The organism is Paenibacillus aceris, from assembly GCF_017874035.1.
Taxonomy (GTDB): domain Bacteria; phylum Bacillota; class Bacilli; order Paenibacillales; family NBRC-103111; genus Paenibacillus_E; species Paenibacillus_E aceris.
Genome location: NZ_JAGGKV010000012.1, coordinates 57,672 through 173,014 on the forward strand (window position 1 = coordinate 57,672; position 115,343 = coordinate 173,014).

Below are 115,343 nucleotides of genomic sequence, written 5' to 3' on the forward strand. Positions count from 1 at the left end.
AAAGGCACGGTCGTGCTCGGAGCTCTCGCATGGAGCATCGGGTTTACTTGTGTCTGTCTGGCCGTTACGCATTGGGTGCGCAAAAAGCTGGAGGTGCAGGGCGGATGATGTCAGTTAAGCTCTACATGCTGCTGATCAAGGCGAGCTTGCGCAGCCGGATGCAGTATAAGTTCAATTTCCTGTTTTCAACGGCGATGGCATCCTGTGTACATATCTCCGAATTTCTCATGGTGGCGCTGGTCATGATGCGTTTTGGCAATATCATGGGCTGGACGCTGTATGAAGTGTGCTATTTATACGGAGTCATCATGATCGCCAAAGCGATTTACCGAACGCTGGCTTCCGATGTGCATCATCTCGAAAAATATCTCGTATCCGGCGATCTGGATGCGCTTCTGATACGTCCCGTTCCGGTGCTGCTGGCGCTGATGACACAAAACTCGCGCGTGCTCTTCGCCGAAATCGGTCAGGGGCTCGTTCTGCTCGCCATTGCGATGAAAGCTTTGATGGCATCCGGTCAAATCGGTTGGACAGCCGTTCCGTTAACGGCGTTAATCATTTGCACCGGAGCGGTTATTTTATTCGCTATCGGGCTCGCTACAGCGGCCGCGGGGTTTTGGCTGACGCGCATTGAATATTTGCAAAACATGACCGAAGACGCCACCCATACGGCGGCACGCTACCCGCTTTCCCTGTATCCCAAATGGCTGCAAGGCGCACTGATGGTGCTCGTGCCGGTAGCCTTCGTGAATTACATACCGGCCTTATACATATTAAGACATCAGGGCGGGATTTGGATGCTGCTTGGAACAGCGGGTGTTGCTTGTGCTGCGCTTTGGCTGGCTATGCGGTTTTGGAAGCTGGGCTTATCCCGTTATCAAAGCACAGGGAGTTAAGATCATTAATCACCTTAAATACAAGGAGGGAAGGGATCGACATGATTACCGTCACGAATTTGCGAAAAACATTTCACACTCCGCTCGTCCAAGAAGGCCGGTTTTCCGGTATCCGCACCTTGTTTTCACGGGCATATAAAGAGAAAGAAGCGGTACGAGATCTAAGCTTTGAGATTGAATCCGGCGAGTTCGTCGGGTATATTGGACCTAATGGTGCGGGAAAATCAACGACAATCAAGATGCTGACCGGCATCCTTCACCCTACCTCGGGTGAGGTACTGATCCATGGCTTAAGCCCGCAAAAGCACCGAAGGCGCGTCGTGGGCAAGCTTGGCGTCGTGTTCGGACAGCGCAGCCAGCTGTGGTGGGATTTGCCGGTGAAGGATTCCTATGAGATATTAACAGCCATGTATCGCGTGGAAGAGAGTGTCTCTCGCCGCAGATTAGGTGAGCTGAATGAGCTCCTTGAGCTCAAAGAGCTGATGGATATGCCTGTGCGGAAGCTGTCGTTGGGTCAGCGGATGCGGGCCGATTTGGCGGCTTCCATGCTGCATGACCCGGACATCTTGTTCCTGGATGAGCCTACCATCGGGTTGGACGTGGTAGCGAAGAAGAACATTCGCAGCTTTCTGCAAACGTTAAATCAAGATTTCGGCAAAACGATTTTGCTAACGACACATGATATGGATGATATTGAGCAGCTATGTAAAAGGGTGATCGTCATCAATCACGGTCAGATCGGATATGACGGCTCGATTGATACGTTAAGGGACCGAATCGGTTTACCTACCATGATGAAAATTACGTATCGCAGCGATGTTAACGTGCCGGAGAGCTGGGAGCTGCCGTTTCACGTGGTTGAACAGGAGTCGAACGTTCTCACGATTGCCTGCAACCGCAAAGAGCTGAAGGCAATGGACGTACTGCGTATCGTTAGTCTCTGGGGCGATATGGATGATGTACATATGGAAGAGCCTGAGTTTGAAGAGGTTATTCACGGGGTATATAAGTAGGCAGGAGGGAGAATAAATGGCAATTGAACAAGAAGAACGGGAGCGGGAGGCGCAGCGCGTCTCCTCAGTACGGACTCAAATTAAGGAGCGAATTATCGACCTAGGGGAGACGGTGGATCAGCGCCGTACGGAAGTAACCGCGATCGGCCGCAGCTTCTGGGATGACATCTCCGTCAACGCGGACAACGCAGACGACGTGATCGAGACAGCGGCGAGTATGGCCCAGCAGGAGCATGTCCTGCAGGGTCAGAAGCGCAGTTTCCAGGTGGCGCAGGATGCGCTGTACAAGCTCCAGCGCGTCGTCGATGCGCCGTATTTCAGCCGCATTGATTTTCAAGAGCGCGGTGAGTATGAGCGTGAGAAAATCTACATCGGTCTTACTTCTTTTATCGATGCGAAGACGGATGAAATTCTTATCTATGACTGGCGTGCACCGATTGCCAGCTTGTTTTATGACTACCCGCCGGGGCCGGCGACGTACCGCACACCGGAGATGGATGTCAGCGGCGAGCTGCTGCTCAAGCGCCAGTACATCATTAAAGCCGGCGAACTGCAGGATGTGTTCGATACCGGGATCACCATCGGCGACGAGATGCTGCAGAAGATGCTCAGCCGCAGCGCCGACGAGAAAATGCACAGCATTGTGACGACGATTCAGCGCGAGCAGAACCAGATCATCCGCGATGACCGGCACAAGGTGCTTGTCGTCCAGGGGGCAGCAGGCAGCGGCAAAACTTCGGTCGCGCTGCAGCGCATCGCGTATTTGCTTTATAAATATCGGACGACGCTTAGCGCTGATAATATGATTCTGTTCTCGCCGAACTCGCTGTTTAGCGATTACGTTTCGCACGTTCTTCCGGAGCTGGGCGAAGCTAGCATGCAGCAAACGACCTTTCAAGATTATTTAACCCATAAATTAAGCGACACCGGGCTTGCACTCGAAGATCCGTACGACCAGCTCGAATTCATTCTTACCGGAACAGAGCAAGATCCCGCGTACAAAGCCCGTCTGCAAAGCATTCCGTACAAAACGTCGGCAGCCTTCCTCAATGTCATCGAGGCCTATGGGGAAAAGCTGAAGCATGACGGCATCCGTTTCCTTGATCTGTCAGTAGGAAAGAAAGTGCTGATAACCGCGGAGGAGCTGAGCGAACGCTTCTATGGCAAAGCTTCGATTCTTGCGCTCGGTGAACGTATGGAGCAATTGTCCGAGTGGATGCTGGAGAAGCTGGATGTGATTCAAGCGGATGCCCAGAAACGGTTTTATCGCAAAATGGTGCGGGAACCCAAATATATGGGCACGGAGCCCGAGATGAAGAAGATGAGCAAAATCAAGGCGCATAAAGCCATTGCTCCGCTTAAGGAGAAGGCGCGTAACCTTGCTTATGTCGACGTGCTCGGGATGTACCGCGAACTCTACACGGACAGAGAGCTGCATCAAGAGTTGATTGCGCAGGCTGGCCAGCAGCTTCCCGATGCTTGGGAGAGCATCAGCGCCTTCACGGCGACTGCGCTCGAGCAAGGAATCCTGCACTACGAGGACGCGACGCCGCTTGTATATTTGAAGGGCTTAGTCGAGGGGCAACTTCGTGTAGGGACGATACGCTACTGCCTGGTAGATGAGGCGCAGGACTACTCGCCGTTCCATTACGCGTATCTCAAGAAGCTGTTCCCTCGCGCCCGGTTTACCCTGCTCGGGGATTGGAATCAGGGAATTTTCACGCATGCGAACGCGGCTAGCGAGGATGGCGCAGGGCCTAAGAACGAGTACAGCTCGATCAGCGAGCTGATGAAAGAGGAGGAGACGGAGACGATCCGTCTCGTGAAGAGTTACCGCTCGACGCGCGAAATCGTCCTGTTCGCCAGCCGTGTGCTGCCGTTCGGCGAGCCGATCGAGCCGTTCAGCCGCAGCGGCGAAGAACCGCGCCTGCTGCGCGCCGCGAACGAGACCGAGCTGCGCCGCCTGGTCGCGGACGCGGCGCTGACTCGCCAAAGCGGCGGCGCAAGCTCCGTCGCGATCCTGTGCAAGACCGCGCGCGAGACGGAAGCCGCGCACGCAGCGTTGAAGCCGCTGCTGCCCGGCCTCACGCGGATCACGAAGGAGACGCTGCACTATGAGGCAGGCGTCATGATCATGCCGGCGTACCTCGCCAAAGGGCTCGAGTTCGACGCCGTGATTCTCTACGATGCCGGGGAGGCAGTCTATGCGGAGGCGAAGGAGCGCAAGCTGTTTTACACGGCGTGCACCCGCGCGTTGCATCACCTTGATGTTTGCTATTTAGGTGAATTGACACCTTTTCTCCCGTAAAGCTAGACATACGTCCATACCCATCCGCCCTGCCCGACATAGGATACATCAAGTCACAAAGAGACCAATGTTTCAGCAGGCAGGGAGGAGGAAGTCGTCATGTCAGGAGCCGCATACTCTAGCGCAGCGCTCGTTCTGGTTCTTTATATTTTGTTGGTTATCATTCTTGCAACTTTCTACTAAGAAGCCAGGATGAAGAAACCGCCTCTCGATGGAGCGAGAGGCGGTTTTTGTTTTGCATAATTCCACCTGGATTGGAAACCTTAACAAATAAAAGTTTCCACCTAATACCAAAGTGGGAGAACACGCTATGTCTGCACTCTATAGGAAAGTTACTGCGCTTCAGCTGTATTACGTCATCATTATTTCAATCGCAATTACGAATCATGTGCTTTTAATCCCTGTGCTGCTGCATTACGGCAAACGCGACTCCTGGGTGGGTGCGGGCCTGTCTGTCCTGCCTACCTTATTGTCGGTATGCTTCATGTTTATTGTTATCAGACGCTCTAAGCAGCAGAATTTACTGCTATGGATGGGACAGAGATACGGGAAGTTCGTTGTATTCCTTCTAAAAGTGGTTGTCATTGGCATCGCCATGACGCATGCGACCATTACCATGCAAGATATGGTGACATGGACGCACATCTCCTATTTGCCCCGGACCCCTCCGATTATGATCTCTTTGGCATTTATGATATTTTGCTTTTTTGCCGCTCGTGAAGGGATGCGGGCTATCGCAATAACCTCGGGTATTTTGCTCCCCGTGGTTGTTCTGCTGGGCTATTTTGTGATGGGTGCAAATTTTCAATACAAAGACTACAGCTTGCTTACGCCCTTATTTACCCACGGGTATGCCCCTGCGCTGAAATCGATGTACTTAACCAGTGGTTCTTCCTTCGAGCTACTAAGCATCGTTTTTCTGCAGCATCACGTGGATACCCGCATTCGACTGCCCGCTTTACTTATCGTAGGTGCCTGTTTAGTTGGTCTTACCGTGGGGCCCTTAATTGGGGCAATTGCGATCTTCGGACCGTTTGAAGCTGATGAATTGAGGTATCCAGCCTTTGAACAATGGCGTATGGTGACACTGGGGAAATATATTTCCCATCTGGATTTCTTATCGATTTTCCAGTGGATATCGGGTGCGTGCATCCGCATGTCCATGCTGATGTTTCTTTCCATTGACGTGCTGATGCTCAAAAAGAAACGTACCCGAACGGTGCTTTTAATCGTGTTGAGTGGATTTTTCGTTTCGATGTGCTTACTGCCGATTACGGACAATCAGATGGTGCATTTTATCCAAGCCTGGTATTACCCCATGATGTTTGTTACCGGTGTAAGTCTGCTCTTTGTTCTGCTTGTGCTGACCATCCTGCCAGTGAGGCGAAAGGAGAAGGTGATGAAGTGAATGAGCATGAATTGCGGGAATGGTTCGCTTCCTCGGACGATGTCATCATCAAGATTTACCCGCTATCTGAGGTAGATCCTGGTCAAAAGGTCATGATGATGTACTGCGACGGAATGATCAATAAGGACCATATCGAAGAACGTGTGCTTCCTAAGCTCCAGCGTATCATCACTCATAAGCAGGATAGGGACATGTCCGAGCTTGATCTTCCTACAATGCTGCAAATGCAAGAATTGACCGGACCTGACGCCATAGGTACAATGACGGTCAATTTGTATGCAGGGTTCCTTATTGTGTTCTTTGAAGAGCAGCAGCGGCTCTTTGGACTCGATCTTTCCAATCCGCCCAATCGCTCACCTGAAGAATCCAATACGGAAACCTCTATCAAAGGCCCCAGGGACGGGTTCACGGAAAGCATCGTAACCAATATTGCGTTGATCCGTAAAAGGTTGTTAACCCGCAGCCTTTGTTGTGAAAAGATGCAAATCGGCAAGCGAAGCCATACCTCGGTAGCTCTCATGTATATCGATGACGTCATCGATTCGGATATCCTTCAGGATGCCAGGCGCCGGTTGCAGAACATTGATGTGGACGCATTAATTTCCAGCGCGCAGTTGGAGGAAATGCTAACAGAGCAAAAATACAATTTCTTTCCCCTGCTGGATTATGCGGGAAGGCCTGATTACGTAGCCGATAGCTTGCTCCGTGGGCGCTTCGCTGTCATCGTGGACGGCTCACCAATGGCGCTAATCGCCCCTGCGAATCTTATGTATATTTTAAAATCACCGGAAGATGTGCACACTCCCTTTTATTATGTAGCGTTCGAACGTGTGCTTCGTTTGGGAGGACTGGTCGTTGCTACGCTTCTTCCCGGTTTCTGGATTTCGCTTTCGGCCTTTAATCTCGATCAAATTCCGTTTCCGTTAGTTGCTACCATCTCTTCCTCCAGACTAGGATTGCCGTTATCGGGTCCAATGGATTTTATTATTATGCTGCTCCTGTTCGAACTATTTCGTGAGGCGGGAGCCAGGCTGCCTAAAGTCGTAGGGCAAACCGTCACCGTTGTCGGCGGGCTGATTGTTGGGGATGCGGCGATTCGTTCTGGCATTACCAGCCCGACGACCCTTGTCATAACCTCGATATCAACCATAGCCATGTACACCCTCGTGAACCAGACACTTGCCGGGACGATTACGCTTTTGCGGATGCTTATCCTGCTGGAATCGACGATTTTTGGGATCTATGGGTTCATGGTGTCGCTGATCGGGCTTGTTTTATACATGTCGACCTTAGAGTCATTCGGTGTTCCGTACTTGTCGCCCTTGTCGCCGCCGCGCTTTAAGGAAATGATTCCTGCGATTTTCACCAAGCCTTTCAGCAGTATGAAGAGCAGGCCTAAGATGTTAAGCACGAAGGATGATACACGTCAGAGTGAGGATCCTCAATGATCATGAAGCGATTAGGACGGATGATGGTCGGGGTGCTGATTCTCGTCAGTCAGACAGGCTGCTGGGATATCAAAACGATCCAAGACACGAACTACTTTACAGCTATAGGCTTTGATTTCCAAAAAGGGCGTTATATCGTCTATGCGCAGATGTTGGATTTCAGCTCCGTCGCGAAACAGGAGGGGGGCAAAGCCGGGCAACCGCCTCAGATTTGGGTAGGCCGAGAAGAAGGAGCCACGGTGAATGAAGCGTTCAATCGCTTGTACAAAACGACGCAGCAGCGCGTTTTTTGGGGGCATGTCAGCGCTTATTTGTTCTCCAGGGAGGCGCTAAAGCAAGGGATTAGTAAATTTATGGACGGGTCCGTTCGATACAGTGAAACGAGATTTACCCAATGGATCTATAGTACAGATGAGTCAATCGAAGCCATTTTCTCGGTTGTTCCATTTTTCAATGTCTCCCCTATGGCTTCCATATTGATGAATCCTATTGAGAATTATCACCAACTCTCCTTTATACGTCCATTCCGATTGTACAGGGCTGCCGCATTGCTTCGTGAACCTGGCTATACCTTGATGATGCCAACTTTGAGCATTCGAGACGATGCGTGGAAGAAAAATCAGAAGCCTGATCCTAAATTAGAAGTTAACGGTGTTTATGCTTTAGGCAAAAATAATCTGGTCGAATGGTTTTCAGATGATCAGTTTAAGGGAGACCGGTGGATGGAGAAAAGTACCGCTCGTTCGCCGTTAGTCGTCTATATCAACGGGAAGCCCGTTCGAACCGTTTCAATTCAAAGACCGAAACCCCGCATTACGCTGCGCAAGGGCGGTAATCTGATTTTTGATGTTCATGTGAAATGCAAGGCGATCACGATTGAATCTCAGGAGACAGTAGATGAGGACTCCATACGAAAACAAATTGAAAAGCAGATCGCACAAGAAATCGAGGAAACGTTCAAACAGGGCAAAAATCGAGGCGTTGATATGTATCAGCTGGAGCATATCTTATACAGGCAGGATTTCAAGCAGTGGGCCAACCTGACCTCGAACGGCAAGCAGCCGCTTGAAGGGTATCAGTTAGGGGATGTGCAAGTGGACGCTCGACTCACGCATTCCGGCATGCTGAGAGAGCGGGTACACGAGCAGCAGTACTGATAATAGCCAACTATGGTCCGTGCAGGCGGGTGCAACAGGTGGGGGGAGCGATGCTTGCCCCCTTTTTGCTATGGCCGCGGCATGGGTCCGGTTGTCGATGGGGAACTATGAGCCGCTATTTGACCAGAATTGCGCCATTTGGTGAAGGTAGGGGAACTCTGTTCCTCTATTTTCCGTTTTTGGTTCAAAAACTCGGCCAGATGGGCAAATAAGGACCTGTAGTTCCGCGTAGCTGGTGAAACCAGTTGATTTGGCTTAAATAGAGGACTCCAGTTCTCTTATGTGAGGAGGTGGGCTGATCCCATGGGAAGACAGTGGGGCGAACCAACAAGTTTATCCAGTCACTCCAATCGCCCGCCGCCATGGTCCGCCCCCAGTCACTCCAACCACCCACCGATATCGTCCGTATGCAAGTCACTCCAACCGCCCACCGTCACCGTCCGCCCGCAAGTCACTCCACAAGTTTAGAAATATTTAAGAATTGTTTTAGGCTAGGTTAATAGGTGTTTTAGCGGCAATTAAGATCGGAGGGATAAGATGTATACATGGAAGCGGGGAACGCATCCAAATTAGATAAAGCGTTAGAAGACGCGGAGGCCAAGAGGGATGAATAAGAAGTTAGCGATGATAGGATTAGGCGTGGCGGTAGGCAGCATGATGCTGGTAACATCGGTATATGCAGGCGTAGGCGATGCACCAGGATATGAGACCTTCAAATCAGCTGTGAAACAAACCGCGGCGGTGCACAACGTTACACGTCAAGTGAACGTGACGCTGCAGGACAACGGAGCACAATTGTTGAACGTGAAATCGACGATTAAAAGCAATGGTGAAAATCATGCCGGAAGCGCAGAAGTGACCGTGAAGAGCGGCGCAGACGAACAAACTATTCATTTCTACAACCAAGACGGCAAGCAAATTATAAAAACAGCCGACTCCGATGTTTACAAAGTATTGGAAGATAGCGGCATGGGCGGCAAGTTCAAAGAGCGCGAAGGCGCTGCGCATACGCCAGACCCGCAAGTCGTTAGCGAAGTGGAAAATGTGGTCGACGCTCTCGTCGGCAACCTCAAAAACTATGTCACCATGGATGAAGCCGCAGGCAATGTGAAGGAGATTCATTTTAAATTGTCAGGCAGCCAAATTTCTCCGGTTGTGAACACAATCGGCTCCCTAGCCATTAAGCACGGCACACTCGAGAAGAGCCACAGTCCGCTGCCGTCCAAGGCAGATACGTTTGGTGTCGATGTGACGACACTCAAGAACAGTCTTCCCCAGCTAACCTCTGACATCAAAATGGATGAAGTAGAAGTGAACGCCAGCGTGGATAGCGATAACCACATCACCAACCAGACCGCGCAAATTCATATTTCCGGGAAAGATGCACAAGGTACAGCCCATGACGTAGTGCTGAGCGTGGATATGACGCTGTCAAGCCTGAACTCGACAACACCGGATACGGTAGATTTGACAGGAAAGCAGCTGGAAACCGTGAAGTTTGACCCAGAGAAGTCCCATAGAAACTGGGGCGACAAGCACTAATCAAAGCGGAGGAGGCGGGGGAAACCACTGACCTCCTTATTCCCTTGAAAGGCGGCTAATGTATGAATCCAGTCGTAGAAATCAAGCGTCTTACGAAAATTTATAATAACTTACGCGGCATCCATGAGGTGAATATGACGGTACAGCAAGGCGATATTTACGGGTTCTTCGGACCGAACGGCGCCGGCAAAACGACCGTCATGAAAATCATGACCGGCCTAACCAGAGCGCAGCAAGGAGAAGTGAAGTTGTTCGGTCATGATGTATCCACGCATTATGAGCAGGCGATGGCGAAGGTCGGCGTGCTGATTGAAACGGCTGAAGCGTACACCTATATGAGCGGTAGGAGAAATCTAGAGTTGGCGGCGAGATTTTACCCGGGTACTGACAAGAAGCGCTTAGATGAAGTACTGGAAATCGTCGGACTTACCCCTTTTCAGAAGGAAAAGGTAGCGGGTTACTCGCTTGGCATGAAGCAGCGGCTAGGACTCGCGGCGGCGATGCTGTCGAAGCCGGAGCTGCTCATCCTGGATGAGCCGACGAACGGCCTCGATATCGAGGGGATGGTTCAGATCCGTGAGATCATTATGCATCTGGCGCGCGAAGAACGCATCACCTTCCTGATATCCAGCCACCTCATTCATGAAATGGAGCTAATGTGCAACCGCATGGGGATCATCCATCAAGGCCGCCTTGTCCGTGAGGGACTTGTATCGGAAATTGCCAGAGGCAGCGCGACGCTAGAAGAAGCGTACCTGCGCGAAATTCAAGAAGTAAGGAGGCTTGCTGCGAATGCATAGCCTAACAGCCAACGTCTGGAACGAAACAATCAAAATGACATCCAAGAAGAAAACGATCTTCTTCCTTGCCGCCACCCTGCTGCTTCCCGTAGTCGCAGGTCTGCTGTTGTCGCAATTCCAAAGCGGCATTGGCATCGGAGCAATTGCTTCGCAAGATTTTCCCATCATTATGCTGGGTCTGCTCACGAGTATCTTCCTGCCGTTATTCGTTTTCACGGGCGCTGCGGACGTATTCTCCGGTGAAATGGGAGACCGCACAATGAAGAATACGCTGACACGGCCCATCACGCGTTTCAAGGTGTTCGCCTCCAAGCAAATTGCACTCGGCATTTTTATTGTGCTGTATTTAGCAGCGGGTTTGCTGGCTTCCATCATTTCGGCGTTGTTTTTCCAGCACTTCGGAGGCTTCGGGACCATCGTATCCTGGTTCCTCGCGTATGGTGCGGCGTTTCTGCCGCTGCTTGTGCTCAGTATTGCCGCTGTATGTCTGGCGCAGTTTTTCTCCAACGCTTCCTCCGCATTGACGGTAAGCATACTTCTCTATTTGGCATTTAAAGTAGCAGCCTTCTTTATCCCGCAAATTGCAACATATTCGCCTACGGCCTACACGGACTGGCATATGCTTTGGATAGGCAGCGGAATGGCGGTCGGTAAGGTGAGCAGTATCTTTATGTTTTTGACAGCGTGTAGTATATTGTTTTTTACAGCAGGATTTTATTTGTTTGATAAAAAGGAGATCTGACCACGATGTCGATTCGCTTACGGCTGGTACTTTCATATATCGCCATGCTGCTCGTACCTCTCGTCCTTTCGGGGCTGGCCGTGATCCTGATCTCCATCGCAACGTTCGGCAATTTGAAGTCGGTCTTTCAGGTTGATTTCTCGCAAGGGAATCCGATTAAACGCGTCGTTGACCAAGAACTCGAAAATGTCGCTTATATGAAGGCGAAAACGGAAACCGAACCGGATGCCTTTCTCGATCCCGTATTTATTCAGGATTTGGAAGACCGGTTTCACAAAATCAATATGGGCATTATCATTCGCAAAGATAAAGAAATTGCATATAGTTCTCCCTACCTGAAAGAGGGCGAGGCGCAGAACAGCTCCAAACTTCCCGCTTTCGGCACTTCATCAGGTCAATTTCAGCGCAATCAAGGTTCTGTGTGGATAACTCGGCAGCAGGATTTTCTGTTTTCCGATAACAGCAAAGGGTCCGTCTTTGTTTTTTTGGATGGGGGGCCTTTTCAGAAATATTTGCACCAGTTTTCAAAGTCGGTTATTTTAACCTTTGTGCTCATTCTCGTCGGTACGAACGGCGTGCTGACTTATTTCGTTTCACGCAGCATTATTAAACCTCTGAGAGCGCTCAAACGAGCCGCGGAGGAAATTAAAGAAGGCAATCTCGACTTTGAGGTCGTGCCGCAATCCGATGATGAAATCGGTGAGCTTAGCAGGGCCTTCGAGGAAATGCGGCGCAAGCTGAAGAAATCCGTAGACGTTCAACTTCAATATGAAGAGAACCGCAAAGAGCTGATTTCTAATATTTCGCATGATTTGAAAACACCGGTTACGGCTATTAAAGGATACGCTCACGGTATTATGGATGGCGTCACGAATTCTCCGGATAAGTTGGATAAGTATATTCGTACGATCTATACGAAAGCGGCCGACATGGATCGGCTCATTGATGAACTGTTTCTATTCTCCAAGCTGGATCTGGGCAAAGTTCCCTTTCAATTTGAAACGGTGGATCTTGGTCAGTACGTACAGGATTGCACGCAGGAATTGCAGTTTGATATGGAGAAAAAGGGCGTTCGCTTCACGCTCACCGAGCTGCCGAAGAAGCCGTTGTTAGTAACGGCGGACCGTGATAAGCTTAGACGCGTGCTGCTGAACATTATCGAGAACGCCGTCAAATACAGTGATGAGGGCAATTGCCGCATCATCTTAACACTCAGAGAAATCGACGGCCACGCCGTCATACAAATAAAAGATTCCGGTCAAGGGATATCGGAGGAGGCGCTGCCTCATATATTTGACCGGTTTTATCGGGCCGACCCCTCGCGCAACACCGCGACAGGAGGAAGTGGGCTGGGTCTTGCGATAGCCAAACAAATTATGGAAGAGCACGGTGGACGCATCGGCGCAACGAGCATGATCGGCCAGGGCACGACCGTCTACATGGCATTACCGCTTAGTAAGCAGGAGGAGAGTCAAGGATGAGTCGGATTTTAATCATTGAGGATGAACAAAGCATCGCGGAGCTGGAGCGGGACTACCTAGAGATCAGCGGCTTTGAAGTCGATATCGAAAATAGGGGAGACAAAGGTCTTCAACTCGCGCTTTCCGCGGAGTACGATCTCATCATTCTCGATTTGATGCTGCCGAAGATCGATGGCTTTGAAATTTGCCGGCGCATACGCAGTGAGAAGGATATTCCTATTCTGATGGTTTCCGCCAAAAAGGAAGACATCGATAAAATCCGCGGTCTTGGCCTCGGCGCCGACGATTACATCATCAAGCCCTTCAGTCCCAGCGAGCTGGTGGCTAGGGTGAAAGCGCATCTTGCCCGGTACGAAAGGCTGATGGGACGGCGTGAAGCGAAGAACGACGAGGTGCGCATTCGCGGTTTGATGATTGATAAAACGGCGCGTCGCGTCTTTGTGAATGAGCGGGAAGTCGTTTTCACGACGAAAGAATTCGATCTGCTCGCGCATCTGGCAATGAACCCTAATCGCGTGTACAGCAAAGAGCAGCTGTTCGATCTCCTCTGGGGGATGGATGCCATGGGTGAAATTGCGACAGTCACGGTGCATATCCGAAAGCTGCGTGAGAAGATCGAGCAGGATCCGTCGAATCCGCAATATATTGAAACAATTTGGGGCGCGGGGTATCGGTTCCGCATTTAAGAAAAAGCCTGGAAGAGTGCGATGCAGCACTTTTCCAGGCTTTTTTGCCCGCTATGATCGGTTGTCAGGGAATCTATAGAGAAGTTGTTTCGCCATGGGCCGGGAGATTTGTCACTGCCGCCGCATTCCGCTTCAGCTTGCGTTTATCCCTCCACAAGGCCAGCCGTAGATAGAAGGATGGGACGATAATGAGCGTAAGTATCGTGGAGACAATAAGCCCTGATATAATGACGACCGCCATCGGTCGCCATAAGCTGCCTCCCATAATCGCCATGGGCAGCAGGCCGCTGATTGCGGTAGCGGACGTCATCAGAATGGGCCGGAGTCGCGCACGGCCGGATTCGGCAATGGCATCGTACAATTCCATGCCGTGATGTCTGGCGTCTTCAATAAACTCTACCAACACGATGCCGTTGCGCACGACAATCCCGGCCAGACTGACAAAGCCCATAAGCGCCATGAATCCGATTGGCGCACCAGTTACGAATAAACCAATTAGAGCGCCCCCCATGGCCAGATAAACGGTCATCATGACTAGGAACGGTATGGACAATGAATAGAACTGGATCGCAATAATGATGAAAATAAGGCATACAACCACAATCGAAAGCTTGCCGATGGAGGAGAAAGCATCGTTCCGGTCAGCGTTCTCGCCTGCAAATTCAATCGTGTAGGCGTTTGGCTTTTGCAGTTTGCTTACTTGCTGTTGCAGCTCGGCGACAATATCGGCAGGCAATCTTCCGTCCGTGTAAGCTCTTACCGTGATCGTTCGTACCAGATTGCGATGCTGCACGGAGGTGATCATGCGGTCGCTCTGCACATTGATGAACTGCTTGACCGGGTACAGCTGCCCGGATTGCGAAGGAACGAGCAGTTCTCCTATCGTTTCATTGGAAGGCGTTTGGTTTGCCTCGCTGAACAAGGTGACGGGAATATCTTCGCTGCCCAGTTGCAGCTTGGAAACTTCAATCCCGTCGGTTGCGAGTCGGGCGGTTCCCGACAAGTCCTTCTCGGTGACGCCGTAATAACGCGCTTTCTCCTGATCGAGCTGCAGATCCATGGTAAAGGTTTCATCACCGACGCTGTCGGAGACGTTGGTGGTGCCCGGGATGCTCTTCAGCATCGTTTGCAACTGTTTGGAGAGCGATGTTAGTTCATTTAAGTCCGGGCCGCTGATTCGAACGGCAATCGGCGCTCCGACAGGAGGGCCTTGTTCCAGCTCTCTGGGCAGCAACTCGATGTCCGGATATATGTGCTTGAGCTGCTCTCGCCAGTCGGATACAAGCTTGCCTGTATGGGATCGGGATTCGTCGACCTTGACGTATAATTGGCCTATTCTTGTTCCGACAGAATCGGTTTCCGCATAGTAAAACTTGGGTGTTGTCCTTCCGGCGTAGGCGGAAACGGATTGAACCCCATCCTGTTTAGCCGCCCAAACCGATAAACTTTTCATCATATCGGCGGTTTGCTTATAGTCGGCGCTTACGGGCATTTTCACATCAAGCAAAAATTCGCTTCGTTCCGCACTCGGAAAGTACTGAACACCCAGCAGCGGCAAAAGCCCATAGCTGGCCGTGCCGATGACGAGGCCTATCATTCCGGTTAACAGCGGTTTTCGCAGCAGCCGGCGGATGAGCTTTTCGTAGTACTCGCTTAGGAGCCAAATGGGTTTTCCCAAAAGTCCAGGCAGCTTATTCTGGGCGGAGACTCCTTTGCGGAGACTGCGTTCGCTGCTCCATTTACGGAAAATCGGAATGATGGTTAACGACATTGCCATTGACGCAGCTAAAGTCAAGCTGACGACGACGGGGATCGGCTTGATAAAGTCCCCGATGTTGCCTTTTAAGAAAAACAGCGGGAAAAAAGCGGCCGCTGTAGCGATCGTTGCGGTAAGAATTGAAATCGCAACTTCCTGGCTGCCTTTCAGCGAGGCGTCCAGAGGAGAATCGCCCAGAGACAATCTGCGTTCGATATTATCGTTAACGACAATGGCATCATCGACAAGAATCCCAAGTACAATGACCAGCGCGACGATGGAAATCTGATTGAGATCGATGGACGTCATACCGATCGGGAGGAAGCCGAGTGCGATGGAAACTGGAATCGCGAGCGCGACAATAATGGACGTTCCGAATGCGAGCCCCAAGATGCAGACAACGAGTACCGCAGCCATCCCGATCAGCATTTCACGCGACAAATCGGCAAACAGATGGTCGACATTTTCCTTTTGCGTAAACAACGATACCATCGTTACATGCGAGGGGAGCTGAGACTGCAGCTCGGAAACCTTGACGTCAATTCCTGCTTGCAAAGAAGGAATATTTTGTCCTTTGGCCGGATAAATGACGACGTCGACAGCGGGTTTGCCTTGATATAAAACCTCCTCCTCCGTTTTCTGGGGGCCAATTTTAACCTCTGCGACATCTTTGATGCTCAGTGAATTGCCTTGCCCTGAAGGTCGGTAAACGACCGTATCGGCAATATCTTTGGCGGACTTCCATTCGCCTGTTAATTGAACGTAAGTGTTATTATTATTGGCAACCACGTTCCCGATCGGCGTACGGTCGTGAGCGGTTGTGAGCGCCTGCATAACCAGCGGCCAAGGAAGCTGCAAGCTTTCAAGCTTCTCCTTGTTCATAATCACCTTCACTTCCTGATCGGGAAGTCCAACAATTTCAACATCGCTGACGCCGGCAACCGTGCGCAATTGATCCTTCCATGTTTCAGAAATGGGCCGCAAAGACTCTAGCTCAGAAGGGCTTTCCACAATCAAATGAATGATTTGCGCCGATGTCTTGGCCAGATCGTCATTGATTTCCGGCTGATACGCCTCTGCGGGCAGCTTGCCTTGCGCTGACTGCACCTTTTGTCTGAGCGTATCCCATGCCCGCTCGTTATCGACCCCAGGCTGCATCTCGACAGTAATGAAGGACACGTTGGTGGAAGAAGTCGAATCGATCGATTTGATCGACTCCATCTTTCTAATTTCTTCTTCCAGCGGCTTGGTGACAAGCTGCTCGACCTTCTCCGGCGATGCTCCGGGATAGATCGTCTTTACTGTAGCCATGGATACGGTAATTTCCGGATTTTCGCGCTGGCTTAACGATAAAAAGCTGAAGGCGCCCAGCAGCACGAGAACGACAAAGAAAAGCAGGGTAATTTTTTGGTATTTGATCAGTTTGGCAATCAAGCGGATTCCTCCTTCTGTCCAGCTGTTCCGGCTAGAAAACCGAAACTACTGGCCGGGCGCTACTTTCTCCATATGTTTAAGTTGGTACTGACCGGAGACGATCAGTGTCTCGCCTGCCTTAAGTCCTTGTGTGATTTCAGTCATGTCATCCTTGCTGCGGCCGAGCTTGATTGTCCTTTTTTCGGCATGGTCTCCATTCAAAATGAATACATAAGGCTCGCCATCTTCGCGCAGAATGCTGTCCGTCGGCACGGAGATAACTTGCTGTTCTCCGCCTCCAGCTAGTAGAAGCTGTACGCGCATTCCGGGTTTGAGGCGACCGTTTTCGTTCGCGGCTTCAAGTTCCAGGGAGTACGTTTTCGTCTGAGTGTTGGCCGTGTTCGCCAAATAAGTCACTTTTCCCTCATATGTATCTGGGGAATCCGAGGTGTGAAACGACAGGCTCTGCTTGCCCTGCACGAGCGGCAAGTCCGCTTCCGTTACTTCGGCGCGGATTTTGATCGGCGATTGACGCTGCACGACGCCGACTTTTTGTCCTCTGGCAAGCGTCATTCCTTCCTCAATAGGCATTTCGGTCAAAAGTCCAGACGCAGGTGCCTTGACTTCAAAGTAGGACAGGTTGACATCAGCATCCTGCAGATCAATATCGTTAGCCTGCAATTGGTATTGGATGGCGGCTAGCGGTTGGGTGTTTTGGAGCGTCTGAAGTTTCTGTTGCAACGTTTGAAGATTGAGTTTCAACGGTTTGACTTGAGATTCCAATTGCTCTTTCTGTTCTTTCGTTGCCTGCCCGGTGTCATAGTCATTTAGAACCCGGTTATATTGCTTCGTTGCATCGTCCAAGGATTGCTGGGTTATGGCAATATTGTTGGTTAATTCCAGAATGCCGTCATCCCAATCCTTTTTGGCCTTGGATAACTGTTCTTCAAGACTGGCCCTGGCATAAAGCAGTTTTTGTTTCTGGCGAAGCAAATCTTTATTATCCAGCTCGATGATCACATCATCTTTTTGAACTTGTTCCCCGCGTTTTTTCAGCACGGACTTCACATCGCCATCCGCCTTCAGCACGACATTCAACTCCAGCGAAGGAATCACATCGGCAGTGAGTGTCTTGGCACCTGCCCATGCTTGTGTGGTAACCGCAGCCGTTTTCACAGGCTTGCTCGTTACCCCGGCCGTCTGCTCGGCAGTTGTCGCGGAAGATAATTGCGCTTCATTAGAGCAGCCTGCGAGTGCAATGGCGGTCAAGATTAATAGTAAACCCGTTTTGTGCGATACGAATTTTCCGGTTGTCCTCACAAGATCATCTTTCTTTCGATTCAAACGAGTAGCCATGTTTCCCTCACGCTCCATGATTGAGCCTCCCTAGTTATTAATTAACTTTATATAAGATCAGATATAACTTAAGTATGACTTATGGTCAACTTTTTTCGATCGGTTTGAACGAGTAACAATGTTTAACCAAAACCCGTGAAATAGCCTGCCTGGTTTGTTTATTAACATTATATAAGTACATTTATAGCAATGAAATGACTTTTGGTCAATATTTATTTTGGGTTAGTGGTCATTTATTCTTTCGCGATGGCTAGCGAAAAAATGGTATTTACTAGACCTTTATTCAGACGATAGAAATAGCATATTAAATGGTAGGAATCAGGATATGAGAAGACATTGATAGGAGTTCGAATGAATCTGCTTGGGGGTGAGAGAGGAAATAGTAAAAGAACTTGTTTTAATGGATTTTTAAAAAATTTAAATGGGGTTACTGTAGAAATTTAGGGGAGAAGCGAGTTCGGAGCACTCGTTGATTCGTCAAGGAATCTTACTAGTTGGTACTGTTTTCATAATTACTGCGGAAGCGAAGTAAAGAAATAGGTGCATAATGCTATAGAAAACTATAAGACTTGGACAGAGCGCTAACTCTGGACTGGCTTTTTTGGTTATACTCATAAAACATGGTAAATAACATATCGTTATTTACATTTTAAAAATGTTAATATATTGTAAAGGCTAACTTTTAATTCAATCCGACATAGGGGAGACAACAACGATGATGCTGTCTGTAGATGTGCATGATTTAATGAAATTAGGAATCGCAGCTATTTTCGGTTTAATCATTGGTCTGGAACGGGAAATCAGAAATAAGCCACTTGGACTAAAAACTTCTTTGGTCATTTGTCTAAGTAGTTGCTTGCTGACGATTGTGTCTATTGAATCAGCGAATAAATATGCGGTACCAGGGCTGCACGTCATGGATCCTATGCGGCTTGCGGCGCAGGTAGTCAGCGGGATCGGATTTCTTGGCGCAGGAGCTATTCTTCGGAAGCATAATGATGTCATTATCGGATTAACGACGGCGGCGATGATCTGGGGAGCGGCTGGGCTTGGGATTGCCATTGGTGCTGGGTTTATTGTCGAAGCGTTTTTTGGATTACTGCTGATTATGGTGAGTGTCGTTGTTTTGCCTTACTATATTAAAAAAAGAGGGCCAAGACCGCTGTTGATGAAGGATTTGCGCGTCAGGCTCGTCGTGTCGCATGAGGGCAATTTAACGACTATTATCAAGGACATTATTGCCAGAGGGTACAAAATGAAAAGCGTACACATCAAAGAGCTGAATCACGAGCTGCAGGAGCTTAACTTCATCGTGTTCATTGACCGCAAGTATGCTTCGGAAGTATATGATGAGTTAAAGAGCATGGCGTACATTGAATTTGCCGAAGTGGAAACGTTGTAGAAGATAGGGATTGGAGCAGCGGCCTAGTGCTGCGTTCCGATCCTTTTTGTTTGGGGCCTGAAAGGGCTGCGTGGGAACTTCGTTGCATTTTGTACAACGAGAGAGTGGACTTTTGCTGTCTGCAGGGTAGTTCGTTGTACAAAATACAACGTTATCGCCCAAATGGCCGGGAAAAGGCGAATTCTGCTAAAATGGTTGCACAATGTACAACGAGAGGCTGAGACGGACCTTAATTTGAGCTATATGATTGTATAAAATGCAACTTAGGTGGGGGGTTTTTGTATGGCTAGCCGCTGCAATGTTGCGAGTACGAAGCAAAGAGGTGCGCACAGCATTGCATCCATAAGAAGCGAGCTCAGCGAAAAGCCAAAGCCCGCCAACAGTTTTAGGCCGTAATAGCGACAGCAGCAGCGAATTTTGCACCTAGCTCGCGGCATAATTTCTTTTGCTCGCTCGTCGGATTAAATTCAATTTTCAAACCGTCAAACACTTTCTCCGTACCGAGCTCGGCAAGTCTAGCCTCGATCGTATCCACGGCAGCGCCGAAGTGTGTATACGAGGAGTCGGCAGAACCGAATGCGCCGGATTTACGGCCTTTCAGATCCAGATCTTCTAATTCATCATAGAAATCCTCGAATTCGTCTGGCAGATCGCCGTCACCCCACGTGTAAGCTCCTAACAGAATGCCATCGTAGTTTTGCAATTCAATGCCGCTTGCATCCATAACGGATTTTACAACGGGCTCAATGCCTGCCTTACGGATACCCGTTGCGATTTCATCAGCAATTTCTTCCGTATTTCCTGACATGCTGGCGTACACAATAATAATTTTTGGCATGGTGTTCCCTCCACAAAATGGTTTTATAGGTATGTAGTCATCTTGTTAACGTCTCGGTGCTAGTAACCAACTTCATATTATGTGATAATGATTATCATTGTCAATATATAATTGAGAATCCAGTGAGAATAAATTGTTTTCGATCGAAAACGCAGCCGGGAAGGACTATACGACTTTGAGGAAGAAATCATGATACAATATCGAAAAATGAACTTAACACGGCCTGCAGAAAAGGGGAACTGGCATGGAGGATATTCATCTGCATTTGAAAAACCTAGGCTTCACTGAGCTGGAAGCCAAGTGCCTGCATGTGCTTGCTGAATGCGGCACACAGACGGGCTACGAAATCGCCAAGGAGCTTGGCGTTTCGCGTTCTAACGTCTACTCCGCGCTGCAGAAGCTAGCGGAGAAGGGCGCGGTGCTCACCAGCCACGGTGAGCCAACGCATTACCAAAGCGTGCCGATTGAGGAGATCGGCGAGCGTGTGGAAGCGGAGCTGCAGGCGTCGATCCGCTATGTGAAAGAGCACATGCCAAAGCAGGATGCGCACCGTTCGGAGTACTTCAGCTTGGAAGGCGACGTCAAGGTCCTCGATCGCATCCGCACGGAGCTGCGGAAGGCGAAGGAGGAGGCGCTCTGTGACCTGTGGGCGCAGGAAGCGCAGCTGCTGAAGGAAGAGCTGCGGCAGGTGCCGGCGCGAGGCGTGCGTCTGCTTGTTTCAACGATTGGCGATGCGGCGCTGCCGGGCGGGGTGCATCAGTTCCCGCATAAGCGTGATGCGGCGTGGAGCGAGCGCAAAGGGCGGAAGTTTACGCTGCTTATCGACCGCAAGCTGGCGATTGTGGGCACGCGGGGCGGCGATGAGCCTACACTCGCGATGTTGACGGAGCATCCTGCGATGGTGGAGCTGCTACTGAACAGCTTTTGGCGCGATGTGGTGATCCACGAGCTGCAGCAAGATATGGGCGCAAAGCTGGAAGATAAATATGGAAAAAATTTCAAAAAGATTATCCAGAAGTACACGGAAGGAAAAGAGAAGGGTAATCAGCTGGACGATGTTGGGAAGTCGTTGGAAAGTAAAAGCGGAGAAGGTAAGCCGCAGGAAAATAAGAACGGAGAGGGCGAGTCCCAGGAAAGTAAGAACGGAGAAGGTAAGTTACAGGAAGGTAAAAACGAAAGTAAGTCAAACGAAGAAAAGCCCAGAGCTGGCAAAGCTAGCGAAGAAAAGTCGAATGAAAGCAAATCCGGTGAAGGAAAGAGGAAGAAGAAGAAATGACGCAGCGTGACGAGGAATACTTGACGAGGGAACAGCAAGCGCACATCTTACTCGCGGCGGAGGCGCTCGTGAAGGAAAAGCTGGAACGCGATAGCAGCGGCCACGATTGGTGGCACATCTATCGCGTCGTGCAGACGACGAAGCGCATCGCCGCCCAAGAGGGCGCCGACGCTTTCGTCTGCGAGCTTGCGGCGCTGCTTCACGACGTCGTCGACGAGAAGCTGAACGCCGATCCAGCCGCCGCGCAGCGCGAGCTGGAAGCATGGTTGGCCGCCAGCGGCACGCCGGCGGCTGCGGTGGATCACGTGCTGGAGATCATCAGCACGATGTCGTTCAAAGGCGGCGCGCGTCCGCCTATGCGCACGCTGGAAGGCCAGGTCGTGCAGGATGCCGACCGGCTGGACGCAATTGGCGCGGTGGGCATCTCGCGCGTCTTCGCCTACTCGGGCTGGAAAGGCCGCCCGATTCATGATCCTTCCGTCACGGCGCGTGAGCACCTGACGGAAGCGGAGTATCGCGCGGGGAACGACACCGCGATTAATCACTTCTACGAGAAGCTCCTCAAGCTGAAGGAGCTGATGAATACCGCTTACGCCCGCCAGCTGGCGGAGGAGCGGCACCGCTTCATGGAGCAGTACCTCGAGCAGTTTTACGCGGAGTGGGAAGGCGAGCGGTAATTTTTGGCCGCGGCAGGTACGGGACTCGTGCGATACCGACTTTGGGCTGATAATTGGATCCCGCTATCGGCAAATGCAGAAATTAACGGGATGTTTTCCTGTTAATTTCACTAGGCGCATTTCAGTGGGGGCATGTTAGGGCCGCCATGCAGCGACGATACAACGCGCGCCCTGGATTCGCAAGAAAGAGAAGACCGTCTAGGCGAACTGCGAACGCCTGACGGTCTTTCTACGTTGCATAATGTACAACCTGATGTCTCAAACCAGCTCCATCGCCCCTCTATATTGTACAATTGTTGCATAAAGTACAACGAACCTCCTGGTGTTTGTAGCACGTTAGGTCCCCCTACTCACTCAAAAGACGGCTTCGTCAGCGGACAATTCGGCAAGCCGAGAATCTCCACATTATATTCAGCCAGCTTGCGCAAGAAATAGCATGTTTCGGGCAAATGATGCTCCAGGAACCGCAGGGTCAAACGGCTGAGCAGCTCAGTATGTTGATATTCCCGAATGACCTCTTCAACGACATGATAGAAGCCGATGACGGTCACGGCAACTTGTCTGGCAAACTTTTGCTGGACGGCAAAACCTGGTGCCGTGAAACGGAGGAAGCCGCGTATGGCGGTGTTTTTAACGATATGTGAGCTGAATTGCTGCGCGTACTGCTGTGTGCTTTTAAGCAGCTCCATTTCCGTAGGGTCCAAATGATTGCCCAGAAGCACGGTATGACCTAATTGATCTTCCATCCACATTTCCATCAGTGCAACAAGCGGCAGGGGCTCATACGGCACACCGTTCATCCAAGCATGCAAAATCCGGAGGTACTCGCCGTTCTCCAATAATGTCCCGTTGAAATAGACGGGCGTCAGCGAGACGACGATTTTATTTTCAATCCGTAAATGCTGCAAATAGCCCTCAAACTGATAATAACCGTGCGCTACGGGGTATATTTCTTTAGAAAGCTGAATCATCGTTTCCGAAGAGACCGGCAGTGACGGATCTGTTCTCAAAATACGATTCCGCAGTTCGGAGAATGCCGCAATGTATCGCTTGGCGATGGCAATCCACTGCACCTCTTCATTCGCAAGCGCCTCGTCCACAAATATGGCGTGATCCTGTAAGATTTCGACCCAAAACAAGTGTTCCTGCCAGGGTGTGATGGTCTCATTTAGGCTCATGGAAAGGTTCCTCCTAGGTCTCTTAACTTCGTGCCAAGCCCTGCCGATACTACACATACCGATGTGTATTCCATTGATTCGGGTTCGAGAACAGCTTTCGTCGGATTTTGTGGTAAAATAGAACGAATAGTTGTTGAAAATCGAGTGGAAAGAGATGTTATGACGATGAAAAAAGAAGCAAAGTATATAGCGACGGTTTCCTTAGGTGTGATGGGAGCAGGCTTTTTGGCTACACTTCCTGTAGCTTCCACGGTGTGGGGAGGATTTCTGCAAGGCGGTTTTGAAGCCGGGGTTGTAGGCGGATTGGCGGATTGGTTTGCGGTTAGCGCTTTGTTCCGTCACCCGATGGGCATTCCGATTCCGCATACGGCGCTGCTGCCGAAGAATCGCGAGAAAATAACGAGAGCCCTTGTCTCCACGGTCGAAAATGAGCTGCTTTCCAAAGAAACGATCCGTGCCCGCTTGCAGCAAATTCGCTTTCTCGAAAAAGGGCTGGAGCTGGCGGAAAGCCATCTAGACAGCGAGGCGCTTCACAAAGGCCTTGGCGCGCTTGCCAAACAAGCGTTGAATGCCATTGATCTTGAAAAATTAACACCTCTGCTGGCGGAGGAGATTAATAAAGCGCTCCAGGATCTTGATACGAGCCGCCTTGTTCGCGCGCTTGTAGACACGGTTATGGATGGCGGCTATGAAGGCAAAACGTTTGATTTTGTCCTAGATAAAGTGGAAGCTTGGGCTTTTAAAGCGGAGACGCGCGATCAGCTTGGGGCGATGGCACTCAAAGCTTTCGAGGGGCTTCAGTCCAATGGCTTCATGGCCTTTGCCGTGAACGCGTTCATCGGGATGGTCAATGAGGAGAAGATCGGGGGCATCATCCAGAACTTCTTGCTTTCCTACATTGAGCAAATGCGTATGAAGCAGCATCCGCGTAGAGAGGCCGTGCTTTCCTTCATCCGTAATGAGTTGAACAAGCTGGAAAGAAATCCTAAGCTTCTGGCTGAGCTGGACGCGTTAAAAACAAAGCTGCCAGACATGTTCGATCTGGACGCTAAGCTTTCAGGAATGCTGATACGGTTGAAGGCCAAGGCTGAGGACTTCGTAGAGCGGCCCGATTTCGTGCCCGTGTACGTGGTTCCGGTGATTCGGAACGTGCTTGCGTCTGTAAAAGCAAACGAAGCTTATCTGCAGCGCGGCGAGAGCTGGGTGCAAGAGCAGTTCGCTTCGTATTTGGAGAAAAATCACAGCAAAATCGGTCAACTCGTCAAGGAAAACCTGGATAAATTCGACAACGAGAAGCTGACTCAGCTCATGGAAGATAAGATTGGCAAGGACTTGCAGTGGATTCGTGTCAACGGCGCGATCTGCGGATTTATCATCGGGCTTGGCTTGGCAGGGTTAAAGATGCTGTTTTAAAGTGAACGACGACGGGATACGCCCGAGTGGAGGGGAAGCATTTTGATCGAGATTAAAGGAGTCAGCAAGACGTTCGTGCAGCGAATCGGCGGCAACTACAAGGCGCTTGACAATATCACATTAACGATAAAAAAAGGGGAGTTCGTCTCCGTGCTCGGGCCGTCTGGCTGCGGAAAATCAACGGTGCTGAACCTGGTCGCAGGCTTCGATACGCAAAGCGAAGGCACGATTGAGGTGAATGGGAAAAAGGTGACCGGAGCTGGGGCTGACCGCGTGGTCGTGTTTCAGGAGCACGGCCTGTTCCCATGGTTGACCGTGCTGGATAATGTGGCCTTCGGTCTCAAGCAGAAGGGCATCCCCAAAAAAGAGCGCCATGACCTCGCGATGGAGCAGATCAAAGCGGTGCATCTCAGCCGCTTCGCGGACCGCTACCCGCATGAGCTTTCCGGCGGTATGAAGCAGCGGGCGGCCATTGCACGAGCACTTGCGATGGACCCTGAGATTTTGCTCATGGATGAGCCGTTTGCAGCGCTGGATGAGCAGACTCGTCTTATTTTACACAAGGAATTGGAAGAAATTTGGATGCGTACGCGTAAAACGATTCTCTTCATTACCCATAACATCCGGGAAGCGGTGATCCTGTCGGATCGTGTCGTTGTGATGTCCACACGTCCCGGCACCATTAAGAAGGAGTTCACCGTACAGGCAGCAAGACCTCGGGATATCGCAGATCCTTTGCTGCATCACGTGGAGAATGCGGCGATGGACGCGCTGGCGGATGAACTCGAGAAGGTGGTAAGGGAGGAGACGGGCGATGAGTACCGCATTAAGAAGAACGATTTTTCTGGTACTGCTTCTGATAGCTTGGGAGGCGGGATTTAGGCTGTTTGATTGGGGATGGAAATTTCCTTCGCCGACCCAAACTTTGCAAGCTTTTTACGACGGATTGGTGCACGGCGAGCTGGTGGCAGCGACACTAGCCAGTATGCTCCGTTTATTGGTTTCCTTCGCACTTTCGCTTGCGATCGGGACAACGTTAGGCTTCTTATTCGCGCGCTACCGTCTGCTTGATGATACGCTTGGGTTTTTGGTTGTATCCCTGCAAACGATTCCGAGTATTGCTTGGCTGCCTTTTGCTATTATTTGGTTCGGTCTTAACGAATCTTCGGTTATTTTCATTACGACGCTGGGCGCAACCTGGACGATGGCTCTCGCGAGCCGCACCGGGATCAAGAACATCCCGCCGATTTACTTGCGCGCTGCGCAGACGATGGGAACGGGCAACGGGTTTAGGCTGTTTGTGCAAATCATGATTCCTGCGGCTTTCCCGCATCTCATCAACGGTGTTCGCACGGCATGGGCTTTCGCTTGGCGCGCCCTGGTTGCCGGGGAACTGATCGCCAAAGGGGCTGGACTCGGTCAGCTGCTGCAGGATGGCCGCAATCTAGGCGATACCTCGCTCATGCTGTGCATCGTTATTATTATTGCAGTGCTGGGTACGGTCTCTGACCACTTCTGCTTTAAGAAACTAGAAGATAAAGTGCTGGAGCGCTATGGCCTCGCCGGCTCCAAATCTTAAGCAGGGAGCGAGTCGCATGAGAAAAAAAGCATGGATGCTGCTGCTGCTTTTGTTTGTTGTTACGATGCTAAGCGCCTGTGAAGAGAAGCTCACTGCTTCCGGCAAGCCTCAGGTGGTCAGGGTTGGTGTATTTAAAAATGTCACGCATGCCGCAGCCTATATCGCGCTAGAGAATGGGTATTTTGCCCGGGAGTGGGGCAATGACGTGAAGATTGAAGTCACGGCTTTCGATAACGGATCCGACTTATCGATTGCGATGGCCACGGGGGATATCGATGTTGGTTTTGTCGGTCCCGGTCCTGCCACAACGTTCTTTCTGAAAAGCGGGAACTATCGCGTTGTCTCCGGCTCCAATAACGGCGGTGCGGTGCTTGTCGCCAGGAATGGCGCGGGAATTAACGGCGTTAAGGATTTAGTCGATAAAACGATTGCGATTCCGTCCAAAGGGAATACGAACGAGATTTCCCTCCGCATGCTGCTGCAGCAGGAAGGCATCTCGCTGGGACGCGGAGCAGGAAGCGCGCATCTCATCGTGCGCTCTCCGTCGGATGCGCTCATTTCCTTCCGTCAGAAGGAAATTGATGCGGCGCTCGTCCCCGAGCCATGGGGAACACAGATTGAGAGGGCCGGACTTGGCAAGGTTGTGGTTGATTGGCAGGCAATTCCGCCGAATCACGGTGATTACCCTACGGTGATTATGGTGGCGAGCGATAAGCTCATTGAGCGCCACAGGGATATCGTGAAGGGCGCGATCAAAGCGAACATGGACGGCATCGCGTTCATCCAGAACAATCCGGAGCAAGCCTACGAGCTCATCAATAACCAGTTGAAGCAGTACAGCGGCAAAGGGATGGACAAAGGCTTGATCAAAGCCTCGCTCAGCCGTTTGAGGCTCACTACCGATGTTGATGTGAAGGTGATGGAGGAGATGGCGAGAGTTTCTATCGCTGCCCGATATATTAAGGGCATTAAGGAAGAGGAACTTGATCTTAGTAAGTTCGTTGATCTATCCATGCTAGAAGAAGTGAAAAAAGGGAAGTAAGACAGAAGCCTGTGTCGATCCGAATCCGGATGGGTACAGGCTTTTTCAACGTAGCGCGCCGAGCCTGAGCAAAAGGCCCTCTCGGAAGCCGAGATGGCCTGGAAATGCAGTGAGACGTCCGAAAAGACCGTCTCATGGGTAAAAGCCGTGCGCGCAGCGAGATTTGCCATGCATATGGGTATCTCAAAAAAGATGTTGCCAAATACAATAAATGCCACTATACTGAAAACATTCCATATGGAAGCGATTCCAGAAAACGCTTACTTACCCATCCTCGACATGAGGATTTTTTTTCAAGGCAATCTGGAATCGATACCAGAATGGGATGAGAACACCATAGGAAGGTGGTCATGACATGGAAACGAATCTGCCGCAAGCCAGCGTCGGTACTGCGGTGAAGAAGAGAAATGCTGATCTGGGAAAACGAATACGGCAGCACAAGCATTTGTATCTCATGCTCCTTCCCTGTATTGTATTTTTCATTATTTTTTCGTATATCCCCATGGGTGGGCTAATGCTAGCCTTTAAGAATTATCAGTTTAACAAAGGGATACTTGGCAGTCCTTGGGTGGGACTCATGTATTTCAAAGCATTTTTTAACGACTATCAAAGCGCGAAGTTAATAAAAAACACACTGATTATTAGCAGTATCAAAGTTTTCCTGGGACTGCCTTTTCCGATCCTCCTCGCGTTAATGTTTAATGAGATTAGACATCGGAGATTTCGGGGCATCACCCAAAGCATTTCGTATTTGCCGCACTTCCTTTCTTGGGTAATCGTCATCGGTCTGATGCAGCGGGTACTAGCTCCCGATACAGGGCTGCTTAACGAGGCGATCCGTTTTTTCGGTGGAGACGGAAGCACCTTTTTCATGATGGAAAGCAAGTACTTTTATCCGCTCATGTTCGGAAGCCATATTTGGCAAAGTATCGGGTGGGATTCAATCATCTATTTGGCCGCTATTGCCGGCATTAATCCTGAACTGCATGAGGCTGCCAAGATAGATGGCGCTAATAAATGGCATGAAATTTGGCACGTCACCTTGCCAGGCATTCGCTTAACGATTTCCATTCTGTTTATATTATCGCTGGGTAACATTCTGCAGGCGGGATTCGATCAAATCTATCTCATGAGAACACCGGGTAACATGGAGCTGGCAGATATTCTTGATACATATATTATTCGTGTAGGACTTCAAAACGGGCAATACGGCTATGCGACGGCTGTTGGTTTGATGCAGGGCGTGATTGGATTATTGCTTGTTGTGGCTGCTAACCGGGCTTCCAAAAAGTTTTTTGACGAGTCGATATGGTAACGATACCAGATTCTTTCGCTTTTCAACTGTTGAAGTGTTGAAGATCACCGCCAGGTGTTATTCATAATATTTGATGGAAAAGGGGAGTATTGTATGAGTAAAAGATGGGTCAAATGGGTTACCATGCCTTTGGCAGTAAGCTTGCTGCTAGCGGGTTGTGAAAGCTCCGATCAACCTGTGGCCGGAGGGGACACAGCTTCTACTACACCGTCATCTGCAGCCAACAGCGGCAAGCCCGCAACTTGGATCGCAGACCGAACCATTAAAGGACTACTGTTTATTGACAGCGACGATATAACGAAAGATATTAACCCGGAGATTGCCAAAAAGCTAAAAGAAATGACAGGAATTACGTTGCAAATGGAGGGTGTAAACTCGGAGCATGCGATTGACGGTTTGATTGCAGGGCTGGCTTCCAATGATTTACCTGACTTTATCGTTTATTACTTGAATAATAGCGGACGCAAAGAAATGCCGGTCATTCTGAAAGCAGCCAAAGAAGACATGTTCACGGACCTCACTCCGCTTCTAAAAGGAACGAAGGTGTACAGCAAGTATTTGGACGATAAATATTTGCCGCTGGACACGAAAAACGGCGTGATGTTCCGTCCGGAATTTAACGGTTCCAGTTACTTTGTCCATATGAACGTTCAAAGGGAAGGCGGGTACGAAGAGCGCAAGTATGTTTCTGGTCCTTATATCCGCAAAGATATTGCTGAGAAGCTGAACGTTGATCCTCGAACGATTAAAACAACGGATCAAGTGTACGAATTGGCTCAGAAGATCAAAGAGGGCAATTTCAAGGATAAAAACGGAAAAGATATTACGCCGCTAGGGCCTCGATATTGGGGGAACAGCAATCATGAGAATGGATCCTTATTCAATGGATTGACGTGGGGGGCGATTGATCAAGGCTTCGACAAGAACAAGGACGGCAAAATCGTACACGAGAGCAAGACGGAATATCCACTGAAGCGGATTGAATTCGTGCAGAAGCTTTTGAAGGAAAAGTTGATGGTGCCTGATTACTACGCCATGCAGGAAAATAAAGCGACGGAAGGAGCAATTAACGGGTCATTTGGCATTATCGGCGATATGCATAACTATCTGGACTTCAATAAGGATATGAGCTATATCCCACTCGGTCCTATGAATTTTGTGGATGGAACGTACCGGATGAACGTGGATTATAAGAGCGGGTATATGGCCTGGTCGATTCCGAAAACAACGAAAAACCCGCAGGATGTCGTCAAATTTGCCGATTTCCTGGCCAGTCGTGAAGGCAAGCTGCTCTGGCAGTACGGTCTGGAAGGAAGAGACTACACGCTGGATGCCAAGGGCAATCCTTTAGTCAAAAAAGAAGTGATGGAGCTTCGGAACAAAGATCCGAAGGCGGCCAAAGAGCTGGGCTTTGACGGCGCAGGCAATGGTTGGGGCGGCTATCTTGGCAGTACGGATATCAACCGACTAGGAGATTTCGGTGAAATGCAGTATGGCGATGCGGTTTCTCCGGAAGCCAACGCAACTCCGCTGAAAATCGCCGATTACTGGGGCTACGATGAGAAAAAGAAAAACGCCATTATTAACGACGGCTATCGTCCGCTTTCATTCATTAATGAGCTTCCGACAGGCAATGAGTTAAAAACAGCTTTATCGAACTACAATGAAAGCATCATTCGTGCCTTCTACGCCAAGAACATGGATGAAGCTCAAAAAATTCTGGAATCTTCAAAGAAGCAGCTCCAGGCTGCGGGCTTAGACAAATTCGAAGAACTGCTTCAGAAGAAGGACAGCGATCCTAAAACGAAAGTGATTCTTAAATAGTCGAACGTTGAGTTAGGAAGCCGGCGCTCCCGCAGGGATAGCGGGAGTGCACTTCTAGTACGGGGAGAGATTAACGTGGGTAATGAATTCTATAAGCTCTCAGCAGGTGAAAAAATATTTAAGTTCGTTAACTATGCTCTCATTATTCTCCTGTGCCTGTCCATCGTACTGCCTTTTCTGAATATATTGGCACTGTCCTTTAACGCGGGCAAGGATGCGGAAAGAGGGGGCATCTACTTCTGGCCCCGTGTATGGACGCTAGAAAATTACCGAGAAGTGTTTACGTCAGCTAATATCGGCAAAGCATTTGCCATTTCCATATTTCGTACGGCTCTGGGGACTGTTGCAGGCGTGTTTTTGTCAGCGATGGCTGCCTATACGCTAAAAAGCAAAACGATGCCGGGCGTGCGATTTTTTACCCTGATGGTCTTCTTTACGATGCTGTTCTCCGGCGGCATAATTCCATATTATATGCTGCTCAAAAGCCTGCATTTGACGAATACCATCTGGGTCTATGTCCTTCCGGGGCTATATAGTGCGTGGAATTTGATCATCATGCGCACTTTTTTTCAGCAAATCAGCATCAGTCTGGAGGAGTCAGCGAAGCTTGATGGCTGCAGTGATTTTGGTATTTTTATGCGGATTATCATGCCGCTTAGTAAGCCTGTGCTGGCAACGATCTCTTTATTTACCGCAGTGAGTCATTGGAATGATTGGTTCACGGGTGCCTTTTTTGTCAGAACCGCTTCGATTAGGCCGTTATCTACCTTGCTGCAGGAGATGTTGACCAAACAGGATGCCATTCGGGAGTCCCTGATGCAGGCAGCCGGTTCGACACAGTATCAAATGCTTGAGCGGATGCAGCTAACGGGCGATTCTCTGAAAATGGCGACGATTATCGTGGTGGTAGCGCCGATTATTGCGGCATATCCATTTATACAGAAGTATTTTGCAAAGGGCGCAATGATCGGTTCGGTCAAAGAATAAACGGCTGGATGCCAAATAATTGATGATCTTCGATCAAGCCCATTGTATGATAAAATGTATAAAAATGTTCTGTTGAAAAACAGAGAATCATGTTCGTGCGGCGAGTAAGGAAGGATGATAATCATGGCGCCTAAAATAAAAGATGTAGCCAAAAAAGCGGGAGTATCCGTCACTACCGTATCCAGGGTGTTAAACGGAGAAAAATACGTAAAGGACGATCTGAAGGCCAAAGTGAAGCGAGCAATTGATGAGCTGGGTTATGCGCCTAGCCATATCGCGAGGAGCTTGGTGCGGAGGAAAACGAACCTGATTGGCGTCATTGTTCCCGATCTGACCTCAAGTTTCTATTCCACAATATTGAGCAGCATCGAGGAAACGGCAAGCTTGAATGATTACAACCTACTGGTCTGCAACATTAACGAGGATACGGATAAAGAGCTTAAATACTTGAATGTGTTTAAAGAAATGCGGGTAGACGGAATTATTATTATGCATGAAAAATTAAGCGATGACATTCGTAATTTTATTACTAAATTGGACATTCCGGTCATTTTCTCAAGCGTAAGGCCCGTAGATCATAAGTTCGTGTCTGTCATTATAGATGATTACGAGGCGGCGTATGACGCAACGCGGTATCTAATTGAGCTCGGACATGAGCGAATTGCTTTTATTGGCGGAGATATGAGGGACATCACATCCGGGCAAAACCGTTATTCCGGTTACCGCAATGCTCTCACCGATCAGCGAGTTCGAATGAGGTATGATTACATCCGGTTCGGCGACTACAAGACGCGAAGCGGATATGATTTGATGAAGGAGCTGCTGGCCTGTGAGCCACGTCCCACAGCTTTATTTGCGGTTAGTGACGACATGGCGGTCGGAGCGATGAATTGCGTTCATGATCATCAGCTCAAGGTTCCGGATGATATCTCGATCATTGGATTCGATGGAAGCCAACTGACGGAGCTCGTTCGCCCGCGATTGTCCTCCATGGAGCAGCCTATTCAGGAAATGGGCAAGACTACCGTTGAAACGCTAATTGATTTGATTTCAGATGAAACTGGCACTCAGCGGGAAGATTTGATATTGGGACATAAACTTGTCGTACGCGACAGCTGCAAGGCATATCAAAAAGAGAGATAGGCAGAGAACTGAGCGGAAGAGGGAGTGCAGAGTGAAACAGTTTGATGCGGTTGTCATTGGCGATGCGAATATTGATCTTGTAGTAGTGGGCTGTAATCAAATCCCTCAACCGGGACAAGAAATTTATGTGGATAATATGATGATGCATGTTGGCGGAGGCGCTGCCTTATTCACGATTTCATTAGCCAAGCTCGGTCTGCATGTCGCATTTGACGGGGTTCTTGGAGATGATGGCTACGGTCATTATATCCGGGAGCATTTTGCTCAATATGGTATCGATACCAGTATGGTCAGGACCAGCGAAACGAGCCGCACAGGCATCTCGATTGCCATTAACCCCGAGGTGGATCGTTCGTTCATTACCTATGTAGGATCTAATGCTGAGCTGCAAGTAGGAGAGTTGGATTTGGCTCAAATCGCGTTAGGCAGACATGCTCATGTTACCGGCTATCGAGGGCGGCGCAATCATGAGGAATTCGTGGCAATGGCTAGAAAATTGAAAGAGGCGGGAGTCACCTTGTCTTGCGATGTAGGATGGGATGATACCGGCGAATGGTATTCCGGCGTTTTTGAGTTAATGCGTTATGTGGATGTTTTTTTGATGAACGAAACGGAAGCGCTTCATTATACAGGCTTTGAGCGCATCGATGACAGCTTAAGCTATATGTCTGGCTTCTGTAATCATGTCGTTGTTAAGCTTGGACCCAGAGGAGCTGTAGCGATGAAAGACGGCCTGCAAACGGCCAGCCCCGGATTCTCGGTCGAAGCCGTTGATACGACGGGAGCAGGTGATTCGTTTAATGCGGGCTACATATTTGGCTTTTTGGCGGGGCTTGATGTGGAGACATGCCTGCTATATGGCAATGGTTGCGGAGCATTGTCTGTTGGAGCTTACGGCGGCAGCACAGGAACTCCGGACAGGGAGGGTCTTGAAGCTTTTATCAGGCAAAACAAAGTATCCGGTGAGGAGAAATCAATATGAACTATATGCATATACAAGGTGTGGATAAAGCCATCTCCCGTTTGATTATGGGGACTGGGGATCTAAGGAAATTGGAGGAGCCCGAACGGATGATGCTGGATGCCTACATACGTGCAGGGGGCAACACCTTCGATACGGCTCACCAATACAGGAATAAAGAAGTGATCCTCGGCCAGTGGCTTGCAGAAAAAAAACTCCGAGAGAAGGTCGTCATTCTCACCAAAGGGGCACATCACGACGATGGCAGCCCGGGTCCGCGAGTGAATCCGCAGGCGATCCGAAAGGATCTGACGGAGAGTCTGGAAAGATTAGGTACGGATTATGTCGACCTGTATGCTCTCCATCGCGATGATCCGGATGCAGCAGTAGGCCCGATCATGGAAGAATTAAATGAGCACATTCGCGCTTCGCGCATACGGGCTATAGGGGCTTCAAACTGGACCCGCCGACGCATTCAAGAAGCGAATGAATATGCCGCCTCCCATGGGTTGATCGGGTTTACGTTTAGCTCCCCGAACCTGAGCCTTGCCAAACCGAAGGAGCCCAGATGGGAGGGCTGCGTATCGGCAGACGGGGGCACCTGTGCTTGGCATGCAGGCAATCAACTGCCGCTCCTTGCGTGGTCTTCGCAGGCAGGAGGATTTTTCTCAGGGCATTTTACGCCGGACAACCAAACGAATCCGGACATGGTTAGGGTTTACTATAGCGATGACAATTGGGAGCGCTATCGGCGCGCGGCCAAGCTTGCCGCGGAGAAGAACGTCAGTCCGATTCAAATTGCGTTAGCCTATGTGCTGAATCAGTCTTTTCCGACCTGTGCCATCATTGGTCCGAAAAATCCTGAAGAGCTGCACACTTCTATAGAAGCTATGCAGATTCAATTTACTCCGCAAGAGCTTGCCTGGTTGAATCTAGAAAGGGAGGGAGCTGCGCAATGATCAGAGACAAACTGGCAGCACAGCTGTATACATTAAGAAACGAGCTTAAACAGGATTTTCCAGGCGTGTTAAGAGAGTTGAAAAAGATGGGGTGGGCAGCCGTTCAAATTGACGGTTTACACGGCTATCCTGCTTCTGACATAGCAGCTGTCATGAAAGAAACCGGATTGCGTACGGCAGGCATGCACGTCGGCTTAGAGCGGATGAAAACCGATCTTGAGGCCGTGTTGGAGGAAGCAAGGCTGTTCGATACCAAGGATTTGATCTGTCATTCCCTGCCGAACGGACTGCAAAATCCGGAAGGTTATCTCAGCGTACGAAATGATTTGCATAACGTTGCCTCGCAGGTACGCGCATTAGGCTATCGCGTCGGTTATCATAATCATGATTTTGAATTCCATACGATCATTGAAGGAAAGTTTGCGCTCGAATTTTTGCTTGAAGACCCGGCTGTTTACCCGGAAATCGATACGTACTGGGTCCAAAAGGCAGGCCAGGATCCTCTGTCCTTCATTAGCAATTATGCGTTTCGCATGCCGATTCTTCATTTGAAAGATATGACCTCTGACGGTAGGCAATATTTTGCCGAGATCGGTACGGGGCTCATCGATTTTGCGCCGATTCTGAAGTGGGGACTTCACAATGGCGTTGAATGGTTCGCCGTTGAGCAGGACTACTGTCCGGGGAGTCCAATGGATAGTTTAGCGATTAGCTTAGCCCATTTGTTGGAGCTGGAGAGAAATCTGGATTCATTATAGAAGGCTAACCATTAATCCCTGGTTGACCTAATCATACGAAGAGGCTGTCTCCGTAGTGAACTGCCCCCAACTTGTTAGTTGTGTCTAACAATTGGGGGCAGTTCACCTGAGGGACAGCCTCTTTCCTGTATGATGGGTTACCCTGTAGTTCCTCTGGCACGCGCTAAAATGGACAATCCCTGTTAATTCCCGCCCGAAGCTGCCTGCTGCTCGTTTTTTTGCTGCTTATGCGCCTTAGCGTCGATAACTTTGCCGTTGCTTCCGCCTTTGTCGCTCACCGCGGCGATCTGCATGGCGCTGCTGCCTTGGAAAATTCCGCCCTCCTGAATGATGAAGGAGCGGACATCAATGTTGCCGACCAGCACGCCGGAGCTGGTTACGATGAGCTTGCCTTTGGTGTGGACGTTGCCTTTAACTTTGCCGGCAATGATGACATCGCGCGCTTGGATGTTGGACTGTACGACGGCGTTTTCGCCAATCGTAATGTCGCCTGCGCATTCAATGTCGCCATTGAGTTGGCCCTCGATCCGAAGGCTGGCTTCGGACATGATTTTACCTTCGCAAATGGTACTGCCCCCGATCAACGTGTCTGTTGTTTTTGCATCAATGCGCTTCGATTTAGAGCTTCCAAGCATCAGCGTTCATCCTTTCTATTGGTTATGAGATAAGGGGTCGGGTCAACGGGGACGCGGTTCTTCTGTACTTCGTAATGCAGATGGGAGCCCGTGCTTCGACCTGTGGAACCGAGTAGGCCGATCTTTTGACCTTTCGTTACTGATTCTCCGCGTTTCACGAGTATTTTATTCAGGTGCATATACCCGGTTTGAATCCCGCGCGTATGATCGACAATGATGCGATTGCCGAATTCGTTGTCGAAGCTGGCTTCGATCACTTTGCCGGACGCCGTCGCATAAACGGCATCATTGATTTCACCGTCGAGATCTAGTCCCGTATGCATCGATGGTTTACCCGTAAACGGATCTCTTCGTACCCCGAAACCGGAGGTGAGGCTGTGCGTCATGACAGGCCAAAGTGTCGGCGTAATGCTGCGCAAATAGTCGGCTTCCTTCAGGCGTGCTTCGGACTCGCTGAGATTAATGAGCAGAGTGTTAATATCCCCGACTAAGGCGGAGAGCCCTTGTTTGGTGCTGCTGACAAGCGCGGTCACTTCCTGCGATGTGACGGGGACCTCGGTGCCGCCGACATCCGAGCCATACGCCGACTCACTTAAGGCGGACAGCTTTTTGCTTGTCCTGTTCGGCTCTTCTGATTGGCTCATGAGCTGTATGACATGTTCGAGTTTCTTAATTTCTTCGAGCTTGAGCTTAAACTCATCTGCTTGCTGAGATAAGTCAATCAAATTAGCTTGAAGCTGCTCCAGTTCATTATCTTTAAGTGTAATTTGATTAACCAGTTGGCGTTCTTGTCCATCGAACGTACGCTGCATGTTATCTTTCGTTTGATGGGAGTAGGTATTCATTAAGTAAATCGTGACAAAAAAACCAATCAGCACGAGCAGGATCACGCTAGGCACAATATACAAACTACTGTGCGGAAGCTTGAATCTTACGGTTCGGCGGTTGGCGCCCGGAATGATCATTAAGGTGAATTCTTTTTTACCCCATATGAATCTCAACCGATCCTCTTCCTTTCCGAAACAAAGTCCCCCTCCTTGATTGGATTGTATTCATGAAGAAGATGAGTCATGCCTAATTTATTATTTCGCCTGAAGCCCCTAAAACAATCAGTCCTCTATGGGACATACTAAATTTGGGAAAAGGCTTCATGTTCTCAAGCTCAACTTTTTAATGAAAAGTTACGTCTATAGGGTAGAAGGATGCAGTATAAGATGCGGAAGGAGAGAAGATGATGTTGAAAAAATATGTACCTGTTGTGGCGCTTGCCATTATGACGCTTGCAGGATGTGAATCTTCCGGAACGACGAACGGTGCTGTGAGTGTTTCCGATTCGCCGCAGCCAACGGCTGCAGCGACGGCACAAGCTACTGTACAACCGACGACGACTCCATCTGAAAAGCCAGTCGCAGGAACCAGCGATAAACCGACGAAAGTGGCGATGACCGGGGTAACGGCTGTCCGTTTAGCGGATGCCAAATCCGGCTGGATCGGCGGCAAAGGTTGGATAGCCCACACAGATGACAGCGGTGCGAAGTGGCAGATTCAATATGAAGGCAGTGGCGAGGTTAAACAATTATTTGCACTAAATGGGAAAGAAGCTTGGGCAAGTGTTGGGAGTGAAGGCAGCTTGTTGAGTACGAAGGATGGAGGCCAGCACTGGACATCTGTCGGTAAAATGCCGAACGCCGCGTTCTTTCATTTTATATCCAAAGGGGAGGCGTTCAGCGGGAACGCCCATACCGTAGACGGCGGCGTGAAGTGGACGAATATGCCTGTGCCTGAGGGCATCACGGGAGATGCCTATTTCCATGATGCCAATAACGGGTGGGCGGTAAAGCAGGGAAAAGACACCATCCAGATTATGAGAACGCAGGATGGAGGGAAGACCTGGACCAGCGCGATGTCCCGCAAAAGTGCAGAATCGATCACGGGCGCAGTGATCCGTTCTGCCGGAGCGAACGATGCCTGGGTAGAGCTCATCGGCGGCTCGGGGATGACTCAAACCTCGTATTCCTTGTTCCACACGAAGGACGGCGGGAAGAACTGGCAGACGGTGCTTGCTAACAGCACCGCCGGAGGCGGGCCAGCCCCGGGTATCCCTGCAGGGGATAACACAGGGCCGAAGAACACGGGCACGAAGCCCGGGCCGCTCTACGTCGTTAGTCCCGACGTAGCTTTTATGGGCGGGCAGTGCCCGAGCTGCGACAAGCCGAACTCCGTCGGATGGACGAAGGACGGCGGCAAAACCTGGGTGAACGGCAAAGAGACGTTCACCGGCTACGGCGAGCTGCTGCTGGCCATGGCAGACGCGAATCAGGGCTGGCTGATCACGAATGACACTGAGCAGCCAAGCGTGATGTATACCACCGGCACAGGTGGTGTCAACTGGACTAAGGTGCATGCCTTTGATGCACCGAAATAACTAAAAAGCCTTACCGGAAGCAGAGCGCTGACGGTAAGGCTTTTTTTCTATACCCATGAAATTCCATTTAGCGCGACCCCCTTTCTTAGGGGGCGGACTGAGAATGGTATGGGTATACTTGCTATTTTGCACAGGAGGTTAGACATGCTAGCCCGCAAATATACGATTTCTACGCTAGTAATCGCACTTGCCGTGTTCATAGGTTTTACCGTGAAGAATCCGGAGAACATGGCACTAAACGCTGCATACTCCAATACGAGCGATAATGAATCGATAACAGTTGATCCGACGCTGGCGCAACCGGCGGAAACGGCAAGGCCGGTAACGGAGGAAAGGATAGAGGCTGTGCACGATCCAGCGCCTACCGCAGCAACTCCGGCGGTGACGGCTAAGCCGAGGACGAAGCCTTCAGCGACGCCCAAAGCTTCATCTCCCAGCATCTCGCCACCTGCAGCTGCGCCAAGCGAGGACGTGACTCCTACGGCAACTCCGGCGCCAACGTCAGCAGAAGAGAACTTTACGCCTGCGGCTAGCAGTACGCCCTCTGTAATTAAGGCAGCACCAGAGCAGATTCGGGAGGGAGATGACCCCGTTCCGAATGTTAAGAAAGTGAATCTTCCCTCAGCCGAAATCGTGAAAATCAAAGAACAATATGAACGGATAGCGGGTTCAGATACCAATGAAGCGACATGGAAACGCAAGGCCGATCAGCTCATCGTCAAAGGGATGAGCTTCCTTGGGACTCCCTATGTATTCGGAGCAAAGGGAGGCCAAACCGATTCATTTGACTGCTCCTCTTTCCTCCAATACCTGTTTGGTTCGCAAAAAGTGGCCTTGCCGCGTGATTCCAGGCAGCAAAGCCAGCATGGGACAGAGGTATCCATCGACGAACTGCGCGAGGGCGATCTCGTTTTTTTCACTACGCCCAAAAGAAAAAACAAAGACGGAATCGAACGGATTGGCCATGTGGCGGTCTATATGGGCAACGGTCTAATGCTGCATACTTTCCGCCCGGGTATTGGCGTTACCGTGTCTGAGCTGGATGGTACATGGAAAGATCGCTTTGTTAAGGCTAAGCGGGTTCTGTCTTAATGAATTTTGGCAGGGATAGCCTTATTATAGCTCAGTAGCTCCGAGACAGTGATTAGCTTGTATCCTCTGTTTTTTAATTCAGGCAAAATAATTTTCAACGCTTGGATGGTTTGCGTCGGTCCTTCAATATAGTCATGAAACAGGACGATATTCCCGTTTTTCGCGTTTTTCAGCACACTGTTCACAATTCGGTTGACCCCTGGCGTATTCCAATCCTTCGTATCCAACTGCCAGCTCCACATGATCATTTTATAGCCTTCATCCTTGACGACCGACACAAGGCGGTCATTGTAGAAGCCTCCGGGTGGACGAAACAATTGAGACCGCTGTCCGGTTTTTGCAACAATCAGATCTTCGGTCGTATTCAGCTCCTTCTTGATGTTGGTTTTTCGCCCTATATAGGCATGGGAGTATGTATGATTGGCAATCTCGTGACCTTCCCGAGCCGTTCGCTCCAGAACGTCGGGGTAGAGCTGAATCTTGTTGCCCACAACGAAGAATGTTGCCTTCGCCTCATACTGCTTCAACAGCTCCAAAACTTGATCCGTATACTTGGGGTGTGGGCCGTCATCGAATGTTAACGCAATGACCTTCTCATCCGTATTCACTTCCCATACAATTTCTCCCCGTGTTTCATAATAAGCTCGGTCTTTCTTAGGGGCGGCGCTGGCTGCGACGGGCTGCATCAAAAATATGCAAATACACAAAGCTGCAATAATTCTCATGATGTCTCCTTATTTGGTTTAGTATAAGTAGCGTTTCCAATTACCAAAAAAGGAATTCAAGATTTCGGCGGTTCCCCTCCATTTGCATTTCCATTCCCGTTTCCATTTCCGTTCCCATTCCCATTCCCATTCCCATTCCCATTCCCATTCCCATTCCCATTCCCATTCCCATTTCCGTTCCCATTCCCATTCCCATTGCCACTAAAGAAGGTTGTCGTGAGCGCCTTAATTTTTTCCATGAACTTGCCATAGCCGTATCCGGTCAAAAAAGCGATCGAGATGCGTGCAGACATTGAATCGTCGACCTGCAGCAGCATAATGCCGCTCTCGAACAGGACGATAGTGATAATAGCAGAGCCAAAGCAGAGGATTGGCCTCATGAAATACCAGTACATCCACTGTGAGGTAAGGTCATGATAATGCTCGTGGAACATTCTGAGCCCGTACAACGCTCCGCCCAAAGCACCGGCAAAGCCAAAGCTGGCGTACTCATGGAACTGGCTTACGTCAATGCCTAACAGCTTACCTTGAACAGACCCGCTGCCGAGCACAGCCATCATCCAGAGACTGCCGATGAACCATGCGAGTAGATAAACGAAGATGATCTGCTTGCCGAAGCGTTTTAAGGGGTCCAAAAAAAATCACCGCCCTATACATGGTTAATACCATTGTATGAGCGGTGTCGTTGTTGATGCCTGCCGATAGGGGCGTTGTTCGGATAACTTTAAATACTGAATGATCGTTCTAGAGCAGTCCTGCGCACCGAATTTCTGAAGTTTGCGGATCGAGGTGCGGCGTTCCGACAGCTCGGGATATTGCTCAAGCAGCAGCTTGAACCAGTGATCGACCATTTCAAGCGATGTAATCATTTGACCATAGCCTTGGTCTTGAAAATACTGGCAATTCATTTCTTCCTGACCCGGAATTGGGCTGTAGAAGAGCATTGGAATGCCTTTGGCCATGGCTTCGGTGCATGTCATTCCACCCGGCTTGGTGATTAATAAATCCGAGATGTCCATCAGTTTATTAATCTCATTGGTGTATCCAATCAAATGAATATTCGGCTGCCGGAAAATGTCTTCCTCTAATAGCTGTTGGCGCGCTTTCTCATTTGTCCCCAGACAGATGAGAAGCTGAATATCCTTGCTCCAGCTGGCCAAATACGTTAACAGCTCTTCTTTTTCTTCCTTTTTAAAAACGCCCCAGCCGCCGCCCATCACCATCACCGTTGGCATGGCGTTAAGCCCGAACTGCTTGCGTGTCTGGACTTTGCTATGTTCGAGATGGAAATCCGGGTGCACGGGAATCCCTGTCACTTCAATGTGCGTCTCCGGCACACCGCGGGCGATTAGCCGCTCTTGTACCTTAGGAGTCGATACGAGGTACTTGTCTACGGCAGAGTCAATCCAAGTGCCATGTACGTCGTAATCGGTAATGACCGTGAAGAGAGGCACCGAGAGGCCTGCACGCTTTAAGCGAGACACAATAATACTCGGAAAAGGGTGCGTACACACGATAATATCCGGCTTGAGCTGCTTAATAATCGCCTTGGTTTGGGAGTAAAACATGCGGTGCAGGAAGAGTCCTGCAACACGGCTGAGTGACTTTTCATATTGATTACGGTAAAGCATACCATAGAGTTTGGGTTGTGAAGTAACCGTGCGGCGGTATGCCGAGAAGATCCAAGGCGCTAGGGTAGGATGCAAAAAAGCACCAAGCTCTATCACACGCGTAATGATTTCCGATGAGTTTTGTCGGAGCTCAACCGATAATGCGTGCGCAGCTTGTGTATGACCTTTCCCAAAGCCCTCGGATAAAAGCAAAATCCGTTTTTTTCGCAAGGAACTCACCTTTCTTTGTCAACCATATAAATCCTATCCATAAATTAGACGCCACGAGCGGGTGGAAGCCCTGCAAGTTAAGCGCTTGAGGAGGCTTTACGTTTGGATGCGTAGCATTTGCGGCAGACCGGAACATAACTCTCGTTCCCGCCGATTTGAATCTGTTCTCCGTGGAAAATAGGCTCGCCATCCTTACAGCGCATGTTCATGATCGCTTTCTTGTCGCAGTACCAGCAGACCGTTTTAATTTCCTCGATCGTGTCCGCGGCGGCAATCAGTGCCGTGCTTCCTTCAAAAAGTTGACCCATGAAATCCGCGCGCAACCCGTACGCGATAACCGGAATGTTCAAATCATCGACAATCTCGATCAACTGTGCGACCTGATGTTTGGTCAAAAATTGCGCCTCGTCCACAAGAATGCAGTTGGGAAGCTCATTTTTCGCCAGTTCAACCATATCTAGTGTGTCGTCTACAACGATGGCATTCTTTTGCATACCGATTCGGGATACGACTTTACCGACGCCAAAACGGTCATCTACGACAGAGGTTAAGAGGAGAACTTTTTTTCCTTGTTCTTCATAATTATGCGCTACGCGCAGTACTTCAATGGATTTGCCGCTGTTCATCGTGCCATAACGGAAATATAATTTTGCCAAGCTGGGCCAGTCCCCTCTGAAGATTAAGATTATAGGTTAAAAAAATAAGTAGCTGTCAGGGAATTGAGCTCTTCTAATTTCACGGCAGCTTGGAAGCTAGTTTCGGAAGCGGGTTTATCACCAATTAACGGCTGCTTTTTGTATATTTTACGAATGTTCACTTCAATACTGCCCTTAACCGGCTCTTCCGTAATTTGAATGCGATGGGGCTCGTACATCAAGACATTCATTGTGTCTCTGGCAATTGGGTTCGTGCTTTGCAGCAGCTCTTGAATGAGCTCATGATCCAATAAAGAGGGAAGACGCTCCTTCATACCCGGGTTTGACTCGCAGTGATGAGCAACCGCTTTGGCCAGCAGCGCATCCATGGCGAGAAACGGGGGACTAAGGAAAATACGGTGGTCTTCCACGACCGCATGAATGAGGGCCGCCGCTGTTTCTTCATCTGTTTCTATATAATTCCCGCGAAGGCGGAGCTTTCGGACAAGCTCGGATGGCGGCAGCAGCTGCTGACCCGCATAGTAGGTATCTCGCAGGAAACTGTCCAAATGATCTAGACCCATCAAGGACGTTTTATTCGTTAGAGGGCTGTCCTGTTTCAATATGGACACGATCGCTGTCGGGGAAATACCATGCTCGGTCAGAATGTCGGCAATCGTTCCGCCAAGAATCAATCTCTCCGTATGCATATGGTGGTCATAGCCGAGAGTTCTTTCCACCGCGTGGGAAAAGGGCAAATGCCCGATGTCATGTAAAAGTGCAGCGATGCGAAGCAAGGGCTCGTCCGGACAAAAATGGGCCATTAAAGACCATACACCGACCGTATGCTCGAACCGTGAATGGGTCATTGGCGAAAAAAGCGCAGAAGCTCCGAAATGATGCAAGAACTTCAAGCGTCGAACCGGCTGCGCTCGGAAAAGCTGGACTTCAACCGGGTGGGCTTGTATGTGCCACTTATATAAGGGCTCCCGAATCATCCCAGTCGAAAAAGTATGCTGTAGACTCAAAGCAGCGTTCCTCCTAGGCTGTGAAATCTGGATGTATGTTTCATTGCAGCGCATTAGCTATCATAGCATGAAACATAGAAAGTTCGCTATCATGAGCGTATGAAAAAGCATCGTAAAACATGCCTGACAACCCGAACAGCCATGCACAGAACGGCTGCGGCGGATCTTTCTCTTCCAAATCCATTTTTTAGGGCTATCTTATAAAAATATTAAAATGAAAACCTTTACATTTTAATTGAACTATACTATTTCTGGTGTTAATATAATATAAAAAATATTGAGACTATTTCACCAATTTACACTATTCAATATATTGGATGAAATACGAGTCACCACGTTTCGACAATTTAATACTTTAAAGCGTACATTGGACAAAGTGAGTCCAAAAACCAGAAAAGAAAGGTTGCACAACATGACCAAAAACGGGTTACCTCCCAAACAAGGATTGTACGATCCTCAGTTCGAGCGTGATGCCTGCGGTATTGGCTTTGTAGCGAATATTAAAGGCGTGAAATCGCATGAAATCGTCAAGCAAGCGCTTCGTGTACTTTGCAATTTAGATCATCGCGGTGGTCAAGGCAGTGAGCAGAACACGGGCGACGGAGCGGGCATTTTGATGCAAATTCCGGATACGTATCTCCAAGTTGCTTGTGCGGAGGAGAACATCAAGCTTCCTGCAGCAGGGCACTATGGTGTGGGTATGGTCTATTTGCCTCAGGATTTGGAGGCGCGCCAAGCATGCGAGAAAATCATTGAGCGCATTGTTAGCGAGGAAGGGCAGCAATTCTTAGGTTGGCGAACTGTTCCTACAGATAACAGCTCACTTGGAGAATCCGCGAAATCGGCAGAACCTTTCGTACGCCAAGTATTTATTGGAGAAAGCGCGGGTGTGGCGAGCAATCTCGATTTTGAACGGAAGCTGTATGTTATACGTAAACTATCTGAAAACGCTATCAAAGCGTCGCTTCATGACACCCAATTTTACTATTCTAGCTTGTCTAGCAGAACAATTGTTTATAAAGGGATGTTGACGCCTGAGCAGGTCGACGCATATTACGTTGAATTACAAGACGCTAAGGTGGAGTCTGCGCTTGCACTCGTTCACTCCCGTTTCAGTACGAATACATTCCCAAGCTGGGAGCGTGCGCATCCATACCGCTATCTCATTCATAACGGCGAAATCAATACGCTGCGGGGAAATGTGAACTGGATGTATGCGCGTCAGGCGATGTGCGATTCGGAACTATTTGGCGAAGATTTCAAACGCATTCTTCCTATTATTGATACTGATGGCTCTGATTCGCAAATGTTTGATAATACGCTCGAATTCCTGATGCTTTCAGGTCGCTCTTTGCCTCATGCGGCGATGATGATGGTTCCTGAGCCATGGTCCAAGCATGAATCCATGGATGACACCAAAAAAGCATTCTACGAGTATCACAGCACACTCATGGAGCCCTGGGATGGACCTGCTGCAATTGCTTTCACCGACGGCAGTCAGATCGGTGCCATCCTAGACCGCAACGGCCTGCGTCCTTCGCGTTACTACGTAACGACGGACGATTTGATCGTACTGGCTTCTGAAGTTGGTGTTTTGGATATTGAGCCTGAGCGAATTTTGTACAAAGACCGCCTCAGACCAGGACGAATGCTGCTTGTTGATACCGTTGAAGGCCGTATTGTAACCGATGAGGAAATAAAGAACGGTATTGCCAGCGAGCAGCCCTATCGCGATTGGCTGAATGAGCATCTTGTGTCGCTCGAAGATCTGGACGATGCGCCACTTGTGCTTGGTTCCGATCATGACACGGTATTGCAGCGCCAGCAAGCATTTGGCTACACATTTGAGCAGCTGCGCAAAATTCTAGAACCAATGCCCAAAACGGGCGTGGACCCCATTGGTTCAATGGGTACGGATACACCGCTGGCTGTGCTGTCCGACCGTCCGCAGCTGCTGTATAACTACTTCAAGCAGTTGTTCGCGCAGGTAACTAACCCGCCGATCGATGCGAACTTCGAAGAAATTATTACGGCGCAGGGCACAACGATCGGGCCAGAGCGTAACCTCATTAGTCCTGAACCGGCCAGCTGCCGCCAAATTCGTTTGAAAACGCCGTTCCTCTCAAATGAAGAGCTGGCGAAGCTGCGCCACATTCAGCGTGAGGGCTTCAAAACGGTTACCTTGCCTACACTTTTCGAAGCCTCGCAAGGTACGGCGGGACTGGAAGATGCGATGCAAGCTCTCTATGCAGCGGCAGATGCGGCGATTCAGGACGGAGCTTCCTTGTTAATTTTGTCAGACCGCGGCTTGGACGTTACAAAAGCGCCGATTCCAGCGCTGCTAGCGACGTCAGGGCTTCATCACCATTTGATTCGCCAAGGCACACGGACCAAAGTGAGCTTGCTTGTCGAGTCCGGGGAACCGCGTGAAGTGCATCATTTTGCTTTACTGCTTGGCTATGGCGCAGGCGCGATCAATCCGTATCTGGCGCTCGAAACATTAGATGACATGATTAGACGCAATCAGCTTACCGGCGTTGATCATGATAAAGCTACCTATAATTACATCAAGGCAGTGACGAAGGGCGTCGTGAAAGTTTTGGCGAAAATGGGCATTTCCACGATTCAAAGCTATCGTGGGGCGCAAATTTTCGAAGCGATCGGCCTCAGCCAAGAGCTGGTCGATACGTATTTTACATGGACGTATACGCCTGTTGGCGGCATAGGCATCGAGGTTGTGGCTAAGGAAGCGGTGCTTCGCCACACCCGCGCTTTCTCTGAGCAAGAGGGGCGCGATAAGGTGCTCGATACGGGCGGTGACTTGCAGTGGCGCCGGGATGGAGAAGATCATCTCTACACGCCGGAAACGGTGCATGCCCTTCAATCGGCGGTTCGTACGAACAACTACGCGATGTATAAGAATTTCTCTAAGCTCATCAAGCGCGAAGATGAGAAATATATGGCGCTGCGCGGGCTTCTGACCTTCAAGGAAGGCCGTCAGCCGATCCCGATCGAAGAGGTGGAGCCGATCGAGTCGATTTTTAGGCGCTTCAAGACGGGAGCCATGTCCTATGGCTCTATCTCCAAAGAAGCGCATGAGACGATTGCGATTGCGATGAACCGCATCGGCGGCAAGAGCAACACCGGCGAGGGAGGCGAGCATCCGGAGCGCTTCACGCCGGATGCGAACGGCGACCTGCGCCGCAGCGCGATCAAGCAGGTGGCGTCCGGCCGCTTCGGCGTCACGAGCCATTATCTCGTCAACGCGGACGAGATTCAGATCAAGATGGCGCAGGGCGCGAAGCCCGGCGAGGGCGGTCAGCTCCCGGGTACCAAGGTGTACCCTTGGGTGGCCGAGGTTCGGGGCGTTACGCCAGGCGTAGGTTTGATTTCGCCGCCGCCGCATCACGACATTTATTCGATCGAGGATCTCGCAGAGCTGATCCACGATCTCAAGAATGCCAATCCGCGCGCACGTATCAGCGTGAAGCTGGTATCCGAGGTCGGCGTTGGCACCATCGCTGCCGGCGTAGCCAAAGGGAAGGCGGACGTCGTCCTTATTTCCGGCTACGACGGAGGAACGGGCGCGTCACCGCAGACGAGTATTCGTCACGCGGGACTACCTTGGGAGCTCGGTCTGGCGGAAACGCATCAGACACTCGTGCTCAATAACCTGCGCAGCCGTATCACCGTCGAGACGGACGGCAAGCTGATGACAGGGCGCGACGTTGTCGTGGCTGCGCTGCTCGGTGCCGAGGAGTTCGGCTTCGCGACGACTCCGCTCATTACAATTGGCTGCGTCATGATGCGCGTGTGCCATCTGGATACATGTCCGGTTGGGGTGGCTACGCAAAATCCGGAGCTGCGCAAGAAATTTGCCGGCGATCCGCAGCATGTCGTGAATTTCATGACCTTCATCGCGCAGGATGTGCGCGAGCTGATGGCGGAGCTTGGCTTCCGTACCATTGAGGAAATGGTTGGCCGTACGGATGTGCTTGAGTCGAAGCAAGCCGTAGCGCACTGGAAAGCCAAAGGCGTTGATTTGTCGCCGCTTCTGCACCAGCCGGATGTCGGCGAGGACGTGGGCCGCTTCTGCCAAATGGCTCAGGATCACGGCTTGGACCGCTCGCTGGACGTTTCGAAGCTGCTCGATATTTGCGAGCCTGCGATCGAACGCAAAGAGCATGTACATGCGATCTTGCCGATCGCAAACACGAATCGTGTTGTCGGAACGATTGTGGGCAGTGAAGTCACTCGCCGTCATGGCGTCGAGGGCTTGCCTCACGATACGATCCGCCTTCACTTTAACGGCTCGGCCGGCCAAAGCTTCGGCGCTTTCGTGCCTAAGGGGATTACGCTCTCGCTGGAAGGCGACGCCAACGACTATGTGGGTAAAGGGTTATCCGGCGGTAAGCTGGCCATTTTCCCGCCTGCCCAGTCCTCTTTTGTGCCAGAAGAGAATGTGATCATCGGGAATACGGCTTTCTACGGCGCTACGGATGGCGATGCTTACATTCGAGGCATTGCTGGCGAACGCTTCTGTGTAAGAAACAGCGGCGTGCGCGCAGTTGTCGAAGGCGTGGGCGACCATGGTTGTGAATACATGACAGGCGGTCGCGTCGTTGTTCTAGGATCGACAGGCCGCAACTTTGCTGCCGGGATGTCAGGCGGAATTGCCTATGTCCTTGATGAGAAAGGCGATTTTGCCGACAAGGTGAACAAAGAGATGATTCATCTTGAGCAGGTTGAGGAAGTATTTGAAATGAACGAACTGAAAACGATGATTCAGCATCATGCTACATTTACGGATAGCAGCGTTGCCCACCGCGTCATACAGCACTGGGATGAATACGTTTGGAAGTTCGTAAAGGTCATACCGAAGGACTACAAGCGGATGTTTGATGCCATCGAGAAGGTGAAACGCTCCGGGCTGGGCCAGCAGGAAGCGATTATGGTTGCTTTCGAGGCGAACATGCGGGATGTTTCCCGTGTCGGTGGAAACTAACGAATCAGAGCAGAGGCTTACGACGTAAGTTTTGCTGAAGCAAAACTCTTAGGAGGGACTAAACGTTCATGGGTAAACCAACCGGTTTTATAGAGCATCGCCGTGAAGTGGCAACCGAAGCCGCTCCATTGGTCCGAATTGGCCATTGGAAAGAGTTTGCGACGCCGCTCACGGATGATAAATTGCAGACGCAAGGTTCAAGATGTATGGATTGCGGCATTCCGTTTTGCCACACAGGGGCTTTGATCAGCGGTATGGCAGCAGGCTGTCCGGTCAACAATCTTATTCCGGAATGGAATGATTTGGTGTATCGCGGGCAATGGAGGGAGGCTCTGGACCGTCTGCATAAGACGAATAACTTCCCTGAATTTACAGGCCGTGTTTGCCCAGCGCCATGTGAAGGTTCCTGTACAGTGGGTCTCAAAGACACGCCTGTCACGATCAAAAGCATCGAGAAAGCCATTATTGATAAAGGCTTTGCCGAAGGCTGGATCAGACCGGAGCCGCCGGAAGTGCGCACAGGGAAAAAGGTTGCCGTTGTAGGCTCGGGTCCATCCGGACTCGCTGCCGCAGCGCAGCTGAACAAGGCCGGGCACTGGGTTACCGTGTTCGAGCGCGCGGACCGCGTAGGTGGCCTGCTTATGTACGGCATCCCGAACATGAAGCTGGACAAAAAGTACGTCCAGCGCCGTGTAGATCTGCTTGAAGCGGAAGGGGTCACATTCATTACCGGCGCTCACGTCGGTGTGAACTATCCGATTGAGAAGCTTCAAGAGGAGTTCGATGCCATCGTGCTGTGCGGCGGAGCCACCAAGGGTCGCGACCTTCCGATTGAAGGCCGCGAGCTGGGCGGTGTTCACCTGGCGATGGAATTCCTCAGCAAGAACACGAAAAGCTTGCTGGATTCCGAACATGCCGACGGTGAATTTATCTCCGCGGAAGGCAAAGACGTTATCGTAATCGGTGGCGGCGATACGGGAACGGACTGTGTGGGCACTTCTTTGCGCCACAAGTGCAAAAGCGTGACGCAGTTCGAGATCATGCCGAAGTCCCCGGAGACGCGACCGGCGAACAATCCTTGGCCGGAGTGGCCGAAAGTTCTCAAAGTAGACTACGGCCAGCAAGAGGCAGCGGCAGTTCAAGGCGAGGATCCGCGCCAGTACTTAATCAACACGAAGAAATTCGTAGGGGATGAGCACGGCAACTTGAAAGAGCTGCACACGGTGCTGATCGAGTGGCAGAAGAACGAGAAAGGTGCGTTCGTCCCTGTGGAAGTGCCGGGCAGCGAGAAAGTGTATCCGGCGCAGTTGGTGCTGATCGCGATGGGCTTCACAGGACCGGAGAACACGGTGCTGGATCAGCTCGGCGTCGTCAAAGACGAGCGCTCCAACGCGAAAGCGGAGTACGGCAAGTTTGCGACGAGTGTCGAAGGCGTATTTGCCGCTGGAGACATGCGTCGCGGGCAAAGCCTTGTTGTCTGGGCGATCAACGAGGGGCGCGCGGTGGCTCGTGAGGTTGACCGTTATTTGATGGGGTCATCGAATTTGCCATAGGTTGTAGGGAAAAGGCAGTGAAAAGGCAATGAAAGGCAGAGTCCCTTGGGTTGGGGGCTCTGCCTTTTTTGGATGTAACGCACTCACGTTCGTTATATGCCTTGAAATGACCTCAAACATATCCAAACACAGTCGATGGCTTGTTTGGCTCAAAGACCTGCACTTTATGCTGTCTGTTCCTACTGAAACCGGCGAATGGCCGGCACACAAAGCACACTGCCGACAATGGCCAGGCCGATTGAAGCAAATATCGTGATGGTGATCACGCCTCCGATTTGATCGGCAATCCAGCCCACAAGGAAGTAGCTCAGCGGCAGTAAGGCAAAAGAGCCCAATAAATCCAGACTGACCACCCGTCCAAAAGCTTCCGGAGGTACAAGCTCCTGCAAGCTGGTCTCCCAGATGAGCCCGAAGATCATGAGCCCAAAGCCTTCAACGGCCATGAGTAGGCAGAGCGGGATCGGCTCCGTTGTAAAAGGCATCACCAGCAGTGCAGCCCCGCTTAGAATCACAGCGCCATAGGCAAATATTCCACGGTGATGCCATTTCGTTTTGGAACCAAAGATAATGGCGGCTGCAATAGCTCCTGCACCTGAGCAAGTAATCCCAATCCCGTACATCAATGGATCGAGCCCCAAATGTACTTTGAACAGCCAAGGGACCAGAATGACAATAATGCCGTTGTAGCAAATATTAATGAAACAGAAGGCCAGAATCGTGATCCAAAGCCAAGGGTGACCTTTAAGGATCTTAATGCCCTCTAGAAACTCGCGCTTCCACGAGAAGGTGGATTTGGCATTTGTATGATTTGCATCGGCATGAACCGCAGCTCTACTCTCACCATTAGCTTTGGCCGGTTCAGCTTTACTGCTTGCGTATAGTGATTTTTTTACGAGCAGCAGTAGGCATAGATAGGAAATTAGATACGTTAACGCATCTAAGCTGAATCCGTAGCTGGCGGATACAGAAGAAACAATGATCCCGCCTAAGACGGGGCCAATAATCCTAACGCCTTGATTGCTCATTTGCGTAAGCGCGTTGGCGGCATTGCGAATGTCCGGAGTGAATACGGTTGCGCGTACTGCTGAATAGGCAGGATGAAAAAGCCCTTCCATGAGGCCGTAGATACCTACTAATCCGAAAAGCATGTGGATGGACAAGGTGTCTGAGAAAATAAACGCTGCAATAGCCAGCATGACGATGAAGCGGACGAGATCGGAAAGCATCATGATCTTCACTCGATCATATCGATCAACAATCCATCCCGACAGGGGGAGCATGAGGACATAAGGCAGCATATAGGCAGTCATGACCAGCCCCATCATCGTTGTTGACCCTGTGAGCGAATAAACGACCATTGGTAAAATGACGGTTGTAACGGAGCCCCCGAGCATGGAAATAAGCTGGCTGAGCCATAAATAGGGGAAGGCACGCGACTTAACGAAAGGAATCAGAAACTGGTCGAACATGCGTGGCTTTTTGGGAATCGGAGCTTCGATTTGCATAGAAGTTTGCTCCTTCTTTAGTAGATAAGTAAGTATAAGCTTTATACTTTGCTTCGCATCTACCTTGAAAACACGCTCGTCCTAAAGGGCGACGAAGTCGTTTATCCTTGGTAGATTCATTGGTTCAGTAAGCCCAAGGATAGTAGATGCGTGTTTGGAAGTCAATGGGGGATGAAGAATTTACTCAGCTGAAGGTCTGTGTGTAGAAGGACGGTTGTCAAAAAACTTATCATGGCGAATGAGCCAACACAATCTTTGGACGATGAAACATCTTTACTGGAACAGATAAACGTGAACATTTCCTCAACTTCATGTACAATAGGATGAAGTAAGCAGCATTGAACTAGGCTGTACGAAACGGAAATGGAGGGTGCACATGAAGAAAGAGAATCTCATGACGCCGGCAGAGCTGAGTGTGCTGTTAGCAGAAAATGGCGAGGACTCTCTTGAGTTTGACGCAGATGAACCGCTTGGGGAACGGCATGTGAATGCTCTGCAAAAAGCAGTCCGGCTGCTCGCGCGGCAGGTGGCTGATCTGCAAGCTCAGCTTCATGAGCACCTTGAACTCCATGATAAGCAGCAGGACCAGATGCTGCGGCAGATGAAGTATCAAATGGAAAACAAACTCTATGAGCAGATTGTACATCGAGTTACGGCCAGGCAGGATGTTCCGGTAGCTGTAGAACGAATAGAGTTGAAGGAAGCACAAGAGGCTTCTTCAAACATGTTGACGCTTTATTCGGAAGGACCGGCACAGGCGGAAGAGCCGCAGCCCATGTATTCCCGAGTGAAAAGTTACCGTAAAATCCGGAAAAGAAAAAAAGGCTTCCTCGAGAGGCTTTTCGAATAGTCAAAGCTGCGCGACTTGCGTCGGGGGAACGACGGTCCGCTATTTGCCCCCAAAACAGCCATTTGGAAGGTGATTGGGAACTAGGATCCGCTATTCTGATGCTAATCGGCTAATTATAGCTATCCGAGGGCAAATAAGGCCCTGTAGTTCCCCTTGGAACGCGAGCATGGCTGGTTTTTCCAAAATAAAGTCCTGTAGTTCCTTTATCGGCAAGAACGATGGTTGCAGCAGCGAAGGCGCGGATTTGGCACATAGGGTATGCTGCCCCGAAAGCGAGCAGCACAAAAACAGCGGTACAAGTATAGAACTTGTATCGCTGTTTTTGTTATCGTTTCGCACTGCGCTTAGATCTACAGCATCCCTTCCTCATGCGCTTTTTTGGAGGCTTGCACACGGTCGCGAACGTCCATTTTGGAGTAAATGCTGGAAATGTAGTTTTTCACCGTACCTTCGGACAAAAAAAGCTTCTCGGCGATCTCCTTGTTGTTCAAGCCATCGGCGATGCAGTGAAGCACCTGTACCTCGCGCTCGCTCAGTCCGTAAGCGTCTGTGCGGGCAGGCAGTTCCTCGCCGGCATGCCGAGACACATCGGAATCGCGAGTGGCAGGGTCAGCAGCGCCCTTGGCTTGCTGGACAAGCATTCGCGCGATGTCCTGGGGGATGAGGGTGCCGCCTTGGTGCACCCATTTAATGCCGGCGGCCAAATCCTTCGGATGAATGGCCTTGAGCAGATAACCTTCGGCTCCCGCTCCCAAGGCGTCAACAACATAAGTGATATCCTGAAAGGTGGTCAGGATAATGACGCGTATTTGCGGCCATGCCGTTTTGATCTTACGGGTTGCTTCGACCCCGTCCATAACGGGCATGTGAATGTCCATCAGGACTACATCAGGGCAATGTTGTTCGCATTGTTGGATTGCGATGTGGCCGTTCTCGGCCAAGCCCACGACTTCAATGTCCGGGTCCATCCCGAGTACGATATGCAGGCTTTCTCGTATTAAATCCTGATCATCGACCAGGAGAAGTTTCAACGGAGTTGGGTTCATGCGGAATTCCTCCTAAGCGTTGCTTGCTAATGTTGTGGTATCTATATGTTCATTGTACCACCCGTTGCTTGCTAATGTTGTATTATCTACATAGTTATTGTACCACCCAGCGCTTAGCGGGAATGGAGCACTCTACAACAGTCCCCTGACCGACGGCTGAGCTAACCTGCAAGGTACCCTGGAGCGCAAAGATCCGCTCTTGCATCGCATTGATGCCGAAGCCGACTTTGAGCTGCTCTGTTCCGACGCCATCATCCTCAATGCGGATGCCTACCCGATCACCGGTATAGCTTAGCGTGATATCGACAGAAGTGGCTCGGCCATGCCGCTTGGCATTCGTTAATGATTCCTGCAGGCAGCGTATGAGAGAGAGTTTGGTTTGTTTCGGAATTTCAAATTCCTCGCCTACGGTCGTAAAGCGTATTTGGGTACCGGTATGCAGGGCGAACTCGTTGGCGAGTCTTGTTAATTGCTGCGAGAGCAGCATATCGCCCTCTTTGGGCACCATTTGATGAATGCTGCGCCGTACTTCTTCCAAGCCGTTGCGAGTTACGCCCCGCAGGACGTCCAGTTTTTCTTTGGCTTTGTCAGGGGCGGCTTCAATCAGATAGGAAACAGCGTCCATGCCCATAATGACGGAAGTAAACGTATGTCCAACAGTATCATGCAGCTCGCGCGCCATCCGGTTGCGTTCCTCGAGCAGCGTCAACTGTTCGATTTGGTTGGCGTATTGCTCTAGCGCGTTATTTTGCTCATGGATCAAATAGTATTGACGTTGATTCTCCGCCAGCAGCTTCTCCGTTTTTTCGTTGGAGGTCACAACCCTCTGCAAGCTGAGCCCGATGGCGAAGAAGAGCACCCCATTTAGGATAATGCTAAACAATTCGCCAACCCCCATCCCCCGGTGAAGGATCAAGAAATAGGCGACAGGCATCACGACCAACGAAATGGGAACGGCCCACCAAGCATTTTTTCGATCGGTAAGGAATCCAATGACCATTAATGGGCAATTAATAGTAAGGTATGCATCTTCCTGCATCCATGATAGATAGATTTGTAGCGGAATGCCTGTGAGGAGGACAGAAATCGGGTAGCAGGTCGTATTGATATAGTTAGGTCTCCAGAAAAGAAAAGGAACGCCATAAGAAAGAAGCAGGGCAGCGATCGTTAGAAAAATGTTACCGAGCTCATTTTCATTCATATGGAGCAGCGCGTAGAGCAGGCCAAGCAGCACAGAGCCGGTCAAAACGATAAATAAGGACCACTCCACGCCATGCCACGGTCTTTTTTGAATCATAGAGGAACTCCTTTTAGGTAAACTCGTATAAGAACATTGTACATAATTGTTTGAAAAAACCATAGTGAGCGCAGTCATATTGTCAGCAGCATTGTGTATGACTCTTATGACTTACAGCGTTAGGGAGTGATGAAAGATGACGGCAGCAGTGGATGACCAATCCCCGATTATACAAATTGAGCGGATTACGAAACGAATCGGTGCGAAAACGATTATTGATCAGTTAACCTTCGACGTCCCGCGAGGCGAGGTTTTTGGATTTCTCGGCCCCAATGGGGCGGGCAAAACGACAACCATCCGCATGATGGTCGGACTCATGTCGATCACGGAAGGGGATATCCGGATTGGCGGGTATTCGATTCGGACCCATTTTGAGCAAGCGATTCGTCATGTCGGGGCCATTGTAGAAAATCCGGAGATGTATAAATTTCTGAGCGGGTACCACAATTTGGTTCATTACGCCAGAATGTTTCCGGGTATTGGCGAGGACCGTATTGAAGAGGTCATAGCGCTTGTGGGCATGGAAAATCGCATTTATGACAAGGTGAAAACGTACTCCTTGGGCATGCGCCAAAGGTTGGGGATCGCGCAGGCTTTGCTGCATAAGCCGGATGTGCTCATTCTGGACGAGCCTACGAACGGATTGGATCCAGCCGGCATTCGCGAGCTGCGCGATCATTTGCGCAAGCTGACACGTGAGGATGGCATATCCGTCATTGTGTCCAGCCATTTACTTTCGGAGATGGAACTGATGTGCGATCGGGTTGCGATTATCCAGAACGGGAAGCTGGTAGACGTTAGACTGATCAATGAGTATGCTAGGTCGGATGGCAAGCTTCATGTTGCTTTTGAAGTGGCGTCGCTGGATCAGGCATTGGCTTTGGCGGCAGCTCACTCCACTGAAGCCGAAGTGGCAGGCAAGGATCTCATCCTGATGCTGGATAGGGAAGAAACCGCCTTATGGAATAGACGATTTGTTGAGGCAGGGATTGCGGTTTACGGAATTCGAGCAGCCACCAAGTCGTTGGAAGATCAATTCTTAGAGATGACGGGAAGTGACCCGATTGCTTAATTTAATTCAAAATGAACAGATGAAAATTTATCGCAGGCTGCGCACATGGATTCTGGCCCTGCTGTTGATCATTATTGTGGTTATGGCTGCGCTTGTGTCACATCCGGGAACGGATGCCAACGATAACTGGAAGGCCCGGGCAGCCGATACGATCGAGCATAACAAGAAAGAGTTGGAAAGTACCGACTTACCGGATAAATTTAAACAGAAGATGAAGGAAGACATGGTGCTTCAGCAGTATATGCTGGACCATGATTACCCGCCTGCCGATAATACCCTCTGGGGCGGAGCATTGCGCGCATCGGGACTAATTGTTTTAGTGACCCTGTTTACCGTCATCATTGCGGGTGATATGGTGGCTGGCGAGTTCACCTGGGGGACGATTAAGCTGCTATTGATTCGCCCAGCCAGCCGCGCTAAGATTCTTTTAGCCAAGTATGTAACAACGCTTCTGTTCGCTGCCACTTTGTTAATCGTGATGTTTATCACGGCCATCATTGTAAATGGCTTCTTATATGGCTTTCAAAATATTAGTCTACCGCACTTGACCGTGGATGCGGCGGGGCAAGTTCATGAAGGGAGCATGCTGGTCTATACGTTCGCCACATACGGACTGAAGCTGATAGAACTCGTGATGATCGTGACGCTCGCCTTTATGATCTCAACGGTATTCCGCAGCTCCTCCTTGGCCATCGGTCTCAGTATCTTTATTATGTTTGCGGGGCAGGTAATCGCCATGCTGCTTCTAAGATACAGCTGGGGTAAATACTTCTTGTTCGCCAATACGGATCTCACGCCCTATTTGGAGGGTCAGCCGATTGCGGAAGGAATGTCCCTTGGGTTCTCGATTGCCGTGCTCGTTTTCTACTTCCTGCTATTCAATATCCTTTCCTGGGAAATATTCCGCAGACGCGATGTGGCCGCGTAGGCTCCAAAGACACAAAAAGACGATTCTTAAGGTGAGTTATACCTTTGGAATCGTCTTTTCGTGTCTGCTTATTTTTACTTCTTAATATAAGACTGAATGGCAGCAGGAACTTCCTGCAGGGAATTAAGCTGATAGAACGCACCTTGAGGCGCGATATCAATCGTTCCTGTATTGTAGGCCCAGTCCTGCTCGACAGGAATATGAATGGAGTGGATGCCGGCATGAAGGGCAGGCAGTACATCCGTTTTGACCGAATTGCCGATCATCCACGTATGTTTGCGGTCAAAGCCTTGTTCATGCATGATCGTTTCCATGAATTCTCTGGTCTTATGCACCGTAACAAAGATTCGGTCATGAAAATAGGTGTCTAAGCTCAAATCTTTCACCTTTTTCATTTGAATCGAAGCTTCGCCGCCTGTGTACAGAAATAAACGATGCCCAGCTTGCTGCAGCTGCTCCAGTGTTTCATTCATTTGCGGATAAGGCTCGACGGTGTACTCGTACACCGTATGGCCCAATTGCATCAGCCATGATTCCTCTTTGGCACTCATTTTCCTGTTAAAATGCTCGCTGAACCATTGATACGTTTCAACAAACGATTTGGGAAACCGTTCCGGCATAAAGCCGTGGATGTGGATGCCGGCGAGATCGATTTGGAGCTGCTTTTGTTTAATATCCTGTGCGTGAAGCCCATGCCCGGAAAACCAGGTAAGCATGAGATCGACGAACTGGTCAATGACGACATCAAAATATTTATTGCAATGCACTAACGTATCATCAAGATCAAAAAGTATCGATTGTTCTTTCATAGGCGCTGTCTCCTGCATCAGTTAGAAATGAATTGAATTTCCAACTATTATACCATGCTCCAATCGCATCTCCTAGGATAGCCTTGATGACGCCAGTTCTTACATAGCAATGGTATTGCCTTTATAAGGACTATTTGCTGCGGGTACAGGCTGATTGCCGTTATCCAGATCGCCTTTTGGCTGAGATGCAGCGGGAACGGATGCTGTCTCCATTTTGCTGTTTCCTTGGAAGAGACCGCCTTCTTCGATGATAAAGGAAGCTGCGCTAATATTACCTTGCAGCGAGCCCGTTGACGTAATCGTCAGCTTGCCCTTGGTGATGACGTTGCCATGAACATTGCCTGCAAGAATGACATCTCTGGCGGAAATATTGGATTTCACTATACCGCGCTCCCCGATGATGACGTCCCCGGCACATTCGATATCCCCTGTGATGCCGCCTTCAATGCGAATGCTGGCTTCGGACTTAATTCGGCCTTCAAAGGTGGTGCCTTCTCCGATCAACGTATCGGTCGTATTCGGATTCATATTCATGAGGTTTTTCTTAGCTTTAAACATGGTATCTAGTCATCCTTTCGATTCGCTTTGAGATAAGGTTTAGGATCAATGCTTTCCCCGTTTTTAAGCACTTCATAATGAAGATGGGCGCCAGTGCTTCGCCCTGTGGAGCCTACTAGGCCTATGGTACTACCTTTGACCACATTGTCCCCGTTATTGACGAGGATTTTATTTAAATGCATATACCAAGTGCGCAAGCCCTTGGAATGCTCGATGACGATGTTATTGCCGTGGTAAATATCCTTCCCGGTACTGACGACCTTTCCGTCAGCGGTGGCGTAGACGGCATCATTTTCCCTGGCCCCGAAATCAATGCCGGAGTGAAAGCTCGGGCGATGCGTAAAGGGGTCGGTTCGGTAACCAAACGTCGAGGTGACGACCTTGATATTCGTCGGAAACAGCGTTGGTGTGATGGCGAGCAGGTGCTGTTTATCGGCAACCTTTTGCTTTGTTTCGGTTAAGCTGGTTTGCAGCTCTTTCACTTCGCTGGTAAGAGCGGTAAAAGAAGCTAAAGTCTGCTCGCCAAGCTTCATAATAGCTTCCTGTGAAGCTGGATTAGGACTTCCGCCTATTCCGCTGATCGCGACGGACGATTGTTCCTCCGCGGGTTTGTCTTGCGTGTTAGATGATGCGCTGGCAAGGGCTTTGCCTTCAGTGTTTGCATCGATTCCGGCAATGGATTTGAGATCATTTTCAAATTTTTTCATTTCCTCGACTTCTGTTTTCATCTGCTCCGCTTGCTGGGACAATTGAATCACTTCATTTTGCAGTTCTTCAATTGCCTTGTCTTTGGACGTCAATGTAGCGTTCCATTGCTGGTTCGCCCCACTTAGTTTAGCCTGCAGCGCATTGGCTTTTTTGGAGGTTTGTGCGTGCAAAGCATATGTAATAAGTGTAATAAGGAGCAGCAAAGTGAAGCATGCTGCGGCGATGTAAGCGAATAAATGGGGTACTCGAAACCTGACGACCGATTGATTAGCATCGGGTATGATGACCAGCGTCAGTTTTTTGGGCTTCCATTTGAGCTTCATAAAGGCAAATTTGTCTCCTTGTCGTGGTTGAATTTGGTAAATAGTTTCTAACAACATCATTCGTCATTATCCGATAAAAACCTTCCTAATACCTAGTAGTCCTAGTCAAAATGAGTCGAAAGTAGGAAGGAATAGTGTCAGATATAATCGAATCTTCTTAACAATTACAGGAAAGTCAGCAGATTTGGAGTGGAGGCAATCATGATTAAGCTTGCAGGTATTGATATTGGTAACGACAGCATTAAGCTGGTTCTGGATGGTTCCAAGGAACCGTTAGTCATCCCGAATATTATAGCGCCAGGTTACGAAAGGCATATGTTGCAGGAAGAAGATTCCCCGTGGAAAGCGCTAGACGTCATGATTTACAGTCCCTCTCTTTCACAAAGAAATCAGCGTTATTTCGTCGGTCAGCTCGCGCTGGAGCACGAAGATAACCAAGAACTTGAAGACACCGATAATAAAGCGATTTCGGATCAATCCCTGATTGTGGCGCTAACGGCGCTGGCTTATCAAGGTCTTACGAATCAAGCTTTTAACACTGGATATGGCAGTGTGGACGAAGTCGAGTATACGCTGGGAACGGGTCTGCCCGTCCGCGCATTCGCGAAGTACAATCAACAATTCGAGCAAAGATTGCTTGGCGAGCATGAAGTGACGTTTCTATCCACACCGCAATTACATAACCGCAAGATCAAAGTGTCCATCCGCAAGGTAGCGGTATCCATTGAAGGCGCCGCAGCTATTTTCCATTTGGCTACGCATGACAGCCTGCAAGTGAAGGACGAAGAAATTTACAACGGTTGTATCGGCGTATGCGAAATTGGCGCGCTCACCACTGACTTTCCTGTCATCAAACGCATGGCGATTGATAATCATTTCAGCCATGGCGAGCAAATTGGCATCGCGACGTATCTTGATGCGGTTATTCGCGATGTGGAAGATGCTTATGGCTATATGTTTCCAAGCCGTGCGAAACTGGTGCAGCGCATTAAGAATCGGAATTTCACGATCCAATTGCTTGGTGAAGGGCAAGTGGACATTCGGCCGATCGTGGATCAGCATTTTCGGCGCGCTGCTTTGCGAATGATCGAAATGATCAAGAAGCGTTGGCGCAAATACCCGGACATTCAGTGCTTCTACGTCATAGGGGGAGGTGCATCTGCCCTAAGACCTTATATCCAAGAGGCAGCAGGTTCACTCAAATTGCGTTTCGCAGGTGAAAGTGAATTCCTAAATATGTACGGCTATTTGAAGGTGGCCAAAAGTAGATTAGCTCAAACAGCTCCTGTCTAATAAAAGTGCAAGCACCTGTCCATCAGGTGCTTTTTTTTTTGCGCCCTGTTATTTGCCGGCTTCCGCTTGCTTCAGCTGACTCACCTCCATATAAGTCGTAATGGCGGACAACAGCATGCAGACGGCGAAAATGACGGCGCAGACGGTTCCGATTCTGGAGTGGTATTTACTGAAAGTTAGTCCCGTTAACACGCAAAGGGCTGCCAAGATAATTAGCGTATTTCCGCCCCACAGCCAGTGCCTGTACGAGAGTTGCTGACTTAGCCGGCCGATCTTCTGCGACGGGTTCACGGCGGGATGCTGTCCGCTGGAAGCAAGATTGTTCGTAGACGGATGTTTTTTCTTTTGCCGGGCAGCAGCCAGGGTGATAATGACCATGACCAAAGGTTGATAGGCAAGGACGATGACCGGCGTACTGTAATTGGAGAACGTCAGCAGTTCTGCTGTGCTTTTGAAAGACATATGCGTCGTGATGATCATGAACAGTGCTACCGGCTTATTGATTGTCGGATAGTTGCGCTTGTTCAGAAGAGAAGAAATGCCGAGCAGAAGCGCCATATAGATCGCGATAATCTTACAAGCAATAGTCGGGTACCAAATCATCAGAATGATGAGATCTACCCGATCGAGAAAGTCGGTGACATGAATCGTTTGGACCAAGTTGTATAGGGGATATAGAAAATTTCCCGGCATCTTGGGTCCGAGAACGACCAGAATCAAGAAGATCGACAAGGTGAGCAGAAAAATGCCAAGCAGTGATCCATGACGGATGGATGACCGGACTTGGTTGGCATTAGACATCATATGAAGAAAGGCGCCAAGAATGAAGATGTCACCGGCGCTGCCGAGCGTAAGCAGGGAACCGGCGGCTACATGCTGCATCGGCATGGTCATCGCAGGCGTAACAAGTCGGAAATAAAACTCGTTGGACAGCAGGAGCGGCATGATCAGTATGGAAACGACGAAGAGTGGGTAGAACAGATCATTTACCCGAGCGATGACTTCCACGCTGCTTTTACCAAAATAAATGAGCAGGAGGCAAGGCAGTAAGATTAATATTTCAAGCGGTGTATTATGAAGCAGCAGCGTCGTACTGAATCTCGCAACGGACGAAATGTCACGCATCACGATTTGCCAGAAATGAAACAGCATAATCAGATTGACGATCGTTCCGCCTACCCGGCCCAGCACCTCAATGGAAATTTCGAAAATATGCTTTTGAGGGTATACTTTCGTGATATAACCAAAAAAGCTTGCCACCCCGAATACATAGAAAACAGCCGGCAAATAACTGTACCAGGCATCCATCTGGGAGATGCGGATCAGGACATTTTGTAAACTTAGAACCCCACCGCTCGTGATGACGGAGGAAGCTAACCAGGAGAGCTGCCGCTGATTGATCACTTGTTTGTTATCCATGGTGATTACCGCCTTTTTCCCTTGAATCCGTAATCCTTAGATGCCGATTAATTGAGCAAACCAAGGTGAAACCGTATGAATGAAGAAACGCGAAGCCATGGGAATTTTCCAATGCATGTACTTGCTGAAGAAGAGGCCTAGGGTGAGAAAGATAAAAACCCCGTAAGTGATCTTGATCGAGCCTTTCTCTTGCTTCAGCATCCTGCGATCGATGAGCAGTGAGCCCGCCATTGTAACTAGAAAACATAAGATGAAGATGCCATCCATGTTTTACATCTCCTCGTTGATAACATTTTTGTTGATCAGACCGGTTTCCGGTATGGAGGTGTTGACATGAATACGGAATTCAGCGTTTTTGAAATAACTTTCCCAATTCGCTTCTATGCGCTTGTACCACTCATTCGGTTGGCTTCTCCAAATGATTAAACCAAGCTGGGCAGAATCTGTTCCTGCCTTTTGCATCTGCTTAATAGTCGCTTGGATGGACTTGTTGATTTGCTGCGATAACTTTTTCTCAACATTCTGCATCACGTCGGCTTTACTCAGATCGACCATTGATAAATCCTCACGAACGGCGCCGCTCGCGTCGACGATTACGTCGAAGATAACTTTATCTTTCTGAAGCTGCGGTTTGATTTTGGTTTGCCCTTTGGTCACAAGGATGGAAATCTCATGGCTATCATCTACGGGAAAAGTAAGCAGATGTTCTTTGACTTGATTTCTGAGCCACATGAGCCCCTCTGCTTCTTTATTCGTGTAAATGCCAACCAGACGGTCGCCTTTAAACTGTCCATAGCCGATCATTTGGATTTCATGGGATGGCTCCTTGGCGGCCTGAGATTCTTTAGGTTCCAGAAATGTCAAAATTGGATCACTATTGAAGCTCAAGGTCATGCCAATATCCTTAGTGGAAGTAGCCATAGACTGCCGAGACTTTGTTAGCTCGCGAATGACTTCAGCCGGGAACCGTTCAAACTTGGGCTCGGTGTTCAGGAGGTCATAGCCCTTGCCTTTGGTTATGACCAGGAAGGATGTCATCCTGCTCTCGGGGGAACGGGGGACCGTGTCGAACAATACGCCGATGCCCTGCTTGGCGAGCTTCTCCCCGAGTACGACGGTTCTCCGGTGAGAGAGAAACAAGCGGCGCGATAGGCGCATCTGCAGCTTGTTTGTAGCTTCGCGCATCGTCTTCCCGACATCCGAGTCGATGTAGTAACTCTTGCCACCGGCCGTACCGCCGCCCCCACCGCTTGCTCCTCCCATGGAGCCAGGTAGAGGCAGCAAATAGGACACACGGTATTTGCCGTCATCCTCCAGATCGACGGAGGACGTTAAGACGAATGCGATATCGTTGGTTTCCGTTCGGTCCCAGCAGCCAGTCAGGCAAATTGGCAAGAGGGCAATCAGCAGTGTGAGCACGCCTAGCCGCTTAGGATGAACCATTCTCATTTCCCTCCTCGCTGGAACGATGCTTATGATCAATGGAGCTTCCGTCTAGGCCTCCGTCCTGCATAATTTGCTGGGAAAGCTTATCATCCATGCGCTGCGCGTCTTGAACCGGCATGAATTCCGGACGTTTCTCCAGCTGCCACCAGGGCGCGCGAACGAAGACATCCTTGATATCCCCGGAAGATAAAGGACCGAGCGGTGACAGGTAGGGAACCCCGAAGGAGCGCAGATTCGCCATATGCCCAATCAGAATCATGAGCGAGAAGAAGATGCCATAGAAGCCGAACAGCGACCCCGCCATGAGAATGGGGAAACGCAGCATGCGAATGGCGATGGCGCCGTTAAAGCGCGGGATGGTAAAGGAGGCGATCCCGGTTATCGAAACAACGATAACCATAGGCGCCGAAACGATACCGGCCTGCACAGCTGCCTGCCCCACGACCAGTGCGCCTAGGATGGAAACCGCGGAGCCAACCGCTTTGGGTAAGCGGATGCCGGCTTCCCGTAGAGCCTCGAACGTAATCTCCATGATGAACGCTTCAACCACAGCTGGAAACGGGATGGCTTCCCTTGATGCAGCAACGCTCAGCATCAGCGTGGTCGGTAGTAGTTCTTGATGGTACGTCGTGATAGCGACGTATAATGCGGGCGTCGTCAGCGATAAAAAAACGAAAACGTAACGAAGCATCCGCAAGAGAGAACCGATTTGGAAGCGCTCGTAGTAGTCTTCGCTCGTTTGCATCGTTTGGATAAAAACGAAGGGGACGATGAGCGCAAATGGCGTACCATCCGTGAGGATAGCCACCCGTCCCTGCAGCAGCGCCCCGGCCACGACATCAGGCCGCTCGGTATACTGCATTTGCGGAAAGGGAGAGTATGCATTGTCCTGAATTAATTCTTCAATCATGCCGGACTCCAAGATGGCGTCGATCTTGATGAGCTCGAGCCGTTTGACCACCTCCTCGACCAGGGAGGGCATGGCGAGGTCATCCATATAGCAGACGACGATATTGGTGTTGCTCTCTTTGCCGATGCACAAGGATTTCATTTTAAGTCTCGGCGTCTTGAGCTTGCGGCGGATCATCGAGGTGTTCGTGCGGATGCTCTCCACGAATCCTTCCTTCGGTCCGCGTACGACCGTTTCCGTCTCAGGCTCTGCCACGGAGCGCTTCTCTGTCCCGCGTATGCCCAGCAGGATGGCTTTGGCATTGCCCTCGACGAGCAGAGCGGCATCCCCGCCAAGCACGGATACGAGCAGGTCTCCGTAATTATCGGAGATCTGTGTTTGGGAGACAGGTAGAATCGTGCCCACAATTCGCTCGATGGCGGTTTCGCCTCCGCCAAGCAGCATGAGCGATTTCATCGTGTCATTAAGCAGTTGGGTGTTCGTAAGTCCATCAACGAAAAGCACCAGAGCGGGAATGTTCGGCTCTATTTCGAATTCACGGACAACCACATCGGAGCATTCTCGGAAAATCGCCTTGATGAAAGAATGATTATCATCCAATAGAAGAGAAAGTTCCGTTTTCTTCAGCTCTTCGATGAATTGATAGTCCAGTGAATCTTGAAGTCCCATTTGTTCACCACTGGTATCGTCCTGCTTGTTTGATGTACGTTTACGCAGGATACTTTTCAACAATGGATTGGATGTCTTGACCATGCAAATGGCACCTCCTGCCCGGCAGCGGAATGAAGATCGTAGGAATGCGTTTATTATTCTCTGCGAAATGAAGGATTTTATTACGAAAGTTGGAAAATTTTATTGGGACTGCCTTCGGAGACAGGTGAGTATAACCGTGAAATCTTTAACAAAAGCTAACGTGACAAGGAGGGGGAGGCTGTTAAGCACCTTGGGCGGAAGAGGGGATGTGGCTCATGATTTGGGTTGTATGTGTACTGCTTTTATTCATTTTTCAGACGGCCACGATACTCATCGGCGAGTACAAGCGACCAGCCAAGACGGTGGCTTGGTTGGTCGTTTTGTTTATTTTTCCAATTATCGGCTTCATCATGTATTATTTCCTGGCGAAAGAATACTCTCAGCGTAAGATTGTAAAACGCAGAGGACGCCGTAAAAGCGAAGAAAACAGACATCAATGGATGGACTTGGAAAGCCATACTCAAGAGGGAAAAGAACAGAGATATCAGCTTTATGAGGATTCGCGGCTGTGCGGGATGCTGCACAACATTCCCGGCTCGGCCATTTCGCCGAATAATCGGGTGGAGGTGCTGAGGAACGCAGATGTCACCTATGAGGCGATGCTGAAGGCGATAGAGAAGGCAACGGAGCATATCCATTTTGAATTTTATACGATTCGGCATGATGAAACGGGAATGAGATTTCAAGAAGCGCTCATTCGCAAAGCGATGGAAGGGGTTAAGGTACGAGTCATTTATGACGGGATCGGCTCTTATTCGCTTTCGAAAGCATACATAAACAGATGTAAACAAGCTGGGATTGAGATCTATCCCTTTCTTAGACCGCTGATCGCGTTTTTCGATAAACGAATGAACTATCGCAATCATCGTAAAATCATCGTCATTGACGGGCTGGTTGGCTTTGTTGGCGGCATCAACATCGGGAATGAATATCTGGGAGGCGATCCTAAGCTTGGCTTCTGGCGGGATACGCATCTTCAGCTGCATGGCGATTCGGTGTATTATTTGCAGCAGACTTTTATGACCGACTGGTTGTTTGTTAGCAGCGAGCGATTGGCCGACAATTCGCTGTTTCCTGAGCATGACGAGCCGAGGTCATCTTTGGTGCAGGTCATTTCCAGCGGCCCGGATGCGTACTGGGATGCGATTCAGGAGATGTTCTTTGCAGGTATTGTTGCGGCCAAGAAGCGTATCTACATGACGACGCCTTATTTTATTCCGGATGCCAGCATTACCATGGCGCTCAAAACCGCTGTGATCAGCGGCGTCGATGTTCGCATCATTCTTCCGTACAAAGCAGACTCCCGCATCGTACAGTATGCATCCCGCTCCTACTTGCTGGAGCTTATGCAGGCCGGGGTACAGTTCTATTTGTATCACGAGGGATTCATGCATGCCAAGGTGATGATCATCGATCATATTATGGCTACCGTAGGGACGGCCAATGTGGATATGCGCAGCTTTTTCAGCAACTTTGAATTGAACGCAGTTATGTTTAATCGGGATGTGATCGATCGCCTGGAGGCGGATTTTCTCATGGACCTAAAGGGATGCAAGGAGCTGAAATTATCCGAATTTGAGCAAAGATCGCGGGTGGAGAAGATAAAGGAAGTGGTGGCGCGGCTGTTATCTCCTTTATTTTGATGATAGTTCTGTGTAGTGCGACTAATGGAGACGGGTTAAAATAGCATCCAAATTTTGAAGGGGAACCCCTTCAATCAGGTCGCCATACTTCCGTAACCGGTCAAGAACTGTATGTAAATTGAATTCACGAGGACTAGGGCGCAGCTCAACCTCTTTCCATAACAGGGGAGTGGAGACGGAGGCGTCTTTTTTGGCGCGTGGGGTGTAGGGAGCGGATAGCGTTTTTCCATACCAGTGCTGGAGGTAGTCGATATAGATTTTATCTCCGCGATTTTTCTTGAATCGTTCGATCGTAAACAGATTTGGGTAGATTTTGACGACATAGGACGCGATGAAATAACCGATTTTCCGCAGCTGCTCAAACGTATAGCCTGGTTGGATCGGGATGTAAATTTGGACGCCTGTGGCGCCTGAAGTTTTGGCGATGGACTGAATATGCAGGGAGTCCAGCACTTCGCCGATAATGTGAGCAGCTTCCATGATGCGCGGCTCTTCCTCCAACGTGGGGTCGATATCGATCACCCATTCCGCCGGCAGCGTGTCGCCAATGCGGTGAAAGGAAGGATGAAATTCCAAACAAGCCAGATTGCCCAGCCAAAGCAGAGTAGGCAAGGAATCCAGATTGATGTAATTAATGCCATCGAGCGGAGCCAGCTTCACAAAGGCGGGTACCGGATCGGGGGCATTTTTTTGGTAAAAAGACTTTTGATCATAGCCGTTAGGGAAGCGGATGGTCGTTAAGTGCCGGTTGCGGCAGTAACGCAGCAAATAAGGAGACAGCTCGGATAATTTGGAAAGATAATCGGCTTTCGTTATGCCGGCTTCGGGCCACAAAAGCTTATTCGGATTGGTGATCGTCAATTCATGTCCTTCCACAAGCAATGTTCCTTTGGATGTAACCGCCATGGGACTGTTCCTCCTGCACGTTATTTAATTAAATTATTCCCTGGCGGACAGGTTCTCAAACTTTTACGGCGATTGAAAGTCCTAAGTGGTTGACAAAACCCGAGGAATAAATCATAATAATAAAAGTAAATAACAAATAGTAAGTAACATGCTAAGTGATAGTAATTACTTTTTTGTTATTGAACTGTTTTTATAATATGTATACTAAACCCACATGTAATGGAGGAGAATTTATATGAGTAACAACGCGGTAGAAAAAAGCAATGCATTCCTGATGGCTGTAAAAGAAAGACGTACGTACTATGGACTAAGCAAAGGTACAGTCATTTCCAATGAACGCATTCAAGAGATTGTGAACGAGGCTGTGAAACATACACCTTCCGCTTTTAACTCACAAAGCGCTAGAGTAGTTGTCTTGTTCGGTGATCAATCCGATAAATTATGGAGCATCACCAAAGAAACGTTGAGAAAAATCGTACCAGCAGGCAGCTTTGCGCCAACAGAAGAAAGAATTAACGGTTTCAGCAATGGTTCCGGCACTGTTCTTTTCTTCGAAGATCAATCCGTTGTGGAAGGTCTTCAAGCTCAGTTCGCTGCTTATGCAGAAAACTTCCCTATTTGGTCCAACCAATCTTCTGGCATGCTGCAGCTCGTCATTTGGACGGCGCTTGAGCAAGAAGGTCTTGGAGCATCCTTACAGCACTACAACCCGCTGATTAACGATGAAGTTGCCCAAACATGGAATATTCCAAGCGAGTGGAAGCTAATTGCACAAATGCCTTTCGGCAAACCAACCTTTGTTCCTGGCGACAAAGAGTTTCAATCCCTTGAAGATCGTGTGAGATTTATCTAATCGTTGCTAGCAGGCCCCTTCATTGTCAGAAGACAGTGGAGGGTTTTTTTATTTTTTTAAAAATAAGCAAACCGCCCGGGTCTCCTCGTCGTTACCTTAAGTACAAACCATTAAGGAGGACTCATCACGCATGATCAATGTTAAAAAAGTAATCGTATCTTCCCTTGTATTCATGGGAATTGCGGCAGGCATAACGGCTGTATCCGCCGTGGCGGCTGAACCGCTGAATGTGAAATCCGAAGCGGATATCGCCGGGGATCTGGGCATCCTGCAAGGGGACGGCAGTGGACTGACTGCAGAGTATTTGAATAAATCGACCACTAGACTGCAAGCAGCGGTTATGTCTCTGCGGTTAAAAGGTCTGGAGTCCGAGGCGCTGGCTTACAATGGGACTGCGAATTTCAAGGACGCAAGCGGAGTTTCAAAAGATAACCAAGCGATTCTTGGTTATTTGAAAGCGCATCCTGCTCTTGGATGGCAAGGAACAGGGGACGATACCTTCGAACCCATGGCAGGTATTACTGCGCAGCAGTACTACAAAGTTTTGTTGGAATCGCTAGGGTACGGGCAAGGCTCCGACTTCCAGTACGATGATGTCCTTGCATTTGCAGCGAAAAATGGCTTGTCCAAGATTGCGGGCATAAAGTCATTCAAGAACCTACATATCGCCACAGCAACGCTTGAGGCGCTCAAGGCGCCAATCAAAGGGACGGCCAAGACGTTAGCTGCCGACTTGAGCGAAAAGGGCAAAATCAGTGCAAGTAAGCTTAACGTACTCGATAGCCCGGCTCTTGACTTGAAGCAGAGCGATGCGCTAGGCAGTTATTTAACGGATGCCAAAGGCATGACTTTGTACTATTTTACAAAAGACGCAGCTGACGTTAATTCTTGTGTAGATTCGTGTCTGGCAAATTGGCCAATCTTCAATGCCAACAATTTTACAGTTCCCGCTGAATTTAGCGCTGCAGACTTCAACGTGTTCACACGGGCTGACGGCAAGGATCAACTCACTTATAAAGGGTGGCCGCTGTATTACTTTGCGAAGGATCAGAAGCCGGGAGACACTGTCGGCGATAACGTGGGCAAAGTTTGGTTCGTTATTAAGCCTTCTAATGGCGGCATCGCAATCGGAACCAAGCCCGATCTCGGCAATTATTTGACGGATGCGAGCGGCATGGCCCTGTATTACTATGATAAAGACACGAAAGGCGTAAGCAATTGTTCCGGCAAATGCTTGGAGAAATGGCCTGTCTTCTACTCGGCAGCGATTTCAGCCCCAACTGGAGTAAACTCAGCCGATTTCGGCACATTGGTTCGCGCGGATGGCAGTCTGCAAACGACTTACAAAGGCTTCCCGCTTTACTACTGGGTGGATGATAAGAAAATGGGCGACACCACAGGGCAGGACGTCGGTCACGTCTGGTACGTAGTAGATCCTGCGAAATTCAGCGGGACAAAAGCAGTGAATGCCTCTGTAAAAACAAGCAAATCCGATGCGCTCGGCACTTATTTGGTGGATCAAAACGGCATGGCTTTGTACTTGTTTACCAAAGATAAAGCTGATCCTAATTCCTGTGTGGGCCCATGTTTAGTAAACTGGCCTATCTTTTATGACGAGAATTTGACAGTTTCAGCGGACCTTACGGCAAGCGATTTCGGCGTTCTTACCCGAAACGATGGAAAGAAACAGAGCACCTACAAAGGCTGGCCGCTTTACTACTGGGTGAAAGATCATCTTCCAGGCGAAACGACAGGGCAAAATGTTGGTAAAGTCTGGTTCGTTCTCGATCCGTCGCATACCGAAGCAAGACAATAAAAGCCGTACAGTTCCATAAATTAACGCGCTCCGGCATGCTGGTAGGTTCAGCCTGTACCGGGGCTTTCTTTTTCTATAAATCTATTGCCAAGACATCACGCGGGAGATAAGGTAGTAGTATTAACTTTATTTCGACTCGGAGTGTGCCGAATATGCGAAATCGAACAGATGCGGAGCTCATGAAGTTGGTCTTGGGTAAACACCATCCTGCTTTGGAAGAGCTTTACGATCGTTATGCGAAGCTTGTGTATTCATTTGCGCTGAAATCTTTGAAGGAAGAACAGGCGGCCAGAGAAATTGTTCAGCTTGTTTTTACGCGTCTTTGGACGACGGAGAAAGGCTACGACGCCAGCAAAGGCGGGTTTGTCAATTGGATCATTACGGTTACGCGGAATATAACGATCGATTATTTGCGGAAGAAGCGCAGACTTGAACAAGTGGTGCGCATTGAGCCCAGAGAATGGGAGCATTCGTTCGTTTCCGATGCCCCAGACCCCGAATCCGTCGTATCTCGCAAATGGATCGGGGAGCAAATTCACGAGGCCTATGTGCATTTATCAGAGAGCCAAATTCAATTAATTGATATGATGTATTGGCAGGGTTATTCTTTAAGTGAAATTGCGAACCAAACGAACGAACCTTTAGGCACGATCAAGAGCCGATTGCACCAATGTTTAAAAATACTTCGAAAGCATCTGACATCACTGAGGGAGGGATGACGTCATGAAAGAACATGAAACTGTCGACTGCCAGTACTTGGTCAATTATTTGACCGGCGATTGCACGGAATTAGAGCGCGCGGCTTTCGAACGGCATCTGCGAACTTGTGTCACCTGCCGTGAAGAATTAAGTGATCTGCAGGAGGTTTGGCAGGCGCTTCCTTTTGAAATGGAAGAAGTGGAAGTGCCGCCGGATTTGAAACAGCAAGTGATGCAATCCATTCTGCCGCCTAAGCTTAAGGCGATTAAGCATAAGAAGAAACGCTCATTCAAGTGGGTATATGGGTTGACTGCTGCCATCATCTTAGGGCTTGCCGTGGGCATTTGGTGGAATGAACAACCAAGAAATTCGACGCTTTCAGCGAATCCTGGGCTAAGAGATCCTGCTGAAATCGTGCGTACGTTCCAATTAAAGTCCGTTGAAAGCTCGATGCCGACAGCATCAGGAACCGCATGGGTGCTTCAGAACGGCGACGTCCATAATGTCGTCATCAATTTGCAAGGCCTTCAGGAAACAACAGGGGACTCAGCTTACCAGGTCTGGTTCAATCGGAGCGGGAAGCGGTATAACTGCGGAACGCTGAGAGTTGATGAGAAGGGCACGGGCGTGCTGACTTACAGCATTCCGGTGAAAGGGAAGGATTTCCAAATTGATTCCTTCGGCGTCACCCTCGAACCCGATCCTAACGGGCTGCAGCCGCGCGGGAAGAAGATACTGGGTACCTCCTAGTAGATAATGAAAGCGGGCGAACACGCTGTCCTGTGAGTTAGTTCACGGGGCAGAGGTGTTCTTTTTTTTATATTTTGACCCTGTAGTTCCCCTCCCGCCCTCGAATTTCTGCTTTTTTCCTGAATAAGGGAATGAAGTTCCCGTATTTGGGGAGAAGCATCTAGGCACTCGTCAGAGCTCAGTTGTTCACGCACGTACTAGGCAAGCGGAGCATCCCCTTTGTTGTCCGAGCACCCCCAATCCATTCCCTTGACAAGACAGGGCAGATTTCAGATGATGGGCGTAACATGAAGGAGAAGCCGTGGTGGCAATTTTTGCGGAGAGGAGAATGTGAATGTTGATAGCGATTTTGATCTTTATTGCTGCGGGGCTTGCTGAAATTGGCGGGGGGTATTTAGTCTGGCTGTGGCTGCGTGAATCGAAGCCTCTGTGGTACGGGCTGATAGGGAGTGCGATCCTCATCTTGTATGGGATCATTCCGACCTTACAGAGCTTCCCCTCGTTTGGAAGGGTATACGCAGCCTATGGAGGTGTATTTATCATACTTGCCGTGCTTTGGGGTTGGGTAATCGATAAAAAAACGCCAGACCTCTACGACTGGACCGGAGCTATTGTCTGCGTCATAGGTGTTTCCATTATGTTATGGGCTCCGAGAAGTTAGGCAATAACCTTCAACCATAGATAGAGACCGAGTAATGTGATGAACAAGGTAGGAATCGTAAGGACAATACCAATTCTAAAATAAGTCCCCCACGTGACGGTCACCCCTTTTTTGGATAAAACATGGAGCCAGAGCAGTGTCGCGAGTGACCCGATCGGGGTCATTTTAGGCCCCAAATCTGAGCCGATTACATTGGCATAAATGAGAGCTTCTCTCAAGATGCCATCGGTCCCAGTGCCTTGTATGGCAAGCGCACCGATCATCACCGTCGGCAGATTATTCATAATCGAGGAGAGAACAGCAGCAAGGAACCCCATCCCCATGGAGGCGGCCAATAGCCCCTGCCCCGAAATGACATCAATCAGCTTCCCTAATGCGTCGGTTAAGCCGGCGTTTTTCAAACCGTATACGACAACGTACATGCCGATTGAAAAGATCACGATAGCCCAAGGGGCGTCTTTGATAATCTGTTTCGTTTGAACGACCTTGCTGGTACGAGCGAGCAGGATAAAGATAAACGCAGCGAGGCCCACAATGAGCGAAACCGGGATTTCAATAAAACCGCTAGCTAGGTAAGCGGCTAAGAGAATGCCTAGAATAACCCAGGATATTCGGAAAAGCTCAATGTCCTTGATGGCTTCCGAAGGTTTTTTGAGATGAGCTCTATCGTATACAGCTGGGACGTCTTTTTTAAAATAAAGATACAGCACTAGCAAGCTTGCCCCTAATGAGAAAAGACTTGTGACTACCATTCGACTGGCATAGGTGGCGAAATCAATGCTGAAAAAGTCAGCCGAAACAATGTTCACTAAGTTGCTGACAACAAATGGAATAGAGGTTGTATCAGCGATAAAACCGCTTGCCATGATGAAGGGGAGAATCATTTTATCCGGAAATTTTAAGGCTCGTACCATAGCCAAAACAATAGGCGTCAAGATGAGCGCAGCGCCGTCATTGGCAAAGAAGGCTGAAACGGCGGCTCCCAGCAGGATGACGTAGATGAACATGAGCTTACCGTTGCCTTTGGCCATGCGCGCCATATGTAAGGCTGCCCACTCAAAAAAGCCGATATTGTCCAGGATGAGGGAGATCAAGATAATGCCGACAAAAGCTAGTGTCGCATTCCAAACGATCCCAGTCACTGTAGCGACATCTTGTAGGGAAACAACTTGAAAAAGAAGTGCCAATATGGCGCCTGCCGAAGCGGAGTATCCAATATTAAGTCCCCGTGGCTGCCAGATGACAAAGGTAATGGTAAGTAAAAATATAAGGACAGCTAAATAGGCCATGTGTTCCTCCTGTGTCGGATTTCTACAACATTTTCATAGTTCCGACATCATTTGTCAATGCTTTAAATCACAGATGCGGGTTAAAGGGATAAGGCGTACCTACATAACGGAGTAGTATGTTAAAATGATGTATCTTAATTTCGAGGAGCAGCGCATGTCAAAAGAACGATTACCGAAAGCAGTCTACGAGCAGTTAGCGTTATTTCGATACCAGATTCGCAAGTTTATTCATTTCAGTGAGTCGGCCGCACGAGCGCACGGGCTCACACCGCAATATCATCAGCTGATGCTGGCGATCATGGGGTTTCCGGGGCGGGACTATGCAACGCCAAAAGAGCTTGCCGAACGTTTGCAAGTTACGCCGCATGCTTGTGTGGAACTGATTAACCGCTGCGAGCAGCTTCAATTGGTGTATCGGGTGCCTAATCCGGATGACGGCCGGAGCATCTTTGTTCGATTGTCTGAATCCGGCATGCGCATATTGGAGGACCTTTCCGAGATTCATATGAATGAACTCAAAAATATTGGGCTCTTGGAATTTCCTGATGACAATGATGTTACATAACATAACATTAATGAACTTATTTTATTGTTTATTAAAATTTAAAAATTTTAATGTTACTTAAATTAACATAAACACTTGATTTTTATCGCAGTACGATATATATTTTGTTATAAATAGTTATAACTCGTTTGTATTCATGTCACTTTTCTTACGTGGTTAGACAAATCAACTCGTGCAGGCTGCACGTTAGCGCTGGTGAACCAACATGACAACTAATAAAGTGAAAAGCGTCTGCCCCTATTGCGGAGTTGGCTGCGGAATTGTGCTTGAGGTATCTGGAAACCGCGTGCTCAAGGTGACGGGAGATAAAGAACATCCAACCAATTTTGGCCGGCTGTGCACCAAGGGCAACACCTGTGCTGAAGCTATCGCAGAGTCTGGACGCATGGAATACGCTTATAAGCGTCTGTCGCGTAGGAAAGAGCCCGTCAAAATCGGGGTGGCTGATGCCATTAGCGAAACGGCAAGACGGCTGCGCTCTATTCTCCACAAGCATGGCCCGAACGCCCTGTCTTTCTACGTGTCGGGTCAAATGTCGCTGGAAGCTCAATATCTGATTAACAAGCTGGCCAAGGGTTACGTTCGAACGAACAACATCGAGTCCAATTCCCGATTATGCATGGCTAGCGCAGGCAGCGGCTACAAGCTGTCGCTTGGGGCCGACGGTCCGCCGGGATCATATCAGGATATGGATCGCTCGGATTTATTTTTCGTCATTGGCGCCAATATGGCCGATTGCCATCCCATTCTTTTTCTTCGCATGATGGATCGGGTAAAAGCGGGAGCTAAACTGATCGTGGTAGATCCCCGCCGCAATACGACGGCAGAGAAGGCAGATCTTTTTATGCAGATTAGGCCGGGTACGGATCTTGCGCTCCTGAACGGGATCTTGCATTTGCTTGTCATAAACGGTCACACCGATCCGGCTTTTATCACGGAGTTCACATCTGGTTGGGACACCATGCCAGCCTTTCTCGAGGACTATACGCCTGACAAAGTGTCAGCAATTACGGGCATTCCCGAGGCCGATATCCGTAAAGCGGCATTATGGATCGGCGAGTCGCCGGAATGGATGACATGCTGGACGATGGGGCTGAATCAGAGCACCCACGGTACGTGGCACACCAATGCCATCTGTAATCTGCATCTGGCAACGGGTAAAATATGCCGGCCCGGAAGCGGTCCCTTTTCCCTCACGGGTCAACCCAATGCGATGGGAGGCCGGGAAATGGGGTACATGGGACCTGGATTGCCAGGACAACGATCGGTGCTGGTTCAAGCCGACCGGGATTTCATTGAGGACATGTGGGACATTCCGCGCGGCACGTTGAAGACGGAGGCGGGTTCGGGCACCGTGTCGATGTTCGAGAGCATGATGGCCGGGGATATCAAAGCCTGCTGGATTATTTGCACGAATCCGGTAGCTACGGTACCTAACCGGAAGAATGTGATTGCAGGCTTGGAGGCCGCCGAGCTGGTCATCGTGCAGGATGCTTTCTTCGAGACGGAGACGAATCGATATGCCGACATCCTGTTGCCCGGCGCCCTATGGGCGGAGGGTGAAGGTGTAATGATCAACTCCGAGCGGAATTTGACGCTGATGGAGAAGGCGGTGGAGCCGCCAGGTGAAGCCATGCCGGATTGGGAAATCATCGCCCGGGTTGCTTGCGAGATGGGATATTCCACTGGATTCACTTACACGTCATCCGCCGAGGTATATCAGGAAATCCAACGGGCTTGGAATCCCAAAACCGGATATGACATCCGGGGGGCTTCCTATGAACGGCTGCGTGAAACCCCTATGCAGTGGCCTGCTGCTCCGGGAAGCAAGAATGATCGCAATCCGATCCGGTATTTGAACGATGGGATTAGCCAACAGCGGAAGGAACTTCCGGACGGCAGTCATCCGCACATCGTTTTCGCTACGGAGAACGGCAAAGGAATCTTTCTTGCACGTCCGTATTTGCCGCCGGCTGAAATGCCGGACCCTGACTTCCCTTTTGTACTGAATACAGGACGATTGCAGCATCAATGGCACACCATGACGAAGACGGGAAAAATTTCAAAGCTTAACAAACTGAACCCCGGTCCATTTATTGAAATTCATCCTGAAGATGCAGAGGCGCTTGGCATTAAGGATCAAGATCATATAGAAATTAGCTCGCGCCGCGGGCTGGCGATACTCCCAGCAGTTGTTACCGATCGCGTAAGGCCGGGGAATTGCTTCGCTCCCTTTCATTGGAATGATGTGTTCGGAGAGAAACTTGCCATCAATGAGGTAACGAGCGATGCTGTTGACGGGATATCGTTTCAACCGGAATTAAAGTTTTGCGCTGTTGCTCTAGTTAAACAGAAGGAGGAAGTGAAGATGGCAACAATGGCACCTATCGATACGCTTGCTGCGATGTTAGGCATTCAATCATCTCCGGTAATGACGTTGGATAACCACGAGAAGATGTATCTCTCTGGATTTTTGACCAGTTTGAGAGCGGATGAGTCGCGCCCGGTGCCTGGTATTCCTGTCCTGCCTCCTACGGCGCCTTTGGAGCAATCCAAGCGTTATTGGCTTGACGGCATGCTGGCGGGGATGTTCTCCCGCACCTTTCTTCCTGAAACAGCTGCACTGCAAGTAGAGGCGGCACCGGCGGAAATTCCGCAAGCAGCAGAAGCAAAGGTATCCTCCCAACCTGAGACGGATAAAGTGCCTGTCACGATTTTGTGGGCCTCACAAACGGGAAATGCAGAAGGCGCCGCTATTCAATGCGCTCAGAAATTGCAAGCGGCCGGATACAATGTTCGCCTCCTGAGTATGAATGCTTACCGGGCGGCAGACTTGATCTCTGAACGTTTTGTCTTTTTCCTGGTCAGCACATTCGGTGCCGGCGATCCGCCGGATAACGGCGAAAGCTTCTGGCAGTCGCTGAAAGATGGCGGCATGGCACAGTTGCCTGATTTGCGGTACTCCATACTGGCCTTCGGGGATTCCAACTATGATCTGTTTTGCGGCTTCGGACGCGCGCTGGATGCACGCTTGGAACAGCTTGGCGCTAAACGCCTGAGCGGGCGTGTGGATTGTGACACGGATTATGAGGAGCAGGCTGCAGCATGGATGAATGCTGTCGTGTCGAAGTTAAGTGAGCCGATGCCTGCAGAGATGAGTAAAACCTATGACCGTAATCATCCATTAACTGCCCGGCTTGCTAAGAGTAGGCTTCTGAACGGAGAGGGCTCTGAGAAAGAAACTCGTCATTACGTGTTTGATCTCACCGGCAGCGGGATGCGCTATGAGGCAGGGGACGTACTTGGTGTGTGGCCCACGAATGATCCGCAGATCGTTTCCGATATTTTGGAAGCTGTCAAGCTGGATCCATCCACAAAGGCAGATGTCAAAGATAAAGGACAAATGACAATAGCCGAGGCGCTGCAACGTCACTTCGAAATTTCCCGGGTTACACCAGGGATGCTGGAATTTGTTCAAGAGCGTGCCAAGAGCGAGGCGCTCGGAAATCTTTTGAAGAATAAGCAGGAGATGAAAAAGTGGCTCTGGGGACGTCAACTGGTTGACGTGCTGCAAGCTTTTCCGATGAGCGTGGCTGTCACAGCAGAGGAACTGCTGCAAGTGCTTAAACCGTTGCAGCCGCGGCTGTATTCCATTTCATCCAGTCCCAAAGCGAACCCTGACGAGGTTCATATTACGGTGTCAACCGTTCGTTATGAAACGGAGGACAAACCGAGAACTGGCGTCTGTTCCGGTTTCTTGGCAGATCGCATTCATGGCGAAATGGAGGTGGGGCTGTTTATCCAAAAGACGGCGCACTTCAGACCACCGGCCGATCCGGATGCGGGGATGATCATGATCGGACCGGGTACAGGAGTCGGGCCGTTTCGGGGCTTTCTACAAGAGCGTCGAGCGCTGGGGGCGAAAGGAAAGAACTGGCTCATTTTCGGTGAACAGCGTGCGGCGTGCGATTTCTACTTCAAGGAGGAGCTGGAGACCATGCTGCATGAGGGGGATTTGCATCGGCTGGACACTGCTTTTTCCCGCGATCAGGCGGAGAAAATCTATGTCCAACACCGCATGCTGGAGCATGGGGCAGAGTTGTGGGCATGGCTGAAGGAAGGCGCTCATTTCTATATTTGCGGAGACGCCAGCACCATGGCCAAAGAGGTCGACACCACGCTTAAGCAAATCATTCAGCAATATAGCGGCATGAGCTCAAGTGAAACGGAAAGCTATGTGAAAGAGATGTCGCGAACCAAAAGGTATGCGAAAGACGTCTATTAAGTTTCAAATAAGATGCGCCCTGTCTGGGATAGATCATATCCTTGGATGGGGCGTAGTTCGTTATGGAAGGCTTCGGAGCGCAGTACATCCACAACGCCTTTCAACCATTCCTGATTCTCCGGCTTCTTGAGCATGACGAGATCGACACGCTCCTGAATGAGCGGAATGAAGTCTACGCCCCCAACCATATAGGCGGCTTTCTCAATGCCTACACCGAAATCTCCTTCCCCGATGGCTACTTTGCCCGCTACGCCCATATGGTTGGATTCCTCCTGCTCATACCCGATCATATCCCGATAGGAAATGCCGTGCAGACGGAGTTGTTCATCCAGCAAAACGCGTGCACCTGCCCCTTTTTCGCGGTTAATCAGCCGAAGACCCTTCTGCTGAAGGTCGGACCAGCCTTGGAGTTTTTTGGGGTTCCCCTGTTGAACATAGAGACCTGCCGATCTTGAGAGGAGGTTGATCACAACATAGGAAGAGCCGATCAGTATTTTTCGAACATAAGGAATATTATATTCTCCCGTGTCGCCGTCCAAGAGATGTGTACTTACGATATCGGTTTCGCCTCTATACATGGCGATTAAGCTGTCCAGGCTTCCTGCATAAGAGCGGAGAGGTCTGCTTTGGGGGACCTTTCTCTCGATATGTTTGGCCAAAATGTCCAAGCTGATATCCTGTCCCGTGATGACAAGAGCGCGTTTGGGAGTGGGAGCTGCGCCCGGCGAAGGAATGGAAGGCGCCATTTCCAAACTGTCCGTTCTGGATGTACTCACCATGCCGCTTTTGGCGCGAGCTTTATAAGCCTCCAAGTCCGAGGCGTCTACACGCATCTGTTTGCCAACCCGATAGGCGGGCAAATCCCCTTTTTTAATGAGATCGTAGACTGTTAGTTTGGAGATTTTTAGAAGCTTCGCTATGTCTTCGGTGGTATAGGATATATCGGCTGTCATGGTCATCCTCCGTGGCCTATCTGGTTAATTTCGTTACCCTCTATCATAAGCTGATCGAATAAGTATGACAATCTCAAATCAAGAAGGCAACCTAATCTCAGTGCCTACCTTGCGGGCTGGTAGGGGAACTACAGGGCGCCTCCGAATGATGGTATGTCTTTGTCACGGATGGAAAGAATGAAGAGTACCGAACAAACAAGTGGGGGAATGTATGGAACTAAAGCCTGTGATTCCTTTCGAGCCAATACGTACAGAAGAGATGCCGACGTCCGGACAATGGATAGCGCAAATTAAATGGGACGGCGTAAGAATGCTTGCGTATTTCGATGGCCAAGAAGTCCGTCTCATCAACCGAAGATTAAACGATCGAACGATCCAATACCCTGAAATTGCAGACATTTCCTCCTATTGCACGGCCAAATCGGTCATATTAGACGGAGAGATCATTGCCCTTAAAGACGGGAAGCCGTCCTTTCATGAAATTATGCGCAGAGATGGTGTAAGAAACTCCAAAAACATTCCGCTGCTAATACAAACAGTCCCCGTCGTTTATATGATTTTTGACATCCTATTCCTTAATGGTCAGTGGCTTGTGGATAAACCGTTGTATGAGAGGCAGCAGCTATTATCCAAAGTGATTTCTACGAGTGAAACCGTTCAGCTTGTTACCAACCACCTGGATCCGGATTCCCTTTACGCCGTAATGGAGCAGCATGAGATGGAAGGCATTGTCGTCAAGGATTTACAAAGCAAATATCAACTAGATGGCAAAGATAAGCGCTGGATGAAAAAGAAAATTACACATGATCTTGTCGCTGTCGTTGGGGGGGTAACCAAGAGAGGAAATTTAGTAAATGCCGTTTTGCTGGGCCTCTATGATGATTCCGGTGAGCTTTGGTACATTGGTCATGCAGGGGCGGGGAAATTGACGCAAAACGACTGGAGAGCATTAACCGAAGCAACAAACACAATGGTTTTAGAGAAAAAACCGTTTGTGAATACCCCAGAGAGGTCCAAAGAAGCGATCTGGATCCAGCCCCTCATCACCATGAAAGTAAACTACATGGCATGGACGCGAGACAGAAATCTGCGTCAGCCGAGTATTCAATCCGTTGTTTCCCTTTCACCGCAGGAATGCCATTTCAACCAACTCTAGTTTGTTAATTGTGTGCAAAGAAAACCGGTTCTACAGATGTAGCACCGGTTTTTTCGATCATTTCCTTGTTTTCTTGGCCTGAACGATCTTGATCGAAGCTAGTTCTTTCGCCGTAAGTCGACGGGCATAGGCAGGGTTATCATCACGGGTATTCACTTTTCGGATCCGGCCTATTCCGCTAGGACGAGCAACCCGAGTTTGGAATGCTTTCATAACCCAATCCACCGGGAATGCAATCGATGTCTTCCCATCCGTAGTACCAGCAAAGTTCACAGCAGCAGCGAAGTTATCTGTCCTCCTTAACCATACAGAGCCGGAATCTCCGGGAAGTGATACTGGAGTACTCCCTAGAACAATCGTTTGATTTTTAAAAGTAAGTTCGCCTAGATTTTCGCCATAATCAACTTTCACATCCGCATTGATCGAGTCGACTCTACCGTATGATAATCCCGTTGTCCTGCCTACTTTCTTGAACCGCTCTCCTAGTTTATAAGAGGTTACATGGCCAGGAATAACGCCAACAGTTGCATAACGCGGGCTCAGGATTCTGTTCCGTACTGGAATCGACAGAGCTGCATCAATGAAATTAGATTGTTTCCGACTTAATTGTACGAAACGTGCCAAGCGTCCAACTCCATCTTTTCCTGACTTACCATTATCCGCTCCTCCGGGTTGCAATGTTTCGACAGGAGTCCCTGAGTTCAGTGGATTCGTAAGAACATGATTATTACTGAAAATATACCGCTGCTTAGCACTCGGGAAATTTGTGAGGATTAAGCCCACAGTACCTGATCCAGCACTTGTTCCGATGCTATAACCGGCGGGTACCGGTCGAATTAAACTACGGTAATTCGCATGGGAACGGATCTTCTTTGTCCGCACCAGCCTGATGGGGACTTTCGCCATCTTGCCCTTTCCATGTACGGAAAGAAGTGATGCCATACCAAGGGAAGCGATGGACAACGCATCCGTATAAATGGTGACCGCAGCTCCTTTATCCGGGCGCTTCGGGTTCTGATATCCTACGCCGACGGCATGGACTTTTGGGTGCTTTAGCATGGAACGTGCCATACGCTCCTTCATAGCATAAGCGGCAGTAAATGTAGCCAATATCCCATCACCTTTCTCCTTTTGAATACATTAGTGTATTAGCGAAGTTGGGAAAGCGAAATAGGCAATTGGGTGCCACTAGCCTAAAAAGACAAAAGCGCTCATCCTTTAATCCAAGGATCAGCGCTTATTGTGATCTATTTATGTGACGGGTTCCTTCACTTTTTTGGCGCGCGGCTTCTTCGGCTTCTTTTCCTCCGTAACGGAAGCATCCGGCTCCAGTGTCACTTTGCCGTCATCAGGCGACTTCGTAGCGTCGAGGCTCGCTTGCAGCGCAGCCATAAGGTCGATGACGCTTGTTTTTTGTAGAGCTGGCGCGGCTTGCACTTCTTCTCCGGAAATTTTGTGCTCGATCGCTTCTAACAATCGTCCGCGATACTCGTCTTTATATTTTTCAGGTTCAAATGGAGAAGATAACTGGCTAATCAGCATTTTCGCCATATCGAGCTCGCGCTCGTTCACGGTGACTTTCTCTGGGAGGTTCGGGACTTGCGAGATGGGTCTGATTTCATCAGGGTAGAAAATGGTTTCGAGCGCCAGACAGTTCTCGATGACGCGAATAGCGGCCAGCGAGCTCTTGGAACGGATCGAGACTTTGGCGATGCCTATTTTGCCAGTTTGGCGCATTGAATCGAGCAGCAAATTATACGCGCCTGCCCCTGTATCCCCGGGCCCCAAATAGTACGTTTTTTGAAAATAAACCGGATCGATATCCGTCAAGTTGACGAAGTCCAAAATCTTGATCTCTTTATTTGCTTCTCCTGAGATGGTTTCTAACTCTTCCTTCTCAAAGAGGACGAAGCGTCCAGGCTCGTATTCATAGCCTTTCGTTATCTCATCCCACTCTACTTCCTTCTCGCAAGTCTGGCATTTGCGCACATATGCTAGCGGGGTAATGCAAGTTTTATGTATGTATCGCATGGAGATATCTTTATCTTCCGTGGCCGAAAACATTTTCACAGGCACATGAACAAGTCCGAAAGAGATTGCGCCTTTCCAAACCGTATGCATCGCTTGATTCCTCCCCAAATGAGCTTCATTTTACTAGTATTCTCTTGATCTTCTTCCTTTATACGGCAGTGATTTAAGAGAATGCTTTGCTTTCGAAGTGGGTACGTTAAGGGTGCAAGTTCATGCTGTTATGGCTTGTCAAAGGCAAAGCTAATGCTAAGGAGGGATTCACGGATGGCACAGGATTCAAATGCATCCCAAGATACGAGCGATCAGGGACAAGAAGATCATTTTATGGATATTGACCGGATGATTAATGAAGGCTTGGGAGGCGGCAACGTTACCATGCATAACGGATTAATCGAGTCCACAACAACGGATACGATGGATCATCCGGAATCTGTATTGGATGAGCCATGAACCTTCATCGCGCTCAGGAAATTTTAGCTGCTGATGAAAAGATTACGGTTGAACTTAATGGCGTTCCGGTCTGGATCGACAGTGTGGATTCCAGTAAATCGCTCGTCAAGGTTCATGCCGAAGAAAACCCGGCCGATTCAAGGTTGGTGACCGTTCAAGAACTGGAAGAGGTCCACTGACGGAAATTGGCAAGCCTGCTCCGATGTGATTCGGGGCGGGCTTTTTTTCATTTCAGGTTGCTGTTGTGTACTGGCGAAGACTATAATAAGAGCAGCACGCGCAATCGGAAGAAAGGGATGAGATCACTGACGGAGTCCACATTTACGTACAACTCCCAGCATGAGGATGATACTGATCAGTTGGGGAAATGGCTGGCCGCCTTTTTACGGCCCGGGGCTGTTCTAACTTTGGATGGCGATTTGGGCGCTGGCAAAACGAGATTTTCGCAAGGTTTTGCAAAGGCGATGGGCATCAAGGAAACCGTCAATTCCCCCACATTTACAATTATTAAAGAATATGAGGGAGCTAAGCTTCCTTTCTACCATATGGATATGTACCGCATTTCTCAAGAGGAAGCGGACGAGCTGGGGCTAGAGGATTACTTCTATGGGGCGGGCGTCACCTTGATCGAATGGTCAAGCCTAATCGAAGATCTTCTGCCGCAGGAGCGACTTTCGATCACAATTGCCCTTCAAGGGGATCAAACCAGAGTGTTTCACCTGACTCCGCACGGAGAACCGTATGTGAGTTGGTGTGTACAGATGAAGGAGAACGGACATTTACAATGACAGAACGGATAAACCAAACAGGACGACTCTTAGCCATCGATACCTCGTCTTCAGCCATGACAGTTGCCATTCTAGAGAACGGCATGATGCTCGGCGAGGTGAGCTCGCACGCTGAACGGAATCACTCCATTGGGCTGCTTCCCCACATTCAGGAGCTGCTGGCTTCATTAAAGCTTAAACCCAAAGACCTGCAGTCTGTCGCTGCGGGCCAAGGCCCCGGCTCCTATACAGGGGTTCGTATTGCTGTGTCCGTAGCCAAAACATTTGCCTGGTCACTGGGCTTGGATCTTATCGGAGTTTCCAGCTTGGAAGCGATGGCGCTTGGCGGAGCGATGAAGCAGCAGAGTGAACGCGATAAAGGACTCACATGGGTGGTTCCGCTTTTGGATGGAAGACGCAAACAAGCCTTCACGGCCGTATACGCCTATTCAGGTCCTTCCCCAATGACAGCGGAAGGTGAACTTGCTGCAGATTGGCATGAAGTGCTGCCGGATGGCATTCGTGTCATTGGGCAATGGTTGGAGCAATTGCTTGCGCAGGCAGCGAGAGCTAATCCTGAACAAGCGCCCAAAGAGATTCTCTTCGTGGGCGAAACAGAAGGTTTCAGCGCCGAACTTGCACAATTTGCCCAGGATTGGCAGGGGGGGTTCGGGGTGCTTTCCTATGGTATTGAAGCTGAGTATATCGGCCATCTCGCCATTCCGCGTTTGGCCAAGGGCGAGAGGGCAGACGTTCATGCGTTTGTGCCAAATTACACGAGACTGCCGGAAGCTGAAGCTAATTTGCTGGCCGGGGTACAAGTGAAGAAGGGGGAAATTTGATCATGGAACAGCACCAACCGCAAACAACGGAAGATACGTTGGTTTTTCGCTCCATGCGCATGGAAGACATCCCTTATATTTGCGAAATCGAGCAGGAAGCCTTTACGACTCCATGGACCAAAGGCGCTTTTGAAAATGAATTAACGAACAATCAGTTCGCTCATTATATGATTATGGATATCGACGGCGAGGTTGCCGGGTATGGTGGCATGTGGCTCATTATGGAGGAGGCGCATGTAACCAATATTGCCGTTCGCAACACCTACAGAGGGCGCAAGCTAGGAGAGCGTCTTATACGTGAGTTGATGAGAACGGCCGCTTTTTTGGGGGCGATTCGAATGACGCTCGAAGTGCGGACCTCGAATTATGTGGCGCAAAATTTGTATGAAAAAGTCGGCTTCCGCTCCGTCGGTGTGCGCAGAGGCTACTATACCGATAATCGTGAAGACGCTGTTATTATGTGGGCGGATTTGCCTAAGCGAAGAAAGGATAGTCTCGGGGATTGAGGCTTTCGGCAGGTGAACAATGTGACTAGATTTGATGAACAACAACGAGATGTGACGAACGCGAATGCAGCCAATCCGGCTAAACCGGTCTATATTTTGGCGATTGAAACAAGCTGTGACGAAACCTCAGTAGCGATTGTCGAAAATGGGAAAATCATACGCTCTAACGTGATTTCGAGCCAGATCGAAACGCATCAGCGCTTTGGCGGCGTTGTGCCAGAAGTGGCTTCCCGGAAGCATGTGGAGTCGATTACATGGATGCTGGAGGAAGCCGTTGAAGAAGCGGGCGTATCGCTGCATGAGCTGTCCGCGATTGCGGTAACGGAGGGGCCTGGATTGATCGGGGCCTTGTTAGTTGGCGTCGTTGCGGGCAAAGCGCTCGCTTGCGCGCTGGATCTGCCCCTTATCGGTGTCCACCATATTGCGGGACATATTTATGCGAATCAGCTCGTGCATGAGCTGGAATATCCGCTCATTTCTCTCGTCGTGTCCGGCGGGCACACGGAGTTGGTTCTGCTCGAGGAGCCCGGCAAGTTCCGGATCATCGGGCGAACACGCGACGATGCGGCGGGCGAAGCGTACGACAAAATCGCCCGGGCGATGGGTCTGCCCTACCCGGGCGGCCCGCATGTGGACCAGCTTGCACAGGAAGCCGAGTCCGAGATAAAGCTGCCTCGCTCATGGCTCGAGGCAGACTCTTACGACTTCAGCTTCAGCGGCTTGAAATCCGCTGTGCTGAATGTCGTCAACCAAAGCAAAATGCGCGGCGAGGCCGTCCAAACCGCGCAGATTGCCAAAGGCTTCCAAGCATCCGTCATCGACGTGCTTGTCGAGAAAGCGGCCCGCGCCGTGCGCGAATACGGCGCGAAACAGCTTCTGCTCGCGGGGGGCGTCGCCGCGAACAAAGGGCTGCGCAGCGCGCTTGCTGAGCGCTGCGCGGAGCTGGATGTGCCGCTGCTGGTGCCGCCGCACGCCCTATGCACGGACAACGCTGCGATGATAGGCGCAGCTGCTTTTCTCAAGTGGGACAAGCAGGAGTTCGACTCGATGGAGCTCAAAGCTGAGCCGCAGCTCAAGCTTGAAGAATGGTAGACTGAAAAAAATAAATGTTCAGACAACTGTATTGACTTTGCCAAATGTGCATATTATAATCACAATCAATACTTTAAAACGCAACGAACGGGAATAGTACGGACCCTCAGTTTCGCTCAGAGAGCTGTGCGCTTGGTGAAAGCACAGACGAAACGTGACCAGAACTCGCCCGGGAGCGGTAAGGCTGATAAGGATGCCAAGGATCCAGCACCCAAGTAGGTCTTGACGGTTGACCCCCGTGATCAGGTACATGAGTGGTTTCGAGCGTAACAGCTCGGATCAATTAGAGTGGTACCGCGGAAGGTTCAGACCTGTCGTCTCTTTTATAGAGATGGCAGGTCTTTTTGGTTTTCGAATATAGAATAAACGCAATGAACAAGAGTAGTAAGGGCTCACTTCAACGGTACAGAAAGCTGCGGGTTGATGCGACGCAGACTGTGAAAGCCCCGAACTCGCTTGGAAGCGGTCATCCTGATCAGCAGTTTCAACTGCTTTTAGGGATGAACGGATGACCTCCGTGATCGGGTGACATAGCAGCCGCTATGTCTGAGGTGGGCTCTGCTGTGCAGGGCCAACAAGAGTGGTACCGCGCTGGGTGTAGACCCGTCGTCTCTTATGTGGAGATGACGGGTCTTTTTGTCGTCTGATTAGGCGGCTGACGCCTAATCTGCTGCTGCTGCGGAGAGAAGTGGGAGGGGAACTACAGGGCGCTATTTCACAGGAAATAGCCCTTGGAGCAGAAGAGCGGGAACTATGGTATGCTATTTCGCCAATCGAGGTGGAAAGTAGGTCCATGGGATAGAATAAGGTCCTATAGTTCCCCCGCAAAAGACAAACTGCCACTTTTCGTCTGAATAGCGGAATGGAGTTCCGTTAAAAACCGCTGGTTTTTTACAGATTGGTCAGTAAATATCGCCATCAACGGTCAACAAAGTTTGACCCCAATTCGAGGAGGAATTTAACCATGGAAAATAACACAAACCGACGTATTCGCATTTTTGATACAACACTGAGAGACGGAGAGCAGGCGCCGGGAGCATCCCTGTATCCGGAAGAAAAAATTAGAATCGCCAGACAGCTGGCCAAAATGGGCGTAGATACGATCGAACCGGGCTTCCCCATTTCGAGCCCAGGCGACTTCCATGCGGTGCAGCAAATTTCGCGCGAGCTGCAGAGTGTTGAGATTTGCGGATTTGCCCGCGCTATGAAAGCCGATATTGACTCGGCGGTAAAAGCCACACAGGACGCGGCTTCACGTCGCATCCATATGTTCTTGTCCTCGTCGGACATCCATCTGGATTTTCAGCTTCGCAAATCCCGTCAACAGGTCGTCGAGATGGCTCGTTCGATGGTCGCGTATGCGAAGCAATTCGTGAACAACATTGAATTCTCGCCGATGGATGCTACACGGACCGGAGATGAATTCTTGTTTGAAGTGCTGGAGGCGGTTATCGCTGAAGGCGCAACGATATTGAATATCCCGGACACGGTCGGTTATGCGCTGCCGGAAGAATATGGCGCGATGTTCCGCAGGGTTCGCCAAAGTGTAAGAGGCGGCGATACGGTCGAGTACAGCGCGCATTGCCACAATGATCTGGGTCTTGCTGTGGCGAACAGCCTTGCGGCTATTGCGGCAGGTGTTACACACGTAGAAGTAACAGTGAATGGAGTAGGGGAGCGCGCAGGCAACTGTTCGCTTGAAGAGCTGGTGATGGCGATTGAGACGCGCAAGCAAACGATGGGCGTGGAAACGGGAATTGTGTCCAGCGAAATATTCAACACATCCAAGATGGTCAGCCGCATCATGGGCTTCCCGATTGCTTACAACAAACCGATTGTTGGAAGAAACGCGTTCCAGCACGAAGCGGGCATTCATCAAGACGGTTTGCTCAAAAACCGCAATACTTACGAAATCATGGACCCGGAAAAGCTGGGAATTCCGCGCTCCATGATCATTCTGGGCAAGCATTCCGGACGGCATGCGCTGAAGCATCGCGTAGGACAATTCGGCATCGAGCTTACGGGAGAAGAGCTGGATACGCTGTACACCAAGTTCAAGGAAAAAGCCGATGAGCAAAAAATGGTGACGGACGATCAGCTTCTGGAGCTTGTAGGCACGACAGTTGAAGGGCAAATGGAGGCATTCACGCTTACGCATGTGCAGGTTGTTTCCAGCAGCGACCGTAATCGGGTTGCCTCTGTAGCGGTACGGAACAACCAGACAGGTGTCGAAAATGTCTTCTCAGGCACTGGCGAAGGACCTATCGAGGCGATCGTACAAAGTCTGCGGCAGGCAGTTCCGATGGATGTGGATTTCTCAGACCTGGAGCTGCATTCCCTATCCACAGGTGAAAAAGCAACCGGCGAAGCCGAGGTCACCATCACGGTAGAGGGTCAAACCTATAAAAATACCGGTATCGACCAAGATGTGCTCATCGCGGTGGCGAAAGCTTTTATCTCGGCATGCAATCAAGCAATTCGGATGCAAGGCCATCCTGCAGCTTCAACCGAAGTAACAGCCTCTTAATGGAGTGGAATCACATGAATTGTAAGAAAACTTAGTTATATACACGACTTGTGAACAAAGTTATACACATGCCCTGTGGACAATGTGTATAACTTTAAGAATTCCCCGTATATCAATGATTTTTAACGCTGATTTTGTCGAATAACTTTTTAACAGATTTTTGTGGATAATGTGGATAAGATTGTGGAAAACAACAGAAAAGCTTTAGGAGGGGCGGATTTCGCCTCTCTTTTTTTTGTGGATAACGTTCTGTGCGGGGAAAATAGGCGACGGGAACCTGTATTTAAATTTTCGGAAATATCAAGCAGTGGATACTTTTGACTATGGATGAAAATGCTAAAAGCAAAAACGGCAGGAGAATACCCATGAAGTTAAGAAAAATGGCCTGGATTGTGGGTATCTTAGGGTTGATTTTGCAGTTGTCCACAAGTTGGGTGACTGTAAGGGCTTATAAGGCCCCAACCATCCACAGTACAGAGAGTCTAGGCGGAGCTGGAAGAGTCGAAAGTGTCGAAAGTGTCGAAAGAATAGGAAGAGTTGCAAGAGGTGAAAGTACAGAAGGTACCAAGAGAGAGGCGAACGTTGAAGGTGCTGAAGGTACAGAAAGTGCCAAGAGAGTTACAACAGTTGAAAGTACAGAAGAGACCAAAAGAGTTGCAAGAGGTGAAAGAGCTAAACTAGTGACCGTCGTTTCGATACCGGGACTTTCGTTTTTGGAGCTGCGGTCCGACCAACTGTCGAGGCTGCCTCATTTTAAACAATTGACGGAGACTGGTGCTGTTGGCGCTATGAATATTCGTACGGCAAATCGTTCGATGCGGGATGTGTATACTTCTTTAGGAGCAGGAGAACCTGCTACAGGTGTTACCGAGGCGCAAGCTTTTGCTGCAAAAGAGACAAGAAATGGTGTGCTCGCTTTGGAGCTTATGAATCGGTATACAGGTTCTATAAAAGGTGATCAGACGAATGCTCTAGAGGAAGATTCTGTGCTTATCCCGGATCTGAACATGGTCAAGCGTATTAACAAAGATCAAACCTATGGCGTCGGAGCGTTGGGGGACTTGTTGAAAACGTACGGTGTCCATCGCTCCGTGTTCGGGAGCAGTGATTTAGGAAGAGGACTGCACTTGGAACACAAGCATTTGCGACGCTATGCTCCGCTCATGTTGATGGATTCCAATGGATTTGTGGATAAAGGGGCTCTCGGTGATGATTCATCGATGGCTTTTGTGGATAGACCGTATGGGGTGAGTACTAATTATGCACAATTCATTTCGTTGTGGGAAAAAAGGCAGCAGCCGAGTATCACGCTAATTGAATTAGGTGACTTATATAGACTGTACAGCGACAAAGCGCATTACGACCAGGATCGGTTTAATGAGTTAAAAGATTTGGTGCTACGTGAAATGGATCAATGGTTAGGGCAGTTAATGGCAGGAATGCACCCTGAGGAAGACAGCCTATGGGTGTTTTCACCGGAAGTTAGCGGGGAAGCAGCCAGAGCCAAAATGTACTTATCACCCATCATTCATTACACAACAGATAGCAGGGGAGGGTTTCTTCTCTCGGAATCTACCCGTAGGAAGGGGGTAGTTACTTCACAAGATTTTACAAGCACGCTATTGAATGAGTTCAAAATACCGATATCAATTGGGTTCGTGGGCATACCCTTAACTTCTTCTATAGAGAGCGGCGGACTTGCTGCACTGCTTCATGATCAAGGCAGCATGCAGATGATTTATCGCAGCAGACCGTTGCTTCTGTACCCTTTTGCGACGTTTGAGATGGCTGTTCTACTGGTAAGTTTGCTTTATGCTGTGTGGATGAAACGAAGGGGGGCATCTTGGGGCTGGAGAGTTCATCGGTCGACCAAAGTGGTACGGACACTTCTGCTATCACTTTTGGTAGCACCTGCCATTATGCTGATAATGGGGTTGCTGGCTGCTCCATTGACAACTCTTCTTGGGATCAAGGGAGCGATCTTCGTACTTGTGATTAGCTTCATCCTGTGCAGTCTGTCAATTGCTTGGAAAATGGAAACATGGCGCCAAACAACGACAATGATTTGGTTGGGGACCGGGACGGCAGGCGTCATCATGCTGGATGCCTGCACAGGGGCGCACGCGATGAAATATTCCGTTCTAGGCTATGATCCGATGATTGGCGCTCGCTACTACGGCATCGGCAACGAGTATATGGGCGTCCTTATCGGCGCCCTTGTGCTCGGCGTGACGGCGGCTTTGCAGCGCCGATTTGCTGCGGCTGACGCAGGCGCAGTTCGAACTTCACGCTTCGCTGCGGCGTCAGCCGTGTGCGCAGCGTTCTTGCTTGTAACGGCGTGCCTGGCGGCACCGTCACTCGGCGCGAACGCGGGCGGAGCTCTGAGCGCCGCGGTCGCCTTCGGCGTAGCCGGCGTGCAGTGCTTCGCCGGCGATCGCTGGCGCGAGCTGCGCCTAGGCAGGGGCTCGGCCCTGCTGGCGGCGCTGCTCGCGCTGGGGGTTGGGGCGCTGTGGCTGCTCAACAGCGCCGATTCTCCCGCGGCGTTTGCGCGGGAGAGCCATGTCGGGCGCGCGTTTCACGCGCTGCGCGCCGGGCAGTTCGATCAGATCGGACATCTGATCGAGCGGAAGCTGCGGATGAACGTGCACTTGCTTCGTGCATCCGTTTGGAGCAAAGTGCTCATCACGAGCCTTTTCGTGATGACTGTACTGGTGCTTCGCCCACGCGGCCGACTACGCGTCTGGCAGCATAAAAACCCGTACTGGATGTACGGGTTTTCAGCCAATATGATCGGAGCCATAGCAGCGCTGCTGCTGAATGACTCCGGCATTGTTGCCGCGGCGACGATGATCGTCTTCGTCGCGGTTCCGATGCTGCTCCTGCGGCTGCGGGAGCTGGCGGCTGAGCCTGATGCTTAGCGCGCATCTGTGCCGCCAGTCATCTGCGTCAGGGTTGGGGCGCTAAGCTGTCGGACGTTGGCGCGCTCGTGTTACTTAACTGGTTAAACAACGTTAAAGTGTTGGTCTTCACATCCGCTATTAAGTTAACGTTGAAAAACAACGTTAACTTGATGCTAGTGTCCGGGTGTCGGCTTGAGTGGAAGAGTTAGAGTGGTTTTTCAGCGTTAACTCACGCTTGGTTAGGAGATCAGCTATTATTAATGCTGTTAAACAACGTTAAAATAAGTTGGGATGGAGATAGTCTATCCCGAGAAGCGCCAAAAGGCCCTCTCACGCAGCAACCAAAAGGAATCTGAACGCGAGAGGGCCTAAATGGCCTTCTCAGGACGAAAATTATATTCAACTGCCGAGAAGTACCAAAAGCCTTCCTCGCATCAAGATACTACACAAGAAGCCCCTTAGCCGCTCAGCAGCAAATCAAGCCAACAAAACTTCCCACTCCTCATAACAAGCCGCAAGCGTGTTCTTCCGCTTGTCGACCTCGGCTGTCTTCTCCTGAACGAGGACGTAGTTGTTGTACACGGCAGGATCGGCAAGCTCCGCCTCCAGGGCCGAGACTTCATCTTCCAGCCGTGCGATGTCGAGCTCAAGCTGTTCCAGCTTGCGCTGACGGCTGCGTTCTTCGCGCTTCGCGAGCTTGTCCGCTTCATACCCGCCGCCACTGATGACGGGTTCACTCTTCCCTGGGCTGCCAGCGGATTTTTTCTCCGCTTCTTTGGCCAGCCGCTTGGATTCGATCTCGGCAAGCTCCGCCTTTTTCTCCAGGTAATCGTCGTAGTTGCCGAGGTAGGCGGTGAGCCCGTCCTTTTGCAGATCGAGCATGCTCTCGGCCATTTTATTCAGGAAGTAGCGGTCATGGGAGATGAACAAGAGGGTGCCCTCGTAATCCATCAAGGCCGATTCCAACACTTCTTTACTGTATAGATCCAGATGGTTGGTAGGCTCATCCAGGATGAGCACATTCGCTTTTTGCAGCATGAGCTTGGCCAAAGCCACGCGGGCTTTTTCGCCGCCGCTTAAGGAAGAGACTTTCTTGAACACTTCTTCGCCGCTGAACAAGAAGTTCCCGAGCACGGTACGAATTCGAGCTTCCTCCAGATGCGGATACGTGTTCCACACTTCCTCCAGTACGCTGTTGGAAGGGGTAAGGCCCGTCTGCTCTTGGTCGTAATACCCAATCGTAACGCCAGTGCCCCACTTGAAGGTGCCGGCGTCTTGTTTGTGTTGGCCGATCAATGTTTTTAGAAGTGTCGATTTACCGACACCGTTGGGGCCGATAAGGGCAGCCGTTTCCGAGCGGCGCAGCTGGAAGGAGACACCGTCAAGCAATCGGTTTTTCCCATCGTACGAAAGTGCCAGACGGTCAACTTGAAGAACTTCTTTGCCGGAAGTCTGCTCGATCTCAAAAGAAAACGAAGCGCGCTTCAAATCACCCATCGGCTTATCCAGACGATCCATTTTCTCGAGCTGCTTGCGGCGGCTCTGCGCTCTTTTGGTCGTAGAAGCACGTACAATGTTGCGTTGTACAAAATCCTCCAGCTTAGCGATTTCTTCCTGCTGCTTCTCAAATTGCTTCATTTCAATCTCATAGTTGGCTTCCTTGATCTCAATGAACCGGGAGTAGTTGCCGGTGTACCGTTTGGAAGAATGCCGTTCAATCTCATAGATGGACGTAGCTAACGCATCAAGGAAAAAGCGGTCATGGGACACGACGAGAATGGCGCCCGGATAGCCGCGCAGATAGCCTTCCAGCCAAGTCAGCGTCTGGATGTCCAAATGGTTCGTCGGCTCATCGAGCATGAGCAAATCGGGCTCTTCGAGCAGCATTTTCGCCAGAGCCAATCTTGTTTTCTGACCGCCGCTTAACGTTTGAACGAGCGTGTCCGGTGAAAATTGGCCGAAGCCCATCCCATGGAGAATGCCGCGAATTTTGGCTTCGATTTCGTAGCCGCCCTGCTCACGGAAATATTCGGAGCGTCCCGCGTACCGATTCATCGTGGCTTCGTACTTTTTTTCATCCTCGATCAGAGTAGGGTCTGCCATCAGCGCTTCCAGCTCACGGAGCTCTCTTTCGGTCTCCAATAAGGAGCTAAACACGCTGAGCAGCTCGTTCCAAATGGACTTGTCCGTTTGCAATCCGCTATTCTGCTTTAAATAACCGATTTTCGTCTCTTTCGCTTTGAAAAGGTCACCGCTGTCATAGGACATTTCGCCGGCAATAATTTGAAGCAAGGTAGATTTTCCGGCGCCGTTGACACCGACTAAACCAATGCGCTCCTTGTCTTCGATTTGAAGCGTTATATTGGAGAGTACGGAACGTACCCCGTAGCTTTTGGAAATGTTAGAAACCTGTAATAACATCTTCTGCTGCCTCCTGCTTATTAATGAAAGGAACCTGCGCAAGTCCCCAATCGGACTGCTTTTAATCCCATCAATTCACTAGTATACACTATGCATGAGTACGTCGTATGCTTAATTTTGCATAGATTTGAAGGGGAGGTGAGGGATGGTGGTTAAGCTCTTGCGGCTTGGCAGGTATATTGGTATATTCGTTCTGCTTTTTGTAATACTTGTGGCGCCAATCAACTGCTGGGGTAAAGATCAATTGCCCGATACTGCCGCTTTACCTGCCTCTAATTTAGAAGCACCGGCCTCCTTTACAATTATAACGTTAAATATGCATCACGGCGAAGGGCTGGACGGTAAAGTGGATATCAAACGGATTGCTGCGCTGCTTCAGCCCCAAAATGCCGATATTATCGCCTTGCAAGAAGTAGATCGCTACCGTTTGCGCAGCGGTTTCGAGGATCAAGCTAGAGAGCTGGCAAACATGCTGGGTATGAATATGCGTTATAGTCCTAGTTTAACCTATAAAGTAGGGCAATATGGCAATGCGCTGCTGAGCCGCTATCCGATCGTGGACAGCAGTTGGACACTCCTGCCGGGGAACATGGAAACTAGAAGTCTGCTAATGGCTACGGTGCGTATTGGTTCTATGCCTGTTCAACTTGCAACGACTCATTTAGGCCTTTCTCAAGAGGATCGGAAGCTCCAGCTTACCCGTATATCGGACCTTTTATCAGAAAAGGAAGGACCACTCGTTGTTGTGGGCGATTTTAACATGGAAGAGGATGCATTTCCGGTAAAAATGAACGGGATGGCGTTAGCTGACGTCCCTTTACGGAATGACGCCCAAGGTACTTTTACCAGCGGTCAAAGGATTGATTATGTTTTTACAAATGTGAAAAATACGGGTTCGGCCTGGACGGTTCCCACGATATTTTCGGATCATTTTCCCGTCATGACGCGGATTCCGCTGGGGTCCCCAGCACGAGTATAGTTTTTTTCTTTGTTTATGTTAAAATGGGGGAAACCACTCCTTGTTAGGGAAGGGCTGAGCCAGTATGAACATTCGTGAACGGAAAATTGAATTACGTAAGGAAATGGAAGAACTACGCTCCTCCATCACAACGGAAGAACGGGAAGAGAAGCAGCTGCGCATTCATGAGCGAATGACGAAGCTTTGTTCAGACAGGCTTCTTGGCACTCAGCAGCAGGATGCGTCCGTTCCCCCTACAATAATGACTTATATGCCATTCCGGTCCGAGTTGGACGTCGCCCCTCTGATGGAATGGTGCTGGAAGCAGGGAATTCGTGTGCTTGTGCCGAAGGTTGTAGCAGACACGAAAACGATGAACTTGCATATCATTCACGCCTATGAAGATTTGGAGAGCGGAGCTTGGGGCATTAGAGAGCCTCACAGTGATGTACCGGTCGAGCATGATTTGTCCACGATTTCGATGATCTTGGTGCCAGGGCTTGCTTTTGACATGGATTTCGGAAGACTTGGTTATGGCGGCGGCTTTTATGACAGGTTTATGCAGTTATTCGCTGCCCGCGGCCTAAAGAGGCCATTTGCGGTTGCTGCTGCGTTTGATAAGCAGTTGATTCCCGCGGTTCCTTCTTCATGGCATGATTTCAGGGTTGACGGTATTGTCACTGAGAGCAAAATGGTTTTTAGATCAGAAACATAAAATAGAGGTGAGCGATTTGTCCGATTCCTCTCCATTAACGCATTTTAACGAACAGGGACGAGCCCGCATGGTCGACATTTCGGATAAACCGGAAACGAAGCGCACGGCGACAGCACGTTCTACTTTACTTATGAAAAGCGAGACACTTGCCTTGATCAAACAGGGTAAAATGAAAAAGGGCGACGTCCTCGCTGTCGCGCAGGTAGCTGGCATTATGGCCGCTAAAAAAACGTCAGACTGGATTCCTATGTGTCATCCGATTGCGCTATCGGGCATAGACATTCAGTTTGCTGATAATGGCAGCAATGAACTCTACATAGAAGCAACTGTCAGGACGACGGGACCGACAGGCGTTGAGATGGAAGCTTTAACAGCCGTATCGGCCGCAGCGTTAACCGTCTACGACATGTGCAAAGCCGCAGAGAAGGATATGATCATTAGCTCCACGCTGTTAGTCATGAAAACAGGCGGTAAAAATGGGGATTTTCACAGACAAGATAGTTGATTGTAACGCGACTTAAACCACTTGGTTTTGCGCATAGAGAAAGTCGACGATCATTCAGTAGTAGGGGTTATCTCATTCAGTTAACAAGGGAGAGGTGACGAAGGATGCACTGGAAAGTTGCGATTTTGACAGCCAGTGACCGCGGTTACCGAGGAGAACGAGAAGACACCAGCGCTCAGGTAATCCGCGAGCTCATTGAAGAGGAAATTCAAGGCGAGATCATCGAGTACCGTGTTGTTCCGGACGAGATGGACGAAATTATGGCTTCATTAATAGAAATGACGGACTATTATCAGGCTGATCTGATTTTAACGACAGGCGGGACAGGTCTGGCTCCCCGCGATGTGACGCCGGAAGCAACGTTGAATGTCATTGACCGGGTTGCTCCCGGTTTTGCTGAAGCGATGCGGATGATTTCGATGCAGAAAACGAAAAAAGCGATGCTGTCCAGAGCGGTATCCGGTATTCGCGGACGCACGTTGATTATTAATTTGCCGGGTAGTCCCAAAGGCGTGCAGGAGAATCTGATGGCGATTATCGATCAGCTCCCGCATGCGCTGGGCATTCTGACAGGCAAAGAAGGTGACCACGGGTGAAAATTCGGGTCAAGCAAGAAGGTGATCAAGCGTGAGTAAAAAGGATGCTATGCTCCGTGAAGTGAAGGTTGAGGATGCGGTTGGGATGATTCTGCCTCATGATCTTACGCAGATTTTGCCTGGCGAGTTTAAAGGCCGCCTATTCCGCAAAGGCCACCAAGTAACTGAGGCCGATATTCCGGCGCTGCTCAGCATCGGCAAAGAGCATATCTATGCGATGGAGCTGCAGCCCGGCTATCTGCATGAGGATGAGGCTGCGCTGCGCATGGCCAGAGCGATAGCGGGCGATGATCTCAATCTTACGGAGCCGCACGAGGGCAAGGTGAACGTCAAATCGCCGATTCACGGCTTGGTTCGAATCGATAAAACGTTCGTCGACAGCGTGAACGCGATCGACGAGGTTGTGATGTCGACCGTTCGCGGAGGCACGGTCGTAAAGGAAGGCGCTTCGTTGATTGGCACGCGGGTGATCCCGCTGATTGTAGACGAAGCGAAGGTCGCGGAGGTCGAGCGTCTAGCCGCCGCTCGCCGCGCGGAGGGCTTCACCTTGCTTGAGGTGAAGCCGTTTCGTAAGCTGCGCGTGGGCGTCGTGACGACGGGCAGCGAGGTGTACAAGGGCCGAATTCAGGATAAATTCGGCCCGGTGGTGAAGGAGAAGGTCGCGCAGCTCGGCTCCGAGGTAGTGGACCAACGCTTCGCACTCGACGATAGTGAAGCGATTGTAGGTGAGATCCACGCGCTGCTTGCGCAGGGCGTGGATTTGGTTCTGGTCACGGGCGGCATGTCCGTGGACCCGGACGACCGCACGCCGGGCGCGATTAAGCAAGCCGGCGCCCGCGTGGTCAGCTACGGCACGCCGATGCTGCCGGGCTCGATGCTGATGATCGCCTATTTGGGCGATGTGCCGATCATGGGCTTGCCGGGTTGCGTGATGCATGACCCGTACACGTCCTTTGATGTGCTGCTGCCGCGCATTTGCGCGGGCGAGACGATTGTGCGCAGCGACATTACGGAGATGGGGTATGGCGGGTTTTATCAGTGTTAGATGTGTGTGCTGGTTGGCGGTCATTATTATTCCAGCTGAATGAAGCCTTTCATCGTGATAAATGCGAATTAGTGGGAAAATCTACAGCTAATTTATATGGTTTTGACTACTTTCAGAGGATTCGTCGAAGTTAACTGGAGAAATTTCAGTTGATGGCGCCAATCTGGTATCTGAGAACAAATTAGCGGGATATTTTCCTCTAATGGAAATGCATCAACTTATACGTTAAGCGATACATGATGGAGATGAAAGAAATGTTTCAAAATATAGGGTTTACCGAACTACTATTAATTGCGGTCGTTGCTCTAGTCTTATTCGGGCCTCAGAAGCTGCCAGAAATTGGCCGTGTGCTGGGACGTACGCTCAGGGATTTCAAGAAAGCTGCGAGTGAGATTATGAGCGATGAGCCGCCGCAGGTGAAAGCGCCGGAAGTCCTGGCCGTTGCGCCAGCACAGCAGGCTGTCGAGCAGGCGGCAAGTCCCGCGCCGGAAGTCCCGGCTGCCGGATTGGTAGCAGGCTCGCCGGCTTTAGACGCGGCGCCGATAGCTGCACCGTTTGCGCCCGTAGCGTTTGTGGCTAGTGCGCCTGCGGAGACGGATGCATCGACCGTCTCCACTGCGCCTGCAGCCGCGAAACCGGCAGTGGCTTTCGTATCGAGCGCGCCTGCATTTGTGGAAGCCGATTCAGCGCCACCCGACGCACAGCCAGCTCATCCTGCACCGGCGGCAACCGCAGCAGCGCCGGCAGCAGTTCAGCTTAACAAACCGCGGCGTCTACCGGATTAGCCGTTTTATTTTTAGCATACAAGTGGTTCAGTCTTCCTAGGCTCGATTCACTAGATCAGGTTGGTGAAATATGTCAACGAACGAAGAAATGTCACTCGTGGAGCACCTTGGTGAGCTGCGCAAACGGATCATGTGGATATTGCTTGTCTTGGTCATCGGGATGGTAGCGGGTTTAATTTCCGCAAAGCCGATCATTCGATTCCTCAAAAATATTCCGCCGGCAGATTCGATTAGCTGGAATGTTTTTTCCCCATGGGACGCTTTGCGATTGTATATGAATTTTGGTTTAGCCGTCGGGATCCTCATTACCTTACCGGTTACGCTTTATCATATATGGGCGTTTGTTAAGCCAGGGCTGCGAGAGACGGAGCAGAAAGCTTCGATTATTTATATTCCATATGCATTTGTACTTTTTTTAGCAGGCCTATCTTTCGGGTATTGGGTTGTTTTTCCGATGGCTTTTTACTTTACTTCCTCCATTAGCAAAAGTCTCGACATTACCGAGATGTATGGTGCGGCTCAATATTTTACATTTATGTTTAATATCCTTCTTCCGTTGGCCCTTGTGTTCGAGATGCCGATTGTGGTGATGTTTTTGACGAAAATCAGGCTTCTGAATCCGATACGGCTGCATAAGTTCAGAAGATATGCTTACATGCTGCTCGTTATTTTAGCTACGGTAATTACGCCGCCGGATGCCATTTCGGCTATCCTCGTGGCTCTGCCGCTTATCGTCTTATATGAATTTAGCGTTTTTATGTCGCGTTTTATTTACCGTAAACAGCTGCTGCAGGATGCAGAGTGGGAACGGGAATTCGGTCCCAAATAAGAAAACAGTCTGCTCTGATGCGCAGGCTGTTTTCTTTTGGAACAGGGAATATTTGTTTTTCATTTGGGTAGAATGAGGGGGGTGTTCAAAAGTACGAAAAATGTGTAAAAGGACTTGCAAATTACTCCCAGAATGAGTATCATAAGAGGTGTTGTTAGCACTAAACACATTCGAGTGCTAATAACCGAACAAAACACCATTACCAATTTTCTAAAGGAGGCTATTTTTCCATGATCAGACCGTTAGGTGATCGAGTTATCATTGAAGCCGTTGCGAAAGAGGAGACTACAGCAAGTGGTATCGTGCTGCCAGATACAGCGAAAGAAAAACCACAAGAAGGTAAAGTTGTAGCCGTAGGCGCAGGCGCGTTGAAAGATGGCGTTCGTGTTCCGCTTGAAGTAAGCGAAGGCGACCGTATCATTTTCTCCAAATACGCAGGAACTGAAGTGAAATACGAAGGCCGCGAACTGTTGATCTTGCGCGAAAGCGACATTCTCGCTGTATTAGCCTAATTTAGCAGGATATAGATCGGCAATACGTTTTACTTAGGGTTTCCGTTTTATTACTTACTATGTATCGTTTAAATAAGAGGAGGTTTCCTATTCATGGCAAAAGATATTAAGTTCAGTGAAGACGCACGCCGCGCGATGCTTCGTGGGGTAGATGCTTTGGCTAACGCTGTAAAAGTAACCCTTGGTCCTAAAGGCCGTAACGTTGTACTTGAGAAAAAATTCGGTAGCCCGTTGATCACAAATGACGGTGTAACAATCGCGAAAGAAATCGAGCTTGAAGATGCTTTCGAAAACATGGGAGCTCAACTTGTTAAAGAAGTTGCTACCAAAACAAACGATGTTGCCGGTGACGGTACAACAACTGCAACGGTTCTAGCACAAGCTATGATCCGTGAAGGTCTGAAAAACGTCACTGCAGGCGCTAACCCAATGGTTATCCGCAAAGGTATCGAGAAAGCTGTTAAAGCGGCTGTGGAAGAGCTTCAATCCATTGCTAAGCCTATCGAAGGCAAACAATCCATCGCACAAGTTGCGGCAATCTCTGCTGCTGACGAAGAAGTAGGCGAACTAATCGCTGAAGCAATGGAAAAAGTAGGGAAAGACGGCGTTATCACAGTTGAAGAATCCAAAGGTTTCTTGACTGAGCTTGAAGTTGTAGAAGGTATGCAATTCGACCGTGGCTACACTTCCCCTTACATGATCACTGACACGGATAAAATGGAAGCTGTCCTTGACAACCCATACATCCTGATCACTGACAAAAAAATCTCGAACATCCAAGAGATCTTGCCTGTTCTTGAAAAAGTGGTTCAATCCGGTAAACAACTTCTGATCATCGCTGAAGATGTTGAAGGTGAAGCACAAGCAACGCTTGTTGTGAACAGACTTCGTGGAACATTCACTTGCGTAGCTGTTAAAGCTCCTGGCTTCGGTGACCGTCGTAAAGCTATGCTTGGCGATATCGCTGCTCTGACTGGTGGACAAGTGATTACAGAAGAGCTTGGTTTGGATCTGAAATCCACGCGTCCTGAGCAATTGGGTAGCGCGCGTCAAATCCGCGTAACCAAAGAAAACACAATCATCGTTGACGGTGCTGGCGACGCAAAAGACATCGCTGCACGCGTAACGCAAATTCGCTCCCAATTGGAAGAAACAACTTCCGATTTCGATAAAGAAAAATTGCAAGAGCGTTTGGCTAAACTTTCTGGCGGCGTAGCTGTTATCAAAGTTGGCGCAGCGACTGAAACTGAATTGAAAGAGCGCAAACTTCGCATCGAAGATGCTTTGAACGCGACTCGTGCAGCAGTTGAAGAAGGTATCGTTTCTGGCGGTGGTACTGCCCTAGTTAACGTATACAACGCAGTAGCAAAAGTAGTAGCAACTGGTGATGAGCAAACGGGTGTTAACATCATCCTTCGTTCCCTTGAAGAGCCAGTTCGCACAATCGCAGCTAACGCTGGTCAAGAAGGCTCGGTTATCGTTGAGCGCTTGAAAAACGAAAAAGTAGGCATCGGCTACAACGCAGCTACTGGACAATGGGTAAACATGTTCGAAGCTGGTATCGTTGACCCTGCGAAAGTAACGCGTTCCGCTCTTCAAAACGCAGCATCCGTAGCAGCTATGTTCTTGACTACAGAAGCGGTTATCGCTGACAAACCAGAAAAAGACAAACCAGGCATGCCTGATATGGGCGGCATGGGTGGAATGGGCGGCATGATGTAAGGACTGGTAAGGCTTTTCAGCCTTGCTGTCCTGAAAAATCAGGTCATTTATCTTCTTGAATTGAGGTTACTCTAACCCCGATTTAAGAAGTAGTCACAGTTATAAATAATAAATCAAGCAATGACCACTTCTTAATAATTCTATTAGGGAGTGGTTTTTTGTGCTGTTAAAGTTTGCATTTAAGGATTTTCTTGATGACCGTAAGTTTAAGAACACCACACAGAAGAATATTAGGAACTATCAAACTTTACTTGGTGAGTTTGTTAACTACTGCAATGATAATGAGATAGTAAACGTAGAAGACATTACACAAAGCCATGTGAGGGATTATTTGATTTTTTGTCAGGATAAAGGTAATCAAGCTGGCACAATTAATACGAAGCTTTTGAGAATAAGAGCATTCCTCAACTATATGGTGGAATGTGAAGTTATTAAGAGTAATCCAGCCCAAAAAGTAAAATTTCAAAAGACAGATATTAAGATTGACGTATTTTCAGATGAGCAAATTAATCAGATGCTGAATTTCTATAGACGTATTAAGGGCAGAGAGAAAAGTTATGTTGCTTATCGTGATTATATGCTAATAGTCCTTGTACTTGGTACGGGCATTAGACGTGGAGAAATTATTGGATTGAAATGGACAGATGTTGATTTTGAGAATTTATCAGTATCTGTTTTTGGAAAGTCCAGAAGAAAAGAATCAATCCCAATGACGATGAAGCTCACAAAAGAATTAAGAGCATACCAAGCATTTTGTAAACAACATTGGGGCAGTGTAGGCGAGTATGTATTTACTAAGCGTGACTATTCACAGTTGACTGAATTCTCTATAATGCAAGTGTTTCAATATCTGAGAGATAAGATGAACTTTACTGATGTGAGAGTATCACCACACACGTTACGTCATACATTCTGTCATAGACTCGCTATGTCTGGTATGAGTGCATTTGCTATTCAAAAACTTATGCGCCATCAAAATATAGCTGTTACAATGAGATATGTTGCAATGTGGGGTAATGAATTACGAGAGCAGAATGATAAGTATAATCCGTTGAATAATTTAGATATTTAGTAATAAAATAAGTTGTGCTTCTGAATTGGAATGATGGTTTTTAAAATGTCTCTTAAAATTCACATACAACGATTGAGTGGAAATAGAATGGGAACATTTAATGTCGTTAATCACTTTGAAGCCTTGATACATAAGGCTTTCCAGCGGTGACTGTATTGAAGGTTAGAGTTCACCTGCAACAATATAGTGCAAAAATTACTCTCTTTTATTTGCGTTGTTAGCAAATAGAAGGGAGTATTTTTTATGACTAAAATTAATGAACTGATTGATGATTTCAAGTTAAACCAAGAAATCTTGGGCAGGGAAAAGAAGTATATTGATCTTTGTTTGTTTCGACTGCACAGATGGGAGAGATTTACGGTTAATGGGCTAGGTGTTGTTGAAACGGAGGATGTGACACAACTCCATATCAAAAAATATATACAGGAGTGTCAACGTTGTCGGAAAAGAATCAAACAGAACGATAAACAATAATATTGCCACGTTAAAGGTGTTTTTTCAGTATTTAGTGAGTGAAGAATTTATTGATGAACAAGAGACCCGATGCGTACGTTTGCATAGTCCGCTAAACGGAGTGAAAATAAAACAAAGCTCGATGAGGGGCTATGATGACAAACCTTCATAGCATTGATTTTGACGATGCTATAACTCATCGTCTCATACAGGTCGTCAAAAGCCACTGTAAGCTTGCTTTAGATCATTCCAAGGCAAACCCTGCCTGATCGCTGCGAATCCGTGAGAGCCGAGAATAAGCGATTAAAAGAGGGGGTTGTTAGAATCCCTCGAACAGAAGGACATGAAATAAGCGAGGATATTGTAAAAATGGTAAGGTTAACTGTCGTATTTCATGGCTTAACCAAATATGGTGGTGTTAGTTGAGTGGTGGGTCTATTACGGAGGAAAGTATTTATATTTTGAGGATGAAGTAGCTACATCTATTCAAGACTCGATTTAATTTAATTAATTCACCAAGAAACACAAAAACAACCAGTAAAGGAAGAACTCCCGCTTCTGGTTGTTTTTATTGTACAGCCATATAATAAGCCAACTTTTACTCAAAAAAGTAAGTATCAAAATGGATGCAAATTTGTAAGGTCATGGTATAATCTGACTATAAAGTTAGGTAATAACTCCTACCAAAAAAACTTTAACCCACATATGTTAGGAGAATGGCTGTGTCACTATTAAACAAACTTTTTGGTCAAAAACGTACTATTCAAAGCCCAATATTCGTTAAAGACTTTACAAAAGAGAACCATCAACTTCTCTCATTAAACGAACTTTTCAATAAGGTTGCCGATGGAGAGCAAAAAGACAATATTGAACGTGATATTAAGTTACTCAAATACGGTATAGACGGTGAGAATAATGTCTACTTTGAGTTGAAAAACTCATTCTTGCCTATCCTATGCCTTCATGATGTTAGGTTAGAATATGGAGACTATGTAGCTCAACTTGATTTTGTTGTGATTTCGAGCAAGTTTACTTGTATCTTGGAAACAAAAAAATTAAGCGGAAATATTTCCATAGACTCAGACGGTAACTTTGTAAGAACAATGAAGAACAAGTATGGAAAAGATTATAAAGAAGGTATTTATAGCCCAGTTACTCAAAATACTAGGCATGTGGACATACTCAAACATATTCTATCCAAAGAATTGAAAATCAATAATATGCCTATCCTGTCTCTTGTTGTAATGGCTAATCCCAAAACGATCATTAAGAAGGTCAAATGTCCTGCTGAGATTGAAAAAACGCTTATCAAATATGACCAAATAAAAACTACTTTGGAGAAATATCAGACTGATAAGTCTAATCAATACGATCTTGCAGAAAAAGATATGCAAGGAATAGCTGAGTTATTGATTAAACTGAACACCCCTATTGATATGGATTTTGAATCAAAATACCAGATCACAGGAGATAAAATCCAAAGTAAAGATGAGTCGCTACTTCGTGAAGAACTTACTGCATATAGGCTAAAAACTTCAAGGGAAGAAAATGTTAAAGCCTATTTCATTTTCAATAATGCTGAGATGGAAGAAATTATAGCTAAATATCCCCGAACAGAAGAAGAACTGTTAGAGATTAAAGGGTTTGGAAAAGTAAAAGTTGAGAAGTATGGCAAAGGAATACTAAATATCTTTGGAAGTTAATTTATTTTGATTGAATGAGAATTACTTGCAGCTGACCAGACGCTCTAGGATTGTTCCTGAGCGTCTTTTTTACCAACTAAAATATTCCTTCTCTCAATAGTTGAGTTGAAACACCATACAGAGTCTTTTTAGTCCGTGAGACCTCTACTCCTCCGACATAGCTTTATAAGTTTCAATTCGTGCGCCTTCGCTCATAATTTTCAGAGATATGAATTCGTTTTTATTAAACTGTTGCTTTAGTGCTAGAGTCTTTGCTTCAAGTTTATTGGTAGCATGTAACAAGAGATCAATAGACTTACCATGCTTATTTATCTTTTCTTGAATGTCCCATAATAATTGTTCAATTTTTAAGAATCGATCTTCAATGAGAGAATTGTTATCATTTTCAGCTTGGTTTTTAGATTGATCTTTATCAGTCAATGACGTTACTCCTTTTAATGAGGGTCTCTGCTATAAATCTCTTTTCAAATTCACTTCTTACCGATAGCCCTTCTTGCTGAATTATGGCTTGCCTTGTGAAAGATATTTTGATTCTTTTGATCGCCAATGTACTTCACAGTTACCTTTAGGTCATCAGACAATAATTCCAGCAATGCGTTTATTTCAGCAATCAACTCACGCATATAAGCTTTCTTCCCTGCGCCGCGATAAATGAAATCTTCAATTACTTGGCTGTCGGAAAGTATCGTAATAGACACTGGACAGCAAGAATATCTATTGTATTCCAACAAAATCTTCGGCAAGGTTTCGATAGCATATTTCACAGCTAGAAATTCTGCGTACATGGTTTTGTTGATGAACTGAGTATAAACCTTCTTGGATTCGATTATTGTCATGCCGCATCCAACATAACATGCTGATAATCCGACAAGTGGATGCCCAAGAAAAACAGAACTGTCGCAATACACAGTCACTTCATTCTGGTTATGAAGAATCTGCTTTAGTTCTTCAAGACGCTCATCAGGTATCCTTGATAATGGATACTTGAACTGTTTGAGATGTATGTATCTGCTTCGAATGACACTCTTCCTTTCTGTATCTGATACTTAATAAAACAAAGATTTAAATTAAATTAGAAGAAAGAAGGGGGATTAGTTCCCCAAAAGAAGATTATTTAATGTTTTTTAGTGTTCTGAGTTCTGTATTGAAGAATCCATTGATATGAAACTCTTCGCCTGTTTCTTCACAGATCAGAACGATCAAGATGCTTTTTTGAAGTTTATATTGATTAAGAAATCTTTGAAAACCAATTCCTTTTGAATCTGTTAAACCTCCGAAACCAGTCTGCAAGCCATTCTCTTTAAACTTCACATCAATTGAAACACAATCTTCTTTCTCGATTATTTCCAGTTCGGTATTTCTATTCAAAAGTGCAACTCGTGAAATTTTGTCAGTTGATATACTTGTTAATTCCATCATTTTTACTACTTGTTTAATGCGCTTAATGTCCATCAGATACCTTTTTCTTTTGCATAGCACCCTTCCAATTACAGCGAAATTTGAAATTTGGCCAATGAAAATCTTGTTTTCGCTCACAGGCAACAGAGTGTTATTTCCAATACCAAGCTTCTTAGACATACTTATTCATCTCCTCCATAAAATTGGTAAAGCAAGTATTGTGAATAACTTATAAACATTACATGTAAACCACCTCCTCTATAGCCAAAGAAAGTACAGAGCCAATTTTTTGTGCAAAGAAAAAGCGGAGGGCATCATAGCCACTCCGCTTTGCAACATTTATATGAAATATTCATTGCTTTAAATATTTGATGAATCAACATGTGATCACATCTCTTTTCGTAGGTTAATGTTTGCCTCTTATCATAACATACAGCCAATGATGAATCAAACTAATAGTAATTTGCTAATTTTAAATAAGTACTTTCTTTGGCATTACATTATGAGATTCTAAATGAAACTTGAATTTTATTGAGTATTTGATAAGGGGAAGTATTCAAATATCTAAAATCCGTCCTCTGTCCCCCTCATATAATAATTAATAACATATATAAAATTAATGTCGCGGATATTAATTATTATTATATGAGGGTGGAGTAGAACGGATTTTAAGAAATTCATTGTGTGAAATGTGATCTTACTGACATAACTAGTAAGGGGAAAATGACTTTATAAATTGTAAGGGTAAAAACATTGACTGACTCACAAGACGAGTTGGTCTTTTTTTATGCCCAAAATATTTAGTCGAGGTGATCAGTTATGAGAGCAGAGCAGGATTTTTTCTTTTGTTATAACGCCAGATTGATGGGTTTTTTGAAGCGCAATGGGTTCAGTTACATTTGCTCTGCCTTGCATGAAAAGAGTGGCAATAGGTTCTGGTTGTTTCCTAGAAGCACAGAGTTACAAGCGCAGATTGATTGTTTTAATGGGTAGTTTTCGGCAAGCGGATATTCAATCACATGGGATAAATAGACAGGAGAGATGGCGAAATGGCGAGAAAGAGACAAGCGTTTTTTACCAAGAGAGAAATGAAGATTATGCTAAATGTAAATGAATATCAAAATTATGTGTTTATGCCTAATGAAATCTTTGCTGATTTTACAAAAGCATTTACAGATTTGAAAGTGGAAACAGAGAAGGGCAAGACATCGACACACATAGCATACGCGTATTCGTACTATTTCTTAGCGAACTACATGTGGAGATATGCGCAGTATCGACATTGGGATGATGAAGTTGGAGAAATTAATTTGAATGAAGGTTTGATTAAGCAGTTCTTGGGTTTCCCTGCGAAATCTGAACAATACACATACCTTACTAAAAGTAAAGTTGGATTGTTAGAAAAGATTGGGTATATTCGCAAGGAATCAGATAAGCCTTGTGATTACTGGTATGAAGGAGAAAAATACAAAGAGGTTATATTCATTTATGAGAGTAGATATCCAGAGGTGTATATCAACAATAAGAATTGGAAGGTAGCAATGCCTGTTAAGGGATTTTGGAGAGATGCTGAAAACGAAAGAGATGGTGATGAAACAGGCACATTCTATCAAATCCAAGATACTCACCAGATAGGGATCGACACCTTCATTTTTTGCATGACTAATCCAGAGTTAGGTGTTGAAGGATTTTATTTGTATTGCTTCTTGAAGTTCATGACAGATCGGTTTGAGAATGGTTACGACTGCTCCAATAAGAAAATGGCTCATTTAACAGGGTTATCCATTGATGAAGTCAAGAATCAAATTGGCAGCTTAGAGAGATATAACATGATTACGAATGACCACAAGCCTTACTGCTTAGACAAGCCAAAGGATAAGAAGTGCAAAGCTAACACTTATGGCATCCTTGAATATGACCAGTTTGCACAGAACTTGATACAAATGAATGTCATTCCAGAACAACGTAAAATCTCTAAAGAGAGATATGAACGAGAAATTGGGTGGGCAAACGAGCGTGAGATAGATGGCAATATCGTAGACACAGACACAGGCGAGATTATCAGACCTGCTAAACCGAAATTCTCTGTTAATGACATTGATATTTCGGATATGGACGATTTACCATTTGAGTTTCATTGAGCAATCCATTCGATGGTAATGGGTTGCTTTTTATTTTGATTAATAGAAGGGGGTGTAATAAATGTATATTCGAGTTAAGAAGCGACAGAGCAAGAATAATGAGAATGTGTTCTATTTGTATCTATGCGAGAGCAAACGAGTAGAAGGTAAAGTCACTAGCAGGCAGAGGTACCTTCTGAGCGTCAAAGAGCAGGATTTAATGAATGATCGTATTAAAGTGAAGCTAAATGTCAAACTATCTCATCTGGAAGAAGAAGTGAAGGATATATTTGATACAAAGGTAACGAGAATTATGGAATTATTATCATCGTCAATTGATTAATAGAATGTCCTCGTATTTACGACAAGCAATCGTTTACCATCTTTGAAGTTAGAAATCATTCATTGAAGAATAGGAGATAGAGAAGCCGAAAAAAAGATGTTCGTATCGTGAAAAACCTTAATTGGGGTTATGGAAGGAAGTGTAAAGCCAATTCGTCATGGAAGATGATCGATATAACCTGTAAACCATGCCCCCATATTGAATCACAAATGTAATCATCCCGCTCCACTTTCTTGATGTATCAAAAACGAAGATTTAAGAGTCATTTCAGTGAGACATTGGGAATGGCTATTTTCTTTGGTTTGTAAGTACGATTTTGTATTAAAACTCATATCAAAAATTACGTGTCAAGAAATACCGTTTATATGGTGTAATAATACTATGTAACATCAATTATGGGGTTGATGAAATGGAGGTACGTGTGTACGCCTATACTGTGACAAAGTCACTGGTTTTCACCAATAAATTCCTTCACGTAACTTTCAATAGTATGTTTATCCGTTGCCCATTGTTGAGAATACTCTTTTGATGGTCTGAAAGTGTGAATAACTAAATTCATACATTCTAGGTCATTCTTTTTATAATATTCCCAGGCAGCCATCCGCGTTGAATTGTTACGAGATGCTTTGCTTTTTCCAGACATAGCAGAATACGTTTTCTGAAAATGGTATGCCTGTCCGTTGTGTTTTACTGAAACTAGGTAGGATTCGGTCGGGACTAATGTGAATTCCCATATTTCATACAGGTGTGTCTGTGCGGTGTTATTAAATTTGTCTTGATAACGCTGATACGCTTGTTTTATTTGTTGAATTTGAGTATTGTCAGGTACCATATGTATGGGTAGGTGCGGAAATTTATTTGAGTGTGTTAATTCTATTTTTGGAGACAAGTATACCCCTGTAATCGATTCATCCGAGCCTTTGATGATATTGATGATGTTTTGTTCATTTGCATGTATTGGGGTAATATTACTATATTTTAGTGAATGAATTAACTCAGCAGTAAAACCCCTTGCTACAAGACACACCTTATGAATTTGGATTCCCTGAGCATGTAAATATCCAAAATACCGAAGAACCTGAGAAATATCCTCAAACTGTGCAAAATTCCTTTTAATCTCTACTAGTATGATCTGTTCATTCTCGTCAATAAATATACTGTCGCATCTTAATGTATCGGCAACCCAATATTCCGAAAGATGAAGTTTCCACCCTACTTGTAATAGATATGGATTAGCTTCTATAACTTTTTGTATATCCTTTTCAGTTAACTTTTGCATAAGTCCCTCCAAAAGAATCGTATTGATATTGAGAATAAAAGAAGATGCTGGGGATCAGTTATTTTATATGGGTTAATGATTCCCCCATACAAAAAATGTGGGGCTTTCACATTCACATTTTACGAAGAGCATTAATTTGTTCTTGATGGCTTGGGTCAATGTAAATAGCGGTAGTTTGAATATTCTCATGTCTTGCTAAACGTCTGATGATTTCAATGGATGCACCAGAGTTAGCAAGGTTCTTGCAAAAGGAATGGCGCAACCTGTGAGGGGTGACATTGTCCATTCTGGCTAGTTTTGCGTACTTATCCAACATGACCTGCATCCCTCGTGATGTAAGCTGTCCTGTGCGTTCTGAGACGAACAGGTAAGGGGATTGGACGTATCGGTCATCCGTCAACGCTTGACGCTGTTTGAGCCAATTACGGAGGTTTCGGTTGTGCTTGCTGACTAATGTCACGGTTGCGTATTTACCCTTCTTACCTTCCCTTATCGTAAGTGTAACGTCCCCGTTCACCTTAACATCATCAACTTTCAGTTCCTCAACTTCTGCAACCCGTAAGCCCGAATAAAGCATCACGTCAATGATGGCGAGATTGCGAAGACGCTTAAACTCGTTTTTCTCCAAATCCAAATAACTAATAAATCTGTCTTGTTCTTCTTTAGTCATCCACTTAGATACTCCTGTCTCACCGATCTGTTCTGACGACTGGACTTTTTGTATCCTAATGCGCGTCATTGGATTATCAGAGATTTCTCCATTGTTGGCAAGGTACGCGAAGTACGTTTTTAGGGAAGCTGTCGCTTTATTGACCGTCGCCTGTTTACGGTTCAATGTGTGCTTCATGTACCCAATGTACTCTTTAATGTCAATGGGCTTAATCTCAGATAGCGGCTTTTCATCGTATGTACCGCTAACCCATTCAAGGAATTGATCGACTGTAGTTTTGTAAGCGGAGATCGTCTTTTCGTCTTTGCCCTCATTTTTGAGCCATACCAAGAAGTTTTTCAATTGTTCCATGATGATTCCTCCCAGACGTAAAAGTGTTCTGCGAAGTTGCAGTTATTGTTGGTTTGAGTGTTCTACGAACAGAATATCACTGTTTCAGAGTGAATTCAAGGTAGAATAATAATTCTGCGAATAATTATCCCGCTACTTCCAATATCGCTATTAGGAATTTTTACGATACGAGGGGGAGGTTTATAGTTTTATTGCCATAATATTTATAAGTTCACAGGTAAACAGAAATGTGCTTAAAGCCTATATGTATAACTTGCGATTCGATTAACGAACACAAATTTCACACTAATAAATCGAAATAGGTTATAATAATGGTAAATAATTCAAACTAGATAACACTAAGATATAAAAAGGGGTGTAAAGAATGGAACAGAGTAATATTACAATTGAGGATTTATATAGTTCAGTCAAACAAGGGAAAATTAGAATTCCTGCCTTTCAACGGGGGTTTGTCTGGTCATCTGAACAGGTAGGATTATTATATGACAGTTTAGTAAAGGGTTTTCCAATTGGAAATGTTTTGTTTTGGGAAACGACTAACTTACTTAAAAGTGACAAAAAATTAGGTAGTATTGAATCTCCTGTATTGGACGGTCTACAAACATATCAATATGTACTTGATGGTCAACAGAGGATAACTTCACTTTGTACATTGTTTAACAGAGACATTTTAGCAAAGGATAATCCAGATTGGATAGACATATACTTTGATATGGAAAGCCCTTTAGAAGATAGTAAAAGTCTGTTTGTATCGTTAAAAGAAAATGAAGTGGATTTAAATAGATACTTTCCAGTACATAAAATTATGGATTCCGTTGAATATAGAAAGGCAACAAGAGACTTATCTGACGAAAAAGCAGATAAATTAGATAGAGTGATGAGAAAATTATCAACTAAAGTAATTCCCATTGAAAAAATGAAAACTGACGACATGAAATTAGTTTCAATGGTATTTGAAAGAGTGAATACTGCTGGAACTGACCTTGACCATTATCAACTATTAGCGGCATGGAGTTGGAGTGAAGACTTTGTTTTACAAGAAAAGTTTACTGCATTAGCTTCTGAACTAGAAGACTTCGGAATAGATAGTCAAAATTCAAATCACATAGATTTGTTATTAAAGTGCTGTACAGGAGTATTATTAAATAAATCGAGTACTGATTCTATAATAGAGTTAAATGGTCATGACGTGAGGACAGAATTTACTAAAATAGAGAATGGAATTAAATCAAGCATTCAATTTTTATCAGACAATTTGAAGGTATATGACATAAAATATCTACCTTATCCATCTATGCTGATACCTTTAACTAAATTTTTTGCCACTGACAGGGCAATGGGGGATACTTTTTCGGATAAACAACGTACCAAAATTGTAAAATGGTTTTGGTCAGTAGGTTTTTCAAAACGTTACTCTAATGCGATTGATAACAAAATTCCTAGAGATATTGAAGATATGGATAAGTTGAGACATGATGAAAATGCTAGTGTATTTAGTTATGCTGTTAATTTGAACAAAGACTTTTTCAAGGAAAATCGTTTTAATACTACTACAGTAGCCACTAAAACATTTATTACTTTTCTGGCAAATCAAAGCCCTAAATCGTTCATATCTGGTAGCGATATTGATTTGGATGTAAAACTTAGAATTGCATATACTACTGAGTTTCATCATATATTTCCACAAAAGCATTTGGAAAGAAAAGGTGTAGATAAAGGTGAAATAAATATGTTAACTAATTTTTGTTTTCTTTCAAAGGCTGATAATATAAAAATTAAGGATAAAGACCCTAAAGAATATAAACAACTGATTGAGCAACCTGAATTGGTATTAGAGCATGCTGTATGTCCTCCCAATAGCTTTGATTTAAGTTATGAAGAGTTTGTAGAAAAACGAAATAAATTGCTTATGGAAAAGGTGCAAAAGCTATTATCATAGCCTTATCACATAAATATAATTAAAATCTTTTTCTCGATTATACTTATTGTATAAGAGAAAAAGATTTTTTTATTATTAAACTAACTCAATCTTTAGATTATGAAATAAACCTTGTGGTAGATCGTACTTTGTGCTTAGAAACATTACGGTTAACCGTTATCACAAGTAGTGGCTAGTTAGATTTATTATGCTTATTGCCAAGAAATTAAAATTTGATGTAGGTACACTAACTAGTCACTTTAATTTTTGACTGGTATGGCTAAGATCTCTCAATACCGCGGCATCTCCGTACGTATCGTAAATGAGGTAGAAAACGTGAATCGTATCGTGTACGACATCACGTCCAAAACGCCAGCTACCATTGAGTGGGAATAGATTAAACTGAATAACCATAAACTCTCTTTCAGTTGTATTAGTAAGTCGATGATTGGGAGTTTTTTTGTCTGAAATTAGTAAGTTGTTAGAGGAAAATAGGTAAGCTTCGAAGAGAGTATTTACATAAAGCAACCACCACTTTATAATGTGTTTGTAAGCCTGATTGCAAGAAGTAGTCATTGCTCTGAATTCGTTATTAATAATAGTGACAAATATGCCCTGAAAGCCAAGCTGGTATCGTTGACCCTGCGAAAGTAACGCGTTCCGCTCTTCAAAACGCAGCATCCGTAGCAGCTATGTTCTTGACTACTGAAGCGGTTATCGCTGACAAACCAGAAAAAGACAAACCAGGCATGCCTGATATGGGCGGAATGGGTGGAATGGGCGGCATGATGTAAGAAAGGCCGAAAAGCCTTTTACATCAAGCTCAGACCATCACGATTGCCCATTGCGGGTAACCATGGTTTGATTGATTAGAAGCTTCTCATGAGTTCATCGAACTTGTGGGAAGCTTCTTTGGTCATTGTCTTAGTTGTATTTCTTAGTTGCATTTATTAGTTGCATGACAATAGACATTCTTGTTCTATCGTCCTAGTTTAAAGGCAAGGAAAAAGCCCGGGAATGCTTTATGCTTTCCAACGGGCTTTTTGTTTGTCCGGTGCTCACGGTAGCGGAGATATTTTACCATCAAGCCCCAAACGCACCTATTGTATATTACTTGATTTGAATGAAGTTCGAGGCCGTTTCTTCATAAAAAATAAATCCATATAATGACTTGCCCTGGGCGTATCCATTCGACTTGATATTGACGGTAGGACTTTCATTACCCCAATCAAGACTACTCCATGTACACACAATTCCTGCACCAAAAAGAAACATGATTGCTAAAGCAATAGCATTATTCTTTTTCAATGTCATTTCCCCAGTACACTCTACATCGGCTGCAGGATTTGCTTTTGATGAGTTCGCTTAACATTATTTTAACAGTTGTTTGGGCCGATTCCAATATTTCACCCAAATGTCATATTCATCATCACGATAAAATCGTATACCAATTAATTTAAGCGGGGTCCAAAATTCTTTGAAATAATAACTTGGCATAGTAGTATTCTCCTGTTATGAATAGTTAATTATACCTATTATGCAGGATTTTCAAAGGGAATGATGTTGGATTTTGACGAAAAAAATATAAAGTTTTCTTTATAATTACGTGTGTCGTAATGTGAGAAGAGCATAGCCCTGTTGCAAGAGCAGCGATGTTTTACATCGCTACATATGCTCCGCCGCAGCGCTCACGTGCAGTAACGATGCTTCTCATCGTTACAGGTGAGAAAAGGCCAGACTGCCTGGCCTTTTTCGTCATGTAGCAATGTTTTACATCGCTACAGATGCTCCGCCGCGGCGCTCACGTACTGCAACGATGTTTCTCATCGTTACAGGTGAGAAAAGGCCAGACTGTCTGGCCTTTTTCGTCTGTGACTTATTTGGAGACATGAGACAAAGCCAAATTGGCGGCACCCCTGATGGGGGAACTACCGGGCGCTATTTGAACTAAACAGGCTCATTGATGCGGCTTGGGGGAACTAGAGGGCCTTATCTGACCTAACAGCCCTACTTTTGAGCCCAATTCGTTGAAATAGCGGATCA

The 115,343-nt window shown here is 48.2% G+C and carries 99 protein-coding genes, 2 pseudogenes and 2 other annotated features (1 of these 103 only partly in view); of the genes and pseudogenes, 68 read left to right on the forward strand and 33 right to left on the reverse strand.

Going from position 1 to position 115,343, the window contains the following annotated elements; translation table 11 throughout:
• The 12 genes from J2Z65_RS21000 to J2Z65_RS21055 all read left to right on the forward strand — a co-directional run.
• On the forward strand, positions 1–108 hold the 3' portion of the coding sequence (locus J2Z65_RS21000) for an ABC transporter permease (RefSeq protein WP_167051730.1). It extends 669 nt beyond the left edge of the window; only the last 108 of its 777 coding nucleotides appear in the window; its start codon lies beyond the left edge, outside the window; its stop codon occupies positions 106–108.
• On the forward strand, positions 105–896 hold the full coding sequence (locus J2Z65_RS21005) for an ABC transporter permease (protein ID WP_193580732.1): 792 nt from the start codon (positions 105–107) through the stop codon (positions 894–896). The genes J2Z65_RS21000 and J2Z65_RS21005 overlap by 4 nt, the downstream gene beginning before the upstream one ends.
• 41 nt (positions 897–937) lie before the next feature.
• Positions 938–1,909, forward strand: a complete 972-nt coding sequence (locus J2Z65_RS21010; protein ID WP_167051732.1) for an ABC transporter ATP-binding protein — start codon at positions 938–940, stop codon at positions 1,907–1,909.
• Positions 1,910–1,925: 16 nt separating this feature from the next.
• A complete protein-coding gene (gene helD, locus J2Z65_RS21015; RefSeq protein ID WP_167051734.1) occupies positions 1,926–4,217 on the forward strand; it encodes an RNA polymerase recycling motor HelD in 2,292 nt (763 codons plus the stop codon).
• A gap of 310 nt (positions 4,218–4,527) precedes the next feature.
• Positions 4,528–5,625, forward strand: coding sequence for an endospore germination permease (locus J2Z65_RS21020; RefSeq protein WP_167051736.1), 1,098 nt, complete (start codon positions 4,528–4,530; stop codon positions 5,623–5,625).
• Entirely contained in the window at positions 5,622–7,073 is a 1,452-nt protein-coding gene (locus J2Z65_RS21025) for a spore germination protein (protein ID WP_338111534.1), read from the forward strand. Before J2Z65_RS21020 ends, J2Z65_RS21025 begins: the two co-directional genes overlap by 4 nt.
• A complete protein-coding gene (locus tag J2Z65_RS21030) occupies positions 7,070–8,230 on the forward strand; it encodes a Ger(x)C family spore germination protein (protein WP_167051738.1) in 1,161 nt (386 codons plus the stop codon). The genes J2Z65_RS21025 and J2Z65_RS21030 overlap by 4 nt, the downstream gene beginning before the upstream one ends.
• A 606-nt stretch (positions 8,231–8,836) precedes the next feature.
• Positions 8,837–9,772 (forward strand): hypothetical protein, encoded by a 936-nt coding sequence (locus J2Z65_RS21035; RefSeq protein WP_167051741.1) that lies wholly within the window; start codon positions 8,837–8,839, stop codon positions 9,770–9,772.
• Between the two features lie 62 nt (positions 9,773–9,834).
• Positions 9,835–10,572, forward strand: coding sequence for an ABC transporter ATP-binding protein (locus J2Z65_RS21040; protein ID WP_167051743.1), 738 nt, complete (start codon positions 9,835–9,837; stop codon positions 10,570–10,572).
• Positions 10,565–11,314: an ABC transporter permease gene (locus tag J2Z65_RS21045; protein WP_167051745.1), complete on the forward strand. Its 750-nt coding sequence runs from the start codon at positions 10,565–10,567 to the stop codon at positions 11,312–11,314. Before J2Z65_RS21040 ends, J2Z65_RS21045 begins: the two co-directional genes overlap by 8 nt.
• A gap of 5 nt (positions 11,315–11,319) precedes the next feature.
• A complete protein-coding gene (locus J2Z65_RS21050) occupies positions 11,320–12,795 on the forward strand; it encodes a sensor histidine kinase (RefSeq protein WP_167051747.1) in 1,476 nt (491 codons plus the stop codon).
• The gene (locus J2Z65_RS21055; protein ID WP_167051750.1) at positions 12,792–13,481 is read left to right on the forward strand and encodes a response regulator transcription factor; all 690 of its coding nucleotides are present in this window, start codon (positions 12,792–12,794) and stop codon (positions 13,479–13,481) included. Before J2Z65_RS21050 ends, J2Z65_RS21055 begins: the two co-directional genes overlap by 4 nt.
• Positions 13,482–13,554: 73 nt before the next feature.
• On the opposite strand, the gene J2Z65_RS21060 is transcribed toward J2Z65_RS21055, so the two are convergent.
• Both J2Z65_RS21060 and J2Z65_RS21065 read right to left on the reverse strand, forming a co-directional pair.
• On the reverse strand, positions 13,555–16,671 hold the full coding sequence (locus J2Z65_RS21060; protein ID WP_167051752.1) for an efflux RND transporter permease subunit: 3,117 nt from the start codon (positions 16,669–16,671) through the stop codon (positions 13,555–13,557).
• A gap of 45 nt (positions 16,672–16,716) precedes the next feature.
• Positions 16,717–18,024 carry an efflux RND transporter periplasmic adaptor subunit gene (locus tag J2Z65_RS21065; RefSeq protein ID WP_167051754.1) on the reverse strand — a complete coding sequence of 436 codons (1,308 nt, stop codon included), beginning with the start codon at positions 18,022–18,024 and terminating at the stop codon, positions 16,717–16,719.
• A gap of 697 nt (positions 18,025–18,721) precedes the next feature.
• On the opposite strand from J2Z65_RS21065, the gene J2Z65_RS21070 reads away from it, so the two are divergent.
• Entirely contained in the window at positions 18,722–19,408 is a 687-nt protein-coding gene (locus J2Z65_RS21070; protein WP_167051756.1) for an MgtC/SapB family protein, read from the forward strand.
• A 385-nt stretch (positions 19,409–19,793) separates the two neighbouring features.
• Here J2Z65_RS21070 and J2Z65_RS21075 read toward each other — a convergent pair whose 3' ends face one another.
• On the reverse strand, positions 19,794–20,246 hold the full coding sequence (locus tag J2Z65_RS21075; protein ID WP_167051758.1) for a flavodoxin: 453 nt from the start codon (positions 20,244–20,246) through the stop codon (positions 19,794–19,796).
• Positions 20,247–20,490: 244 nt separating this feature from the next.
• Between J2Z65_RS21075 and J2Z65_RS21080 the strand changes: the two genes are divergently transcribed.
• The gene (locus tag J2Z65_RS21080) at positions 20,491–21,522 is read left to right on the forward strand and encodes a TrmB family transcriptional regulator (RefSeq protein ID WP_167051760.1); all 1,032 of its coding nucleotides are present in this window, start codon (positions 20,491–20,493) and stop codon (positions 21,520–21,522) included.
• Positions 21,519–22,199, forward strand: a complete 681-nt coding sequence (locus J2Z65_RS21085) for an HD domain-containing protein (RefSeq protein ID WP_167051762.1) — start codon at positions 21,519–21,521, stop codon at positions 22,197–22,199. The genes J2Z65_RS21080 and J2Z65_RS21085 overlap by 4 nt, the downstream gene beginning before the upstream one ends.
• Positions 22,200–22,549: 350 nt before the next feature.
• Here J2Z65_RS21085 and J2Z65_RS21090 read toward each other — a convergent pair whose 3' ends face one another.
• Entirely contained in the window at positions 22,550–23,377 is an 828-nt protein-coding gene (locus J2Z65_RS21090; RefSeq protein ID WP_167051764.1) for a DUF2935 domain-containing protein, read from the reverse strand.
• A gap of 165 nt (positions 23,378–23,542) precedes the next feature.
• Here J2Z65_RS21090 and J2Z65_RS21095 point away from each other — a divergent pair, with 165 nt between their 5' ends.
• The 11 genes from J2Z65_RS21095 (at position 23,543) to J2Z65_RS21145 (ending at position 35,358) form a co-directional block, all read left to right on the forward strand.
• Positions 23,543–24,790 carry a DUF445 domain-containing protein gene (locus J2Z65_RS21095; protein ID WP_167051766.1) on the forward strand — a complete coding sequence of 416 codons (1,248 nt, stop codon included), beginning with the start codon at positions 23,543–23,545 and terminating at the stop codon, positions 24,788–24,790.
• A gap of 42 nt (positions 24,791–24,832) precedes the next feature.
• Entirely contained in the window at positions 24,833–25,672 is an 840-nt protein-coding gene (locus J2Z65_RS21100; protein ID WP_167051768.1) for an ABC transporter ATP-binding protein, read from the forward strand.
• Entirely contained in the window at positions 25,605–26,369 is a 765-nt protein-coding gene (locus J2Z65_RS21105; RefSeq protein ID WP_167051770.1) for an ABC transporter permease, read from the forward strand. The genes J2Z65_RS21100 and J2Z65_RS21105 overlap by 68 nt, the downstream gene beginning before the upstream one ends.
• Before the next feature lie 16 nt (positions 26,370–26,385).
• Complete coding sequence (locus J2Z65_RS21110; RefSeq protein ID WP_167051772.1) at positions 26,386–27,411, forward strand: ABC transporter substrate-binding protein; 1,026 nt, start codon at positions 26,386–26,388, stop codon at positions 27,409–27,411.
• 454 nt (positions 27,412–27,865) lie between these two features.
• The gene (locus tag J2Z65_RS21115) at positions 27,866–28,726 is read left to right on the forward strand and encodes an ABC transporter permease (protein WP_420850751.1); all 861 of its coding nucleotides are present in this window, start codon (positions 27,866–27,868) and stop codon (positions 28,724–28,726) included.
• A gap of 93 nt (positions 28,727–28,819) precedes the next feature.
• Complete coding sequence (locus J2Z65_RS21120; RefSeq protein ID WP_167051776.1) at positions 28,820–30,550, forward strand: extracellular solute-binding protein; 1,731 nt, start codon at positions 28,820–28,822, stop codon at positions 30,548–30,550.
• 75 nt (positions 30,551–30,625) lie between these two features.
• Entirely contained in the window at positions 30,626–31,537 is a 912-nt protein-coding gene (locus tag J2Z65_RS21125) for a carbohydrate ABC transporter permease (RefSeq protein WP_209856066.1), read from the forward strand.
• 123 nt (positions 31,538–31,660) lie between these two features.
• Positions 31,661–32,680 (forward strand): LacI family DNA-binding transcriptional regulator, encoded by a 1,020-nt coding sequence (locus J2Z65_RS21130; protein WP_167051778.1) that lies wholly within the window; start codon positions 31,661–31,663, stop codon positions 32,678–32,680.
• 31 nt (positions 32,681–32,711) lie between these two features.
• Positions 32,712–33,662: a PfkB family carbohydrate kinase gene (locus tag J2Z65_RS21135; RefSeq protein WP_167051780.1), complete on the forward strand. Its 951-nt coding sequence runs from the start codon at positions 32,712–32,714 to the stop codon at positions 33,660–33,662.
• Positions 33,659–34,600, forward strand: a complete 942-nt coding sequence (locus tag J2Z65_RS21140) for an aldo/keto reductase (RefSeq protein WP_167051782.1) — start codon at positions 33,659–33,661, stop codon at positions 34,598–34,600. Before J2Z65_RS21135 ends, J2Z65_RS21140 begins: the two co-directional genes overlap by 4 nt.
• Positions 34,597–35,358, forward strand: coding sequence for a sugar phosphate isomerase/epimerase family protein (locus J2Z65_RS21145; protein WP_193580734.1), 762 nt, complete (start codon positions 34,597–34,599; stop codon positions 35,356–35,358). Before J2Z65_RS21140 ends, J2Z65_RS21145 begins: the two co-directional genes overlap by 4 nt.
• Positions 35,359–35,540: 182 nt before the next feature.
• Here the strand turns inward: J2Z65_RS21145 and J2Z65_RS21150 are convergent, their stop codons facing one another.
• Complete coding sequence (locus J2Z65_RS21150; protein WP_167051784.1) at positions 35,541–35,993, reverse strand: bactofilin family protein; 453 nt, start codon at positions 35,991–35,993, stop codon at positions 35,541–35,543.
• Positions 35,993–36,994: a peptidoglycan DD-metalloendopeptidase family protein gene (locus tag J2Z65_RS21155; RefSeq protein ID WP_240159434.1), complete on the reverse strand. Its 1,002-nt coding sequence runs from the start codon at positions 36,992–36,994 to the stop codon at positions 35,993–35,995. Before J2Z65_RS21155 ends, J2Z65_RS21150 begins: the two co-directional genes overlap by 1 nt.
• Before the next feature lie 230 nt (positions 36,995–37,224).
• Here J2Z65_RS21155 and J2Z65_RS21160 point away from each other — a divergent pair, with 230 nt between their 5' ends.
• Complete coding sequence (locus J2Z65_RS21160) at positions 37,225–38,418, forward strand: WD40/YVTN/BNR-like repeat-containing protein (protein WP_167051786.1); 1,194 nt, start codon at positions 37,225–37,227, stop codon at positions 38,416–38,418.
• Positions 38,419–38,562: 144 nt separating this feature from the next.
• The gene (locus tag J2Z65_RS21165; RefSeq protein ID WP_167051788.1) at positions 38,563–39,510 is read left to right on the forward strand and encodes a C40 family peptidase; all 948 of its coding nucleotides are present in this window, start codon (positions 38,563–38,565) and stop codon (positions 39,508–39,510) included.
• Here the strand turns inward: J2Z65_RS21165 and J2Z65_RS21170 are convergent.
• From J2Z65_RS21170 to J2Z65_RS21190, 5 genes are all read right to left on the reverse strand, one after another.
• Positions 39,507–40,235 (reverse strand): polysaccharide deacetylase family protein, encoded by a 729-nt coding sequence (locus J2Z65_RS21170; RefSeq protein ID WP_240159436.1) that lies wholly within the window; start codon positions 40,233–40,235, stop codon positions 39,507–39,509. The genes J2Z65_RS21165 and J2Z65_RS21170 overlap by 4 nt on opposite strands.
• 56 nt (positions 40,236–40,291) lie before the next feature.
• Positions 40,292–40,870 (reverse strand): hypothetical protein, encoded by a 579-nt coding sequence (locus tag J2Z65_RS21175; RefSeq protein WP_193580735.1) that lies wholly within the window; start codon positions 40,868–40,870, stop codon positions 40,292–40,294.
• Between the two features lie 24 nt (positions 40,871–40,894).
• Positions 40,895–42,076 carry an MGDG synthase family glycosyltransferase gene (locus J2Z65_RS21180; RefSeq protein ID WP_167051790.1) on the reverse strand — a complete coding sequence of 394 codons (1,182 nt, stop codon included), beginning with the start codon at positions 42,074–42,076 and terminating at the stop codon, positions 40,895–40,897.
• A gap of 77 nt (positions 42,077–42,153) precedes the next feature.
• The gene (locus J2Z65_RS21185) at positions 42,154–42,732 is read right to left on the reverse strand and encodes a thymidine kinase (RefSeq protein WP_167051793.1); all 579 of its coding nucleotides are present in this window, start codon (positions 42,730–42,732) and stop codon (positions 42,154–42,156) included.
• 29 nt (positions 42,733–42,761) lie between these two features.
• Positions 42,762–43,739: an HD domain-containing protein gene (locus tag J2Z65_RS21190; protein WP_167051795.1), complete on the reverse strand. Its 978-nt coding sequence runs from the start codon at positions 43,737–43,739 to the stop codon at positions 42,762–42,764.
• A gap of 412 nt (positions 43,740–44,151) precedes the next feature.
• On the opposite strand from J2Z65_RS21190, the gene gltB reads away from it, so the two are divergent.
• Together gltB and J2Z65_RS21200 are read left to right on the forward strand one after the other, a co-directional pair.
• Positions 44,152–48,744 (forward strand): glutamate synthase large subunit, encoded by a 4,593-nt coding sequence (gene gltB, locus J2Z65_RS21195; protein ID WP_167051797.1) that lies wholly within the window; start codon positions 44,152–44,154, stop codon positions 48,742–48,744.
• A gap of 68 nt (positions 48,745–48,812) precedes the next feature.
• Positions 48,813–50,297, forward strand: coding sequence for a glutamate synthase subunit beta (locus J2Z65_RS21200; protein ID WP_167051799.1), 1,485 nt, complete (start codon positions 48,813–48,815; stop codon positions 50,295–50,297).
• A 179-nt stretch (positions 50,298–50,476) separates the two neighbouring features.
• On the opposite strand, the gene J2Z65_RS21205 is transcribed toward J2Z65_RS21200, so the two are convergent.
• Positions 50,477–51,802, reverse strand: a complete 1,326-nt coding sequence (locus tag J2Z65_RS21205) for an MFS transporter (protein WP_167051801.1) — start codon at positions 51,800–51,802, stop codon at positions 50,477–50,479.
• Positions 51,803–52,178: 376 nt separating this feature from the next.
• Between J2Z65_RS21205 and J2Z65_RS21210 the strand changes: the two genes are divergently transcribed.
• Positions 52,179–52,652: a hypothetical protein gene (locus J2Z65_RS21210; protein WP_167051803.1), complete on the forward strand. Its 474-nt coding sequence runs from the start codon at positions 52,179–52,181 to the stop codon at positions 52,650–52,652.
• Between the two features lie 350 nt (positions 52,653–53,002).
• Here J2Z65_RS21210 and J2Z65_RS21215 read toward each other — a convergent pair whose 3' ends face one another.
• Positions 53,003–53,698 carry a response regulator gene (locus J2Z65_RS21215; RefSeq protein WP_167051805.1) on the reverse strand — a complete coding sequence of 232 codons (696 nt, stop codon included), beginning with the start codon at positions 53,696–53,698 and terminating at the stop codon, positions 53,003–53,005.
• A gap of 94 nt (positions 53,699–53,792) precedes the next feature.
• Positions 53,793–54,995 (reverse strand): sensor histidine kinase, encoded by a 1,203-nt coding sequence (locus tag J2Z65_RS21220; RefSeq protein WP_167051807.1) that lies wholly within the window; start codon positions 54,993–54,995, stop codon positions 53,793–53,795.
• A gap of 136 nt (positions 54,996–55,131) precedes the next feature.
• Here J2Z65_RS21220 and J2Z65_RS21225 point away from each other — a divergent pair, with 136 nt between their 5' ends.
• Together J2Z65_RS21225 and J2Z65_RS21230 are read left to right on the forward strand one after the other, a co-directional pair.
• On the forward strand, positions 55,132–56,067 hold the full coding sequence (locus tag J2Z65_RS21225) for an ABC transporter ATP-binding protein (protein ID WP_167051809.1): 936 nt from the start codon (positions 55,132–55,134) through the stop codon (positions 56,065–56,067).
• Positions 56,060–56,995, forward strand: coding sequence for an ABC transporter permease (locus tag J2Z65_RS21230; RefSeq protein WP_167051811.1), 936 nt, complete (start codon positions 56,060–56,062; stop codon positions 56,993–56,995). Before J2Z65_RS21225 ends, J2Z65_RS21230 begins: the two co-directional genes overlap by 8 nt.
• A gap of 74 nt (positions 56,996–57,069) precedes the next feature.
• Here the strand turns inward: J2Z65_RS21230 and J2Z65_RS21235 are convergent, their stop codons facing one another.
• The 3 genes from J2Z65_RS21235 to J2Z65_RS21245 form a co-directional block, all read right to left on the reverse strand.
• Positions 57,070–57,804 carry an HAD family hydrolase gene (locus J2Z65_RS21235; RefSeq protein ID WP_167051813.1) on the reverse strand — a complete coding sequence of 245 codons (735 nt, stop codon included), beginning with the start codon at positions 57,802–57,804 and terminating at the stop codon, positions 57,070–57,072.
• Positions 57,805–57,903: 99 nt separating this feature from the next.
• Positions 57,904–58,362 carry a bactofilin family protein gene (locus tag J2Z65_RS21240; RefSeq protein WP_167051815.1) on the reverse strand — a complete coding sequence of 153 codons (459 nt, stop codon included), beginning with the start codon at positions 58,360–58,362 and terminating at the stop codon, positions 57,904–57,906.
• Positions 58,363–58,367: 5 nt separating this feature from the next.
• Positions 58,368–59,393, reverse strand: a complete 1,026-nt coding sequence (locus J2Z65_RS21245; protein ID WP_167051816.1) for a M23 family metallopeptidase — start codon at positions 59,391–59,393, stop codon at positions 58,368–58,370.
• Positions 59,394–59,594: 201 nt separating this feature from the next.
• Between J2Z65_RS21245 and J2Z65_RS21250 the strand changes: the two genes are divergently transcribed.
• The gene (locus J2Z65_RS21250) at positions 59,595–60,686 is read left to right on the forward strand and encodes a ParM/StbA family protein (RefSeq protein ID WP_167051818.1); all 1,092 of its coding nucleotides are present in this window, start codon (positions 59,595–59,597) and stop codon (positions 60,684–60,686) included.
• 48 nt (positions 60,687–60,734) lie between these two features.
• Here J2Z65_RS21250 and J2Z65_RS21255 read toward each other — a convergent pair whose 3' ends face one another.
• The 4 genes from J2Z65_RS21255 to J2Z65_RS21270 are packed head-to-tail and all read right to left on the reverse strand — an operon-like array spanning position 60,735 to position 65,130.
• On the reverse strand, positions 60,735–62,105 hold the full coding sequence (locus J2Z65_RS21255; protein WP_167051820.1) for a GerAB/ArcD/ProY family transporter: 1,371 nt from the start codon (positions 62,103–62,105) through the stop codon (positions 60,735–60,737).
• Between the two features lie 36 nt (positions 62,106–62,141).
• Positions 62,142–62,372, reverse strand: coding sequence for a hypothetical protein (locus J2Z65_RS21260; RefSeq protein WP_167051822.1), 231 nt, complete (start codon positions 62,370–62,372; stop codon positions 62,142–62,144).
• A 3-nt stretch (positions 62,373–62,375) separates the two neighbouring features.
• Positions 62,376–63,548, reverse strand: a complete 1,173-nt coding sequence (locus tag J2Z65_RS21265; RefSeq protein WP_167051824.1) for a Ger(x)C family spore germination protein — start codon at positions 63,546–63,548, stop codon at positions 62,376–62,378.
• Positions 63,535–65,130 carry a spore germination protein gene (locus tag J2Z65_RS21270; protein ID WP_167052123.1) on the reverse strand — a complete coding sequence of 532 codons (1,596 nt, stop codon included), beginning with the start codon at positions 65,128–65,130 and terminating at the stop codon, positions 63,535–63,537. The genes J2Z65_RS21265 and J2Z65_RS21270 overlap by 14 nt, the downstream gene beginning before the upstream one ends.
• A 299-nt stretch (positions 65,131–65,429) precedes the next feature.
• Between J2Z65_RS21270 and cls the strand changes: the two genes are divergently transcribed.
• Positions 65,430–66,857: a cardiolipin synthase gene (gene cls, locus J2Z65_RS21275; protein WP_167051826.1), complete on the forward strand. Its 1,428-nt coding sequence runs from the start codon at positions 65,430–65,432 to the stop codon at positions 66,855–66,857.
• Positions 66,858–66,878: 21 nt separating this feature from the next.
• Here the strand turns inward: cls and ligD are convergent, their stop codons facing one another.
• Positions 66,879–67,763 carry a non-homologous end-joining DNA ligase gene (gene ligD / locus J2Z65_RS21280; RefSeq protein ID WP_167051828.1) on the reverse strand — a complete coding sequence of 295 codons (885 nt, stop codon included), beginning with the start codon at positions 67,761–67,763 and terminating at the stop codon, positions 66,879–66,881.
• A gap of 235 nt (positions 67,764–67,998) precedes the next feature.
• On the opposite strand from ligD, the gene J2Z65_RS21285 reads away from it, so the two are divergent.
• The 5 genes from J2Z65_RS21285 (at position 67,999) to J2Z65_RS21305 (ending at position 72,542) form a co-directional block, all read left to right on the forward strand.
• Positions 67,999–68,616 (forward strand): nitroreductase family protein, encoded by a 618-nt coding sequence (locus tag J2Z65_RS21285; RefSeq protein WP_167051830.1) that lies wholly within the window; start codon positions 67,999–68,001, stop codon positions 68,614–68,616.
• A gap of 130 nt (positions 68,617–68,746) precedes the next feature.
• Positions 68,747–70,432, forward strand: coding sequence for a hypothetical protein (locus tag J2Z65_RS21290; protein WP_167051831.1), 1,686 nt, complete (start codon positions 68,747–68,749; stop codon positions 70,430–70,432).
• A gap of 152 nt (positions 70,433–70,584) precedes the next feature.
• On the forward strand, positions 70,585–71,151 hold the full coding sequence (locus tag J2Z65_RS21295) for a sigma-70 family RNA polymerase sigma factor (RefSeq protein ID WP_167051833.1): 567 nt from the start codon (positions 70,585–70,587) through the stop codon (positions 71,149–71,151).
• 4 nt (positions 71,152–71,155) lie between these two features.
• Positions 71,156–71,881: an anti-sigma factor gene (locus tag J2Z65_RS21300; protein ID WP_167052125.1), complete on the forward strand. Its 726-nt coding sequence runs from the start codon at positions 71,156–71,158 to the stop codon at positions 71,879–71,881.
• A 334-nt stretch (positions 71,882–72,215) separates the two neighbouring features.
• Positions 72,216–72,542 (forward strand): YnfA family protein, encoded by a 327-nt coding sequence (locus J2Z65_RS21305; RefSeq protein WP_167051834.1) that lies wholly within the window; start codon positions 72,216–72,218, stop codon positions 72,540–72,542.
• On the opposite strand, the gene J2Z65_RS21310 is transcribed toward J2Z65_RS21305, so the two are convergent.
• Positions 72,539–73,831, reverse strand: coding sequence for an arsenic transporter (locus J2Z65_RS21310; RefSeq protein ID WP_167051835.1), 1,293 nt, complete (start codon positions 73,829–73,831; stop codon positions 72,539–72,541). The two genes, J2Z65_RS21305 and J2Z65_RS21310, sit on opposite strands and share 4 nt — an antisense overlap.
• A 154-nt stretch (positions 73,832–73,985) precedes the next feature.
• Between J2Z65_RS21310 and J2Z65_RS21315 the strand changes: the two genes are divergently transcribed.
• Together J2Z65_RS21315 and J2Z65_RS21320 are read left to right on the forward strand one after the other, a co-directional pair.
• Complete coding sequence (locus J2Z65_RS21315) at positions 73,986–74,396, forward strand: MarR family winged helix-turn-helix transcriptional regulator (protein WP_167051836.1); 411 nt, start codon at positions 73,986–73,988, stop codon at positions 74,394–74,396.
• A gap of 205 nt (positions 74,397–74,601) precedes the next feature.
• Positions 74,602–78,681 (forward strand): sulfite reductase subunit alpha, encoded by a 4,080-nt coding sequence (locus tag J2Z65_RS21320; protein ID WP_167051837.1) that lies wholly within the window; start codon positions 74,602–74,604, stop codon positions 78,679–78,681.
• Here J2Z65_RS21320 and J2Z65_RS21325 read toward each other — a convergent pair.
• Positions 78,678–79,634, reverse strand: coding sequence for a helix-turn-helix transcriptional regulator (locus J2Z65_RS21325; protein ID WP_167051838.1), 957 nt, complete (start codon positions 79,632–79,634; stop codon positions 78,678–78,680). The two genes, J2Z65_RS21320 and J2Z65_RS21325, sit on opposite strands and share 4 nt — an antisense overlap.
• Positions 79,635–79,845: 211 nt before the next feature.
• Between J2Z65_RS21325 and J2Z65_RS21330 the strand changes: the two genes are divergently transcribed.
• Positions 79,846–80,790 (forward strand): ATP-dependent DNA ligase, encoded by a 945-nt coding sequence (locus tag J2Z65_RS21330; RefSeq protein WP_167051839.1) that lies wholly within the window; start codon positions 79,846–79,848, stop codon positions 80,788–80,790.
• Positions 80,791–80,847: 57 nt separating this feature from the next.
• Here the strand turns inward: J2Z65_RS21330 and J2Z65_RS21335 are convergent, their stop codons facing one another.
• The gene (locus tag J2Z65_RS21335) at positions 80,848–81,903 is read right to left on the reverse strand and encodes a chymotrypsin family serine protease (RefSeq protein WP_167052127.1); all 1,056 of its coding nucleotides are present in this window, start codon (positions 81,901–81,903) and stop codon (positions 80,848–80,850) included.
• Positions 81,904–82,041: 138 nt separating this feature from the next.
• Positions 82,042–82,911: a non-homologous end joining protein Ku gene (gene ku, locus J2Z65_RS21340; RefSeq protein WP_167051840.1), complete on the reverse strand. Its 870-nt coding sequence runs from the start codon at positions 82,909–82,911 to the stop codon at positions 82,042–82,044.
• 174 nt (positions 82,912–83,085) lie between these two features.
• Between ku and J2Z65_RS21345 the strand changes: the two genes are divergently transcribed.
• From J2Z65_RS21345 to J2Z65_RS21380, 8 genes are all read left to right on the forward strand, one after another.
• Complete coding sequence (locus J2Z65_RS21345) at positions 83,086–83,271, forward strand: hypothetical protein (RefSeq protein ID WP_167051841.1); 186 nt, start codon at positions 83,086–83,088, stop codon at positions 83,269–83,271.
• On the forward strand, positions 83,268–83,450 hold the full coding sequence (locus J2Z65_RS21350; RefSeq protein ID WP_167051843.1) for an H-type small acid-soluble spore protein: 183 nt from the start codon (positions 83,268–83,270) through the stop codon (positions 83,448–83,450). The genes J2Z65_RS21345 and J2Z65_RS21350 overlap by 4 nt, the downstream gene beginning before the upstream one ends.
• Positions 83,451–83,567: 117 nt before the next feature.
• A complete protein-coding gene (tsaE, locus tag J2Z65_RS21355; protein ID WP_167051852.1) occupies positions 83,568–84,059 on the forward strand; it encodes a tRNA (adenosine(37)-N6)-threonylcarbamoyltransferase complex ATPase subunit type 1 TsaE in 492 nt (163 codons plus the stop codon).
• Positions 84,056–84,880, forward strand: coding sequence for a tRNA (adenosine(37)-N6)-threonylcarbamoyltransferase complex dimerization subunit type 1 TsaB (gene tsaB / locus J2Z65_RS21360; protein WP_167051854.1), 825 nt, complete (start codon positions 84,056–84,058; stop codon positions 84,878–84,880). The genes tsaE and tsaB overlap by 4 nt, the downstream gene beginning before the upstream one ends.
• A gap of 2 nt (positions 84,881–84,882) precedes the next feature.
• Entirely contained in the window at positions 84,883–85,386 is a 504-nt protein-coding gene (gene rimI / locus J2Z65_RS21365) for a ribosomal protein S18-alanine N-acetyltransferase (protein WP_167051856.1), read from the forward strand.
• Between the two features lie 21 nt (positions 85,387–85,407).
• Complete coding sequence (tsaD, locus tag J2Z65_RS21370) at positions 85,408–86,478, forward strand: tRNA (adenosine(37)-N6)-threonylcarbamoyltransferase complex transferase subunit TsaD (protein ID WP_420850748.1); 1,071 nt, start codon at positions 85,408–85,410, stop codon at positions 86,476–86,478.
• Positions 86,479–86,552: 74 nt separating this feature from the next.
• Positions 86,553–86,803, forward strand: a binding site (T-box leader).
• Between the two features lie 37 nt (positions 86,804–86,840).
• Positions 86,841–87,095, forward strand: a binding site (T-box leader).
• A gap of 347 nt (positions 87,096–87,442) precedes the next feature.
• On the forward strand, positions 87,443–89,005 hold the full coding sequence (locus tag J2Z65_RS21375) for a 2-isopropylmalate synthase (protein ID WP_167051858.1): 1,563 nt from the start codon (positions 87,443–87,445) through the stop codon (positions 89,003–89,005).
• A 365-nt stretch (positions 89,006–89,370) separates the two neighbouring features.
• Positions 89,371–91,923 (forward strand): ARV1 family protein, encoded by a 2,553-nt coding sequence (locus J2Z65_RS21380; protein ID WP_167051860.1) that lies wholly within the window; start codon positions 89,371–89,373, stop codon positions 91,921–91,923.
• A gap of 459 nt (positions 91,924–92,382) precedes the next feature.
• Here J2Z65_RS21380 and J2Z65_RS21385 read toward each other — a convergent pair whose 3' ends face one another.
• Positions 92,383–94,326 (reverse strand): ABC-F family ATP-binding cassette domain-containing protein, encoded by a 1,944-nt coding sequence (locus tag J2Z65_RS21385; protein WP_167051862.1) that lies wholly within the window; start codon positions 94,324–94,326, stop codon positions 92,383–92,385.
• Positions 94,327–94,471: 145 nt separating this feature from the next.
• Here J2Z65_RS21385 and J2Z65_RS21390 point away from each other — a divergent pair, with 145 nt between their 5' ends.
• The 12 genes from J2Z65_RS21390 to J2Z65_RS21445 all read left to right on the forward strand — a co-directional run bounded on the left by J2Z65_RS21390 (position 94,472) and on the right by J2Z65_RS21445 (position 105,221).
• Positions 94,472–95,305, forward strand: a complete 834-nt coding sequence (locus J2Z65_RS21390; RefSeq protein ID WP_167051864.1) for an endonuclease/exonuclease/phosphatase family protein — start codon at positions 94,472–94,474, stop codon at positions 95,303–95,305.
• Between the two features lie 64 nt (positions 95,306–95,369).
• Entirely contained in the window at positions 95,370–95,999 is a 630-nt protein-coding gene (locus J2Z65_RS21395; protein WP_167051866.1) for a 5-formyltetrahydrofolate cyclo-ligase, read from the forward strand.
• Between the two features lie 16 nt (positions 96,000–96,015).
• Positions 96,016–96,504 (forward strand): cyclic pyranopterin monophosphate synthase MoaC, encoded by a 489-nt coding sequence (moaC, locus tag J2Z65_RS21400; protein ID WP_275690983.1) that lies wholly within the window; start codon positions 96,016–96,018, stop codon positions 96,502–96,504.
• Between the two features lie 104 nt (positions 96,505–96,608).
• Positions 96,609–97,100: a MogA/MoaB family molybdenum cofactor biosynthesis protein gene (locus J2Z65_RS21405; RefSeq protein WP_056608535.1), complete on the forward strand. Its 492-nt coding sequence runs from the start codon at positions 96,609–96,611 to the stop codon at positions 97,098–97,100.
• 49 nt (positions 97,101–97,149) lie between these two features.
• Positions 97,150–98,145, forward strand: coding sequence for a molybdopterin-binding protein (locus tag J2Z65_RS21410; RefSeq protein WP_167052131.1), 996 nt, complete (start codon positions 97,150–97,152; stop codon positions 98,143–98,145).
• Positions 98,146–98,399: 254 nt separating this feature from the next.
• The gene (locus J2Z65_RS35730) at positions 98,400–98,930 is read left to right on the forward strand and encodes a twin-arginine translocase TatA/TatE family subunit (protein WP_167051869.1); all 531 of its coding nucleotides are present in this window, start codon (positions 98,400–98,402) and stop codon (positions 98,928–98,930) included.
• A gap of 70 nt (positions 98,931–99,000) precedes the next feature.
• Entirely contained in the window at positions 99,001–99,759 is a 759-nt protein-coding gene (gene tatC, locus J2Z65_RS21420; protein ID WP_167051871.1) for a twin-arginine translocase subunit TatC, read from the forward strand.
• A 230-nt stretch (positions 99,760–99,989) separates the two neighbouring features.
• Positions 99,990–100,271, forward strand: coding sequence for a co-chaperone GroES (gene groES, locus J2Z65_RS21425; protein WP_028553854.1), 282 nt, complete (start codon positions 99,990–99,992; stop codon positions 100,269–100,271).
• A 93-nt stretch (positions 100,272–100,364) separates the two neighbouring features.
• A complete protein-coding gene (gene groL, locus J2Z65_RS21430; RefSeq protein WP_167051873.1) occupies positions 100,365–101,993 on the forward strand; it encodes a chaperonin GroEL in 1,629 nt (542 codons plus the stop codon).
• 160 nt (positions 101,994–102,153) lie between these two features.
• Positions 102,154–103,065 carry a tyrosine-type recombinase/integrase gene (locus J2Z65_RS21435; protein ID WP_167051875.1) on the forward strand — a complete coding sequence of 304 codons (912 nt, stop codon included), beginning with the start codon at positions 102,154–102,156 and terminating at the stop codon, positions 103,063–103,065.
• Positions 103,066–103,308: 243 nt separating this feature from the next.
• Entirely contained in the window at positions 103,309–103,539 is a 231-nt protein-coding gene (locus tag J2Z65_RS21440; protein ID WP_167051877.1) for a hypothetical protein, read from the forward strand.
• Between the two features lie 701 nt (positions 103,540–104,240).
• Positions 104,241–105,221 (forward strand): HRDC domain-containing protein, encoded by a 981-nt coding sequence (locus tag J2Z65_RS21445; RefSeq protein ID WP_167051880.1) that lies wholly within the window; start codon positions 104,241–104,243, stop codon positions 105,219–105,221.
• A gap of 144 nt (positions 105,222–105,365) precedes the next feature.
• Here the strand turns inward: J2Z65_RS21445 and J2Z65_RS21450 are convergent, their stop codons facing one another.
• The 3 genes from J2Z65_RS21450 to J2Z65_RS21460 form a co-directional block, all read right to left on the reverse strand.
• On the reverse strand, positions 105,366–105,641 hold the full coding sequence (locus tag J2Z65_RS21450) for a hypothetical protein (RefSeq protein ID WP_167051882.1): 276 nt from the start codon (positions 105,639–105,641) through the stop codon (positions 105,366–105,368).
• Between the two features lie 50 nt (positions 105,642–105,691).
• A complete protein-coding gene (locus J2Z65_RS21455) occupies positions 105,692–106,057 on the reverse strand; it encodes a hypothetical protein (protein WP_167051884.1) in 366 nt (121 codons plus the stop codon).
• Positions 106,058–106,331: 274 nt separating this feature from the next.
• Complete coding sequence (locus J2Z65_RS21460; protein ID WP_167051886.1) at positions 106,332–106,799, reverse strand: hypothetical protein; 468 nt, start codon at positions 106,797–106,799, stop codon at positions 106,332–106,334.
• Between the two features lie 869 nt (positions 106,800–107,668).
• Here J2Z65_RS21460 and J2Z65_RS21465 point away from each other — a divergent pair.
• Together J2Z65_RS21465 and J2Z65_RS21470 are read left to right on the forward strand one after the other, a co-directional pair.
• The gene (locus J2Z65_RS21465; protein WP_167051888.1) at positions 107,669–108,760 is read left to right on the forward strand and encodes a hypothetical protein; all 1,092 of its coding nucleotides are present in this window, start codon (positions 107,669–107,671) and stop codon (positions 108,758–108,760) included.
• A gap of 61 nt (positions 108,761–108,821) precedes the next feature.
• Entirely contained in the window at positions 108,822–109,082 is a 261-nt protein-coding gene (locus J2Z65_RS21470) for a hypothetical protein (protein ID WP_167051890.1), read from the forward strand.
• A 445-nt stretch (positions 109,083–109,527) separates the two neighbouring features.
• Here the strand turns inward: J2Z65_RS21470 and J2Z65_RS21475 are convergent, their stop codons facing one another.
• Together J2Z65_RS21475 and J2Z65_RS21480 are read right to left on the reverse strand one after the other, a co-directional pair.
• Entirely contained in the window at positions 109,528–110,361 is an 834-nt protein-coding gene (locus J2Z65_RS21475; protein ID WP_167051892.1) for an endonuclease NucS domain-containing protein, read from the reverse strand.
• A 112-nt stretch (positions 110,362–110,473) separates the two neighbouring features.
• On the reverse strand, positions 110,474–111,382 hold the full coding sequence (locus tag J2Z65_RS21480) for a tyrosine-type recombinase/integrase (protein WP_167051894.1): 909 nt from the start codon (positions 111,380–111,382) through the stop codon (positions 110,474–110,476).
• A gap of 364 nt (positions 111,383–111,746) precedes the next feature.
• On the opposite strand from J2Z65_RS21480, the gene J2Z65_RS21485 reads away from it, so the two are divergent.
• The 3 genes and pseudogenes from J2Z65_RS21485 to groEL all read left to right on the forward strand — a co-directional run.
• Positions 111,747–113,321 carry a DUF262 domain-containing protein gene (locus J2Z65_RS21485; RefSeq protein WP_167051897.1) on the forward strand — a complete coding sequence of 525 codons (1,575 nt, stop codon included), beginning with the start codon at positions 111,747–111,749 and terminating at the stop codon, positions 113,319–113,321.
• A 282-nt stretch (positions 113,322–113,603) separates the two neighbouring features.
• A pseudogene (locus tag J2Z65_RS21490) lies at positions 113,604–113,696 on the forward strand (GMP synthase (glutamine-hydrolyzing)); the annotation flags it as partial.
• A 227-nt stretch (positions 113,697–113,923) separates the two neighbouring features.
• Positions 113,924–114,094: pseudogene (groEL, locus tag J2Z65_RS21495) on the forward strand (chaperonin GroEL); the annotation flags it as partial.
• Positions 114,095–114,410: 316 nt separating this feature from the next.
• Here the strand turns inward: groEL and J2Z65_RS21500 are convergent.
• Complete coding sequence (locus J2Z65_RS21500; RefSeq protein ID WP_167051898.1) at positions 114,411–114,608, reverse strand: hypothetical protein; 198 nt, start codon at positions 114,606–114,608, stop codon at positions 114,411–114,413.
• Positions 114,609–115,343: the final 735 nt, after the last annotated feature.

Bases quoted from the DNA above. Each gene is read 5' to 3' on its own strand.
- J2Z65_RS21110 (WP_167051772.1), top strand. From the start codon at position 26,386: ATGAGAAAAAAAGCATGGATGCTGCTGCTGCTTTTGTTTGTTGTTACG.
- J2Z65_RS21375 (WP_167051858.1), top strand. From the start codon at position 87,443: ATGGAAAATAACACAAACCGACGTATTCGCATTTTTGATACAACACTG.
- J2Z65_RS21305 (WP_167051834.1), top strand. From the start codon at position 72,216: ATGTTGATAGCGATTTTGATCTTTATTGCTGCGGGGCTTGCTGAAATT.
- tsaB (WP_167051854.1), top strand. From the start codon at position 84,056: ATGACAGAACGGATAAACCAAACAGGACGACTCTTAGCCATCGATACC.
- J2Z65_RS21440 (WP_167051877.1), top strand. From the start codon at position 103,309: ATGACTAAAATTAATGAACTGATTGATGATTTCAAGTTAAACCAAGAA.
- J2Z65_RS21010 (WP_167051732.1), top strand. From the start codon at position 938: ATGATTACCGTCACGAATTTGCGAAAAACATTTCACACTCCGCTCGTC.
- J2Z65_RS21475 (WP_167051892.1), bottom strand. From the start codon at position 110,361: ATGCAAAAGTTAACTGAAAAGGATATACAAAAAGTTATAGAAGCTAAT.
- J2Z65_RS21045 (WP_167051745.1), top strand. From the start codon at position 10,565: ATGCATAGCCTAACAGCCAACGTCTGGAACGAAACAATCAAAATGACA.
- J2Z65_RS21105 (WP_167051770.1), top strand. From the start codon at position 25,605: ATGAGTACCGCATTAAGAAGAACGATTTTTCTGGTACTGCTTCTGATA.
- J2Z65_RS21390 (WP_167051864.1), top strand. From the start codon at position 94,472: ATGGTGGTTAAGCTCTTGCGGCTTGGCAGGTATATTGGTATATTCGTT.
- gltB (WP_167051797.1), top strand. From the start codon at position 44,152: ATGACCAAAAACGGGTTACCTCCCAAACAAGGATTGTACGATCCTCAG.
- J2Z65_RS21325 (WP_167051838.1), bottom strand. From the start codon at position 79,634: ATGACAGCCGATATATCCTATACCACCGAAGACATAGCGAAGCTTCTA.
- J2Z65_RS21405 (WP_056608535.1), top strand. From the start codon at position 96,609: ATGCACTGGAAAGTTGCGATTTTGACAGCCAGTGACCGCGGTTACCGA.
- J2Z65_RS21290 (WP_167051831.1), top strand. From the start codon at position 68,747: ATGATCAATGTTAAAAAAGTAATCGTATCTTCCCTTGTATTCATGGGA.
- J2Z65_RS21235 (WP_167051813.1), bottom strand. From the start codon at position 57,804: ATGAAAGAACAATCGATACTTTTTGATCTTGATGATACGTTAGTGCAT.
- J2Z65_RS21380 (WP_167051860.1), top strand. From the start codon at position 89,371: ATGAAGTTAAGAAAAATGGCCTGGATTGTGGGTATCTTAGGGTTGATT.
- J2Z65_RS21165 (WP_167051788.1), top strand. From the start codon at position 38,563: ATGCTAGCCCGCAAATATACGATTTCTACGCTAGTAATCGCACTTGCC.
- J2Z65_RS21385 (WP_167051862.1), bottom strand. From the start codon at position 94,326: ATGTTATTACAGGTTTCTAACATTTCCAAAAGCTACGGGGTACGTTCC.
- J2Z65_RS21205 (WP_167051801.1), bottom strand. From the start codon at position 51,802: ATGCAAATCGAAGCTCCGATTCCCAAAAAGCCACGCATGTTCGACCAG.
- J2Z65_RS21035 (WP_167051741.1), top strand. From the start codon at position 8,837: ATGAATAAGAAGTTAGCGATGATAGGATTAGGCGTGGCGGTAGGCAGC.
- ku (WP_167051840.1), bottom strand. From the start codon at position 82,911: ATGCATACGGTTTGGAAAGGCGCAATCTCTTTCGGACTTGTTCATGTG.
- J2Z65_RS21090 (WP_167051764.1), bottom strand. From the start codon at position 23,377: ATGAGCCTAAATGAGACCATCACACCCTGGCAGGAACACTTGTTTTGG.
- tatC (WP_167051871.1), top strand. From the start codon at position 99,001: ATGTCAACGAACGAAGAAATGTCACTCGTGGAGCACCTTGGTGAGCTG.
- J2Z65_RS21220 (WP_167051807.1), bottom strand. From the start codon at position 54,995: ATGATTCAAAAAAGACCGTGGCATGGCGTGGAGTGGTCCTTATTTATC.
- J2Z65_RS21160 (WP_167051786.1), top strand. From the start codon at position 37,225: ATGATGTTGAAAAAATATGTACCTGTTGTGGCGCTTGCCATTATGACG.
- J2Z65_RS21320 (WP_167051837.1), top strand. From the start codon at position 74,602: ATGACAACTAATAAAGTGAAAAGCGTCTGCCCCTATTGCGGAGTTGGC.
- J2Z65_RS21455 (WP_167051884.1), bottom strand. From the start codon at position 106,057: ATGACAATAATCGAATCCAAGAAGGTTTATACTCAGTTCATCAACAAA.
- J2Z65_RS21350 (WP_167051843.1), top strand. From the start codon at position 83,268: ATGAACCTTCATCGCGCTCAGGAAATTTTAGCTGCTGATGAAAAGATT.
- J2Z65_RS21115 (WP_420850751.1), top strand. From the start codon at position 27,866: ATGCTCCTTCCCTGTATTGTATTTTTCATTATTTTTTCGTATATCCCC.
- J2Z65_RS21265 (WP_167051824.1), bottom strand. From the start codon at position 63,548: ATGGTTCATCCTAAGCGGCTAGGCGTGCTCACACTGCTGATTGCCCTC.
- J2Z65_RS21005 (WP_193580732.1), top strand. From the start codon at position 105: ATGATGTCAGTTAAGCTCTACATGCTGCTGATCAAGGCGAGCTTGCGC.
- tsaE (WP_167051852.1), top strand. From the start codon at position 83,568: ATGAGATCACTGACGGAGTCCACATTTACGTACAACTCCCAGCATGAG.
- J2Z65_RS21085 (WP_167051762.1), top strand. From the start codon at position 21,519: ATGACGCAGCGTGACGAGGAATACTTGACGAGGGAACAGCAAGCGCAC.
- J2Z65_RS21410 (WP_167052131.1), top strand. From the start codon at position 97,150: ATGCTCCGTGAAGTGAAGGTTGAGGATGCGGTTGGGATGATTCTGCCT.
- J2Z65_RS21480 (WP_167051894.1), bottom strand. From the start codon at position 111,382: ATGGAACAATTGAAAAACTTCTTGGTATGGCTCAAAAATGAGGGCAAA.
- J2Z65_RS21120 (WP_167051776.1), top strand. From the start codon at position 28,820: ATGAGTAAAAGATGGGTCAAATGGGTTACCATGCCTTTGGCAGTAAGC.
- J2Z65_RS21055 (WP_167051750.1), top strand. From the start codon at position 12,792: ATGAGTCGGATTTTAATCATTGAGGATGAACAAAGCATCGCGGAGCTG.
- J2Z65_RS21250 (WP_167051818.1), top strand. From the start codon at position 59,595: ATGATTAAGCTTGCAGGTATTGATATTGGTAACGACAGCATTAAGCTG.
- ligD (WP_167051828.1), bottom strand. From the start codon at position 67,763: ATGGCGGTTACATCCAAAGGAACATTGCTTGTGGAAGGACATGAATTG.
- J2Z65_RS21255 (WP_167051820.1), bottom strand. From the start codon at position 62,105: ATGGATAACAAACAAGTGATCAATCAGCGGCAGCTCTCCTGGTTAGCT.
- J2Z65_RS21345 (WP_167051841.1), top strand. From the start codon at position 83,086: ATGGCACAGGATTCAAATGCATCCCAAGATACGAGCGATCAGGGACAA.
- cls (WP_167051826.1), top strand. From the start codon at position 65,430: ATGATTTGGGTTGTATGTGTACTGCTTTTATTCATTTTTCAGACGGCC.
- J2Z65_RS21065 (WP_167051754.1), bottom strand. From the start codon at position 18,024: ATGGAGCGTGAGGGAAACATGGCTACTCGTTTGAATCGAAAGAAAGAT.
- J2Z65_RS21285 (WP_167051830.1), top strand. From the start codon at position 67,999: ATGAGTAACAACGCGGTAGAAAAAAGCAATGCATTCCTGATGGCTGTA.
- J2Z65_RS21070 (WP_167051756.1), top strand. From the start codon at position 18,722: ATGATGCTGTCTGTAGATGTGCATGATTTAATGAAATTAGGAATCGCA.
- J2Z65_RS21200 (WP_167051799.1), top strand. From the start codon at position 48,813: ATGGGTAAACCAACCGGTTTTATAGAGCATCGCCGTGAAGTGGCAACC.
- J2Z65_RS21210 (WP_167051803.1), top strand. From the start codon at position 52,179: ATGAAGAAAGAGAATCTCATGACGCCGGCAGAGCTGAGTGTGCTGTTA.
- rimI (WP_167051856.1), top strand. From the start codon at position 84,883: ATGGAACAGCACCAACCGCAAACAACGGAAGATACGTTGGTTTTTCGC.
- J2Z65_RS21225 (WP_167051809.1), top strand. From the start codon at position 55,132: ATGACGGCAGCAGTGGATGACCAATCCCCGATTATACAAATTGAGCGG.
- groL (WP_167051873.1), top strand. From the start codon at position 100,365: ATGGCAAAAGATATTAAGTTCAGTGAAGACGCACGCCGCGCGATGCTT.
- J2Z65_RS21170 (WP_240159436.1), bottom strand. From the start codon at position 40,235: ATGAGAATTATTGCAGCTTTGTGTATTTGCATATTTTTGATGCAGCCC.
- J2Z65_RS21310 (WP_167051835.1), bottom strand. From the start codon at position 73,831: ATGGCCTATTTAGCTGTCCTTATATTTTTACTTACCATTACCTTTGTC.
- J2Z65_RS21395 (WP_167051866.1), top strand. From the start codon at position 95,370: ATGAACATTCGTGAACGGAAAATTGAATTACGTAAGGAAATGGAAGAA.
- J2Z65_RS21140 (WP_167051782.1), top strand. From the start codon at position 33,659: ATGAACTATATGCATATACAAGGTGTGGATAAAGCCATCTCCCGTTTG.
- J2Z65_RS21075 (WP_167051758.1), bottom strand. From the start codon at position 20,246: ATGCCAAAAATTATTATTGTGTACGCCAGCATGTCAGGAAATACGGAA.
- J2Z65_RS21315 (WP_167051836.1), top strand. From the start codon at position 73,986: ATGTCAAAAGAACGATTACCGAAAGCAGTCTACGAGCAGTTAGCGTTA.
- J2Z65_RS21245 (WP_167051816.1), bottom strand. From the start codon at position 59,393: ATGAAGCTCAAATGGAAGCCCAAAAAACTGACGCTGGTCATCATACCC.
- J2Z65_RS21080 (WP_167051760.1), top strand. From the start codon at position 20,491: ATGGAGGATATTCATCTGCATTTGAAAAACCTAGGCTTCACTGAGCTG.
- J2Z65_RS21145 (WP_193580734.1), top strand. From the start codon at position 34,597: ATGATCAGAGACAAACTGGCAGCACAGCTGTATACATTAAGAAACGAG.
- J2Z65_RS21030 (WP_167051738.1), top strand. From the start codon at position 7,070: ATGATCATGAAGCGATTAGGACGGATGATGGTCGGGGTGCTGATTCTC.
- J2Z65_RS21300 (WP_167052125.1), top strand. From the start codon at position 71,156: ATGAAAGAACATGAAACTGTCGACTGCCAGTACTTGGTCAATTATTTG.
- helD (WP_167051734.1), top strand. From the start codon at position 1,926: ATGGCAATTGAACAAGAAGAACGGGAGCGGGAGGCGCAGCGCGTCTCC.
- J2Z65_RS21470 (WP_167051890.1), top strand. From the start codon at position 108,822: ATGTATATTCGAGTTAAGAAGCGACAGAGCAAGAATAATGAGAATGTG.
- J2Z65_RS21095 (WP_167051766.1), top strand. From the start codon at position 23,543: ATGAAAAAAGAAGCAAAGTATATAGCGACGGTTTCCTTAGGTGTGATG.
- J2Z65_RS21040 (WP_167051743.1), top strand. From the start codon at position 9,835: ATGAATCCAGTCGTAGAAATCAAGCGTCTTACGAAAATTTATAATAAC.
- J2Z65_RS21150 (WP_167051784.1), bottom strand. From the start codon at position 35,993: ATGCTTGGAAGCTCTAAATCGAAGCGCATTGATGCAAAAACAACAGAC.
- J2Z65_RS21460 (WP_167051886.1), bottom strand. From the start codon at position 106,799: ATGTCTAAGAAGCTTGGTATTGGAAATAACACTCTGTTGCCTGTGAGC.
- J2Z65_RS21330 (WP_167051839.1), top strand. From the start codon at position 79,846: ATGGAACTAAAGCCTGTGATTCCTTTCGAGCCAATACGTACAGAAGAG.
- J2Z65_RS21465 (WP_167051888.1), top strand. From the start codon at position 107,669: ATGGCGAGAAAGAGACAAGCGTTTTTTACCAAGAGAGAAATGAAGATT.
- J2Z65_RS21240 (WP_167051815.1), bottom strand. From the start codon at position 58,362: ATGTTTAAAGCTAAGAAAAACCTCATGAATATGAATCCGAATACGACC.
- J2Z65_RS21260 (WP_167051822.1), bottom strand. From the start codon at position 62,372: ATGGATGGCATCTTCATCTTATGTTTTCTAGTTACAATGGCGGGCTCA.
- J2Z65_RS21215 (WP_167051805.1), bottom strand. From the start codon at position 53,698: ATGAACCCAACTCCGTTGAAACTTCTCCTGGTCGATGATCAGGATTTA.
- J2Z65_RS21130 (WP_167051778.1), top strand. From the start codon at position 31,661: ATGGCGCCTAAAATAAAAGATGTAGCCAAAAAAGCGGGAGTATCCGTC.
- J2Z65_RS21020 (WP_167051736.1), top strand. From the start codon at position 4,528: ATGTCTGCACTCTATAGGAAAGTTACTGCGCTTCAGCTGTATTACGTC.
- J2Z65_RS21485 (WP_167051897.1), top strand. From the start codon at position 111,747: ATGGAACAGAGTAATATTACAATTGAGGATTTATATAGTTCAGTCAAA.
- J2Z65_RS21295 (WP_167051833.1), top strand. From the start codon at position 70,585: ATGCGAAATCGAACAGATGCGGAGCTCATGAAGTTGGTCTTGGGTAAA.
- groES (WP_028553854.1), top strand. From the start codon at position 99,990: ATGATCAGACCGTTAGGTGATCGAGTTATCATTGAAGCCGTTGCGAAA.
- J2Z65_RS21050 (WP_167051747.1), top strand. From the start codon at position 11,320: ATGTCGATTCGCTTACGGCTGGTACTTTCATATATCGCCATGCTGCTC.
- J2Z65_RS21270 (WP_167052123.1), bottom strand. From the start codon at position 65,130: ATGGGACTTCAAGATTCACTGGACTATCAATTCATCGAAGAGCTGAAG.
- J2Z65_RS35730 (WP_167051869.1), top strand. From the start codon at position 98,400: ATGTTTCAAAATATAGGGTTTACCGAACTACTATTAATTGCGGTCGTT.